Source organism: Chryseobacterium sp. RLHN22 (assembly GCF_051011795.1).
GTDB lineage: Bacteria > Bacteroidota > Bacteroidia > Flavobacteriales > Weeksellaceae > Chryseobacterium > Chryseobacterium zhengzhouense.
In genome coordinates this window covers 1-114,127 of sequence record NZ_JBPCHW010000008.1, presented here as the reverse complement: position 1 = coordinate 114,127, position 114,127 = coordinate 1, and the positions used below count along the sequence as shown (strand labels likewise).

The following is a 114,127-nucleotide window of genomic DNA, read 5'->3' as shown; positions in this document are numbered from 1 at the left end:
CTGAAAATTTTAGAACTATTTTTAAGAATATATCTGACAAATAACTTATTTCATAAACTATTGTAAACTATGAAGAAACTTTTTTTACTCTTATTGACTATTTTCTCACTTATTGGTTGCTCATCAAATGATGAAACTCTTTATGATTATATCGGAACCTGGTCAGGAACTTATGAAGGAAGCGACAAAGGTGTTTGGAACTTCGTAGTGGCAAGCGATGGTAAAGTTACGGGAACAATGCATTCTGAAACCAATAACGAAAACTATAATATTTCAGGTTTCCTGAATAGTTCAGGTCAATTAACGGCTGATTTGGTTTTGCCTGCTGACGGAAATTTCACTGGAACTTTGGATGTAGATGGAAAAGGTAGCGGAAACTGGACAAACGAATCTCCGAACCCGGTAAGAAGCGGAACCTGGAAAGGGGAAATAAATAAAATAAAATAGATTCAAGTATTATAAATCAGAATCGGCTGCAAACTTTGTTTGCAGCCGATTTTTTATTTAAACAAATCCCATTTTAATTATCTGTGAATCTTTTTTTGCTGCTACAAAATGAATCACATAATCTTCTTCACTAAAACGATTTTCAAAAACAATTTCGCTTTGGTTTTCTGCCAGTTTGATTTTTTCTTCGAAATACTCTGAAAGATTATTTTCAAAATCAATTTTTATACTTACAATTGCCACTTCATCAGCAATTATACTCTTGTCTAAATGCAGACTTTTATCCCATAAGCCTAAAAGAATCTGAGTTTCCTGATGAAAACAGGGAAAATTTCCAAACTGAAAATTCTGTAGCAAAACTTTACCATCTTGTGTTTTCAGGCCCGATTTTACAGTTCTTTTACCTTTCTCATGCTCCGAATCCAGGTCTTTGATCTCAGTCATTATTTTAGCGAACCTTTGATAGAGTAGGGCATCTTCAGCCAGTTCAATATATTTTGAGATGCAAGAACGGATTAGCTTTCCAACTTTTGAACAGTGTCCGAACTCTGAACTGTTTTGTCTTACTTTTTCATACGTCGGGCTTTTCTTATAAGCTGTTTTATTAAACCCGCTTTTTTTCCGCACAATATTTTTACCATTCAGATTGTAAAAAACCAGATCACCAATTGCTCCGTTGAGCTTTATAAAACTTTCGTAAGTCGCCATTATTATTAAAAGAATTCCAAATATAGAAATAAAAAATGAGATTCAACATTATTTTATATATAATTAAAGCATAGTTGTAGTATAGTTATTGTATAATTAAAAATTTTAATTTATATTTGTATTGAATAAATATCTAATTGGGTTTCAAATGAATAAGAAACTATGTTTTTCGGAAAGTAAATTATATAAGCATTGGGCTGTTTTAGTACTAAGCTCTGCAATAATCATCTCTTGCGGAAGTTCAAAGAATGTCGCCGAATCAAAGAAAACATCTTCAAAAACAATTTCAAAATCTGAAAATTTAAGAAAGCTAGACTCTAATTTTGACGGCAAAATTGCTGGCTCGGTTAAAAGCTTACTGAAAGATGCAGAAAAATATCTCGGAGCTCCATATAAATTTGGAGGCAATACATCTTCGGGGTTCGACTGCTCAGGATTTGCGGCAAAAGTTTTTCAGGAAAACAATTATACACTTCCTAGAAGATCTTCAGATCAGGCAGAATCCGGAAAACCTGTTGATATAAAAACTGTAAAACCTGGTGATTTGTTATTTTTTGCCACTTCAGGTGGAAGCCGTGTTTCTCATGTAGGAATCGTTCACACAATTGAAAATGATGGAGAGGTTAAATTTATTCATGCATCCACATCTAAGGGAGTAATCATCTCTTCTTTAAACGAAAAATACTGGAATAAAGCCTATCTTCACGCACAACGGGTTTTATAAAACTTTGCAATAGGGTTGCATTTCGTAAGATTTTACATTTGTCAGAAATTATTCATTATGACAGATTTTATTCAAATTTTTATTCCTTTATTCTTCATCGTATTTTTTCTGACTGCCTTTTTCGGAACGAGTTTTATTGTTTCAAAAAAGATAGGCAAAAATCCGAATGTCCTTCCAAAAGATGATTCTGCATACGGATTGATCGGAAAATATTTTAAACTAACTTTATTTCTTCTCTTTATCTACACGGTTTTATTTTTCTTTTTTCCTAAAGAAATTTTGGAGAATGGTAACATCAGTTTTTTAGACCGTTGTTTACTTAAATACATTGGAATTACTTTCATGATTTTAAGCTTGATCTGGGTTCTTATCGCTCAGTTTCAGATGAAAAATTCATGGCGAATAGGAATTGATGAAGAACTCAAAACAGAACTAATCACAAATGGACTTTTCGGCTATTCAAGAAATCCGGTCTTCTTCGGAATGCTTATCAGCTTGATAGGACTGTTTCTGACCTTACCTACATTTATTTCATTAAGCTTTTTCATTGTTGCTAGTATTCTAATTCAAATTCAGATCAGGCTCGAGGAAGAATTTCTTTTGAAGCAACACGGAATAAGTTATTCAGAGTACAAAAAAAATGTGAGAAGATTGATTTAATACAGAAAATTTAGCTTTATCCCATAAAACCAGAAAATGTTTTGTCTAAGTTTTTTGTATATTTGGCAACGATTTTTTTAACAAATTTTAAACATAATTATGTCGTTACAACAAACTATTGAAAATATCTGGGACAACAGAGAATTATTGCAGAATGAAGATAGCCAGAAAGCTATAAGAGAGGTTATTTCTTTGGTGGACAAAGGTGAACTTCGTACAGCAGAACCTACAAAAAACGGGTGGCAGGTGAATGAATGGGTGAAAAAAGCTGTCGTAATGTATTTCCCGATCCAGAAAATGGAAACTATCGAGGTAGGTCCGTTTGAATTTCATGACAAAATGCCTTTGAAGAAAAATTATGCTGAAAAAGGGGTTAGAGTTGTACCTCATGCGGTAGCAAGAGAAGGAGCTTATATTGCTCCCGGTGTAATTATGATGCCTTCTTATGTAAACATTGGTGCTTACGTAGATTCAGGAACGATGGTTGATACGTGGGCAACAGTTGGAAGCTGTGCACAGATCGGTAAAAACGTTCACTTGAGTGGTGGTGTAGGAATCGGAGGTGTTTTAGAGCCGCTTCAGGCTGCTCCGGTCATTATTGAAGATGATTGTTTTATTGGTTCAAGATGCATTGTAGTAGAAGGTGTTCATGTTGAAAAAGAAGCGGTTTTGGGAGCAAATGTTGTTTTAACGGCATCAACAAAAATTATTGATGTTACAGGAGAAACTCCGATCGAAATTAAGGGTAGAGTTCCTGCCCGTTCAGTAGTAATTCCCGGAAGTTACACAAAACAGTATCCTGCAGGAGAATATCAGGTTCCTTGTGCTTTGATTATCGGTCAGAGAAAAGAGTCTACTGATAAAAAAACGTCTCTTAACGATGCTTTGAGAGATAATAACGTAGCTGTTTAAATCTTTTTCATAAACTAATAACCACAACCTTGAAAGAAAGATTTCTTAAAATACTTTTAAACCCCAAATATATTTTTGGGGTTTATCTTATTATATCTGTTGTAACAGCATTATCAAAGTTTTCCAAAGGCGATCATGCCATCAACAATTATCTGATTTTTAAAAATGTATTTTACAATACATTAAGCGAGAAAAATCTGTATTTACAATACCCGGAACTCTTTCAGGATTCCAATCATTACGGCATATTTTTCAGCCTTCTGATTGCTCCTTTTGCTTTAATGCCAGACTGGTTGGGTATTTGTTTGTGGAACCTTGCCAATACTTTGATATTTCTTTACGCGATCAAAAAGTTACCTTTTTCAGAACCTAAAAAAGCTCTTTTTGCATTATTCTGTTTGCAGGAATACATCACTTCTGCGCTTTATTTTCAGTTTAATATTGCGCTTGTTTCTCTTCTGATACTTGCTGCGATTTATATTTATGAAAACAAAGAAGCGAAATCTGTGGGAGCAGCGCTGATTGGTTTATTTGTTAAAATTTATGGTATTTTGGGACTGTCGCAGTTTTTCTTTATTAAAAATAAATTTAAATATATCCTTTCAGGAATTGTAATCGCAATACTCTTTTTTGTAATTCCGATGCTTTATTCTAGTCCGTCATTTGTTTTGCAGAGCTATGCAGATTGGTTTCAGTCATTATCAGAGAAAAACGGACAAAACCAAGGCCTTACATCGTATCAGGATATTTCTTTAATGGGAGTATTCAGAAGAATTTTAGGTGATCCATCCATTTCAAATCTTGTTTTTCTGGCATTTGGTTTACCGCTTTTTGCAGCACCTTACATCAGAATTAAACAGTATAAAAATTACACGTTCCAATTGATGATACTGGCTTCTACATTACTATTCTTAGTGTTGTTCAGCTCAGGTTCCGAATCACCGACGTATATTATTGCAGTCGCCGGGGTTATGATCTGGTTTTTCCTTCAGAAAGAAAGAACACCTTTTATTATTGGATTATTAATTTTTGTAATCATTTTCACCTGTTTTTCGACTTCAGATTTATTTCCAAAATTTGTAAAAGAAAACTATATCAAAAAATATTCTTTAAAAGCTGTACCTTGCATCGTCATTTGGTTGAGGATAACATATGAACTTTTAACTAAAAATTTCGAAAAAGATTACAGCCTGAACTCATAATATGAAGAAAATTTCAATCGTCATCCCTGCTCATAACGAAGAAGGAAACGTGGCTTTGGTACATCAGAAAATTAAAGAAGTTTTTGATGGTTTAAGCAATTATGATTTTGAAATTATCTTCATAAACGATGGCAGCCGTGACAATACACAGCAGAAATTAGAAGAACTTTCGGCAAAATATGATGAAGTGAAATTCATAGAATTTTCAAGGAATTTCGGACATCAGCCGGCCGTAAAGGCGGGAATGGATAATGCAGACGGAAATGCTGTTATCTCAATGGATGGAGACCTTCAGCATCCGCCGGAGCTTATTCCTGAAATGATTCAAAAGTGGGAAGAAGGATTTGACATTGTGTATACGATTCGAACGTACCCGAAACAAATTTCCTATTTTAAACGGAAAACCTCAGATTTTTTCTATAAAATTTTGTCGAGTTTATCGGATGTAAATTTAACGAAAGGAGGTGGTTCAGATTTTAGACTGATGGATGCAAATGCCGTTGAAGTCATGAGGAAATTCAATGAAGATGATTTATTTTTAAGGGGTTTGACAAGTTGGATGGGTTTCAAACAAACAGGAATTGAATTTACGGCTAATGAAAGAATTGCTGGAGAAAGCAGTTATAACCTTAAAAAAATGGTGACTTTCGCTTTTACGGGAATTACAGCTTTTAGCGTGAAACCATTGTATATTGCGGCTTATCTGGGGTTTTTATTCTCTGCATTTTCCGTTGTAGGATACGGTTTTTACGTGATTTATTCATTCATTGCAAAAACAGAAATCTCTGGTTGGGCATCATTAATTATGACCATCGTTTTCTTTGGCGGATTGCAATTGATTATGTTAGGAATTATGGGAATTTATTTAGGTAAAATATTTAAACAGGTTAAAGAAAGACCTAATTACATCATAAAAAATAAAAATTTTTAAATGGTTTTATTAAGTTTTGACATCGAGGAATTTGATATGCCATTGGAATATAAAGGTGAAATTTCCTTTGAAAAGCAAATCTCGATCTCACAGAACGGACTTCAAAGAATTTTAAATATTCTTAAAAAACATAAGGCAAAAGCAACCTTTTTTTCAACCGTAGTTTTTGCTGAAAACAGTAAGCATTTAATTGAAAGATTGCTGAATGAAGGTCATGAATTGGCTTCTCACACGTGGTTTCACTCAGATTTTGAAGAAAAACATTTAAAAGAATCGAAGGATAGGCTTGAAGAATTATTTTCTACAAGAGTGACAGGATTACGAATGCCCAGAATGATGCCTGTAAGCAAAAATGCGGTGGAAGATGCAGGGTATTCATACAATTCATCGGTCAATCCGACGTTTCTTCCGGGAAGATATAATAATTTGAAAGTTTCCAGAACGTATTTTAAAGAAGGTAAGGTAACACAGATTCCGGCTTCGGTTTCTCCGAATTTCAGAATTCCTTTATTTTGGCTGAGTTTTCACAATTTCCCTTTATCTTTCTATAAAAAACTGGCTTCAGATACCTTGAAAAAAGATAGTTATCTGAATGTTTATTTCCATCCTTGGGAATTTGCAGAAATTAAGGATGAAGCTTTTAAATTACCCGGATTTACAGTAAAAAATTCAGGAAAAGATATGGTTGAACGTTTTGATGAATTTGTTTCTTGGTTAAAAGATAAAAATTATTCATTCGGAACATTTCAGGAATTTCAAAAACAAATTGAATCATGAAAATAGCTTTTGATGCCAAACGTTTCTTCCATAATACTTCGGGTCTAGGAAATTACTCAAGAGATCTTGTGCGAATTTTAGCGAAATATTTTACCGAAAACGAATATATTTTATTAAATAAAAACAAATCCGAAAGAGGTTCTGATATTTTAGGAAATTCTAACGTTCATTTTGTTGAAACATCCAAAGGAAGCCTGTCCCGACAGCTTAAAATGGGGAAGGATGCACAGAAACAAAATGTAGACATTTTCCATGGATTATCTGGTGAATTACCTTTAAAATGGGGCAAAGAACCCATCAAAAAAATTGTTACGATTCATGATTTGATTTTTGTTCGTTACCCTCAATATTACTCATTTTTTGACCGGAAAATTCATCTTTGGAAATTTAAAAAAGCAGCTAATTCAGCGGATAAAATAATTGCTATTTCGGAGCAGACGAAAAAGGATATTATTGAATTTTTAAAAGTTCCTGAAAGCAAAATTGAAGTGATTTATCAAGGTTGTCATAAGGCTTTTAAAGAACAGCAATCTGATGATTTTATTCAACAAACAAAATTAAAATTCAATCTTCCTGAAAGGTTTATTCTAAACGTTGGAACGATTGAAGATCGTAAAAATCTTTTTAATGTTGTCAAGGCAATACAAGATACTGAAATCCCATTAGTTGTAGTCGGAAAAAAAACAAAGTATTTTCAAAGAATAGCGAATTTTATTCAGAAAAATAAAATGGAAAAACAGATTCATTTCTTGGAAGGAGTTTCAATGGATGAGTTGGCTGTTATTTACAAATTGGCTGATATTTTTGTTTACCCAAGTTTTTTCGAAGGATTTGGAATTCCCGTGATAGAAGCACTTTTCTCAAAAACAGTCACAATTACGAGCAATACAAGCTGTCTTCCTGAAGCTGGAGGTCCCGATTCTGTTTATATTGATCCTGAAAATTATTTAGATATTCAATCAAAAATAAAATTTTTATGGGACAACGAATCGGAAAGAAAACGCCGCGCTGATAAGGGTTTCGAGTTTGTCCAGAAGTTTAACGATGAGCCCATTGCCAATGAGCTTATGAATCTTTACAGAAAAATCATCTCGTAAAATTCTTGCAGGATTAAAAATAAGTCCTACATTTGTACCACAAAATTTCAACAATGAAACCGATTTTTTTAACAGTACATCATTATCACCATCATATCTGCTAGACGGAATTGATTGAGATATAGTATGTTAAAAATCAAAATAATTAAAAACCGTCTGAGTAAATAGACGGTTTTTTTGTTTCTAAATTTATCCCGGGAAATTTTTCAATTCAACCATTTTATTTGCTCAGACACAACAAAAAGTGAAATGAGTAAATTAAAAATTGCGATCCAAAAAAGCGGACGGCTTTATGAGGATTCTCTCCAACTTCTGAAAGACTGCGGTATTTTCGTAAACAACGGGAAAGATCAGCTTAAAGTTTCTGTGGAAAATTTCCCTATGGAAATTATGTATTTGCGAAATTCCGACATTCCTCAATATCTAGAAGATGGAGTGGTAGATGTTGCCATTGTCGGCGAAAATCTTTTGGTCGAAAAGCAGAAAAATATTGAAATTATTCAGAAGCTAGGCTTCTCGAAATGCCGCGTTTCTTTGGCTATTCCAAAAGATGTTGTATCAGATGATATTAATTACTTTCAGGGTAAAAAAATTGCTACCTCTTACCCAAATACTCTTAAAAATTTTCTTCAAAAAAATAATGTTTCTGCAGATATTCACATTATCTCAGGTTCAGTCGAAATTGCTCCAAATATCGGTCTTGCCGACGGAATCTGTGACATTGTAAGCTCTGGAAGCACATTATTTAAAAATGGTTTGAGAGAAACCGTGACTCTGTTAAAATCGGAAGCTGTTTTAGCAAAGACTTCCCAATTAACTGAAGAAAAGGGAATTATTTTAGAAAAATTTCTGTTCAGAATTCAGGCTGTTTTACGGGCAAAAAACTCCAAATACATTTTGATGAATGTGCCGAACGAAAAAATTTCAGAGATCTCCAATGTTCTTCCTGTCCTAAAAAGCCCGACTGTAATTCCTTTAGCGGAAAAGAATTGGAGCAGTATTCATTCGGTCATTGATGAAGAGCGATTCTGGGAAGTCATTGATGAACTTAAAGAAAAAGGTGCTCAGGATATTTTAATTATTCCAATCGATAAAATGGTGATTTAATATGCAGATTAGTAAACATCCGGAAAAAAATACGTGGTCAGAATTAATAAAACGGCCTATTATAAAAAGAGAAAAGATTACTGAAATAGTTGCAGAAATCTTTAATAACGTTAAAGAAAACGGAGATCAGGCATTAATTGATTTTAATAAAAAGTTTGATAGAGCTGAAGTTAAAAATATTAATGTTTCTCTGGAAGAAATAGAAAATGCGGAAAGTCTAATCAGTGACGAATTAAAAAGTGCTATTCAAAGGGCAAAAGAGAATATTACAAAATTTCATGCATCTCAAAATATTGAAATTGAGAAGATTGAAACTACAAAAGGAGTTATTTGCTGGAGAGAAAATCGAGCGATCGAAAAAATAGGAATCTACATTCCGGGAGGAACAGCGCCTTTATTTTCAACGGTTTTAATGCTTGCCATTCCTGCAAAATTAGCCGGTTGCAAAGAAATCATCTTATGTACGCCGCCTGATAAAAATGGAAATATAAACCCAGCAATTCTTTATACGGCAAAACTTTGCGGAGTGACAAAAATATTTAAAACAGGTGGTTCTCAAGCTATTGCAGCGATGACTTTTGGGACTGAAAGCGTTCCCTGTGTTTACAAAATTTTCGGACCGGGAAATCAGTTTGTGGTGGCAGCAAAAGAATATGCTCAAAATTTTGGAGTATCAATTGATATGCCTGCAGGACCAAGTGAAGTGTTGGTGATTGCCGATGAAAAAGCAGTTCCTGCATTCTGTTCGGCAGATTTGCTTTCTCAGGCAGAACACGGAAGTGACAGTCAGGTTATTTTTATTTCTACCGATGTGAAAATTTTTAATGAAACGATTAAAGAAATAGAAAAACAAGTTATAGAACTTCCAAGAAATGAATATGTTCAGGAATCATTGAAAAACAGTTATTTTATTTTATTAGAAACTATCGACGAAGCCATTGAATTCAGCAATTTGTATGCTCCGGAACACTTGATTTTGGCCGTTGAAGATTTTGAAAATTCTATTTCGAAAATTCAAAATGCGGGCTCCGTTTTTTTAGGAAATTATTCTTGTGAAAGTGCTGGAGATTATGCGAGCGGAACCAATCATACACTTCCTACAAACGGTTTTGCGAAGAATTACAGCGGAGTTTCTTTAGACAGTTTTGTGAAGAAAATTACATTTCAGCATCTGTCGAAGGAAGGACTTCAGAATTTAGGAAAAACAATAGAAATCATGGCAGAAGCGGAAGGTTTATTCGCTCATAAAAATGCCGTATCCATCCGATTAAATCAAGACAATGAAAGAATTTAACATCAATAAATTAGTGCGAAAAAACATACTGGAATTACAGCCTTACGTAAGTTTCAGAGATCAGAATGAATTTGAAAATCCGGTTTTGTTGGATGCCAATGAAAGCCCGTTTGGAGAATTCAACCGTTACCCCGATTCCACACAGAAAAAATTTAAGCAAAAACTGTCTGAAATAAAAAATATTTCAGCGGATCAGATTGCTGTTGGAAACGGAAGCGATGAATTAATCGATCTGATCATTAAAGTTTTTTGCGAACCTAAGAAAGATTCTATTCTAATGATGAATCCGTCGTTTGCGATGTACAGTTTTTATGCATCTGTCAATGAGAATAAAGTGCTAAAGCTTGATTTAAATGAAAATTTTGAAATTGTAAAAGACAATTTTTTAAGCCTTACACGGGAAAATCAAATAAAAATATTCTTTCTGTGTTCTCCGAATAATCCGACTGGAAACTGTATTGAAGACATTGAATTCTATGTGAAAAATTTTAACGGAATTGTCGTAGTTGATGAAGCTTATATAGAATTTTCAGAAAAAAAATCGAGCGTAGAATTGCTGGAACGTTATCCGAATCTTATCGTGGTCCAGACTTTTTCAAAAGCATGGGGAATGGCTGGGGCAAGAGTCGGGATTGCTTATTCGTCTAAGGAAATCATTAAATGGATTAATACGGTGAAAGCTCCGTATAATGTAAACTCTTTAAGTTTAGACTTAATATTGAAATCAATTGAAAGTCAAAGAAAAGTGAATGATAATGTAAAAAATACTTTAATTGAAAAATCATGGCTAAAAGATGAATTTCAAAGGATTAATTGTATTAAAAAAATACATCCAAGCGATGCTAATTTTTTTCTGATTGAATTTGAAAATGTGGAAGCTGTTTATAAAAAATTGCTTGAAAACGAAATTCTGACTAGCAAAAGAAGCCCGCAAATCCAAAATTGTATCCGGATTAATATTGGAAATAGGGAGGAAAATATTCAATTAATTAAGGTTTTAAAACAGTGTGAAACCTTATAGGTTTTGAAAACCTATAAGGTTTAGTAAAGTAAAATTAAAAGTAATTTAAAATGAAAAAAGCATTATTCATAGACCGCGACGGAACTTTGATTATTGAACCTCCGATTGATTTTCAGGTTGATTCATTAGAAAAATTAGAATTTTATCCCGGCGTTTTTCAGAATCTTTCAAAAATTGCCAAAGAACTTGATTTTGAACTGGTCATGGTGACCAATCAGGATGGTTTGGGAACTGAAAGTTTTCCATTTGAAGATTTTATAAAACCTCACGAAAAGATGTTGAAAGCATTTGAGAATGAAGATGTTGTTTTCAACGATATTTTAATTGATAAAAGCTTTGAACACGAAAATTTACCGACAAGAAAACCGGGAACCGGAATGTTTGGAAAATATATTTATGGAGATTATGATCTTGGGAATTCTTTTGTCATCGGTGACAGACTGACGGATATTCAGTTAGCAAAAAATTTAGGTTCTAAAGCCATTTTTATCAATGTTATTCAGAATGATGAAGCTGAGCTGACCACGGAAAGCTGGAGTGAAATTTATTCTTATTTGAAACAAATTCCGCGAAAAGCCAAAGTTTCAAGAAAGACGAATGAAACAGATATTGAAATTGAAGTTAATCTCGACGGAAGCGGTAAGTCTGAAATTTCGACTGGACTTCATTTTTTTGACCATATGCTTGAACAGATCTCAAAGCACGGAAATTTAGATCTAAAAATTGCGGTAAAAGGCGATTTAAAGGTTGATGAGCATCACACGATCGAAGATACGGGAATTGTTTTGGGCGAAGCTGTTGTAAAAGCTTTAGGAAAGAAAAAAGGAATCGAAAGATATGGTTTTTTGCTTCCTATGGATGATTGTCTTGCGTGGGCTGCCATAGATTTTGGCGGCAGACCGTGGCTGGTTTGGGAAGCTGATTTTCAAAGAGAAAAAATAGGTGATGTTCCGACGGAGATGTTTTATCACTTTTTTAAATCGTTTACAGATTCTTCAAAAAGTAATCTCAACATCAAAGCTAAAGGAGAAAATGAGCACCACAAGATTGAATCCATATTCAAAGCTTTCGCAAAAGCGATAAAAATGGCTGTAAATCAATCAGATTCAAATTTTAATTTACCCTCAACCAAAGGAAGTTTATAGGATGATTGCAATTATAAAATACAACGGAGGAAATGTAAATTCCGTACAAAATGCACTTAACAGATTGAATGTAAGTTCTGTTTTTACGGATAATTTTGATCTGATCCGGAAAGCTGATAAAGTAATTTTTCCGGGTGTTGGCGAAGCTTCTTCAACGATGAAAATTTTAAAAGAAAAAAGTCTGGATCGTTTAATTCCGACTTTGAAACAGCCGGTTTTAGGAATTTGTTTGGGAATGCAGCTGATGTGTAAAAATAACGAAGAGGGAAATACAGTCGGGATGGGAATCTTCGATATCAGTGTAAAGAAATTTCCTTCGGAAAACATTGTTCCGCACATGGGCTGGAATACGATTTCAGAGCTTCAATCGCCAATTTTTTCCGGAATTGAAGAGGAGAATGATGTCTATTTTGTACATAGTTTTTATTGTGAACTGTCAAAAAATACAACTTCGGTTTGTGATTATATTTTGCCTTTCAGTGCGTCTTTGCAGAAGGATAATTTTTATGCAATGCAGTTTCACCCAGAAAAATCGGGGAGAGTTGGAAGCCGGTTATTAGAAAATTTTTTAAAACTTTAATTATGCGAATTATTCCTGCCATAGATATTATTGACGGAAAATGTGTACGTCTCTCAAAAGGAGATTACAACACGAAAAAAATTTACAACGAAAACCCGGTAGAAGTTGCCAAAGAATTCGAAAGTTTTGGAATACAGCATCTTCATTTGGTTGATCTTGATGGTGCAAAATCAAAGCATATTGTTAATCAGAAAGTGTTGGAGAAAATTGCAAAAGAAACTTCTTTACAGATTGATTTCGGCGGTGGTCTGAAAACTCTGGAAGATATTCAGATTGCTTTTGATTCCGGTGCTAAACAGATTACTGTTGGGAGTATTGCTGTTCAGGATCCTGAGTTTTGTTTTGAATTGATTAAAAAATTCGGAACAGAAAACATCATTTTAGGAGCCGATTGTGATAACAGAAAAATAAAAACCTCAGGCTGGCTGGAAGAAAGTGATCAGGATGTGATTGATTTTATTCTCCGATATCAGGAAAATGGCGTACAACATGTTATCTGCACAGACATTTCTAAAGACGGAATGTTGGAAGGGCCCTCCACAGATTTATATCAGGATATTTTAAGCCGAGCTTCTGTTCAGTTGGTTGCAAGCGGCGGAATTTCCGGGATTGAAGATGTGTATAAAATGAAGGAAATCGGATGTGCCGGAACAATTATCGGAAAAGCGATTTATGAAGGGAAAATTGAACTGAAAGAATTACAGAATTTTGTTTAACCGCAAAAGTTTTAACACATAAGTTACAGAAGAGTTTTAATAATTCTCTTTATAAAAGAGCACATCAGTTTAGAAAATCAAAGATTTTCTGTTGAGTCCCGAAGGGACGATTTATCAAAGGATAGGATAAAATCCTATCAAAACATATTAATTAAAGTAAAAATGTTAAAAAAAAGGATCATCCCATGTCTGGATATTAAGAATGGAACAACAGTAAAAGGAATCAATTTTGAAGGTTTGATAAACGCCGGAGATCCAGTTGAATTGGCAAAAAGATACGAAGAGGAAGGAGCCGACGAACTGGTTTTTCTCGATATTACCGCAACCATTGAAGAGCGAAAAACTTTCGCCGATCTGGTGAAAAAGATTGCTAAAGAACTGAGTATTCCATTTACTGTAGGAGGCGGAATTTCTACGGTTGAAGATGTCAGAAAATTATTGGAGGTGGGAGCGGATAAAATAAGCATTAATTCTTCTGCGGTACAAAATCCTCAGTTGATTTCTGAGTTGGCAAAAGAATTTGGAAGTCAGTGTATTGTTGTGGCAATTGATACGAAATATACCAATAATGATGATTGGGTTCACATTAAAGGAGGTCGGGAAATTACTGGTCTGAAAACTCTGGAATGGGCAAAAAAAGCTGCAGAATCAGGAGCCGGAGAAATACTTTTAACCTCAATGGACGGGGACGGAACAAAAAATGGATTTGATGTAAGAATAACAAAATTAATTGCCGAAAATGTAAATATTCCGGTTATTGCTTCTGGAGGAGCTGGAAAAATTAAAGATTTTGAAAGTGTTTTTAATGAAACCAAGGCTACCGGAGCTTTAGCGGCAAGTGTTTTTCATTTCGGAGAAATAAAAATCCAGGATTTGAAAAGTGAATTAAAATCTAAAAATATAGCCATACGATGAATATTAATTTTAATAAAAATAATGATGGTTTAGTTCCTGTAATTATTCAGGATGACAGGACGTTACAGGTTCTCATGCTAGGATACATGAATGAAGAAGCCTTTGAAAAAACAAAAAAGGAAGGAATTGTAACCTTTTTCAGTCGTTCCAAAAACAGACTTTGGACAAAAGGTGAAGAATCCGGTAACTTTTTAACGGTAAAAAGTATTGATATTGATTGTGATCGGGATACGGTTTTAATAAAAGCTGTTCCCAAAAATGTAGTTTGCCACACCGGAACTTTCAGCTGTTTTGGTGATAAACTTCCCAAAGGTTTTTTATATGAATTGGAAAGTAAGATCAGCCAAAGAATCAACGAAAAAGCAGAAGGTTCTTACACGTATTCTTTATACCGGAAAGGAATTAATAAAATGGCTCAGAAAGTAGGAGAGGAAGCCGTAGAACTGGTAATCGAAGCAAAAGATAATAATGATGATTTATTTAAAAATGAGGCTGCAGATCTTTTATATCATTATTTAATCTTATTGAAAGCTAAAAATATCAGTTTAGAAAATATTGAAGAAATACTTTTATCCAGAAACAAATAAACCTGCTTTCGCAGGTTTTGTTATTTATTGATAATCACTTTTTTCGTAATTGATTCGCCTTTAGATTTTACTGTGCACATATACACTCCGTTTGACAGCTTAGAGACATTAATTTTTGTTTCATTTTCATGTGCTGAAACCAATTTTCCACCCATATCATTGATTTCAAAACTGAAATTTTTAATATGAGAGGGAAGCTCTACATTTAGAACATCTTTAGCAGGATTAGGATAGATTTTAACAGATTCCAGCGCATTGGCATCAGACTCTTTTGTTCCTAAAACTGAGGTAGCCACCGCAAAATGCTGCAAAGCTCCTACTGCTGCTTTTCCGACATTAAAAACATAGGTTGGATCAACGTTGGCAAAAATATCATTTACAGTATGTTGGTTTCCGCTAACCGGAGTTTCGTAAAATCCTGTAATGATATCTCCTTTAGCTTCGAAAGGAACATAATCTGATGCATAAGCATTTGACATTGTCGTCTGCAAAGGAGAATATAAAGTTGTACAATTGGCCAATTGCTGAGTCATTGCTAAAGAGGGTGCATTATTGGCTGTTCCGCCTGCAGAACTCTGATCGCTTTCACAAACTATTGTATTGCTTGGATTTGACAGTTTCCCACCAACCTGATCGATATTAAAGACAACTTTTAAATTCAATTGTCTAACATTATTATTGAAAATAACATTATTCACATAATGATTACTTCCAATCAAACCTTGTTCTTCACCTGAAAAATGAATGAATTTGACAGAATATTCCGTAGGAACATCCTTCAGAATTCTTGCAGCTTCCAGTAGAATAGAAGTCCCGCTTCCGTTGTCACTTACTCCCGGACCGGTAATCGTATCATAATGTCCGCAAATAATCACATAGATATTAGGATAAACGGTTCCTGTTTTGGTTATAATTAAATTTTTTGAAGTATTTCCATTGTAAGTAAAACTATCTTCTGTAATCTGACTTGCATCATAGCCGAAAGACTGATATTTAGCTTTAAGCCAATTCAGGGTATTCGTATTAGCTGTAGAACCTGTAGTCTTTATTCCAAGATTTTCAAACTCCTGCAAAAGATTAGTAATATTTGTCTGAGAAACCTGATTAGCTCTAGTCTGATAAGCCTGAATAAAGCTTTGTGCCTGAAAACTGTATGATGCTAAAGAAAGAAGAAGAAGACCTGTTAATTTTTTCACTTTAAAATGTACTACTTTTAATATTAGACAAATGTAAATAATAAAAAAATCCCGAGCAAAAAACTCGGGATTTATATTGATAACAAAATAGTTTACATTATTTTACTTGATCTACAACTGCTTTGAAAGCTTCAGGGTGATTCATTGCTAAATCAGCCAAAACTTTTCTGTTAAGCTCAATGTTGTTCTTTTTAAGAGCTCCCATAAACTGAGAGTAAGACATTCCGTGCTCTCTTGCACCAGCGTTAATACGCATGATCCAAAGTGATCTGAAGTTTCTCTTTTTCTCTTTTCTACCACGGTAAGCATATTGCATTGCTTTTTCTACCGCGTTTTTAGCAACAGTCCAAACGTTCTTTCTTCTACCGAAAAAACCTTTAGCTTGTTTCATGATTTTTTTTCTGCGAGCTCTAGAAGCTACGGCATTTACTGATCTTGGCATAATTTAAATTGTTTTTTTGAAAAGGGCGGCAACATTTGTTGCTCTTTGGTGCACCGTTTCAGGGTTAAAATGTTGAATTGTTATTCTTATAAACCGAATAAAGGATTTATAAAAACTACTTAATTGCTAATTGACGTTGTACACTTTTCTCATCCACTTTAGCTACATAAGAAGTCGTAGTAAGATTTCTCTTCTGCTTCGTTTCTTTTTTAGTTAAGATGTGGCTTTTGTAAGCGTTCTTTCTCTTGATCTTACCTGTTCCGGTAAGAGCAAAACGTTTCTTAGCACCTGATTTCGTTTTTAATTTTGGCATTGTTCTGCTTTTTTATGTTTTTGTTATCAATATATTTTATGTATCAATGAATCAGTTTACCAGTTTACCAATATTGTTATATTAATACATTGTTAAATTGTTACATTGATTTTGGGCGTGTCCCTCACTCGTTCATTCCGCTTCGCTCCATTCACTCATTCGGGTCGGGCTATTCATTACAAGTCCTCGCTCAGCAACATTTCCATCACTTGCTGTGGGCTTTTCATTACTATCCCTCACGCAGATAATTGGTGTGCAAAATTACGAAAAATAATAATACGAAAAGAGACTTTCATAGAAAATCTCTTTATGTTTATCGTAAATCATCCGGTTTCTATCACCAAATGAATGTAGTTTGATTATTTAGCCGGCTTTTTAGGACTCATCATCATAATCATTCTCTTACCTTCAAGTTTAGGCAATTGGTCTACTTTACCGACATGCTCCAATTCCTGAGCAAGTTTTAAAAGCAAGATTTCACCTTGATCTTTAAAGATAATCGAACGACCTTTGAAAAATACATAAGTCTTCAGTTTAGATCCTTCTTCTAAGAATTTTTCAGCATGCTTCTTCTTAAATTCATAATCATGTTCGTCTGTCTGAGGTCCGAAACGAATCTCTTTTACGACTACTTTCACCTGCTTCGCTTTAAGCTCTTTCTGTTTTTTCTTTTGCTCATACAAGAATTTTTTGTAATCAAGTACTCTTGCAATAAAAGGTTCCGCCTTATCTGAAATGACAACCAGATCCAGCTCCTGATCTTTAGCAATTTGTCTTGCTTTATCGATAGGATAGACCCCCGGTTCTACATTATCGCCCACCAAACGAAGTTCTCTTACACGAATCTTATCGTTAATCATGTGTGCGTCCTCCTGTTGTGGACGTCTTTGTGGGCCTCTGTTGTTAAATCTTTGTGCTATTGTATTAAATTTTATTGGTTAACTTTCTATTTTTTATCATTATTCTGAGCAAAATCACTTCACTCAAATAATCTGATTTAAGCATTAAACTCAAATCCTGTTTTTGACGCTTCTTTAAAATAAGTAACGAAGTCTTCAATTTTCATTACTCCAAGATCTCCTTCGCCTCGTCTTCTTACAGAAATTGTGCCATCCTTCTCTTCATTTTCTCCCACTACAATCATAAATGGAATCTTCTTCAATTCGGCATCACGGATCTTTTTACCCGTTTTTTCGTTTCTGTCGTCAATTAATCCGCTAATATCGTGATTTTCTAAAAGTTGTGAAACTTTTTTAGAATAATCTACATATTTTTCACTAATCGGCAAGATGATAAACTGATCCGGAGCCAGCCACAATGGGAAATCTCCTGCTGTATTCTCAATAAGAATTGCAATAAATCTTTCCATAGAACCAAACGGCGCTCTGTGAATCATTACCGGTCTGTGCTTTTCGCCGTCGCTTCCTGTGTACCAAAGATCGAATCTTTCAGGCAAATTATAATCTACCTGAATGGTTCCAAGCTGCCATTTTCTTCCTAAAGCATCTTTTACCATGAAATCCAGTTTAGGACCGTAGAATGCTGCTTCACCATATTCAGTTACTGTATTTAACCCTTTTTCGGTTGCTGCAGTTACAATTGCATTTTCTGCTTTCTCCCAGTTTTCATCAGTTCCGATGTATTTTTCTTTATTATCCGGATCTCTTAATGAAATTTGTGCCGTGAAATCAGCGAAACCTAATGAACCGAAAACGTAAAGAACCAAATCAATTGTTTTCTTAAATTCATCCATCAACTGATCCGGAGTACAGAACAAGTGCGCATCATCCTGGGTAAATCCACGAACTCTTGTTAATCCGTGAAGCTCACCACTTTGCTCGTATCTGTATACTGTACCAAATTCTGCATATCTTTTCGGCAAGTCTCTGTAACTCCATTGTGAAGTTTTGTAGATCTCACAGTGATGCGGACAGTTCATTGGCTTCAGCATAAATTCTTCTCCTTCATTTGGAGTTTTAATCGGCTGGAAACTGTCTGCTCCGTATTTATCCCAGTGACCGGAAGTTACGTATAATTCCTTCGCACCGATATGCGGAGAAATTACGAATTCATAACCTGCTTTCTTCTGAGCTTCTGAAAGGAAATTCTCTAATTTTTTTCTCAACGCAGCTCCTTTTGGCAACCATAACGGCAGACCTTGACCCACTTTTTCTGAGAAAGCAAAAATTCCAAGTTCTTTACCCAGTTTTCTGTGGTCTCTTTTTTTAGCTTCTTCTAAAAGTTCAAGATATTCTGTTAAATCTTTCTGTTTTGGGAAAGAAATACCATAAACTCTTGTTAACTGAGGATTTTTCTCATTCCCTCTCCAGTATGCTCCGGCAGCATTTAAAATCTTCATTGCCTTTACAATGCTGGTGTTCGGAATGTGTCCTCCACGACAAAGATCTGTGAAATTGTCGTGTGTAACGAAAGTGATTTCTCCATCATTAAGATTAGAAATTAATTCTACTTTATATGGATTGTCTGCATACACTTTTAAAGCTTCTTCTTTAGAAACCGGATATAAAGAGAATGTAGAACCTTTTTTAGCATTTTCTAAAACTTTCTTTTCTATCTTTTCAAAATCTTTATCAGATAAACTTTCGTCACCAAAATCTACATCATAATAGAATCCTTTTTCGATGGCAGGGCCAATCGTCAACTTAGCATTAGGATAAAACTCAAGGATTGCCTGCGCCAAAAGGTGGGCAGAAGAATGCCAGAAAGCTTTCTTTCCAAGATCGTCATTCCAGGTCAACAATTGTACCGTAGCATCCGTGGTTATAGGTGTGGTAGTCTCTACTTGTTTGTCGTTTACAACTGCGGAAATGGTATTTCTAGCCAATCCCTCGCTTATAGATTTTGCCACATCTAGCGGAGTAACTCCCGCCTCGAATTCTCTGACACTATTGTCTGGAAGTGTAATTTTTATCATTGTTTACTAAGAAATTTTAAGATGCAAAAATACGCATTTTTTATATCTTTAAAAAATACTGACGTTATATTTCATTAAAAATACAATTTATTTCAAATTTTAGCGTTGGCAGAAATTGAAATTTTAAAATTTAAAGACTCATTTAAACAAAAAATACTAAGCTCTCACTTAGTATTATCTGTTTTTCCTGATTTATTTTTTGAAGACTTTTGAACATCTTCTTTATCTACATCAGAAGGATTTTGTTTTTCTGAAGATGCCGGAATATCTCTGAAATCTTCGTTCTGTTTTTTTGTTTCTGCAGAATTCGCAGATTCTTTCTTTTTTTTATCGTCTTTTGAATCCATAATTTTGAATTTTTAAAGTCCAAGAACACCGAGTTTCCCGGTCTGATCTTCGATTTTATAATTCAAAGCCTTTGCCAAAACGAAAATATTGTTGAGATTTTCCATCAATTGTTGGTGACCTTCACTTCTCAGTTTATTCTGATCAACAGATTTGATAGCGGTTTGCTTAGCTTTATTCTGAACATTTTTAATATCCTTCTCAGAAATCCTGTTGATGAAAGAATCATCGACAGACTGAATTTCCACACTTGGCGTAATTCTGATATCTGCATTGGGTAGCTCTCTGATAATCAATCTCTTGTTGATCGAGTCAACTTCCATTTTCATCTTGTTTAAATCATAGGAAACCTGAGCATTGGTTTTGGTGTACGTAATAATACTGTTGCTCGTCATTTCTTTTCCTAAGAATTCATAGCCGAATTTTGTTTTCTGCATGGCGGAAAAATCCTGTTCCAGAACAACCATTTTATTCATTTTAGAAATCTGATTGGTCAGAATATAATAATCTGACTTTTCTGTTTTTTCGGTTGGCTTAAAACAAGACCTGAAACTGAAGAAGAGAATCAGCATCAGCAAAACTCCCGCAATAAATGGAATAAGTAATCTTAAATTTTTCAATTTTCTTTTTTAAATATTTCCTTAATAACCGATGAATCATCTTTTTTCAGAATCTCAACAAGATCCCTTTCAATGTAGCCTGTTGTCGGCATCTCGATGATTCTTCCAATTTCCTTGCCATATTTTTGAACAATAATGGTAGGAACTTTAGAAACATTATATTTAGATTCTTCTCCGTTTGGAGATTCTTTCTTACGGTTCACCGCAATAATCGTCAGTCTTGAATCCGGATATTTTACTTCTTCCAAAATCTTCATCAATCTTGGAAAATCACGGTGACTGTCTTCACACCAGGTTCCCATAAAAACGACAAGATCATAAGCTGTAATTTTATTTTTTTTTAGTTCAGCTACAGCTTTCTGGTCCATTTGGTATTCATTGAACTCTTTCGTATACCATTCGGAATAAGGTTCTTTAACGAACTGATCTTTCAATTGCGCTCCTAGAAGCATTTTTCCATCGTTGGTTTCTACTTCACGGTTTACCACTGCTTTCTGAGCATAAGACTGTTGTGCAGCCAATGCCAAAACCGAAACGGTAAAAATATTCGTAATTAATTTTTTACAAATCATTTTTATATTATTTTTCATTGTATTTGTGAATCTTTGATTTCATCTATTTTTCAATTATTGTTTTTAAATCTGCAGGAGAATAGTATTTGTTTTTCAGAACTTTATGATCTGCTTTTCTGTACACATTAAATTTTTCTCCTGATTTTTCATAGAAAGATTCTACTTCTTTCGCCGCATAAAACTCAACAGTTTCCTGAGCCTGGTCTTCATTATCACAAGCTTTAGACATATTCGAACGCTGAACCTCATCAAATAACTCAACAAATTTATTGCCTAATCCGAACTCTAAAACTGCACCACTCAAAACGTACTGCAAATCACACAACGCATCTGCAATTTCTACGATATTATTATCTGCAATGGCTTGTTTTAATTCGTTTAATTCTTCCTGCAAAAGTTCAACTCTAAGATTGCATCTTTCCAGTGAAGGAATTTGCGGAGTATCTAAAATAGGAGCTTTAAAGGTTGTGTGGAATTCTGCTACTTGGTTCAGGCTGTCAATTTTATCCATGTTTTTTTTAATTTAAGGCAAATATAAAAATTAGGAATGACAAAACATCATTGATGATTAATGAAAGATGATTGATTTTAATAAAACAAAATCAAGCTATCATTTATTAATAATCATTCATCAATCATAAAAAAAGCTGCCCGTTTCCAGACAGCCTTCTTTCTCAAGGTTAATTAAGAAGATAATTAGTTTTTAATAAATCTTTTGGTGATTTCTCCGACCTGGATCATATAGGCACCTTTCACAAGACCACTTACATTCACAGATCCTCTCTGAAGTTTTCCTGAATTGATTAGTTTTCCACCCATATCGAAGATTTTGTAATCTTCACTTGCCGTATTTGAAACATTTAAAACATCTTTTGCAGGATTAGGATATAATTTAAGATCAGTAATCAGATCTTTAGTTACAAAATCATCACCTCTTCCTGATGAAACAATATTTAAGGTATAATCTTCAACCTGTCCGTACGTATAAGAACCGCAAGAAGATGAAGGAACTGAATTGTACTGCATCATTACTCTCATTCTTGTTGTTCCAATGGTTGGTGTCGAAGGAATGGTAATTGTTCCTGTTACCGGACTTGTCTGCGAACCTGTTTTTGTCCACGCTAATTCTCCGCTGTCAGTAAAATCGCCATCTCCGTTATAATCAATATAAACAGCATAAGCTTCGTTGTATTTGGTTGAAGTCCAAACCGGAGTTATAGAAACTGTATAAGCCGAACCTCTTGTAACATTTGTAGAAATTGCAGTAAAGTTTTCATAACCAGCAGTTCCATTTGAAGTATTGTTAATTGTTCCGAATTTTACATTTCCGATTCTTTCATCTGAAGTATTGGTTGCTGTTGCCGAACAATAAGTAACTGTACTTCCCGCAAGTGTGGTAACAGAAACGGTATTGCTTGAAACGGAATTGTTTCCTGCCGCATCTTTAGCTTTAACAGTGAAACTATACGTTGTAGAAGGCGTTAAACTCGTTACCGTGTAAGAAGTTGAAGCCGTAGATCCAATCAAAGATGAACCTTGATAAACATCATATCCTGTTACCACAACATTATCTGTTGCACCTGACCAAGAAAGATTCGTGGTGGTGGAAGTTGTTCCGGAAGCTGTCAAACTCGGAGCAGTCGGTGGAGTAGTATCTGTACTTCCCGAACCTGCATTTACAGTAATATTGGCATTATTTACATCAAAGAAAATATGATTCGAACCTTTTACCATAATTCTTCCTGTTGTTGTAGAAACATTTGGAATCATTACTGCTTGAGAGCCATCATTCGAAGTTCCTGCAAGTAGAGTAGTCCATGTATTCCCGTTGTCTGTAGACCAAAGAATGTCTACATTAGCTGCGTTTACACCATTTGCTGTAGTTCCTGCAACATTCCAGGTAACGGTTTGAGAAGTTCCACCGGAATAAGTGGTTGCTGTATTTTGAGAACTTACTGAGAAAGGTCCTGCAGTTCCGTTTACCGTAATCACTGCATCGTCAGAATTATTCCCTGAACCTCCTGCTCTATTATCACGAACGGTAAATCTGAAATTATATGATCTTGCAACATTTGATAAAGCTTCTACTGTGATTTCCGAACCAGCTGTAGTAGTTGCACCTGTTAAAACTGAAGCCATTCTTGGAAAATATCTTGTCGGCGAAGTTGTAGGAGTCCAGGATCTGAAAGTAGGGCCTGATGCTTTTGTTGCACTTGCCGCTGAACTCGCTCCCGTTTGTGAAGAAGATGCATTGTTCATTTGTTCCCAGATGTATGTTAAAGAATCTCCGTTTGCATCGGTTCCTGAACCTGTTAACATAAAAGGCGTTCCTTTCGGTATCGTGTAATCTAAGCCCGCATTTGCCGTAGGAATTGAATTTCCTGTACTTGAACTTGTTGGGCAGGTTTTAGCTTTAATATTATCTGTAATTTGCTGAATACTGATTGCATGGAAGAAAGCATCTGAATGCGGTTGAATATCCTGACTTGTAATTCCCGCATATCCCATAATAGTAGAGCCTGAACCTGGTTCCATATTCACTCCCGTTCCTTCATTACTCATTGAAAAAGTGTGATTTCCACCAAATTGATGACCTAATTCGTGCGCTACATAATCGATGTCAAAATTGTCTCCCGAAGGAATCGCATCTGCAGGAGAAGTATAACCACTTCCTTTTGAACCATTCACACAAACACAACCGATACAACCTGCATTTCCGCCACCTCCCGAAGCTCCGAACAAATGTCCGACATCATAATTAGCTTCTCCAATTACAGACGTTAAAGTTGATTGTAGCTGAGAATTCCAATTGCTCATTCCTGAAGCCGCAGAGTATGGATCTGAAGAAGCACTGGTGTAAATTACTGCATCATTATTGGCAATCAAAACCATTCTTGCTGAAAAATCTTTCTCAAAAACACCGTTTACACGGGTCATCGTATTATTCATCGCTGCTAAAGCGTTGGCTTTTGTTCCTCCAAAATAAGCAGTGTACTCCCCTGTACAGGATAAAGCAAGTCTGAATGTTCTCAGTTTAGCATCATCTGCGTTTGGTCTTGCCTGAAGATGATCCATTCCTGAAACTCCTTTTTGGGCAACATCGATTACGGTACATTCAAATTTGTTTAGATTATCTTTCTTGTCAGATTTTCTGTAAACAACATAAGTAGAAAGATCTTTTGTATAAGGTTCAATAAAAACAGCAGATTTATCATCATAAATCTCCATAGAAGATAAACCGAGTGGAGAAATACTGAAATAAACCGTAGAGTTTGAATCTCCAAAACCTTCTCCGACATAAGATTTAATATCGGGATATTTCGCAGCAAGCTGGGGATCAAAATTTGAATTTTCTCTCACTTTGAAATTTTCCATTTTTCCTTCAGAATTAGGGAAAGAAATGATAATTTCTGATTTTTCTCCAACAGCTAATCTTTTGGGCGCTTTTGTTAAAGCGTTTTTCAATCCATTAATATCTAAAGTATAGATTTTAGGACTGTTAATCGTTGATTTGTTTTCGAAAATTTCTGAATTTGCTTTTGTAGACGTTTCAGACCAGAGACGACCAGTCTGTGCGAATGAAATGCCTGAAACAAGCACTCCAATCACCAATAGTTGTTTTTTCATATAAATCTATTTATGATTATGGTATACCAAAACTAAATAAAAAATATTTACGAAAAACAAAATTATTTAAGAAAATTTTAGAATTTTCATACAAACTAATATGCAATACATTAAATATATATCAATTGTATTTCACATTAAAATGAAAATAGCACACGCAAAACACGTGTGCTATTCAATTTGTAATATTCTAACCCTTAAAATCTATCATCAGCAGTTGGCCCGTACAATCCGGGAACTTTATTTCCTGTAGATCTTAAGTAAACAACCAATTCACCTCTGTGATGATACAAATGATTATACAAAAACGAACGAATTACCTGAACTTTTGGCATTGGAGGAAAAAGTACATTTCCTTTCATTTCCATTTTCCATTCATTAAAATATGCGCTTTCATCGGAGTTTTCTATCACCTTTTGGGCTTTAGACACATTTTCTTCAAACTTAGCGACAATATTTTCTGCTTTAGAAATATCTCCTTTATCGTATGCGTAAGTTCCCATATCGAAAACATCCTGATTAAAAGTACTTTCAAACCAATTATAAACTTCTGCGATGTGGGAGGCTAATTGAGCCGTCGTCCAGTTTACATCCGAAGGTTTCCAATCTAAAGCACTGTCCGGAATTGCTTTTAAAAGTTTTCTTGTATTTTCTGCTTCATGCAGAAATTCGCCTAATAACGCTTGTTTAATCATTTGTGAAAATTTTAGAAAAAATTATTTCGTAATATCTCTTCCGATAACCAATCTCTGGATTTCAGAAGTTCCTTCTCCGATTGTACACAATTTAGAGTCTCTGTAATATTTTTCAGCTGGAAAATCTTTTGTATATCCGTAACCACCAAAAATCTGAACTGCATTATTAGAAATTCTCACACAAGCTTCAGATGCATACAATTTTGCCATTGCCCCTTCTCTTGTCATTTTCTGTTTTGCGTTCTTTAAAGTAGAAGCTCTTTGAATCAATAATTCTGCAGCATCAATTTCTGTTGCCATATCTGCCAACATAAAATTAATTGCCTGGAAATCTGCAATCGACTTCCCGAACTGCTTTCTTTCTTTTGCATATTTTAAAGCTGCCTTGTAAGCTCCTCTTGCTGTCCCTAAACTTAATGCAGCAATAGAAATTCTGCCACCGTCAAGAATTTTCATTGCCTGTTTAAAACCTTCACCAACTTCTCCTAATCGGTGAGAATCAGGAACACGAACATTATCAAAAATAAGTTCAGCAGTTTCAGAAGCTCTCATTCCAAGCTTGTTTTCTTTTTTACCGGAAGTAAAACCTGCCATTCCTTTTTCCAAAACGAAAGCTGTCGAATTATTTTTAGCACCCACTTCACCAGTTCTGGTCATGACAACGGCAATATCACCTGAAATTGCATGAGTAATAAAGTTTTTTGCCCCATTGATAACCCATTCGTCACCATCCTTAACAGCAGTAGTAGACATTCCTCCCGAATCCGAACCTGTATTGTGCTCTGTTAATCCCCAAGCTCCGATTACTTTTCCGGTAGCTAATTGTGGAAGCCATTTGTTTCTTTGCTCTTCGTTTCCGAATTCATAAATGTGATTCGTACAAAGTGAGTTGTGTGCAGCAACTGAAAGACCAATTGATGGGTCAACCTGAGAAATTTCATCCAGAATAGCAACATATTCGTGATAACCAAGACCAGAACCACCATATTCTTCAGGAATTACAATCCCCATGAACCCCATATCACCCAACTGGTGAAAAAGTTCCTTAGGAAAAGTCTGACTTTCGTCCCACTCCATAATATTAGGTCTGATATTTTTCTCAGCAAATTCTTTTGCTGTTTCCGCTATCATCTTAATGTTGTTCATCGTTTCTGTATTCATATTATAATCGTTATTTCCCAAAGATACTTAAATTGCGGAAATACGAAAATAATTTGTAAATAAGATTGGATATTAAAATTAATTATTTAATTTTCAACTAATTACAATCAACCAATTAACATAATATTAATAGCAATTATTAGTTTTAGAAATATTTATTTCCTAATTTAGTCCCCCAATTTTAACTGAATGAAAAAACTTTTACTTCCTGTACTTTTTTTAACCACATTTATGTCTGCACAAGTTCCTGCCGGATATTATGACGGAACATCGGGATTGACAGGATATGCATTAAAAACAAAACTGCATGATATTATTTCTTCTAAAAATATCAACTGGCATTATGGTGATCTTACCAATTATTATAATCAGACGGATTTGGATAAATATTATGATCACGGCCCAACCAATACAACCATTTTATTAGATATTTATTCTGAAATTCCGAACGGACCTGATGCCTATGAATATACAACGGCAAATATTATCGGTTCAGCAAATGCGGAAGGGTTAGGCTGGAACAGAGAACATATGATGCCGCAAAGTACATTTTACAGTAATTATCCGATGTATTCTGATCTGTTTTATGTTGTTCCGACGGATGCGAGAATTAATCAGCTGAGGAGCAATTATCCATATGGAATCGGAGGTACAACAAATTATTACACCTTTACAAACTCTTCTAAGATTTCAAACAGTGCAATTCCAAACTATGTCTACACAGGCCGGGTCTATGAACCGATCGATGAATTCAAAGGTGACGTAGCGAGAAGCTTACTGTATTTTGCAGTAAGATATGAAGGAAAACTAGGAACTTTTAACTATAACAATAATGCGAATCCTGTCTCTGACACCAATCCTTTAGACGGAACAGAAGAAAGAGCATTTGAGCCCGGTTATATCGCAATGCTTATTCAATGGCATAATCAGGATCCTGTTTCTCAAAGAGAAATTGACAGAAACAATGCAGTTTACAATTTACAGAAAAACAGAAATCCATTTATTGATAATCCGGCTTGGGTAAGTGCAATTTGGGGACAAACTACGGATTCTGTAGCGCCTTCAAACCCAAGCAATTTAACAGTAACTCAAAACAGTGCTTATTTTACAACACTAAGCTGGACACCAAGTACAAGCACAGATGTGATTGGGTACAAAATTTATCAAAACGGAACTTTAATCGGCATCTCGAAAACCAATTCTTTCACAGCAGATCATTTAACACCTTCTACAGCTTATACTTTTACTGTTAAAGCTTATGACAATGGATATTTGCTTTCAGGCGACAGCAATACCATTTCAACAACAACATTAGCAACAGATGTTTATGCAAAAGATTTAATGGTTACAAAATATCTTGAAGGAACAGCCAATAATAAAGCAATTGAAATCACCAATAAAACAGGTCATCCTGTTAATTTAAACGATTACAGATTGTCAATTCAGTTTCCGAGCGGAACAAATTATTATTTTCCGGCACCTTTTGAATTAGAAGGAACGGTTCAGAATAACGAAACTTTTGTGATTTTGAATCCTGAAGCTAACTTTTCCTGTTTCACCATCAATCAGGCAAAATTTGTCACAGCAGCTCCACAAATGACCTTTTCCGGAAGCCAGTATCTGGAGCTGAGATACAAATCGACAACCGTGGATGCAATTGGTACTTCAAGCATTAATAATTCTTCTGTTTTAGGAAATGTGTCTTTATATAGAAAAGCAACAATTAATCAACCTGCAACAACTTTCGATATCAATGAGTGGGATTCGTATGCAAGCAATTATTGCCAGAATTTAGGAACGCTATCAACCTCAGATATTGAATTATTGGCAGAGAAGCAATTTAAAATTTATCCAAACCCTATTAATGAAAACATTTTTGTAAGCGGAAAAACTGAAAATATTCAGAATGCTCAGATTTTAGATTTCTCAGGACAATTGATTTATACAGAAAAAGTTCCGTTTAAGAATAAGAAAAATATCTCTGTACAGAATCTAAAAACAGGTCTTTATTTACTAAAGCTTGATGATAAAGCTTATCAGTTCATTAAAAAATAAAAATAGCAGAATATTAAATACAAAAACTTCGTTCAAAAAATGGCGGAGTTTTCTATTTAACTTAATGATATTTATAAGCAGAAAAGCTAATATTCAATATATATAATCAATTTTACTTATATTTTTTATTTATAAGTAATTATCATTATATTTGCAAAATGATAGCGGTCATTACCGGTGATATAATAAATTCGCAACACGCAGAAACAGAAGTTTGGATCAACAAGCTTAAAAATCTTCTCGAAAAATGGGGAAGCGCTCCTCAAACATGGGAAATCTACAGAGGAGATGAGTTTCAGTTCAAGTGTGGTATTGATGATGTTTTCTGGCGTTTCTTAGCCATAAAATCTCTTATAAAAAGTCAGGAAAATTTAGATGTAAGAATTGCGATCGGCATCGGTCTGGAAAATTTTTCCTCTGAAAAAATCACAGAATCCAATGGTTCGGCTTACGTCAATTCTGGAAGATTATTGAATGATCTGAAAAGCGACGGACACACTGTATCTATTAAGACATCCAACGATTCTGTTGACAGAGATTTAAATATGCTATTAAAATGGGCTTCAAAAGATTTTGATAACTGGACAATGGCAACTTCCGAAATCATTCACGAAATGATCATGAATCAGGATATTACACAGGAAGATCTCGCAAAGAAATTCGCCATTTCACAGTCCTCAATCAGCCAGAGACTGAAACGTGCAAACTACGAGCTGATCGTAGAAACCAATCAATATTTTAGAAAGAAAATTTCAGAATTGTAAGATGATTTTTATTCAACTCATATTGGCACATTTACTCGGAGATTTTATTCTTCAGCCAAATTCTTGGGTTGCAGATAAGGAAAACCGCAAACTAAAAAGTCCTTATTTATACTTTCATGTTCTGATTCACACCGTTTTAAGTTTAATCTTCATGTGGGATTTAAAACTTTGGTGGGTTGCCATATTGGTGGGAGTTTCTCATTTTATTATTGATGCATGTAAATTGAGTTTCCAGAATAATCAGACAAAAAAAAGATGGTTTTTCATTGATCAGGCGCTTCATGTAGCAGTAATTGCCGTTGTTTCTCTTTGTTTTAATGAATTTAATTTTGAATTTTTAAAAAACCAGGAATTTCTGAAAATTGTAATGGGAGCTTTGTTTTTAACGTCACCTGCTTCAATTTTCATAAAAATATTATTGTCTTCATGGACTCCCGTTACGGAAGAAGAAGGAAACCTGCAAACCGAATCTTTATCGAGTGCAGGAAAATATATCGGAATTTTAGAACGATTATTGGTCTTCACTTTTATCGTGGTCGATCTTTGGGAAGGCGTAGGTTTTATGGTGGCAGCAAAATCTGTTTTCAGGTTCAGTGATTTGGCGCAGGCAAAACAGAGAAAACTGACTGAATACGTATTAATCGGGACATTATTAAGTTTCGGAATCGCTGTTTTAACAGGAATTTTAATAAAATAAAATAATAAATCTAACTATAACCGAAAACTTTGAATCTCGAAGTTTTCTAAAGTAAAAAGTAAAAATTATGAGTCAAAAGCTAGAAATGTTGTACGAAGGTAAAGCAAAACAAGTATTTGCTACCGAAAATCCCAATGAAGTAGTAGTACGTTTTAAAGACGATGCTACAGCATTTAATGCTCAGAAAAGAGGTTCTGTAGATTTGAAAGGAGAGATGAACAACGCCATCACTACTTTAATCTTTGAATATTTAAATGAAAAAGGGATTAAAACTCATTTCATCAAACAATTAGACGAAAGAGAGCAATTGGTAAAAAAAGTATCAATTATTCCTTTGGAAATGGTCGTGAGAAACTATTCTGCAGGAAGCATGGCTCAGAGATTAGGAGTTGAGGAAGGAATTAAATCTCCTGTTACTATCTTCGATATCTGCTACAAAAAAGACGAATTGGGAGATCCACTGATCAACGATCACCACGCTGTTTTCTTAGGTGCTGCAACGTACGAAGAGCTTGATGAAATGTATGAATTAACTTCAGACATCAATGAAATCTTAATCGATCTTTTCGACAAAATGAACATCATCTTGGTTGATTTCAAAATCGAATTAGGAAAAACGGCAGATGGTGAAATTATCCTTGCTGACGAAATTTCTCCGGATACTTGCAGACTTTGGGACAAAGATACAATGAAGAAGCTGGATAAAGACAGATTCAGAAGAGATCTTGGTGAAGTTACTGAAGCTTACGTTGAGATCTACAACAGACTGAAAGTTGCTCTTGGCAAGTAGACTTGAGAAGTTAGAGGTTAGATATTCGAAGTTAGTATGAAATCGCACCGGATAGAAGATCTTAAAGTTTGGAGTAAATCCATGGCTCTGGTAAAAGAAGTTTATTTGGTTACGGCAGAATTACCAAGTGAAGAAAAATTTGGTTTACTGTCTCAAATTAGAAGATGTGCTGTTTCAATACCTTCAAATATTGCAGAAGGAGCGGGAAGAAATAATAAGAATGAATTTTATCAATTTCTTGGGATTGCATTTGGTTCAACCTATGAATTACAAACACAGTTACAATTATTGATAGAGTTAGATTTTATTTCTGAAACTAAAATTGTTCCTTTAAAACAACTTTTAGCTGAAATACAGAAAATGATTTATTCATTAAAGACAAGTTTAAAATTATAATTGAAGTTAACTTAGACTAATTTCTAGCATCTAATATCTAACTTCTAATATAGAAAAAATAGAAATGAAAAGTTTAGACATTCATAAAAGTGAATATTTAAAACAGTTTGAAACCCAAACGTATGGAAGAAATCTTTTCAGAACGCAGGAAGAAGAAAGATTAGACGCTCCCAATGAGGAGTGCGGTATCTTCGGAATGTATTCTGATGGTGATTTGGATACGTTTTCGCTTTCACAGTTCGGGCTTTTTGCGCTTCAGCACAGAGGTCAGGAAGCTTGTGGTATTTCTGTTCTTAAAGACGGGAAAATCACGAATATGAAGGATGAAGGATTGGTTTTGGACGTTTATAAAGAGATCGCCGATCCTGAAACTTTTATGGGAAATTCTGCAATCGGGCACACCCGCTACACGACTGCAGGAGACAAAAAGAAATATAATTTCCAGCCGTTTTTCGCAAAAAACGAATATGACCAGATTATCCTTTCGATTGCGCACAACGGTAATTTGACCAATGCGAAGGAACTGAAAGCTCAGTTGGAAGCGGAAGGTGTTGTTTTCAGAGCAACTTCGGATTCTGAGGTTATTTTAAGATTAATTCAGAAAAATCTTGATCTTGGTCTTCGTGGAGCGATTAAAGCAACGATGGAAAAGATTGAAGGAGCGTATTCAGTTGTCGGAATGACGAGAAATAAATTTTTCGCATTCAGAGATTTCAACGGAATCAGACCTTTGGTTTTGGGAGCAATCAACGAAAATTCTTACGTGGTAGCTTCGGAATCTGTTGCTTTAGATGCTGTTGGAGCTCAGTATGTTCGTGATATTTTACCGGGAGAAATTATTTATACCAATGAAAACGAACCTGGAAAACTTCACTCGATCATGGTGGATGAATCAAAGGCAAAACAAAGAATCTGCTCTTTCGAGTACATTTATTTCGCAAGACCTGACTCATCTTTAGAAAATATCAACGTTTACGAAATCAGGGAAAAATCTGGGGAGAAAATCTGGGAACAGGCTCCGGTAGAAGCTGATGTTGTCATTGGAGTTCCGGATTCCGGAGTTCCTGCTGCGATTGGTTTTTCTAAGGCTTCAGGAATTCCTTTCCGTCCGGTTCTGATTAAAAACAGATACATCGGAAGATCTTTCATTGTACCGACTCAGGAAATGAGAGAAAGGGTAGTGAACCTGAAACTGAACCCGATTATTTCTGAAATTAAAGATAAAAGAGTAGTAATCATCGACGATTCTATCGTTCGTGGAACAACTTCGAAAAGATTGGTTAAGATCCTGAAAGATGCAGGGGTGAAGGAAATTCACTTCAGAAGTGTTTCTCCGCCGATTATTGCGCCTTGTTATTTAGGAATTGATACGCCTTCGAAAGACGATTTGATTTCTGCCAATATGACCACAGAAGAGCTTAGAGATTATTTGGGAGTAGATTCTCTTGAATTCTTAAGCACAGAAAACTTAAAAGTAATTTTAGGTTCTGCCAACCACTGTTTCGGGTGTTTTACAGAGGAATATCCTGTAGGAAAAGGAGAAGAGGTAGAGTTATTTAATTAATTCTTAATTATATAAAATAGAAAAGGTCAGAACTCGTTTTGAGATCTGACCTTTTTTAGTTTTAAATTATCTTAGAATTTATAAGCAACCCCAACCTGGAATAGATTATTTCTGATCGCATCACCAGGATTGTTTTCTGCAATATCCGTAACTCCGGCAACGAATCTAGCGGTAAGTCCGAATTTCTGATCAAAATAATAACCAGCACCAAGACCTATACCAAGATCAAAACCTTTGAATAGATCATCTACATCTGCAGAACCTGCATCACCTTTAACTTTTTTGTTGATTGCAAAACTAAACTGTGGGCCAGCTTCTACATACAATTTTGGTAAAAGGTTATATTGAAGCATCACAGGAACAGAAATGTAATCAAGATTCAACCTTACATCAGACATTCCTTCAAACTTGGCACCCATCCCGTTGTATAAAACCTCAGGCTGAACACTGAATGAACTTGCAACAGGAATGTTTGCAAAAACACCACCGTAAATTCCGGCTTTTGCTTTGAAAGCATCATCATTGATTGAAGCCACGTTTAATCCGGCTTTAACTCCGAATGTTACAGATGAAGAAGATTCTTTAGCTTTTTCCTGAGCAAAAGATAATGAACTTACAGCGATAGCAAGTCCTAAAAATAGTTTTTTCATAGCTTTCGTTTTTAATTTGTTTATTATTGAAAAACTATCGCAATTTGCATCAAAAATCTTGCCAATTTATAATTAAAATCAAATAAAAATGTCAGATTCATTACAGAATCTGACATTTTTTTATTGAAATTAAGATTGTTTTTTCTTAGAATTTAAATGCTAAACCTACCTGGAATACATTATTTCTGATGGCATCAGAATTACCTTGTCTGTTTTTAGCAATATCAGTAACACCAGCTACATATCTTGCAGTCAGACCAATGTTATCTGTAAAATAATAACCAGCTCCTAAACCGATACCAACATTAAATGTGTTGAAATTATCCTTATAGTTTCCTGATTCTGCCAATACATCATTATTGGTTTCATTTTTAGCTTTATTCTTTGCGCTTACCATAAAACCAAACTCAGGACCTGCTTCAACGTATAAATTTGGAATAAAGTTATACTGGAACATTACCGGAACTGTAATATAGTCTAAATGATTTGCATAAGAATATCTGTTACCTGCCACTACATAATCATACTTATCACCATATTGAGAATATAAAACCTCCGGCTGGATGCTGAAAGATTCTGCTACAGGAATATTGGCAAATACACCTGCGTTAAAACCTATTTTAGATCCCTGATCTTCCAATGTTTCATCATTAGATAATGAAGAAACGTTCATCCCTGCTTTAATCCCGAATTTTACTGGTGAAGCAGAAGACGAAGTCGTTTGTGTAGTCTGAGCAAAAGCCAAAGATGTTGACAATACTGCTATTCCTAAAATTAACTTTTTCATAACTTAAATTTTTAATATTTACTAATTCTAATTTTTCTAATTTTAAATTTTACTACCAAACTTTTTGAGTTTGACGATTCGAATCTTTCAAATTGCTTGCCAAAACTATTTCTGCATATTTTAAACAAACAAAAAATACCCTTCTAAAAGTGAAGAGTATTTCGTAATGTTTTAAAAGTCAATATATTAATTTAGAATCAGATATTATGTTATGAATATAAAATTTATTATAAACTGGTTTAAAATTTTAGTTTAAAATCTAAAATCCGCTAATATTTTTATAGAAATTAATCGATTTTTGAATATTTTCTGTCGAACATTGATGGTCGAAAACACAAGAACCAATTCCCGAAAGCAATGAAAAGTTAATTTTTGCATCTGTATTTTTCTTATCATTCAGCAATAAATCGAAAATTTTATCTTCTTTAAATCCTGTAATATCAATATAAGAGAAGTATCTCGCTATGTTTTCTGTAATAATTTCACAATCTTCTTTATTTATTAAACCTTCAAGATAGGAAAGATGAGCTTCACAAATCATTCCTAAAGCAACTGCTTCACCGTGAAGAATCAGATTCTCACTTTCAAGACATAAACTTTCAATAGCATGACCAATCGTATGCCCGAAATTCAGAGTTTTTCTCACATTTTTCTCATGGAAATCTGCATTGACAACTTCCTGTTTAATTTCCAGCGACTTACGAATAAAAGGTTCAACTCCAACCGGATCTAAATGTTGAAGCTGAATTAGATCTTCCCAATGTTTTTTATCGGCAATCAAACCATGCTTCAGCATTTCGGCAAAACCGCTTTTCAGTTCTTTTGCAGGAAGTGTATTTAAAAATCCCGGATAAACATAAATCTGTTCAGGAAAAGAAAAAGTTCCCACCATATTTTTATAATGCATCAAATCAATTCCGGTTTTTCCACCGATTGAGGCATCACACATCGAAAGTAAAGTGGTCGGAATATTAATAAATTGAATTCCTCTTTTGTAAGTTGATGCTACAAAGCCGCCCATATCGGTAATTACACCACCACCAAGATTAATAACCAAAGCCTTTCTGTCTGCACGCATTTCGGTCAGAATCTCCCAAAGCTGATTTGCCGTCTGAATATTTTTCATCTCTTCACCTGCTTCAATTTCAAGAATTTCAAAAGCAATATCTGTTTCTAAATTTCCTAAAAGTACGGGAAGACAATATTCATGTGTATTTTCATCCACCAAAATAAAAACTTTGCTGAATGATTTTTCGGTCATGAATTGATTAAGCTGCGAAAAATTTTCATCTAATAAGGTAATCATTGTATGATTTTTTAATAATTAAAGATATACTGTGCTACAAAGTTATGATTCTTAATTTTTAACTCGTTACTAAATTGACTATCTTTGCACAAATATTTAGCATGAGCAGAGACCATAATTCAGGAAGACCCAAGAAACCAAGAAGTTCAACAAGAAATAATTCTGATGATTCTCGCGCTTCAAGATCAGGAAACTCCGGATCAAAACCTTTCAAAAAATCTTTCCCTAAAGCAGGAGAAAGAAATTCGGATTCCAGAAAAAGCGGTGGCACGAGTTACCAGGATCGAATGGACAAGAAATTCGGAAAAACTGAACAGAAAGACTTTATTACCAATTCGAGTGAAGAAAGAAAAACTTTTGGAAAATCTGCTCCGAAAAGAGGCGGAAGCAGACCCAATTCTTTTGACACCAGAGATAAATACGAAAGAGGTAGTCTGAAATACGGCAGAAGACCGGGAACTGAAAGCAGAGAAGACAAAAATAAATCTTTCGTTCAGAAAAGAAGACTGAGCAAAATTGATAAAGATATTCATAAAGATACCATCCGTCTTAATAAATACATTGCCAACTCAGGAATTTGCAGCAGGAGAGAAGCTGATGAGCTGATTACTCAAGGTTTGGTAGAAGTAAACGGAAAAGTGGTAACTGAAATGGGTTATCAGGTTCAGAAAACCGATAAAGTTGTTTTTGACGGACAAAATATTACTCCTGAAAAACCTGTTTATGTTCTTCTAAATAAACCAAAAGGATATATTTCTACCACAAAAGACGACAAAGCAAGAAAAACTGTAATGGATTTGGTTGCAAATGCCTCTCCATACAGAGTTTTCCCTGTTGGAAGACTTGACCGTTCTACAACCGGAGTCATCCTGTTGACAAACGACGGGCACATGACGAAGAAATTAACGCACCCATCTTTTGATGCTAAAAAAATCTATCATGTTACTTTAGATAAAAAATTAACGCACGAAGATATGAAGCTTATTGCTGAAGGAATCCGTTTGGATGAAGGGGTTGCAACAGTTGATCAGATTTCTTTTATTGAAGGAAAACCTAAAAATGAAGTAGGAATTGAAATTCATATCGGCTGGAATCGTGTCATCAGAAGAATTTTCCAAAGATTAGGGTATGAAGTTGAAGCGCTTGACAGAGTAATGTTTGCTGGATTAACCAAGAAAAACATCAAAAGAGGTCATTGGAGAATTTTATCGGAACAGGAAGTGAATAACTTGAAAATGCTTTAAAGAGTTATATGTTTCGAATTATGAGTTATGAATTTTGATTCTGCTCATAATTTTAAATTAAAAAGAAGAAAGACGTTGAATTTGTTCAACGTCTTTTTTATGTAAGAAAATGAGTAAAATTTTCAGCTTGAAAAATTATAACTCATAATTAATAATTCATAACTTAAAAAACTATCCCAAAACCGTCACTCCTTTCTGCAGCATTTCAAAAATGGCATCTTTTCCGTTATCCGGTTTTACATTCACAGCACGGGTTCCATTGAAATGAAGACAAGTAATATAACCATTCGCAACTGCGTCCAGACAAGTAAATTTCACACAATAATCTAAAGCTAAACCAACGATTTCCACCAATTGAATATCATGGTATTTCAGGAAATCATCCAATCCTGTTTTCATAAAATGATTGTTGTCCTGAAAGCCACTATATGCATCAATCTCGGTATTTTTTCCTTTTTGAACAATGTGGGTTACTTTATCACGATTTAAGTCTTTATGAAATTCTGCTCCGAAAGTTCCTTCAATACAATGATCCGGCCACATAAACTGCGGAACACCATTCAAAATAATGCTTTCACCAACTTTTCTTCCGTTGTTGCTGGCAAAACTTTTATGATTTGAAGGATGCCAATCCTGAGTAAGAACAACCTGCTCGTAATTATTTTCTTCCATAAGAAGATTGATGTAAGGGATTATCTCGTTAGCTCCAGGAACCGCAAGCGCTCCTCCTTCACAGAAATCATTCTGTACATCGACTATTATTAATGCTTTTTTCATATCTAAGATGATCGAATTTTTGATAAATGTATAAAAATTATTACTCAAAAAATTATCCAAAAACGAATTATCGGACAAAACGGCATTCTGAAAAGTATTTAAATCTTTAAAACCATTCTCCAATAGTTTATCTTTGTAATAAATAAAGTTTATATGTCATTTGAATCATTAGGATTATCAAGCAATATTATTCGTTCTGTTAAAAAAATAGGCTACTTAAAACCTTTTCCGATTCAGGAGCAAGCCGTTCCTGTTATTTTAAAAGGAAAAGATCTGATGGGAATTGCACAGACCGGTTCAGGGAAAACAGCTTGTTTTGTAATGCCTATTTTAGAGAAACTACAAAATGCAGAAGCTAAAAAAGACCGTAATATTCAGATTTTGATATTGGTTCCTACACGAGAACTGGCAATTCAGATTGATGAGGTTTTCAAAGCTTTTACTGAAAATCTGAAACGTGAAATCCGTACAATGGCAGTTTATGGCGGAGTTTCTATTAATCCACAGATGAAAGGCATGTTTGGCGTTGAAGTTCTTATTGCTACTCCAGGCCGTTTATTGGATTTGATCGATCATAATGCTTTGAGTATTTCCCAAATTCAGCATTTGGTTGTTGACGAAGCAGATAAAATGTTTCAACTGGGTTTCGGTGAAGAAATGAATAAACTTTTTGCCATGATGCCTGTTACAAAACAAGTCACATTATTTTCAGCGACCCTAAATGACAAAGTTTCTGAAATAAAAGAAAGGTTATCAGTTAATCCTGTTATTATTGAAATAAAGAAAGACGAAGTAGAAATTGACAATATCGAGCAATTGGCATATCATGTTGCTCCAGAAAACAAAGGTCCCTTTTTAAGATATTTAATTAAGGAAAAGAAGGTTGAGAAAGCTTTAATTTTTGTTTCATCAACAAGATCTGCAGATAATTTAGTAGAAAAATTAAAGAAAAATAAGATAAAAGCTGTTGCCATCCACAGCCAAAAATCGCAGGGCGCGCGCAGAAATAACCTGGAAGAATTTAAAGTAAATGGGGCACAAATTCTGGTTGCAACAGATTTAATTGGCCGGGGAATCCACATCGAATCTTTGCCATGTGTTATTAACTATGAATTGCCTCGTTCACCCTTAGATTATGTTCACAGAATCGGAAGAACAGGTCGTGCCGGAGAAACAGGAACAGCCATTTCAATTCTCACCGATGATGAGTTGCAGCATTTCAGAGTGATTCAAAAGAAAATGGGAAAAAAAGTTGCACTGCAAAGAACGGAAGGAATCGATTTGCATGGTTATTAATTTTTTCTTGCTTTATTGAGATGATTTTATTTACTAAATATTAAACTCTATAATTAAAGATGAACAACTTAGAGCAAAAGAAATATCCGATGGGGCGGTTTGAAGTTCCTGAAGATATTTGTGACATCAAATTAAACGATTATATAAAAGTCATTAAAAATTTTCCGGACAGATTAAAAAATCTGATTGAGAATTTCAATGATGAACAGCTTGACACTCAGTACAGGAAAGGCGGCTGGACGGTGAGACAACTTATCAATCATATCGCAGACAGCCATATCAACAGTTTGATGCGTTTAAAATTAGCTCTTACCGAAGAGAATCCTACCATAAAACCTTACGACGAAGCAAAATGGGCAGAACTTCAGGACAGTGTAAATATGCCTATAAAACCTGCTATGCGAATGATTAAAGGCACTCATCAAAGATGGACACATCTGCTAAAATCGATGACGAATAAACAATTTGAAAGAACTTTTCACCACCCTGAGCAAAATAAAAATTATGATCTGAGAACCTATCTTGCTCACTATGTGTGGCACTGCAATCATCATTTTGCTCATATAGAAAACCTAAAGAAGGAAAAAAACTGGCAGTGAAAAGTCTTCATAAAGAAAATGATTTCAACGAAATGAAAATAAGAATTGCCAGGCTTTCAGAAGATTCAAAACGAAAGTGGGGAAGAATGAACGCAGCACAAATGCTGTGTCATTGTAATCTTATTCTTCAGATTTCTCTAAAAAAGATCGAATTACCAGAGATTAACATCCTTTTCAGAACCATTGGTATATTCACAAAAAAAGAAATGCAGATATTCGATAACGGAATTCCGCACAATATGCCATGTTTTCGAAAAGTAATCGTTAATTTTGAATGTGATTTTGAACAGGAAAAAACAAAACTTCTAAAAACTCTTGATGAGTATCAGGAAGCATTCAGGAGGAATCAACTTCCGGGCAGACATGTACTTTTCGGAAAAATGACAGAAAAAGACTGGGGATTTCTGGAGTATAAACATCTTGATCATCACTTAAAACAGTTTAGTATATGAGTTTTATAGATAAAATATTTGGCGGAAAACAGGAACAGGGAGACACAAAATCTTTCTGGAAGACTATAAAATCTGAAGACGATTTAGAGAAGGCAATTAAAGAATCTTATGAACATAAGGTTGCGATTTTTAAACATTCTACAAGCTGCTTTATCAGTAAAACGGTTCTGAAAAACTTTGAAAAAGAAATAGAAACTTCCGAAGATCAGAATGCAAGCTTCTATTTTCTGGATCTTCTTGCTTTCAGAGCTATTTCGAATAAAATTGCTGAAGATTTCGGAATCCGTCATGAAAGCCCTCAACTTATTGTAATCGAAAACGGAAAACCCATCAGCAACGCATCTCATCAGGATATATCTTTAAGCCAGATCGCTATATGACAAACATTCAGAATTATTTAGCCAAAGTTTTTGAAGTTCCTGCCGATAAACTGAACATGTGTACTTTGCAATATGAATCTAAAAAAATCGCAAAACACGAATTTCTTCTGCAACACGGTGAAGTTTGCCGAAACACATTCTTTGTCGAAAAAGGTCTTCTGAGAATGTATTCTATCGACAAAAACGGTAAAGAGCATATCATACAGTTTGCTCCGGAAAACTGGCTGATTGGTGACCGAAGCAGCCTTTATTTTAACGAAAAATCTAATTATTTTATTGAAGCGGTGGAAGATTCTGAAGTTTTGTTTCTGCAGCCTGATTTTTTCAATAAGCTTTTAGAAGAATTTCCGAACAGTATTGAAAGAAATGATCTGATTATTCAGAAACATGTAAAAAGTTTACAGGATAGGATTAATTCTTTATTAGGAGAAACTGCGGAAGAAAGATATTTAAAATTCATTAAAATGTATCCTGATCTCTTACTGAGAGTTCCGCAATGGATGATTGCTTCGTATTTGGGAATCACTCCCGAAAGTTTAAGTCGTGTACGAAAAGAACTGGCCAAAAAGAATTTTGTTACCGATAAATAAAAATCATATTTAAAACAATAAAATCACCACACCAAACAACTAATCGTTGTTCAGTGTGGTGATTATTCTATTAAGATATTCTTGTTCCCTTAACACTTTTTCGTAAGACTGTTTTGCATAAGAAGGCGAGAGCTGAAAACCGTCAGAATGAATCTGATAACTGTCATTTTCAACATATCCTGTAAAATTCACCGTATATTCGTGAATAAACTTTTCTATTACCTTCCTTTTAATTTCGCACAATGTACTGTTCTTAATTTTCTGCAGAGAATTTAGGATAAAAGATTTATCTCCATTGAAATTAATTACCTGTGTAATCATTGCAAAATTGCTTATCGGCTTATTATTCGTTTCATGAACAACAGCGTGCGGATCATCTTCGAATATCATGATTTTTAGTTTTAAGGGGTTAAACTTTAAAGAATAATTTTAAACAGTAGCTTTACCTTCAACTCCGTCGGAGTTATCGGTTTTATTTCCGGTAAGAGCTGCAGTCACAAAGGTTATCATACTTACCAATTTACCTGCTTTTGTATCCCAATAATAGGTATCTTTCGGCTCTACACGAATGATGGTAACTGTAGGATCGTCTTTACCGTCGAACCAGGCGTTTGCCATTGCAGACCATTTTTCTTCGATGGTGGAGCGGTCTTTATAAATAGATGCTTCACCAAATACAGATAGATATTCCGAATCCGAATTATTCATAAATATGAGCTGCACTCTTTTATCATCTTTAATCTCAAAATTTTTGTTGCTGGTATCACTGCTGATAAACCAGAGATTTCCGGTTTCATCGGTTTCCTGCAGACTCATAGGACGTGTATTGATTGGGAAATTTTCAAGATTGGTACAGAACATACATATTTTTGCTTTTTCTGAAATCTCTTTAATTTTTTTTACCGCTTCTTTGTGAATTAAGTTTTCTGTTGACATAATATTTATATTTTGTTATTGTGGTGTATTGAGAATTTTTTTCTCGGTATTTTTTTTGGATTCAAAAACCTAACCAAAATATAAAATTGCTAAAAAAAATATTATATTAATACAAAAAAACAATAATTTAACATTTATAACATACAATAATACTGATTTAGAAGATTATTATGATCTGAATCATAATACGATTCAACATAATATAGTATATTTGTAGACTAGTTTTTATTTTTAATTTAAACTAAAAATACCACCAAAAAAATATTATGAAAAAATCAGTATTAATCTTATTAATGGGGTTAATCGTTTTGAGCTGTAGTAAAAAAGGATCTGAAACGCAGACCGATACAGCAGATACGATTGCTCCCGGAACAGTTCCGGTGCAACCTGACACCATGTCAAATCCAGCAATTCCGGAAGATAGCCCAGTCACAACCATCCCGGAGGATTCTGCTCAGACAACCAGATAAGCTGGGAAGTAATGATCATATTTATGAGGTTTCATAGATATTCATCATACTAATTTTTGTACAAGTTTATATTAAATTTTTAATGGTTAAACTGAAATAATTATATTCAATGAGTATAAAAGATTTTGATATTTATTAATACTAAATACCGGAATTCAGTAAAATATTAAATACTGACACTATTTATTCCGACGCTATCACGTTACTTTAAACACTGTTTCACCCAAATATTTACTCATATCTTTTGTGAAGATTACCATCACAACCACTTCAAAACATTAGAAATTATGGTTATCAGTCAAAAAATTCTCGAATCTGCGGGAGCTGTCACCAAAAACTTCGGTCCCTCGGAAAACATTTTTACTGAAGGCGAATCTGCCAATTATTATTTTCAGATCGTTTCAGGAACTGTTAAAATGAACAATTATGACGAATCAGGAAAAGAAAGCATCCAAACCCTTCTGAAAGACGGAGACTGTATCGGAGAATCGCTTCTCTTTACGGACAGAAAATATCCCATGAATGCTGTTACCCTGAATCCATGTGAAGTCTTAAGCCTGAAGAAAGAGAAATTTCTTTCATTATTGGTTGAAAATCCGAAACTTTGTTTTGATATGAACAAATGGCTATCAGAAAATCTGTATTTTAAACAGATTATGGCACAGAATATGTCTTCACAAAGTCCGAAAGTAAAGCTTAAAACTTTAATGGATTATCTGAAGAGCAAGGAACCTGAAGATAAGAAATTCAGGTTTCAAATCCCGTTAACGAGGCAGCAAATGGCCAGCCTTACAGGTCTTTGTGTGGAAACTGTTATCAGAACACTCAAAAAAATGGAAAAAGAAGGCAGATTGCTGATCGAAAACGGTAAAGTCTTATACTAAACATTTTAAAATTGATACATCATGAAAACAATAAGTTGTATGAAGATCGATGAACAGCTGTTAACATCTTACAGCGCAGAGATCAGAACGTATAATGAGAAAGAAGCAATTTTTCTTGAAGGTGATTCACCTGCTTATTATTTTCAAATTGTTGAGGGTTATGTGAAAGTAAATAATTACAATGAAGAAGGTAGAGAATTTATTCATAACATTCTTGGGAAAGGGCAGAGCTTCGGAGATCCGCTTCTTTTTATCGATAAGCATTACCCTGCCAATGCCTATGCATTAAAACCCAGCACGATTATTCGTTTACCACGAAAAAATTTCATCAATTTAATTAAAGAACATCCCCACGTCTCGATGGAGATGAATGCGTGTCTGTCTCACCGCCTGTATTATAAAATGATCATGGTACAAAATATGGCTTCACAGCAGCCTTCAGCAAGAATCACAGGTCTTTTTGATTACCTGAAAAGTTATACAGATTGTGAAGACATCCATTCATTCAACATAAGGCTTACCCGACAGCAGATTGCCGATCTCACGGGTCTTCGTGTGGAAACAATCATTCGAACACTAAAGAAAATGGAACAGGAGAATCTTGTAAAGATAGAAGACAGAAAGATTTATTATTGATTCATGACTTAGATCATAAATTTGTAGGACATTTCAGTTATACATTTGGGTATGCTTCTAAAGAATTAATTCACTCTTTATAATGTGAAATAAGAAGCTGAAATAACCACCAAAATATAAAATATGATAACCGGATCTACAAGAAAAGTCTGCACAGATTATCATCTGTGCGTTACTGAATTTCATCAGAAATTTAACCTCAAGCTTTATTCATAATTTTTACTTTACGGATTACCTCTTTGTGGAGAAGAGGTAATCTTTATATCGTCGGTTTATTTTAGCCGAGCCAATCTATCGTAAACCAACACCAGATCAAATATGAATTCAATTAAAATTTTAAAAATTCTTCAGGAGGAAGATGATTTTACCGAAATACCTAACCACGGAATGTGGATAGAAGATTCTTCCAGAATCTTTGCAAAAGAAATCAGAGACAATATTTTTCTTCTTTTTGTCATAAATAATGATCTTCAGCAAGAATCTGTTAAAGCCATGATTGCAAAATTCGACAGTATGGAAAAGATCACGCTTAAAGAGCCCAAACAAATCATGTTTTATCTTACACTTCAAAAGCTTGAAGACCTGCATTACTTCGAAAAGTATATGAACATCTCACAATTTCACTAAACAAAAAACATATGGAATTTCAGGAAAACCTACTCAATTATATCAGTGAAGCACTAATCACTACAAATGAAACCATTTCTATTGCTGAAAGTGTGACATCCGGATTGTTTCAGCTTGCCTTCTCGCAGATGCCTAATGCCGGAATGTTTTATAAAGGCGGTATTACTGCGTATAATCTGGCTCAGAAAGTTAAACTTTTGAATGTAGATTATGATGAGGCAAGTTTTTGCGACTGTGTTTCAGAGAAGATAGCAGAAACCATGGCCATCAACGTAGCCAAAATGTTCGAAACCGATTGGTCGATTGCCGTTACAGGATATGCAAATCCGATCAGAAACTCTACTTTTAAATTATATTCTTATTATTCTTTTTCTTATAAAGGTGAAATTATTTTAACTAAAAAACTTGAACTTCATCCTAAAACCCAGGCTTTAGAAGCTCAGCAATACTATACAGAATTTATTTTAGGCTGCTTTAAAAGCGAAATCACTAAAGTTCTAATACTAAATAATCATTAAAAATAATATGAAATCTACGTTTGCAATTCTTACACTTTTTCTCTTAGGCTTTGCTGCATGTTCGTGCCGATGTGACTTTGAAGAAGATGAAGCAAAGAACAGAAAGCCCGATCAGATACAAAAAAAGTAAAATTTCAGAACAGAAAGGTCTTTGTTAAGCTAAGAATAACTTATCATTTTCATCTCAGGTTTATTGATTTAATAAAAAATCTTTCTGTTCTGTATTTTCAAAACACCGGTTTTCTCCATGTTTTTAATAACTCTTATTACCGTTTCTACACTTAGCCCGGTAAGTGAAGCAAGCTGTTGTCTCGTTAAAGGAATCTGCAAAGCGTACTGTGACTGATCTTCATGATGAAACTTTAGATAATTCATTAAAGTCAACAGTTTGTCGGTGGGATTATGAAAAGCCATACTCTGCATCATCACAAATTTATAATGCATATGCTCCGCCAGACAAGGGATAATGTCTGAATAAACTTCAGGATGATTTTTTAAAATCTCAAAAAAATGTACTTTCGGAAGTCTTATCACTTCACACTCAGTCTCTGCAACAGCATTTACAGGATAGTTTTTAGAAATAAAAAGAGAAGAAAGACCAATGCTGTGACCTTTTATAAGAATACCCTGAATAAATTCTTTTCCCGCTTCATTATAATTATTGAGTTTTACCTTTCCTTCAATTATCAGAAAAAAAAATGCAGGTACATCACCTTCAGAAAAAATAATATCTTCAGCATCGTAAGTTCTTAACTCTGCTCCAAAAGAAAATAAAATATCTTCATTTATCATATCATAGGGATTAATTAATCTAAAATTTTAATCAATACTCTTACAAACGCAGTGAGAGAAGAATTTTTAGAATTGTAAAGAAAAAGCAATTTTATACAAAAGTGAATTATTTACCTACCACACAGATACCACACTATTTATTAAAGCGAAAAATAATTGCTGAAAATAAAATTTTAAACGGAAATGAAAGTTTTTATTAATTTAAAAAAGTAAAATGCCAGAAAAAGTAAAAGGATTGATTAGAATCATAAAAACAAATATAAAAAATCCGATACATTTGAATCAGCAATATCAAAGGATAAACTCTTGTTTTAAAATTCATAAGAATTAGAATTAAAATCTAAAATATCCGGATATTTCACAAAACAATACCGGAATTCCCGGAACAAAATTTGAAAATAGAAAAATAAGAACGTTAATCAAGTTAAGATTGAGCAGACCTTAATTAATGATAGAGAAAAATTCTTCCATACGATGAATAAAAATAACGAAAAACAGCAAGACCTTAAAGCAGAAAATTACAACACAAAAATTTTGGCTGACGAAGAGATCATAAGACTTGCCAAAGAAAACTCGCCGCGCCTTTTAAGTAAATTTAAATCTGCATATCCCGATTTTTTTGAAAAATTGGCTACAATTAATGCCAACCTACAGAATTCGGAAATTATTTTTTGTATTTATCTCAAGTTGAGATTGAGTACAAAAGAAATTGCAATTTATACTTTTGTAACTCCTAAAGCAATTCAGAACAGAAAAAACAGACTGAGAAAAAAACTCGGCATCTCTTCAGATACCGATATTTATAAATGGTTTGACAATTTATGAAATTTTAAATCTCATAAATCTCAGCATCCGTAAACACATAGAATCTTCCTTTTTTAGGGAGATTTTTTGTATCTAATCCTGTAAACTCGCTGAAAGCGGGAAGCAATAATTGACTTTCTGAAACAACAAAACAAGGTAGTTTGATATTTTTCACCGAGGAATTGATAACAAATCCCGGATGAATATGTCCGGTAATCTGAAATTTCTCATTCTTTTTCTGAAAATCGTGAACAAAAATAAATTCTTCAATTTCGAGAAATTCATCTCTGAAATTCAGGCAAAGTTTGGCTTCCAGTTTTTTTGAAATTCTGTCGTGATTGCCTTCTATCAGATGAAATTCAAGGTTTGGAAATTGGTTTTTCCATTCGCAGAATTTGTCGACACCTGAATTATCTCCGGCGTGCAATAAATCACCAACCACAAGGAATTTTTCGGGTCTAAAATATTCGATGAGCACGGATAATCTTTGCAAATCGTTTTCGAAAACCTGATCGGAGAGGGCAATTCCATTTTTGCGGAAATGAGCGGTTTTTCCGATGTGCAAGTCGGATAGAATCAACGCTTTTTCTTTTTTCCAAAACAAGGCACGCTGATTGGTTAAGGTAAAAACTTCGTTTTTTATGTTGATATTTTTAGTTACTATTTTCATAATTAAATAAACATAATCTTTGTCATTCCGTAGGAAACCTAGCGTAGCGGTTCGACGAAGTCAATCTAAACAGCTGAGATTCCCACGGAATGACAAAAACACTGCAAAATTCACAAAAACAAATATTATTTTTTCTTCGCCTGTTGAATCAGTTTTTGAATTCTGGAATCCAAATCTTCACTCGTCAAAGTCTGTCGCAAACTGTCTACTTTTATCGGGAAACTCAGTGGCGTAAAAGCGTTTGCAAATTTCAGGATAATTTTTGATTTTTCGATTCTTTTGAATGCTTCCACAAGTCGCTGTTCCTGCAACTGCATATTGAAAACTTCCATATAAGCCTGTCGTACAAGGAAATGATTCGGGTCGTGGTCTTCCAGAACTTTGAAAATAAGACCTGCCGAACTTTGCAGAGATTTGTTGGAGCGCTGTTGTCCGGGAAAATTCTGAACAACCATCCCGGAAATCACCGCGATATCCCGGAATTTCCTTCTTGCCATTTCTGCCGCATTGATGCTGGAAATCACATCGGTCATCAGGTTTTCCCTCGTTAAAATTTTGTCTAAATTTTCTTCATTAAGCGGAATCTCTTTATCACTGAACAATTCAAAACCATAATCATTCATCGCCATCGAAAAAGAAATCGGAGCCAGCTTTGAAATCCGGTAAGCAATCAATGCAGCCATTACTTCGTGCACCAAACGACCCTCGAAAGGATACATAAACAGATGATAACCTTCACGGTTCTTAATCAATTCCACCAAAAATTCATTATCCTTCGGAATGTGCGACCGTTCTTCCTGATTAACCAGAAGCGGATGCAGGAATTTCAGTTCTTTTTCAGAAGCTTTCGGATTAAGCGCTCCGGATAATTTTTCACGTAAAAACTGACCGAGATTAGAACTCAATGGTAATCTTCCGCCTAAATAACTAGGAGCCTGCGCTTTTCCTTTCGAAGCCCGAACGAAAACCGTCATATCTTTGATCATCGCCACTTCCAAAACTCTTCCGGCCAAAATAAATTTCTCTTCTTTCTTTAATCTCGAGATAAAATATTCCTCAACCATTCCGATGTACCCGCCGGAAATAAATTTTACTTTCAGCATCGCATCGCTCACAATTGCGCCCATATTCATCCGGTGCAGCATCGCTATTCTTCGGGAAGTTACTTTGTGCAGACCGTCTTCCATTACCACGACTTTATGGTATTCTTCGTAGCTTTTCAGCGCGCTTCCGCCAATTGTGAGAAAATCAATCATCGATTTCCATTCTTCGTCCGTCATTTCCTGAAAAGTGTAAACCTGCTTGATTCTTTCATAGGTTTCTTCGGGATAAAATCCGTCGCCAATAGCCAAAGTCATCAGAAACTGAACTAAAACATCGAAGCATAAAACCTGTGGTTCACGAGGCTCAATCACATTTTGTTTGACGGCTTCTTTCAGGGCTGAAACTTCAATCAATTCCAAAGAATGGGTCGGGACACAATAGATTTTTGAAGTTTCAAAAGGGGAGTGACCGCTTCGTCCGGCACGCTGCAGAAACCTCGCAACACCTTTTGCAGAGCCAATCTGAATAACCGTATCAACAGGTTTAAAATCAATTCCTAAATCCAGAGACGACGTTGAAACAACTGCTTTCAGTTTTCCTGAACTTAAATTTTCTTCAATCCAAATTCTCAGATGTGCATCAATCGAACTGTGATGGATAGCAATTTGTCCGGCAAAATCTGGATAAGCATTGAGTAATAATTGATACCACATTTCACTCTGGCTTCTCGTATTGGTAAAAACAATCGTTGATTTTGATTCGAGAATAATCGGAACGACTTTATCTGCTAATTTTTGTCCGAGATGTCCTGCCCAAGGCAAAATTTCAACTTCATTCGGAAAGACGGAAAGAATCTCAATTTTCTTATGTTCTTTAGCGGTAACTTTTGTCTTTTTGATGTTGTAAGGAATCAGAACTTCCATCGCTTCATCCAGATTTCCGATGGTTGCCGTAATTCCCCAAATCTTCGTTTTGGGAACATAATTTCTTAATTGTGAAATCCCCAGTTCCACCAAACGCCACGTTTTGAACCCAATAATTCGTGCCATTCATCTACAACAATCGTCTGTAAATTTGTAAAAAAACGCTGATGATTTTTCTGCCCGAGAAGAAGCTGTAAACTTTCGGGAGTTGCCACGAGAATTTCGGGCATATTTTTGACCTGTTGTTGCCGGACTTTCGGGTCGGTGTCGCCGTTTCGAACTCCAACTGTCCAGTCTAATCCGATTTCATCAATCGCTTCCTGCATTGCTTTGGCGATATCTTTTGAGAGGGAACGGAGCGGAGTAATCCAAATCATTTTCAGTCCCTTTTTATAGTTGTCGGGATGATTCAGGAAGTCTGTAATTAAAGCTAAGAAAACGGAATAGGTTTTCCCAAATCCGGTCGGCGCAACCACCATTCCGCTGTAACCATTTCCGAATTTCTGCCAAGTCTGAATCTGAAATTTAAAAGGCGAAATACCTTTATCGCTCATCCAGTTTTGAATGATTTTGTAGCCGTCGGTATTTTCGAATGTTGTCAAATTATTTTTTATTTTGAACCACAAAAGTCACAAAAGATGTTAGCGGTTGTTTAAGTTATTCAAAAGTTCAAAAAAGCTGTATGGATAGTCTTTTATGAACTTTAATTTTCATTTATTAAAACTTAAAAAACTTTTGTGCCTTTTGTGGTTAAATTTTACTGTATCAATTTTTTTATTTCTTCCAAATCATCAATTTCATCAACCGTTTTATCTTTTCGCCATCTCAGGATTCTTGGGAAACGCAAGGCAACACCACTTTTGTGGCGATTACTGAAACCGATTCCTTCAAAAGCAATTTCGAAAACCAGTTCAGGTTTTACGGTTCGAACCGGACCAAATTTCTCGATCGCATTTTTATTCACGAACTTGCTGACTTCCATAATTTCCTTATCTGTTAATCCGGAATACGCTTTGGCAATTGTGACTAATTTATCCTCGTTTTTAACGGCAAAAGTATAATCGGTGTAATATGCGCTTCTTCGTCCGCTGCCTTTTTGGGCGTAAATCAAAACCGCATCAATGGTTAACGGATTAATTTTCCATTTCCACCAGTCGCCTTTTTTTCGTCCGGAATGGTATGGAGAATTTTTCTGTTTCAGCATCAGACCTTCACTGTTGATTTCTCTGGAACTTTCCCTGATTTGGTCTAATTCGTTCCAATCTTCAAACTCAATTTGTTGTGAAATTCTGATGTTTTCAGGGCCTTCGTTCAGTAATAATTCTTCCAGCATTGCACGTCTTCCGGAAATCGGTTTTTCCCGCAAATCGTTGCTTTCCAATTCTAACAAATCATAAGCAAAAACCTGAATCGGAATGTCGGAAAGCATTTTCTTGGTTAGAGTTTTTCGGTTGAGACGCTTTTGTAATTCATTGAAATTTAAAACTTTATTATCTTTTACAGCCAGAATTTCTCCGTCAATAACAAAATTACCTTTCATCTGTTGAACCACTTCTTTGATTTCAGGAAACTGTTCGGTAATCAGCTCTTCGCCTCTTGACCAGATAAAAACTTCGTCATTTCGTCTGATGATTTGACCACGAATTCCGTCCCATTTGTATTCAATCAACCATTCATCGGGCGTTCCGAGTTCTTCCAAATCTTTTTCCAAAGGATAAGCCAGACAAAAAGGATAAGGTTTTGAATTGTCGGGATTGACGTTTTCTGCTGAAATCAATTCCTGAAAAGAAACTTCATTCGGCAACCATTTCCCCATCAAACTGTGCATCAAGGCACTGGATTCCTGTTCGGAAAATTTAGTCAGGGCATTAATCAAAGTCTTATCTGAAACGCCAATTCTGAAACTTCCGCCCAGCAATTTGTTAAAAATCAAACGTTCTGTATAATCCAAACCGTTCCAGGAATTCAGAACAAATTCCTTTTTCTCGAGGTCAGTTTTTGTTTTAAGGTTGATAATATCATTCATCCATTCCGATAAAGTATGTTCGATTTTTTCGGTTGGAGGCGGAAGAATTAAGGACAATGTTTCTCCCAAGTCGCCGACCGAAGAATAACTTTCCTGAAACAGCCAAAACGGCAATTGCGTGATTTCCAATGCCCATTCTTTCATATAATTGGTGTTCACGTTTCGTTTCGGTCTTTTCCCCGTAAACAAAGCGATGAACCAGACTTTATCTTCATCAGGCGCGCGTTCCAGGTAATCGATGATGGCATCGATTTTAGCGTTGGTTTTGTTGGTGCTTTCGAGAGCGTTGATGAGTTCAGCGAAATGTCTCATTTCTAAATTTTTATTATTTTGGGCAGCTTAATCTGCCTTCCGTTCCCAAACCTAACGGAGTGTTTCGACGTAGTCCATCTTTTTTACAAGACATTTTCAAAACTTTAGTCCAGCAAAAAAAGAATTTCCACTCAAGTCGGGCTGTGAGAGATTCTCTGCTTTATATGCTGTTATTAATAGGTCGCTCCTACGGAGCTCCGCTTTACCGTTAATTCTTTTTGCTATTAACAGTAAGTTCCTACGGAACTTTTCAAGCATTGCTTTAATCTTTGATAATTTCTTTTTCAGTTTCTTCTTCGTCATCGTCGCCGTACAATGTTTCAACAACATCAGATTTGATTCCGATTTCATTTAAATATTTAGAAAAAACTTCGGTTTGCCCGTGTGTCACGTGGACGATTTCGGCTTCGGTTGCCTTGATCGCTTGTAACAAACCTTTCCAATCGGCGTGATCGCTCATTGCAAAACCAGCATCCGCACTTCGCCATCTTCTGGCACCACGAACCTGCATCCAACCAGAGCAAATTGCTGTTGCCGCATCGGGAATTTTCTTAATAACATTGGAATCCAATAATGCGGGTGGAACAATAACGATATCTCCCGCAACGTGCTTAATATTTTCCCTAAAATCAGGAACTTCATAATCGGGAAGTTGAATTCCGACTTCCTCAAAAGCCTGATTGAGCTTACCAATAGAGTAGTGGACGTGAATTTTCCCTATTCCTTCCACCGCTTTCATCACTCTTTGCGCTTTTCCCAAAGAATAGCCTATGAATACTGATGTTTTCCGATTTTCCTGATTACGTAAAACCCAGCTTTGCATTCTTTTGTTCAGATCATCCACTTCCAGCCAGTTATAAATCGGAAGTCCGAAAGTACTTTCCGTCACAAATTCATTGCATTTTACAAGTTCAAAAGGAGTACTCAATCCGTCATCCTGAACTTTGTAATCGCCTGAAATTACACTCACATAACCTTTATATTCTAAACGGATTTGCGCAGAACCAATGATGTGACCCGCCGGATGAAGCGAAAGTTTTACGCCGTTGATGTTGAGAACTTCGCCATATTGCAAAGTCTGACATTCAATATCTTCAGCAATTCTTTTCTTTAAAATAGGTTTGGTAAAATGATGACAGAGATATTTTTTCATTCCCCAACGGGCGTGGTCGGCGTGACCGTGCGTGATAACCGCCAAATCAACCGGTCGCCACGGATCGATGTAGAATTTCCCTTGCGGACAGTAGATGCCTTTGTTTGTGAATGTGATGAGTTTCAAAAGAATTCAGGTTTCTTCTGAATATTCAAAAAGCTGACCAAAATATTTAAGCAGTCACTTCTAAACTCTGCTCTTTATTTTCATTAAGCAAATTCTTGTAATATTCCGAAGGCGTTTTACCGATTATTTCCTTGAAATAGCGATTGAATGAGGATTTTGATTTAAAACCTGCCTCATAAGCGAACGATAAAAAATTAATGTTTTCATTCTTTTCGATCGCTTTTTCTACCATATTTTTGAAATATTCGATGCGGTATTCATTGATATAGCGGTAGAATGGTTTGTGTTTGTAGCCGTTCAGCATTTCGCTGATCTGGTATTTGTTGATTTCCGTTTTTAAAGCCAATTGGTCAAGATTAAGGTCACAATCGCGGAACAGCTGTTTCTGTTTCACCGACTGGTCCATCTTTTGCCAGAGTGCACTAAATTTTATTTCATAATCAACGGTATTTAATGCCAATTCTTTCTCGTTAAAATTTTGATTTACCAATATTTTAAAGTTGCCATCTGTTTCATTTTCAGTTATTTTAATATTCTCTGTATTTAAACTTTTTCGGACAATTAAAAGGCAGATCACCAACAGTAAAAAGTAAGCGACTGTTCTTATGGAAACATTAATCAGATAATTTTCTTCGGGATACAGATAAAGTAAAGCTTTAGAAGCAATAACTCCTAATTCCATTAATAGTATACAGTAAGAAATTCTTATAATGATATCGTATTCAACTTTTTCAAAAATTTTGAATTGAGCTTTACTAATAATGAAAAGACTTCGCAAAGGATAATAGAGATTAACGGTAAATAAAACAACCAGACTGAAATCATTATACAGATCAAGCAGTTTCTGGTCAACACGGTTTAATACGAAAAATACGGAGGACACCGTAAGATAGCCAATCATCAAAATAAAAAGCGGAATAAAAGTATACCATTTTCCTGCAATGGAAAACTCTTTTTTGGCCTTGCTTAAAGTATATAAATAGATCAAAGGTCCGTAAGAAGCACCAATAAAGGTATTCATCTGATGCCTGATACTTTCGTCCGGTATAAAATTAAAAATAACAAACTTAATCGTCAGGTGAACCGCGATTGCCGAAAGAAGACAGATAAAAAGATAGCTGGAGGGTGATTTCTGCTCTTTAAACTGTAAAAGCCAGAGCGCTACCAATGCCTGAAAAGCGCCGAGTATAACAATATATTGCATTCTTCCTTTAGGTTTTCACAAAATAAATGCAAAATTCGCATTTTATCATTCTTAGGGCTGTTATATATCTATTAAAAATTATATCAGCGATTTAATATTGAGTTCATAAATAAATAACAAATAGTTTAATTGATTTAAAGTCATGAAAAACAATTATTTAAAAGTATCAAAACAACGAGTGACACGTTTCGTATGATGGTTTTTTGTTTCGGACGAATAGAAATAGTCTGCATCCCAAATTTGCAGAAAAAATAAATCTATGAACAATTCCATTGGTTTTCCAAAAAACAAGTCAAGAATAATTCAGATATCTGCGTTTTTTTTAATGGCTTCTTTGGGAACCATTCATGCACAGACGATTAAAGGAACGGTAGTGGGTAAAACAAACGGTGCGCTTCCCGGCGCCAATATTTCGATTGTGGACGCTGATGCGAAAGCCGTTTCGTCATTGGACGGAGATTTTAACCTTCTTGCACCAAGGTTAGGAGAAATCAATATTAAAGTTGAATACTTAGGGTACGAGACAAAAATTTTTCCGATCATTATTAAAGAAGGAACCAACGATATCGGTTATATTACAATTGCCCCTGAAGAAAAGCAAAGTAAGGATAAAACAAAAGATATTGAACAGGTTGTGATTTCAAGACCAAATGCTTTAACGCAGGCAAAAGCCTATGAAATCAAGAAAAACAACAACGCCATCATGGAAGTTATCGCAGCCGACGCAATTGGAAAGCTTCCGGACAGAAACGCTGCTGAAGCCGTGCAAAGAGTTCAGGGAGTTGCTGTTGCAAGATACCACGGTGAAGCAGACCAGGCAACCGTTCGAGGAACTCCTTTTGCGTGGACTTCCGCTTTGTTTAACGGAAACCGTCTTCCCAGTGCGAATGTTTTAGGGAACAGGTCTTTCGTTTTGGACGTTGTACCTTCAGAATTGATTCAGTTTGTGCAGGTTTCAAAAGCGGTAACTCCTGATATGGACGGTGATGCCATCGGAGGAAGCATCAATTTTATTACAAGGACCGCTCCTGCCAAAAAAACTTTGAGTGTAAGCGGAGCAGGAGGGTATAATACTTTTTCTCAGAATGCCACCTATAATGGATCAATTGTTTACGGAGACCGCTTTTTCAAAAATAAATTAGGGGTAATTCTTTCCGCAGCAATCTGGGACAGGCAGTGGGGAGCAGATTCTTTTGATGTTACGTACAATACAGCTGCAGCCAGTGATATTGAAAAAAAATCCATCAGTACCATCATGATGAAAAGGTATATGGGAACGAGAAGAACAATCGGGCTAAATGGGGGATTGGAATATAAATTTAATGCCAACAACAAAATTTATTTCCGTGGAATGTTCAATAAGTTTGATGATATTCGTCCGGTTTACGAATCGTATGTGGATTATAACAACAGCCGTTATCAGTATAATTTCAGGTATTCTCATTATCAGACAGAATTATATGGAATGGAGCTGGGTGGTGAACATTCTCTTTCTAAAAAACTGAGTTTGGATTGGATGCTAAGCGATTATCAGGCAAAATATTACCTGGATACTCCGCCAACAAGTGAAATTAAAGGACTTCCGATTGCCACTTTCAGACAAAAAATCACGGGCGGATTTACCAATCTTTCAAGCGACGGAAAACGGTATTGGGGATTTGATTCACCAAACGGAGTTGGAGGTGAGTATTTAGATTACAGCTCTGATACAGCCAATCCGAACGAAACCATGAGTGCGGATAAATTATTGCTTTCCCAATTAGTTATCGCAAAATTAGACAATAATGAAAGAGATAAAATTGCAAGATTGAATCTAAAATATGATATCAATTCTAATATTAGTTTAAAAATCGGAGCAAAATACCGTGAAAAAGACCGAAACAGTACCTACGGTTACAATGCGGTTTATATTCCCAATGCTGCTTTAGGTGTCCCGAATTCTCCGGCTTTGCTGGCTTTGTCTCAATTATCGACCACTGAGGCGCCACAAGGAACAACTTTCCTGAATGGCATGAACGGCAATTACAGTGCGTACATTATGAATCCGCCGACGAAGGATCAGCTTTTCCAGATGTATTCTCCAGCCTTTTTACAGCAAAACGGTTTCAGGGATGTTTCAAGTGCAGAAACCAATGCGACAAGCGTTTACACGGGGGAAGAAAATGTTTTTGCGGCCTATGCAATGGCAGAAATCAAGGCAAATGATAAATTTAAAATCGTAGGAGGTTTTAGAAATGAAACAACAAGATTAAGTTTATACGGAGCAAAAGCAACAAAAGAAGGAACGCCTGCAACAACTGTCATCAGCCCATCAGTGGTGGAAAGTAATTATAATGCTTTTCTGCCGATGCTTCATTTAAAGTATAATTTTTCACCAAAAGCAAGTTTAAGATTTGCTTATACAAAGTCATTTATCAGACCCAATTTCGGAGATATGTCGCCGGGATCAAGCATTGACAATACCACAACTCCAAACAGAATTACGAGAGGAAATCCTGATCTGAAGCCGACTTTCAGCCGCAATCTGGATTTGATGGGTGAATATTACTTCAGTAATATCGGTATTCTTTCCGGAGGTGTTTTTTACAAAAAGATTTCGGATATCGTTTTCCAGGATACTTCCATTACGAATCTTAACGGAACGGATTATATGATTACTCAGGCGAAAAACCTTAAAGATTCCAATCTTCTCGGTTTTGAAATGGGAATCAACAAACGTCTTGACTTTTTACCAGGCTTCTGGAACGGTTTCGGAGTGGAATTTAATTATACCTATATCGACTCTAATGTTGATGTGGCAAGAACAGATACAAGTGGAAATTTAATTGCAACAGACAGAACTTCGCTTCCGAATCAGTCGAAAAACCTTTTCAATGCAATTCTTTACTACGAAAGCAATAAAGTAATGATTCGTATTGCCGGAAATTACAGAGGAAAATCCATTGAAACCATTAATGAAAAGCTTGGACCTCAGTATTATATCTGGTCAGATAAAAACTTCACCCTTGATTTATCTGCAAGCTATGACATCAGCAAAAAAGTTAAATTATTTATTGAATTAAACAATCTAAGCAACGAGAGTCTAAGACTTTACATGGGCGACAATAAAAAAAGAGTTACATCCAACGAATGGTACGGAAGCAGAGGGCAAATGGGAGTTCGCTGGCAAATATTTTAAAATTTATATATGAAAAAATTAGTATTAACAATGGCAATTATTGCTTTCGGATCAACAGCAAATGCGCAAATTACAGACAGCCTTCGTCGTGTAGTAAAAATGGAAGGCGCTTATAATTTCAGGGACACGGGAGGTTACAAAACTATTGACGGAAGAGAAGTGGCACTTGGAAAAGTGTTCAGAAGTGATGCGATTGATAAGTTATCGGATAAGGATTTAAAAACTTTTAAGGATAAAAAAATCGTAACGGTAGTAGATTTCAGAGGGATTGAAGAAGCGAAAAAAGCTCCGGACAGACTTCCGCAAAACACCAATTATCTTCTTTGTCCGGCGGGAAGCAACAATCTTCCGACGGCACAGGATATGGCAAAATTTCTAAAAGACAAAAACTTCCTGTTTGATATGTATGGCGAGGGTGGGCTTCCGTATTTCGGGGAAAGATACAGATCGTTATTCGTTCAGTTATTGACTTTGAAACCGGATGAAGCTTTGCTTTTCCACTGTACAGGCGGTCGCGACAGAACAGGAATGGCTTCGGCATTATTCCTGAAAATTTTAGGAGTTCCGCAGGATGTGATTGAAAACGATTATGTAGCTTCCAATTATTATTTAGCTAAAAATCCGACCATGAGAGGAATGTATTCAGGTTTGTCTAAAATGTCGGGAATGACGGAAGCGGAAATCAAACAGCAAATGGAACTAAGACCGGAACTCATCAGGAATTTCTTCAATGCGATCAACAAAAAATACGGAAGTGTAGAAAATTTCTTCCAGATTGAAATGGGAATCGGACCGAGAGAAATTGCGGTTCTGAAACAGAAATATTTAAAATAAAATCAATTTGCTTCGCTTGCTAATTCTTTCAAACAGCATCCTCATAAATTCATCATGAGCGAAGCAAAAATGATTTTCACAATACTCAGTTAGATTTAAATAGAATAGGCTGTCTCAGATTGAGATGGCTTATTTTTTCTCATCAGAGATTTTTAAATTCAAGCTTTTCTGTAAATCACTCCAAGCTCCTCCGTTATGAACTTTTTTGAAACCTTTTTCCTTTAAAATATTCTCCACTTTTACGCTTCTTAAACCGTGAGAACAGACGGTGATGTAGGTTTTATTCGGATCAAGTTCTATGTATCTTTCACGGATTGTTCCTAAAGAAATGTTCTGAGAACCGGCGATGTGACCCGTTTCAAATTCTTTTTCCGTTCTTACATCGAGAATAATGGCGCCATTTTTTATCAATTTATGTAAACCATCATCTAAAGTTTGATATTTATAAACCCTGTACACGACATAAATGGTAAGAATGATTCCGCATAAAATTATTAGACTCTTCATAGTTTGCTTAAAATTTTTCTGTCAATGTAAAATGTTCCAAACGGAATAATGCAGGCTAAAAGGACTTTCCAGGTTGTGTCTTTAAACTTCCAGTTCTGTTCGACACCGACGCTCAAAGTGTTGAATAAAAAAAGTAGAAATAACGAACCGTGAATCGGTCCCATCATTTTTACAAAAGCCGGATTATCAAAGCCATATTTTAATGGAACTGCAATGAATACTAAGGTTAATAAAGAAATTCCTTCGAGGATGGCAATAATTCTCAACCGTCCTATTTTAGTTTTAAATAAATCAATCATAATTATCTGAAATAAGGTCTGTTAGCAAAAGGAGAGAATGGCCACGGAATGGCTATAAAAATGATAATCAAAGCAATGGCATAATAGATCAGCATTGTTTTAAACTTCTCTTTGTTAGTTGTTTTTCTTTTAGAAATGGATGAACCGATTGTAATTAAAATAATAGAAAACAACATCAGGAAAATGTGGATTAATCCGAAAAATAAAAGATCAAACGACTTTTTAGCCTCATCAAAATTGTTCCAAAAGTATTTAATGATCGGACTTTGAGAATATAAAGTAATTCCCAGAACCAATTGAATATGAGCAATCGTCGCCGTCCAATGTCTCACGGAATTGTCCGTTTTTGAAAATTCTTTATCTGAAAAATATCCTTTGTAAGCCCTGAAAACCGAGAAAATTAGACTCAATAGAACCAACCACCGAAAAGTAGAATGCAGAAAAGTCAATGTCTGATACATCATTAATCTTTTTAATAATGTGACAAAGTTAAAACAAAAACATACTAATTAGTATGTTTTTAATCAAAAAAATTATTTCAGGGTTTCAAAATACGACTTAAGTCCTTTTAAATAAACAAGATAAACGGATTTGGAATTCTCTAATTTTCCTAAATTTCTTACACCCCAATATCCTGAAAGTACAAAAACGGCAACTTCTTTTGCATTAACTTCAGCTTTCACCAAACCGTTTTCTTTTCCTTTTTCAACCGCTTCAATCATTGTGTTTTCCCATTGTAAGGAAAGTGTATTCAAAGCCTTGGTAAAATCAATGTTCCAGGGCGCCATTTCCTGGGTAAAGTTGGAAGCCGGACAGCCATATTCAACCTTCAACATCTCATTTTCCATTAGTAAATTATACATTAAATTATAAATTGCATCTAACGGATTTATAGTATTTTGAAAAGGTTCAATGAAAGTATTTTTGAAGTTGGGAATCATGAGTTCATTAATGATTGCCAAACCCATTTCGTCCTTCGTTTTGAAGTGATAATAGAACGCACCTTTCGTCACCTGAGTAGTCGCAATAATCTCATCTACACTGGTGGTCTGATAACCATTAGTGTAAATTAATTCAAATGCTTTTTGTAGGATGTTTAAACGGGTTGCTTCTGATTTTTTCATAAATAAAATGCAAATAAACAAATAATTAAACTATTTTTTCACTTCTAAACTGGCTCGGAGATACATGAACCTGTTTTTTGAAAAATGAGCTAAAGTGTGCAGGCCCCTCAAAGCCTAAGCTGTATGCAATCTCTGAAATCGCCCACGAACTGTGCTGCAGCATGATTTTAGCCTCTTTCAAAATCCTTTCGCTGATGAGCTCCGAAGTGGTTTTCATCATGGTTTCTTTCACCGATTTGTTGAGATGGTTTACATGCACCGACATCTGATCAGCAAAGTCTGAAGCACTTCTCAACCCAATCCCATTAATCGTATTGCTGATCGGAAACTGACTTTCAAGTAAATTCAAGAACAGGGAAGTGATTCTCCCGGCTGCATTCATTTTTTCTGTTGTAATCTGTGTTGAAGGGCGGATTTTGAGAGCAGTAAAAATAAGCTGGAAAATAAGGTTTTTCAGCGCATCATCTTTGAAATCAAATTCAGAAGACTGTTCTTTCTGCATCTGTACGAAAATATTTTCCAAATTGAATTTTTCTTCTTCTGTGAGTTCAAAAACAGGATAACCATCCGGCTGGAAAAATGGATATTTTTTAATATGGCCGAAACCTTCGGTAAACGATTCTGTAAAAATACAGCTGTAGCCCTTCTGTGCACCGGAAATGGCTTCCCAATCATAGGGAATCAGCGGGTTGGCAAACAGGAGACCATGCTTCAGGATTTCAAAGCTTTTATCGGCGTAATGGATTTTGCTGTTCCCGGAAACCATGCAAATCTTAAAATAATTTTTCCTCCCGAAAGAAACGGCTGCATTGCCTTCCATCTGCTTCTGTTTTTCAATGTCCAAAACATTGAAATGTTCTTGATTATCAGACAAATCAAAAGTTTTCAGAAAAGGACGGTTCGCATAAAATTCTTCCAGTGTTTCAGGTTTTTTCATGACCAGATTTTTGAAATATCTTTTTATTTTTTCAAGCATAACAAATGTAGTATAAATGGATAATAAATCGTCTACACTAGACGAAAATTAAAGAAACAGCCACAATCTGCTGAGATCATGGCTGTTGTGTATGTTACTGCTTCACAAAATTGCTGAGCGGCGCATTGATGGCCTCCATTGCGACCAATGGATTCCAGAAATCAACATATTTCAGGATTTTACCATCATCATTGGTTGTTACCACAGAAATATACTGCTGGTTGTAAGGTTTATCGGTACTGATGGCTTTTCCGTTGCTCGTAAATTCGGCAATAACCAAATTTGGGCTTTCGGTCGCATGAAAATGCAGGTTTTCAAAACTGACTGAAAAATGTTTTGGAAAATTCTGCATATACTCATACAGCTCTGTTTTTCCTATTACTGTTTCGGGAAATCCGCAGGTCCATAGGGAAATTCAAGAATCCCGTTTTCTTCAAAAAGATCTACCCATTTTTCGATCTCACCCGAAGAAAGAAATTCTAAATGATTTTTGAATGTTGCCTGTGCTGCATTTCTGATTTGTTCTTGTGTACTCATAATGTTAAATTTTGTATTGATTTTTGTTTTAAATTTCTGATACAAAATTAGTTTTGAGACAGGCCTTGAGATTATAAAAAATCAAACGGGAACTTTCAAAAATCAATCAATTTGAAGTTTGATGCTCTGTTTTAAATTTTTCATAGAACCAGAACAATCCAAAAAGATAAAATGAGTGCAACAGCTGGGCTTCGATGGCAGACCAGTTTTCAATGGAACAGCTTCCGAAAATCAGAATACTCATTAAAGCTAAGCTTGCATATAAAGTATACTTTGTTTTAAAATTAATCAACAATAAAATCCCCAAAATGGCTTCTGCAATAGGCAAAATATAGCTGAACGGAACAATCAGTGCTGAGGGAATTGCTGATTTTACCATGGTTGTCAACATCCATTCGCTGAAGGTCTGAAGCTTGGGAAGGCGAACCAAGCCGTGCCCCAACAGCGACACCGCAACCGGAAGCCGTAAAAAGAAAAATGCAGTTTTAAAATCTTTCATAGTTTAATATTTTTGGATGGGAGAGGGATGTTAGAAGTTTGATGATATTTTCACATCTTAATTTATCCTATCTTAAACTTTTAATTTGGTTCTTTATTACTTTTTACTTAAATACTGAATAATCCCAATTACATCATCTTTTCCAAAACCGTCGTCATGAGCCGACTGATAGGTTTCAATTAAAGTTTTTGACAATGGGAAATTGGCACCCGCATCTTTTGCCAGCAAAATATCTTTCAGCATTAAGTCTAAAGCGAAAGCAGGATCGTAATTTTCATCGGTCAGCAAAGGCGTTTTTACTTTGGTTGCACCGCTTCCGCTCGCGCTCTCATTGATGATTTCAAGCATATCTTTTCTGCTGATTCCCAATTTATCTGATAACAGAATAGTTTCCGCTAATCCCTGATAAATCGTTGAAAGAAAATAATTTACCGAAAGTTTTGCAGCAATTCCTTTTCCGTTTTCACCTAAATGTTTAATCTGCTTTCCAAGCTTTTGCAGATAAGGTTCAGCACGCTGAAGATCTTTTTCATCGCCGCCAGCCATGATGATCAAAGTCCCTTCCGCAGCAGGTTTTGTACTTCCGGCAACCGGCGCATCGAGAAATCCGGCTTCTTTAATTTTAACAGCACTGGAAATGTCATTCGTTGCTTCAGGTGAAATTGTGCTCATATCGATGAATAATTTTCCTGAAATATTTTGGGTCAGCACTTCTTCATAAACCGCTTTTACAGCTGCATCATTCGTCAGCATGGTGAAGATAACATCACTGTTTTTCACGACATCAGAAACGGTATTTCGAACAATGGATCTTTCTTTAAAATCTTCCGCTTTTTCCGCTGTCCGGTTAAAAACAGAAAGCTGGAATCCTGCTTTTTCAAGATTTTTCGCCATCGGATGTCCCATGTTTCCCAATCCGATAAATCCTATTTTTTCTTCGTTCACTTTATTTTTATTTAAATTAAACAGTTTATTTAAAATCTGTCATAAATTTATTAATAACTTTTCAGTTTCTTCATAAATTCCATGATGGCAGGTCTTAATTCTTCAAATAAAGGATGCTTTTTATTTTTAAGCATGACTTCGGTGAAAAGTTTTAAACCTAAAGCAAATTCGTGCGCAGTTTGTTCATTGTCAAAAACTTTCTTTGATGTAATGACTTCAAAAATCTGGAATAAGTTGTCATGATTATCAAAATCAAAATTCAATTCTTTTGTGCCTTCAGAACCGTCTTTTAACGATAATTCTCTGAGCTCTAAATGATAGGTATTGTTTCTTTTTTCCATTGTTATAAGAGTGAAAGGTCAATTGTGAATTTTGCTTCGCAAGGGAATTTTAAAATTGACCATTGACAAGCGAAGCGAATTCACAATTGACCGTTATTATTTAAAATTGATTAACCCAATCGTTTATTGTGATTAATTCTTCTTTGCTTACATTAATATCAATCGCTTTTGCATTCTGAACCGCCTGTTCTGCATTTCTTGCCCCAGCCAGAGCAATCGTAATTCCCGGTCTTTCGATCGTCCAGCGAAGAACCAACTGTCCCAAACTTGCGTTATGTTTCTCTGCAATAGGTTTAATTTTATCCAGAAGCTGATTCGTTTTTTCAATAAAGTCAGGCTGAAAATGTTTATGACCAGCACGGTGATCGCCTTCCTGGAATTTATAATCAGATGTAATTTTCCCTGTCAGCAAACCTCTTTCCAAAGGACTGTAAGCTAAAATTGATTTATTATTTTCGATACAGTAAGGAACTGTTTCCTGCTCAATTCCGCGGTTTACCATGCTGAACGGAATTTGATTGGATACTAAGTTTAATGTTTTTTCTGCTTCCGCCATTTGCTGCGCACTGTAATTGCAAACTCCGGCAAAACGGACTTTTCCTTGTTCGATCAGCCTTGACACGGCTTCAAAAGTTTCATCAATCGGAGTTGTAGAATCCGGCCAGTGAATTTGATAAAGGTCGATATAATCTGTTCCCAGGCGTTTCAAACTTTGTTCGCATTCGTAGATAATGCTTTCTTTTCCGGCAAATTTGTATACATCAATTGCATTTCCGCTGTTATCTTTGCTGTGCATGGCAAAATCGCCTTTTGCCAGATCCCAGCGCATTCCAAATTTCGTCAGGATCTGAACTTTATCCCGTGAAATTCCTTTAATTGCTTCACCCACAATCTCTTCGCTCGTTCCTTGTCCGTAAATCGGTGCCGTATCAATCGACGTTACACCAACGTCGTAAGATGCTTTTATTGCTTCAATCGCATCGTTTCGGTCTGTGCTTCCCCACATCCAACCTCCTGCAGCCCAAGCTCCGAAGGTAATTGCTGAAACTTCTAAATCGCTGTTTCCTAATTTTCTGTATTGCATAAATTTTATTTTTATTGTGAATTGTGAATTGTCAATAGTGAATAGTCTCTTTTTTTGTCTTTATTTTTCTGATTGCAGGAAAAAAGCAAAAGACTGCCCAACAAAACTCCGGATATTTTTTTAAGATTTTCATATTTAAATTTTTTAAGATTTAATTTAAAAGAGAGAATTGTAGATTTAAATAAATATCTCAAGACTTATACAAATTTTGTTAAAAAAAATCATTTTAAGGTTGTAAAAATCGCTTAACAAATTGTAATTTTAAAAGATGAAACGAAAACAGTTTGAGCCTTTAGAAATTGATACTATTGAAGCTTTGGAGTATCCTTTTCCCAAACACAGTCATACGTATTATGAATTGGTTTACATTTTCAAAGGTTCTGGAAATCATCATATCAATAAAATTATCGTTCCTTACAAAACGGGAGATTTATTCCTGATTTCTCCTGATGATGAGCATTTTTTTGACATCAGAAAGTCAACCAGATTTTGTTTCATTAAATTTAATGACGGTTATTTTGAAAGCAATAAACATCTTGTTCCCGACAATCTGATCACTGCTTCGCCAAACGATATTATGAGGAATACTCATCTGAAAGAAGAGAAATTAATATTTGATGAACCTTGTAAGACAATCCTTCAAAAAACTGTTGAAAATATTTTTGATTACAACCAATTTCATAAAATTTCAGATTCTCCGATTATATTTTTTCAGATTCTTTCGATTTTCGGGTTGATCCGGGAAGCTTCCGTAAAAATGAATCTCAAAATAAACAGCGGAATTCCTAAAAAAGAGGATTTGATAACATTTATCCATCAGAATATTTACAGTCCTGAGAAGATCAGAATTCAGAATATTTCTGAACATTTCAGTATTTCTAAAACGTATTTCGGCTCTTATTTTAAAAGAAATTTTGAAGTTTCATACCGAAAATACATTACCGATTATAAGTTAAAACTCATTGAAAAAAGAATTCAGGCGGGACAGATGACGATGAAACAGATTGCTTTTGAGTTCGGTTTTACAGATGAAAGTCATCTAACCAATTATTTTAAAAAACAAATGAATATGAATCCTTCCGATTATAAATTTCAACAGATTTTATGATTAATCTCCTTATCTGTAATTTTTTAAATCAATAAATCTTACGGAAATTTGCAAAAAATAAAGTAATGAAGGTAATTGATATTGAAAGCTGGAACAGAAAAGAGCATTTTGAATTTTTCTCTAAGATGAAAAGCCCGTATTTCGGGTTTACAACGGAGGTGGATTGTACAAAAGCTTATAACGATGCAAAGGAAAACGGGTATTCTTTTTTTGCTTATTATCTTTATAAATCGATGGTTGCGATTAACACGGTGGACGAACTGAAGTTGAGAATGGTAGACGACCAGATTATTTTATTTGATGAAGTTCATGTCGGAAGCACGATTGGAAGGGAAGATGGAACATTCGGTTTTTCTTTTTTTCATTATTCTGAGGATTTTAAAACGTTTAACAAAAGATTGCAGGATCAGGTTCGTACTGTTCAAAATTCGACAGGCTTGGGAATCAGCAATGATGTTTTGCCAATCAATCACATCAGGCATACGACAATTCCGTGGAATTCATTTACCACAATTTTACATCCTACTAATTTTGATCCGAAAGAATGTATTCCGAAAATTGCTTTCGGGAAATTCAGCATTAAAGATGGAAAAAAAATGATGCCGGTTTCAATTGAAGCGCACCATGGTTTGGCGGATGGACTTCATTTGGCGAAATATGTTGAAGAGTTTCAGAGACAATTAGATTTACCATAAAAGAAAATCCTGAGCAAATCAGGATTTTTTATTACCAGCTATTAAGTCCGTTTTCTAAAGCTTTAGCATAATTTTCTTCGTCGAAAGTATAGAGGTCGGGAGATTTGTGCGCTCCACCACGTCTTTGCTCATCAAGTTTTTTAAGAATTCCGAGATTTTTAATTTTTCTGTAAAAATTTCCTCTGTTCAGCTCTTTTCCTAAAATTACTTCGTACAGCTTCTGTAACTCAGAAAGAGTAAACTTCTCAGGAAGAAGATTGTAACCGATGGGTTTTATAGATATTTTTTCTCTTAATGTCAGTAATGCTTTATCAATAATTTCGCGATGATCCATGGCCAGCTCAATATCCGGAAGCTGGCTCAAAAAAACCCATTCGCAGGTTTCGCTCAACTCATCGGGTACAGGATGTAGTTTTGAAGCGTTATAAAGCGCATAAAAGCCAATGGTTATAAATCTTTGCTTATGAAAAAGCGTTTCATCAAAATCTTCAAAATAAAATTCGCTCCTGTTTTTTTTCCCAAATACAGCAAATTCTTCAACATAAACTCCGGTAATACCGGCTCTGTCTTTTAAGATTCTCATCATTGCTTCATCAAGATCTTCATGTTTGCCGATATATCCTCCAGGAAGCATCCATTGTTTCCGGTAGTTCATTTTTACAAGCAGTACCTTCAGTTCGTTCTGATCAAACCCGAAAATCACAGGATCAGCCGATAAATGCGGCAGAAAAGTTTCTTTAGCATCTTCGGACAGATTTAAAAATTGCTGTTTAGAATCCATAGTATTTGTTAAGAAAATCTTGATTTACAAATTTAACATTAATATTTAACTGACATAATCTATTTACCCACTTGTGAAAGTTTTTTCCAGATAACAAGGCAATTTTATTACACTTTTGCAGATTTTTATCTTTGAAATGGAATCAGACATAAATTTATTATCTCAAATTGAGTTTTTATCACGAAAAGAGATTATATTTATCCTCTTTTTTAATATAAATGAATGTTATGATCAATGAAGTAAAGACAAAAAGCAGGAATTATACAGTTCCGCTGATTACCATTACGCTTTTATTTTTTATGTGGGGATTCATCACCTGTATGAATGACATCCTTATTCCATACCTGAAACAGCTTTTTAATCTTACCTTTTTCGAATCGATGCTCGTGCAGTTCTGCTTCTTCGGAGCGTATTTTATCGGTTCGCTGATTTACTTCCTGATCTCAATGATCAGTGAAGACCCGATCAACAAAGTAGGGTATAAGAAGGGAATTCTTTTTGGGATTTTCCTTGCGGCTTTAGGATGTGTATTATTTTATCCGGCGGCAACCTTTTCTTCTTACGGATTGTTCCTTGGTGCACTCTTCGTACTTGGATTAGGATTTACCGTTCTTCAGATTACAGCCAATGCTTACGTATCTCTTTTGGGTTCGGCAGAATCTGCATCAAGCCGACTGAATATGACTCAGGCTTTCAACGCATTCGGGACAACGATTGCGCCGGTTTTGGGTGGCCATTTAATCTTTGAATTTTTCTCTGCCGATGACGGATCGTTCTCTGCAGTAGCAACGAGAATTCCTTATCTTATTTTTGCGGGAATCTTATTATTGGTTGCCTTATTGATTTCTCAAGTAAAACTTCCGTCTTTCCAGAGCGAAGAAGAGGAAACCGTAAAAGGTTTGGGAGCACTTCAGTATCCGCATCTTTTATTCGGAGTTTTTGCGATGTTTTGTTATGTAGGTGGGGAAGTAGCGGTAGGAAGCTTTATCATCAGTTTCCTTGAGCAGCCACAGGTAATGAATCTGAATGAAGTGGTAAGTAAAAACTATCTTTCTCTGTATTGGGGTGGTGCAATGATCGGAAGGTTTTTGGGAGCTATCTCTCTTAATCAGGCAATCAGTCAGCAGAAAAAAGCTTTATATATGATTGGTGCCGCAGCTGCAGTATTCTTAGTGATTTTCAGTGTTGTTGATTTAACGTTTTCACAGATTAGCTTCTTCCTTGTGTTTATTGTATTAAACTTTATTGCTTTCTTTATCGGAAAATCTGCTCCGGCAAGAACATTATCAATCTTTGCATCCATCAACGTGTTGTTATTGATTTCTGCAATGGTAAATCAGGGCGAACTGGCGATGTACAGCATTTTAGGAATCGGAATTTTCAACTCGATTATGTTCTCTAATATTTATACGCTTGCCATTTCAGGATTAGGAAAATACACAAGCCAAGGTTCGTCATTGGTCGTAATGGCAATTTTGGGTGGTGCGATTGTTCCTATTTTCCAGGGTTATCTGGCTGATATTTTTGGCGTACAGAAATCTTTTATCATTCCTGTGTTCTGTTATGTAGTCATCTTAATTTTTGGAGCATACTGCACCAAATATTTAGGGCATGTGAAACAGGATGCGGATGCAAAATCGGGACATTAAGATTTTTGATTTTCATATAGAGAACCTGCTCAACAGCAGGTTTTTTGTTTTTGTGAGTATTTTTTAAAATACTTTAATTATGTGTATTCTTTGATGTCTGCTTTAAGATAATAATTTAATGTATATTTTGCCTAATTCTGATAATTCATAACTAAAATCATCAAAGAGGTTGGTTACTTTTGATATTAATTTTTTACCCAATAACTCTTTAGCAGCATTGAAATCACCCGATTCAGGCTCAATTACCACAAATCTTTTCGTTTTATTATATTTATCAAACTTGAGCAATAATTGTTTTGCACTCATACTTAGATTTCTATTTGAATCCTCGATCATGGAATAATCAATATTTAGAGATTTGTTAAATAATTCTTTTTGATTTTCTAACTCTCTTAATAGGTTGTTATAATCAGCATTGCTTTTATTATTTATAGATATTAATTCTTCTTTCTCTTTAAACAAACTATCTGATTGCCCTTTCAATGATTCAATTTGGTTTTTAAGGGTTTCTAATTCTTTTGTACCTGCTTTTTCCTCTGCAATTTGCCGTTCATATCTTGCTTCCGTAAGTTTTATTTTCATCATCCTATCGACTGAAATTAACTTACTTTTATTTTCTTTCATTTTAGCATTTTCTAATATATCATTGAAAAGATTATTAATATATGGAAAACATACAATGTAAAATATTGAAACAATTAATGGTGCTAAAAAATTAAATATCCCAGTATGAGTTTTTATATACAAAATTTTATTTTCAATTGATAAGTCAGAAAATATTAAAACTAAATAGTAATTCCAATTGTATATAATATGAGTAAGGATAAACGAACTTATTAATGGATGCTTTATACGATTTGAAGAAGTTTTTAACAAGTCAATTACAATTTCTTTCATGTTATTTTTTTTAATGGCATTAGTTATTTTCAAATATAAAAAATTCTATTAAATATTAGTTTTTATTACATAATTAATAAAGTTTCAAATATTCACGTTTGTTTTTATGGAGATACGTTTCAACCCACACAACTCCTCCTTCAGTCTCAAACAAACCGTGGGTAACCAAACAACTTTTACTTTTGTTTCCCGCAAACTGTGGCTAACAAAAAAGAAAGTAAACGTTGCCAATGCAGACGCAGAAAGGGACAATGCTTTCAGAGTCCTGAAAAACTTTCTGAACGGTTACCGGAAAATGACCACTTTATCAAACTATCAGTTTGCCGAAGATCTCTACCAGATTTTCAGACTCTACGGAATAGATATGGATCGGGAGAGCTATTCTAAACAAACCGCACAGATGAAAAAGCTCATCGAAGACCTTGAAAAACCAGAAAACATTCAAAAGCTTAATGCTCTTTCACTGATAACCGCTTTTAATGACATGAAGTCTAAGCATGAAGCTTTCGAATTGATATTCGCCGAACAGGCAGGAGCCAATGCCAATCTCCGAATGATGAAAAGCGCAACGGCAATCCGCAGAGATTTGGAGAAAACACTAAAATCTTTCCTCAACCTCATCACTGCCATGAAAGACGTCCCAGACTGGAAATTGTTGTACGCTGATTTAAATGAGCACGTAAAAGCCGCAAAAAACTCCACCCAAAACAAACCTACAAACAACAGCTAATTGAATTGCAAAAATTTGCCCGCTTTGAAGGGGTGACGAAAATTGGAAGATTTTTTAACGGGGGCGGTTAATAAGTAAACGAGAATCTCTAAAAGGTTCTCGTTTTTTATTGAACATTTGTTCACATTAAATAATTTTTACAATTTTGCCGTCGTACAAAAACGCATCATCACTTATCTTATGACCATAAAAACTCTATTTTTTAAAACTCAGATTATTGTTGGGATTTCTGCTGCAGTACTCAGCTTTGCACAGAATACTGATATTAACAATGATAAAGACTTTAAACTCAACATCAGCTATTTTCCGGTAGATAATAATTTTGCAAAAGCCGGTGTCGAAACAAATGATGGATACTTAGTTGCAGGGCAGAATTTTGTAGAAGAAGATAATACCCAACGTAATTCCGCCATTATTAAAATCGATAAGAGCGGAAAACTGATTAAGAAAACTACGCTCGGCGAAAATAAAGATTATACAAAAGAATCTTTTATGAAAACGGTTTACAGCATCAACAATAACCGATTCATACAGTTGGGTTCAAAAAAAATTGATGACCGTGCGTATTTATGGTTAAGAGAAATCAATGAAAACCTTGATGTATTGCAGGACAAACTTTTTGAATCTATTTCAGTGAGCGTCATGCATGACCCAATGGTTTTCAATACAAAAGAAGGATTTTATGTGATTTCAGAATCTGGTTTTTACCGTGATTTGGAGCTTAATGTGACTTTTATTTCTAATGATTTACAGAAAATAGAGAATCACAGGATCAGCTATATCGAGCCGCCGTTTGATTTCTACAATAAGTTTAGTTTTTCGGTGTCGATGATCAACAATAAACTGTATATCACAACGAATGGCGTCGATGAAAGAGATAAAGAAAATATCTATGCGACGAAATACAAAACGTATATTCTGGAATACGATCTTTCAACACACAAAATCACAAAACATAAAAAAATCTCTGAATCTGATTTTCTCAGCGGAAAAGTAATTGTACACAAAGATCTGATTTATGTTTTGGGTGTAAAATATACAGAGGAACAACTTACAGATAAAAAGATTAACATCAGAAATACCATGGTGAAAGTTTTTAACATGAATTTCGAAAAGGTAAAAGAATTCACGTATGTTCCCTCTGCCGACAAAGGCAAATTTACACAGAGTTTTTATGATGGCGTAATTGTAAATGATGAATTACATTTGGTGGGTGAAATGTACCAAAATGGAACTTTTTCTGTCTACCTAAAGTTTGATTTAACCGGAAAACTGTTAGAAGACAGGATTTTGAAATATGGTTCCAGATATGCAGAAAACAGACTTATTAAAATTTTACCGCTAAAAAATAATGAACTGATGCTCCTCGGAAAAGGCGAAGGTTGGAGAGTAATTGTAAAATAAAATAATAATGAAATATATAACTGCATTCGTATTGTTGTTTTTAAGTTTTTGCTTAAATGCACAATCTGCAAAAAAGAATATAATCGCTGACCAGAATTTATTGAAATATCTTCTTTCCGCCAATGAAGAAAACAGTATTGCGGTAGATTCTACCTATCAGTCTTTAAAACTTGACGCCAACAGAGACGGAATTATTTCGGCAAACGAAGCTGCGATAGTTGCCCGTCTTAATATTGAAAAGACAGCCGTAGTAACATTAAAAGGAATCGAAATTTTTAAGAATCTTAATACGTTGATGATTAAAGCAGAAACGCTGAAGGATTTGAACGGAGTGGAGAACCTTAAAAATCTGGTTTATCTCGATTGTTCGTTTAATAAATCTTTAGGTCAGCTTTCATTTAAAAACATGCCTAAATTGGAGTTTATTGATTGCGGCTGGTCTTCATTGAAAAAGCTTGAACTTGCAGGACTTCCCAATCTGAAAAGATTATATTGCGGAACAAATGATCTCATATCGCTTGATTTGTCTCAAATATCTTCACTTACCGATTTAAACTGTGAAAGTAACAGATTGACGGAGATTTCTATCAATCATTTAAAAAACCTGAAAATTTTACGATGCGAAAATAATTATATCAGAAATCTTGAAATGACTAATCTGAAAGACTTAGAAGGAATAAATTGTTCTTACAACGAAATATCAAGTTTAAATTTTGAAAATTTCAAGCAACTTAACAGCATCAATTGTTCATACAACAGAATTAAATATCTCAACATCAAAACCAACGGAAAACCTTTTACCAATTTTAATATAGAAGGCAACAGATATATCAACACGTTTTGTTATAATGATTTTGACACAAAAATTATAAACGAAAATAATAGGGAGAAAATTAGTCTAAATACCTGTAAATAGTAGCAAAAAAAAGAGAGTCTTTAAAGATTCTCTTTTTTATTTATAATTCAAACTCAATCATCCAGATAAATATCATGATGTGATTTCTTCGATTTCAGCAGCATAAAAGCCAAGCCCAATCCAAGTCCTGCAACCAAAGCAATTTTCGTTTTCTTTCCGGGAACAGGAAGAATAGTATCACCATATATTTTGTGCGGTTCTGAAGACGGCTCAAGAACATTTCCTGATGTGGGTTCGCCATTTTTTAATTTCATCATCACACGCATTCCTGCTGAAGCGGTATTGATGATAACTTTTGGAAACATTTCGTAAAGATTTACTAAAACTCTTGAACGCACATCGGGAAAGAGATCTTTCTGAGGCTCTTTCGCCAACTGTACAATTTTATCGGCTGTATCTCTAGGATCGGAAGCAAATGGCGGAATTTTAAAATCTAAGCCCGAAAACTTTGCCGAATGGGAATTCCCTGTTGATCTCTGAATCTGGGGATAAAGGTTGGCAATATGAATATCAGGATAATCTGAGATTTCGCCGTGAAGACATTCCATCATTCCACGGATTCCGAATTTGGTGGAAGAGTAGACCGCACTGTACGGAGCCGGCATAAATCCGCCAATGGAAACATTATTGATTAAAATTCCTTCATTCTGTTCTTTAAAAAGCGGTAAAACCGAATACGCTCCGTGCATATACCCGAAAAGATTGGTCTTGATCACCTGCTCATGAACTTCCATAGGAATTTCTTCAAACTTTCCGCTTGCCATTACTCCGGCATTATTTACCCAGATATCAACTCTTCCGAATTCTTTTACTGCAGCTTTCAAAAGATGATCAACTTCCTCAGCTTTTGAAACATCGGTAGGTACTGCGATAGCACTTACGCCGAGATCAAGACATATTTTTAATGTTTCATCCAAAGCTTCGTGACCTCTTGCTGCGATTACGATGTTGCAGCCTTCAAAAGCGAATGCTTCAACAGTAGCTCTTCCGACACCGCTGCTTCCGCCCGTTACAACGACGGTTTTACCACGGAGACTTCTTTTTTCTAAACTGTTTTGTGATTTCATATGGTGATGTTTATAGATTTTGATATAAGTGTTGTTTAAAACCTATCTATTTTTACACCAAATACGAATTTTTTGAATATTAATTTTAATTCAATCCATTAAAAAATAAAAACACGAACCATTACGTTCGTGTCTGATTTGAAATAATATTTAATGCGTGTTTAATTGATATAAGTCTAGTTCAAGAAAATTGTTGTTTTTTATAAGCTCTTCTTTTCTTTCTTTTTCAATTTCCCGCATCATATCTTCCTGTGAATAAGTTTTCCCATCAAAAGTTATCGAAGCTTTTACAGAATCGGAGCCTAAGGTTTGACGCATATCTTTTACAGGATCTTTTTTGTAATCAGCCCAAAGTTTTCTGAATTTTTGTTCGTCTACTCCAATTTCCCTGTTTTTTTTGCTCAGCAGATTATCAGAATCAGCAATTACTTTTTTTGTTCCAATAAGTGTAAACTGATGATCTCCTTTAGTATCTTCAGCTTTTACAATTAAACCGGGCAAACCATACAATTCATGCGGACCGTCTTGCAATGGAATTTCAGGAGCAAACCACACTTTCCATTTTCTTCCGTGTAAAGTTGTAGTTGCTTTTTGAACTTCATATCCTAAAACTTTAGATTTTTCTTTGCTGATTTTCCAGTCAAGTTTTTTATCAATGTTAATTAATAATTGATTTGAACCAATATCTTTTTTCAAAGTACGCTTGTAATCAGGATATGTTTTTACGACTTCTGTATTTACTTTTGCCTGTTTTAAACCTGTGAAATCAAAATGAGCCTGCTGTGTTGCTTTTGCATTCTTAAAAGTTGCAGTCATTGTAGAATCATATACTTGTTTTGCCTGACTATAAAATTTAGAACCCTTTGGTGTGGTCTGCAAAACCATGTTTTCAGAATCGAACTTATCCCGGTTTAACGAGTCTATTTTAAATTTATATTCGTAAATAAATTGGTTAGACTGCGCAAAACAAAATCCTGTAAGAAGAACTAAAAAAATAGAGAATTTGATTTTCATAAGATTATTGATCTTAAAAGGTAACGCTTTCTTCCTTCATACTGTAAATAATCACATGCGAATCTTCTCGCTTACCGGTTTTATGAACAGATTTCGCAGCAAGAATCTTAAAGTTTTTTGGCCGATAAATCGTGTATGTTTCATCTTCTCCGTTGTAAATCACTTTTTCTGCATTCTCAAAAGAAATGTTATCGTTTTTCATTGTTACGTTTCCCTCGTAAGTTGTGGTTTTGTCCTCTGAATTTTTTTTCAATTTATCAGATTTAAACGAAAATGATTTCATCACCTTTTTTTCCTGACCAAATGAGATTTGTGAAAAAAGCAGAAACATAAAAATGCCAGAGATTGTAAAGTATCTTTTCATATATTCGATTTTAATAAAACGAAAATACAGATAAATCTCCACAATGTGTAAAATTTATTATTATTTATGAATTCTAATATCTTTTTAACTAAAAATTAAACAATCATCAGATTATGATTTCTCCTAATGGATTTACCTTATTTTTAGATTGGTCATTTTCATGTTCTTTTTGAGACTTTTGGAAGAAATGTTATTTTCAAATGTAAAAGGTACCGATTTCAGAGTCATATTTTTATCGGGAACCAAAACATTAAAATGCAGATGTTCACCAGAAACAAAGCCTGTTGCTCCGCTTAATCCGATGGGCTGATTTCTTTTCACAGCATCACCTACCTTCACCAAACTCCCGCCTTTTTTTAAATGAACGTATTGTGTAAAAATACCGCTGTGAGGGTGATATAAGGTAATATAATTGGCATACGGAATCCATTGTCTGTCTTCCTTTCCAAATTCATAATCTTTTATAACACCTACTACGAAACCATCATCTGCACTGGTCACCGTATCGCCGGTTTTCATATTAAAATCAATTGCATATCTGCTGTAATCACTGTCGTGACTGAAGCTTCCGTTATCAGATTGCATGATTCTATACATTTTACCCTGAGGAAAGGGTAGTGCAAGGTTAGTTGGGGTGATTTTTTTATTTTCGTCACCTAATGATATTATTACTGAGGAAAAATTTACTTTTTCTTTTACTAAGTTTCTTTTATAAGCTTTAAATATTTTTTCTGAATTTTCATGAATTACAAATTTCAGAGTGTCATCGATTACTTGATTTTCTTTTAAATAATCAGAGAAAAGATTGATCCTCAACGGACAGGATAACGGATTGTAAAGAACAATAGCAACAGTATCATTTTCATAGGTTGTTTTGAAATCTAACGAAAACTGATAGTACTTTTCTCCGGGTAATTCCTGTGCATTACAAAAAGAAAAAAACAGATATATAAAAATAAATATTGCTTTGCTAACCCTCATGACGTTTGTATCTCAATCAAAAATAAGTAAATTTTTCACAAGTACTTGAAAATAAAATCAACACAAGCCTTAGTTTTGGCTACAACAATCTTTGATTCGGTCACATTGTTCTTTTCTTGATTTCTCAACTTTGTACTGTAAAAATTAATCAATTAAAATAATTAAAAAATGAACACACAAAAAGTATGGTTTGTAACCGGAGCATCAAAAGGTTTAGGTTTAACCCTGGTAAAAAGATTATTAAATGAAGGACATTCTGTAGCTGCAACTTCCAGAAATGTTTCAGAATTGAAATCAGCAGTCGATTCTGAAAGTGCATCCTTCCTTCCTCTGGAAATGGACTTGATCAACGAAGCTAGTGTATCAGAATCAATCAAAAAAACAGCAGATCATTTTGGAAAGATCGACATTATTGTCAACAACGCCGGTTACGGACAGTTGGGAACTCTGGAAGAATTAACAGATGAAGAAAGCCGTAAAAATTTCGACACCAATGTATTTGGTTCGTTAAATGTTATCAGAAAAGCAATGCCTTATTTAAGAGAACAAAAAAACGGCCACATCATTAACATTGCTTCTATTGGCGGGCTTTCGGGCGACTTTCCTGGATGGGGAATTTATTGTGCAACTAAATTTGCTGTTGTAGGATTTACAGAATCATTAGCTGCTGAAGCAAAAGAATTCGGCATCAATGCAACCGTAATTTATCCTGGATATTTCAGAACTGATTTCTTAACGGGAGGTTCACTTCGCACTCCTGAAAGTGAAATTGAAGCTTACCAAACAGCAAGAGAAGTTCAGGCTGCGCACGAAAAAGAGATCAACGGAAATCAGCCTGGAGATCCTGAAAAAGCAGCTGCGGCAATGATAGAATTGGCGGCAATGGAAAATCCACCGGTTCATTTGGTTTTAGGTTCAGATGCATTTCAGATGGCGAATAGTAAATTAAGCTCACTTCAAGCTGAAATTTCAGACTTTAAAACTCTAAGTATTTCAACAGATTATTAAATTTGTAAGGCAACAGTTTCTTACTGTTGCCTAATTTTTAAAAAATATGGCAAACAGAAAATTATACAGCATCGATACGGTATCTGAACTTCACAAAATTTCAGGCTTATCACAACCGCAACATCCGTTGATCAGCCTTGTTGATTACAGTCAGGTAGAATATCAGATTGAAGAATCAGAAATCAGCTGGATTCAGGATTTGTATTTTATTGGTTTTAAAAGAGATTTGCAAGGGAAGCTTCATTATGGTCAAAGTCAATATGATTTTGATGGAGGTTTGCTTTGTTTTATCGCACCAAGACAGCTTGTGAAAATGATTATTGAGAAATATGATAAAAAACCTTCGGGATATCTTCTTGCATTTCACCCTGATTTTATCTGGAATACACCTTTGGCAAAAACCATTCATAAGTATGAATTTTTCGGTTATGATGTAAACGAAGCATTATTTCTTTCCGAAAAAGAAGAAGAAACCCTAATCGGGCTTTTCAAAGGAATTGAAAAAGAATATCAGTCGGGAATTGACCAGTTCACGCAAAGTATCATCATTTCACAGATTGAAGTAATTCTTAATTATTGCGAACGTTTTTATCAGCGACAGTTTATTACGAGAAAGAAAAGCAATCACCAGGTTTTAGATAAACTGGAATTTTTCCTGGAAGAATATTTTACCAATGAAAATATCATCAACAACGGGCTTCCAACAGCACAGTTAATCGCTGAACAGCTTAATGTTTCGACCAATTATTTAAGCTCTTTATTAAAATCACTTACCGGGCAAACCACACAGCAACACATCCACGGAAAATTGATTGAAAAAGCTAAAGAAAAGCTGTCTACAACTGATCTTACAGTAAGTGAGATTGCGTATGAACTAGGGTTTGAGCACTCACAGTCATTCAGTAAATTATTTAAAGCTAAAACAGATATTTCGCCTTTGGAATTCAGGAAATCATTCAATTAAAACCAAATTGCCCTCATTTTAAAATACTTTTTTAATGATTATTTAAATCCAAAATATTCATTTTATTTATACCTCGGTTCTGAAAAATGGCGTGTTAATCATTATCTTTACCTAAGTTTTCTCATCAGAAGAGATTTCAAACTTACATTTTCATGCTCAATTCTACTCAATCAGGAATTTCCAGAACGGTAATCTGGTCAATGTCAATTATTTCAGGACTTGTTGTTGCCAATAATTATTATAACCAGCCTTTATTAGGTTTAATTTCAAAAGATTTAAATGTTACCGAAAGTGCAGCCGGAAAAATCTCTGTTTTAACACAAATAGGTTATGCAATAGGATTGTTGCTAATTGTTCCGCTAGGTGACAAATTCTTAAGAAAAAGACTCATATTAATTGATTTACTTTTGGTTTTTGGAGCACTTTTGTGGATGACATTCGCTACAGAGCTATGGATGCTGTACGCGGCAAGTCTATTGATTGGAACTACTTCCGTAATTCCTCAGTTATTTGTACCGATTGCTGCAGAACTATCCTCAGAAAAAGAAAAAGCCGCCAACATCGGACTGGTTGTTTCTGGATTATTATTAGGAATTTTATTATCCCGTTTTATAGGTGGAATCGTTGGCGAAATGTGGGGCTGGAGAAGTATGTTCGGAATTGCAGCGGGATTAATGCTTTTAGTCTGGATTTTTGTCTATAAAATGCTTCCCGAAATGAAGCCTAATTTCAAAGGAACTTATTTTGAACTGATGAATTCTGTGTGGAATCTTGCAAAAACACAACCTGTTTTACAATTAGCATCTTTCCGTGGAGCAATGGCATTTGGGTCGATGTGCGCTCTGTTTACGACGTTAGTTTTTCATATGGAAAGACCGCCGTTTGAAGTCGGAGCTTCTGTTGTGGGAAGTTTTGGTTTAGCAGGTGCAGTCGGAGCTTTGGCCGCAGCAAAAGTTGGAAGTTTACAAAAGAGAATGAGCATTAACCGTATTATTTTTTATGCTCTTTTAATTCTCATCGGAAGCTGGGGATTCACTTATTTTGCAGGAAATACTTACTGGGGACTGATTGTCGGGGTAATTCTCGTTGATTTAGGAGTACAGTCAAGTCATATTATGAACCAAACCAATTACTTTCTGTTGAAAACTACTGCGGTAAACCGATTAAACACGGTTTATATGGTTTCTTATTTTATCGGAGGTTCATTGGGAACATATATTGCTTCTGTTGCATGGCAATATGCACAATGGGACGGTGTTTGCTTTGTGGGTGTTACGATGGGATTATTGGCTTTGGTAGCGCATGTTTTATTTGCAAGGAAAATCAATACTGAAAAATAATCAATACTTTAAAATAAAAATAAAATGAAAATAGAAATCTGGTCGGATGTAATGTGTCCGTTTTGTTATATCGGAAAGAAAAATTTTGAACAGGCTTTGGAAAGCTTACCTTTCAAAGATGAAGTAAAAGTAGAGTGGAAGAGTTTTCAGCTGGATCCAACTTTAGAACGGTCGGAAACAAAAACAACAGCAGAATATTTCAGAGAGAAAAAAGGTTTTTCTGAAGAACAGGCAAAGCAAATGACGAATCAGGTGATACAAATGGGAAAAGCTTCAGGAATTGATTTTAACTTTGAAAAAGCATTGATTACCAATACTTTTACAGCTCACAAACTTCTTCATTTAGCTAAAAAATACAATAAATCTTCAGAAATGGAGGAGGAGTTATTCAAAGCGCATTTTCTGGATGGTAAAAATGTTGGAGACATCGAAACTTTGGTTTCTTTAGCAATTTCTTTAGGAATCGATGCTGAAGAAGCAAAAAATTCTTTACAATCAGAAGAATTTGATTACGAAATCAATCAGGATATTTTAGAAGCCAGAAATAACAGAATTACAGGTGTTCCATTTTTCATTCTAAATGGAAAATATGGAGTTTCAGGAGCTCAACCGGCAGAAGTTTTAAAGAATGCATTAACCCAAACTTATGAGGAAACGGTAGTTCCTTTTAAAGATAATTCTTCTCAAAATAATCTTTCCTGTGACGCAAATGGTTGCTCAATTTAACATAATATAATTCATGATTACCTTAAATAAAGAATTAGCATATCCGATTTCAGAGACACTTTTTGTTTTTGCACTGGATTATGAAGCCGGAAAAGTTTTTGATCATACCAGAAAATTAATTACCGGAATCGGAAAAGTAAATGCCGCAATTGAACTTACAAAAGCCATCCAGAAGAAAAAACCAAAACTGATTGTCAATCTCGGTTCAGCGGGTGGAAACGGTTTTCAGAAAGGTGAAGTCATTTGCTGTACTCAGTTTATTCAGCGTGATATGGATGTGAGAGGTTTAGGCTTTAAAAAATTTGAAACTCCGCTGTGTAATATTCCTATAATTTTGGAAAACGGATTAAAAATGGATAATCTGAAAGAAGGAATTTGTGGAACTGGTGACAGTTTTGAGATGAATCACATCAACACAGAATATAATGTTATTGACATGGAAGCTTATCCTTTAGCATTGATTGCAAGACAGGAAAATATTCCGTTTTTATGTCTAAAATATATTTCCGATGATGCCGGAAGTGAAGCGGCAGATGATTGGTCGGTTCAGGTACACTTAGCTTCTGAAGCTTTTAAACAAATATTATTTACAAAGATTTTACCTTAGGAAAATTAAAAAATAAATCTTTGATGAATTATGGAGAATATTTCCGGAAAAATGATACAATTGAAGAGTAATCTAAATATAGAAATTCAATTTTAACCATGAAAAATTATATATTTTTAGCATTTGCAATACTTTTCGAATCTGTTGCAACATCTTTTTTAAAAAGCATCTGAAGGATTTACAAAACCTTTACAAACTATAATTTTTGTTATAGCAATGTCAGCTTCGTTTTATTTACTGACTCATGCGATCAAAGTTATCCCAATTGGAATTGCTTATGCAATTTGGTCAGCCGTTGGAATTGTTTTAATTTCTTTGGTAGGTTATTTTGTTTACAAACAAACTCTTGATCTTCCTGCAATTTTAGGAATTGCCTTAATCATTATTGGAGTTGTTATTATCAATATATTTTCAAAATCGGCATCTCATTAATTATAGAAAGAGATATTGAGGTTTTTTAATGTATAGAAAAATATCCAATTTAACATAATATAAATTATAGGACTTTTTTATACTATGAAGTGTGAAGTAATAATAATGCTAATTAGTGGAATCTTTTAGAGAATAAACCCAATTTATAATTGATAAAAATCTTTTAATTCGATCAGTTATTCAATTTATATTTTTTAAGCGATTCTCAGCGATTAGCATTTTGTATTTATTTCAATAATTATATTTAAAAAATTAATAAACTACTGTTAGGAATCAAACAAATTCTTGGAAGAAAAATCTTAACCGATTTTCAACGATTAGCTTCCCGTTAAATTAGAATTACTTTAAAAATCTTCATCATTCAAATCACAATGATTAAATTAGCAGATATAAAATTTAACATAATATTGAAATTATGAAAAAGTATATTGTAATCAGTGCATTTTCTGTTTTGTTGATGAATTGTACTAAAAAAAATGAAACTGTAAAACCTGTAACGACTACAGATTCTATCGAAACTCCCGCTGAACCGGTTGTAGACACTTTAGGCGCTAAAACATTCTGTTATGTTGGCGTTACCGGAAAAGACAGTGTTTTTGTGAGTCTGGATGACAACTTAGGTACATTTTCAGGAAAAATGGCTTACAAAAACAGTGAAAAAGACAGTTCAAAAGGTGAATTATCAGGCTTTAAATCTGGCGACACTTTGAAACTGACTTACGAATTTGCCTCAGAAGGAACTACCAGCAAAAGAGATATTTTCTTCATCCAAAAAGGAAATACTTTGACAGAAGGAATTGGAAATCAAAAAGATGAAAACGGAACAATGCGTTATGCCGATGAAAAGAAAATTTCATACAAAGACGGTCAGAAACTGGAGTCCGCAGACTGCAAAACTGTTTCAAAAGCTTTGCAATAATTTAAATCATATTAAAAATGCAGCTCTTAGAAGCTGCATTTTTTTATTTATAATTCACTGTTAAAAGTCTGAATAAAATCTTCAACAGCTTCATTATGAGTATTCCATGAAGTTATCAAACGAATTGCCGATAAATTTTCATCAATTTTTTTCCAGACATAAAATTCAAATTTTTCAGATAAAACTTCAATCATTTTATTACTTAAAATTGGGAAAATCTGATTGGTATACGTATCAGAAAGGAATTGCACTCCCCTTTCAGAAAATGCTTTTTTAATCTTCATTGCTTGTTGATTAGCATTTTTAGCCAAATCAAAATACAAATCATTCTGCATCAATTCCAAAAACTGAATTCCCAAAAGTCTTCCTTTGGCCAGCAACGCACCTTTTTGTTTGATATTAAAGGCAAAATCCAGCTGCAAATCTTTATTATTGATGACAATTGCTTCTCCTAATAAAGCTCCGTTTTTAGTTCCGCCTAAATAAAAAACATCAGTCAATTTAGCAATATCTTTTAAGGTTAAATCACTGATTTCGGATGTTAAAGCATGACCCAATCTTGCTCCGTCCATAAAAAGATAAAGATTATTTTCTCTGCAGAATATTGAAAGATTTTCCAGTTCTTCTTTAGAATAAATCGTTCCTAATTCTGTCGAGTTTGAAATATAAACCAACTTCGGCATTACCTGATGTGGAATATTTTTATGGTTTTCTAAAACAGGAATTACATCTAAAGGAGTCAGTTTTCCGTCTTCTTTTTCTATGCTCAAAACTTTATGTCCGGTTGCTTCAATCGCTCCGGTTTCATTGTTCAAAATATGTCCGGTTGCTGCCGAAATTACACATTGATAAGGTCTTAAAATCGAAGAAATGACGATCAGGTTCGCCTGTGTTCCGCCTGAAACAAAATAAATTTCAGAATCAGGATTTTCAATTTTATTTTTAATTAAACTTTTAGCTTTCTGAGAATATTCATCATCGCCATAACCAGCCTGCTGATCGAGATTATTCCGAAGAAGAGATTCTAAAATCTGTGGATGACAACCTTCAGAATAATCGTTTTTAAAGGAAAATTTCATAGAGTAAAATTAAAAAAACTTAAACGAACAAGACCCATGTTTAAAAAATATTTTGTTAGATTTGTAATGAAAATCATCTAACATTTTGAAAACAACATTAACAGAAGAAAATTATCTGAAAGCTTTGTTTCATGTAGTTGACCATGAAGGGAAAGTGACGATTAACGAGTTGAGCAAATTTCTCAATGTAAAAATGCCGAGCGTTAACAACATGATGAAGAAATTCGCAGAGAAAAACTGGGTAATTTACGAAACGTATAAGCCCCTCAAAGTTACCGAAAAAGGTCGGCGTGAAGCTGCTTTAGTTGTAAGAAAACACCGTCTTACCGAAATGTTTCTGGTTAAAAAAATGAACTTCGGCTGGGAAAATGTGCACGAGATTGCAGAACAATTAGAACACGTTCATTCCAACGTTTTCTTTGATAAAATGGATGAAATATTGGATTATCCTAAATTTGATCCACATGGCGAACCAATTCCTGATAAAGACGGAAATATTATCGCCCAGGATTTACAGAAATTAAGCAACTGTAAAGTAGGTGAAACGGTAGTTTTTGCTTCTGTCACTTTATCCGACGACGCTTTTCTGAATTATCTTACTGAAAGAAATCTTCTTTTAAATACGAAAATTAAGATTCTTAAAATTGAAGATTTTGACAAATCAATTACAATAGAAATTTCAGGAAAAACAGAGATTCTCAGCAAAAAAGCAACAGAAAAGATTTTGGTGAAACATTAATTTATCTCTTTTATTTCACCTAATTTCTTGGGCTTTTTACTTAATAAAAATACGGTTGAAATAATCAGTAAACTTCCAATCCAGTCAATGATTGAGAATGATACATTCAGCCAAAGTACCGCCAAAACAGTTGCCGACAGAGGTTCCATTGAAGCGAGAAGACTTGTTTTTTGTCCGCCAATAATTTGTACTGCGGTAAGATAAGCGTAAAAAGCAATCAAAGTTCCGAAAATAACGATAAAAGCGGTGTACCAATACGTCTGAAAATCCCAAATTCCTTCAATACTAAAAGGAGATTTTACAAAGCTGAAAACAAAACCGCCACATAACATTTCCCATCCGATTACAACCGATGATTTATATTTTGAAAGCAATTTTACGGGCTGTAAAGTATAGATTGCCAATGCAACTGCGGAAGCTAAACCAAAAAATAAAGCTGTTCCTGAAATGCTTAAACTGTCGATATTTCCGTGAGTGACCAATAAAAAGGTTCCGGCAATCGCTAAAATAATCGCCAGAAACTCTATCATCAAGGGAATTTTTTTGTTTTTAAATGCCAAATAAATCGCAATCACAACCGGACCAGCGTATTGTAAAACCGTTGCTGTTGCAGCATTTGAATGTTTTATGGCTGCAAAATACGTGTACTGAACAGCCAACATTCCTGTGATGCTGAAAACTGTAAGCTGAATGGCATCTTTTTTATTTTTCCAAATAGAAAATAAATCAGATTTTTCGATGAATTTTGCGAATACGAGTAAACAGATTCCTGAAATCAGCATTCTGATGGTAATCAGCCATTCGATATTAATTCCTCGTTGCTGAAATAAAAACTGTCCGAAAGTTCCTGAAACTCCCCAAAGCAAAGCTGCGATTACAGCCAACAAAAATCCTTTAAAAACATTCATCCCAATTGATTTATTTTGCAAATTTGCATCAAAAACCAATTGCTTTTTAACGAAATTTAGATAGTTTTTTGCAATTTTGTTTCATATTAATACCAATACTGTGAAATCACTTGACCAATTTGATACTGCCATTTTAAAAATTCTTCAGAAAGATAATTTAACTCCACAAAGAGATATTGGCGAAAGCATCGGTCTTTCAGCAGCTGCAGTTCAGCGAAGAATTAAACGGATGCGAGATTCAGGAATCATTAAAGCCGACGTTTCTGTAATCGACATCAATAAGATCAATCATTGTGTAACTTTGGTTGTGGAAGTTTTTATGGAAAGCGAAAAGATTGAATTGCTTGATTATGCAAAGTCTGTTTTCACATCAACTCCGGAAGTTCAGCAATGTTATTTTGTAACTGGAGATTCAGATTTTATCCTGATTATCGTAGTTCCTTCTATGAAGGATTATGAAATTTTAACGAGAAAAATTTTTTATAGCAATAAAAATATCAAACATTTCCGAACGATGGTGAATATGGATACTCTGAAATCTACTCTTGAATTGCCGGGTGAGATTTTGCAGCAATTAGAATAACTGAGCTTTCATAATTTTTAAAATAAAAAACCTCTTGATGAGAGGTTTTAAAAAATTTATTGAAAATTAGATTTTAATTTATCAGAAAGTTCTTTATCAATTTTACTGCTGTTTTTAATCTTTTCATAGATTTTTCTGGCTTTTTTCTCCAACGAAGCATCTTTATTTTCTTTAGCATTTATAATCATTGAAAGCGCATAAAGTGCTAAATATCCGTCATCTTTTTTATATGCTGAATAAACCTCTTCCAAATAAGGCAGACTATATCTGTAATCTTCCTTGAGTGCATACAAAATACCAAACATATATTTCACATCTGATTTTACCTCACCTTCTCTCTCATACAAACCTTCTGCAATTTTTAGATTTTTCAATCCCAAATCATAATCTCCTAAAATAATAGCTGTATTGCCAATTCCGTAGAAACCTTCCGGATTAGTCGGGAAATACTTGGTCATTTCCTCATATTTATTACGAGCTTTATCAACAGCTCCAAACAGCATAAACTCAATCGCTAAATTCTGTTTAAATTCTAATGATTTATTTTGAGCTAAACTATCGGCAACGTAATAATATGTAAGAGCTTCTTTATGCTTTTCTTGTAATCTGAAAAGGTATCCTGCCATAAAAAATGCATCACAATATGTTGAATCTTTTGCGGCTACATCTACCATAGCACGTGTAGCTTTATCATATAGATTCGGAAATTGGAGGGCTTTTATTACCGCATCAAATCTTTTCTTAGAATTTTCATTTTGAGGTGTGCAGTAGTTCTTTTTACCCGAAAAATAGTTTTCCTGACAAATTCCTTTTATTGAAATAATCAGAGTTAAAATAATTAATAGTTTTTTCATGCTCAAAAATAAAAAAAGCGGATCAAAAATCCACTTTAAAATTATTTTGATAATTTATTTCAAATACTTTGTAATCGCTTCATCAGTTGGTTTCACCTTACTTACGAAACTGTCGATTAACTTACCGTTTTCATCCAATAAAAACTTAGTAAAATTCCACTGAATTTCTGTGTCTTTTACACCATTCAGACTTTTTTCTGAAACATATTTAAAAATTGGCGCAGTGTCATCGCCTTTTACCGAAACTTTAGATGCTAAAGGAAAAGTTACTCCATAATTTTTCTGGCAAAAAGCTCCAATTTCAACATTGCTTCCTGGTTCTTGTCCGCCAAAATTGTTTGCTGGAAAACCTACCACAACAAGTTTGTCTTTATATTCATTTGAAAGCTTTTCCAAATCTGCATATTGAGGTGTAAATCCGCACTCTGAAGCCGTGTTTACAATAAGAATTTTCTTGCCTTTAAAATCTGCGAAATTAATGGTTTTACCTTCTTCAAGCGCATCTACCTTGTAATCGTATATTGATTTTGACATAACTTTGTTTGTTTTTACTTTAGAAACTTCATTTTTTTTCTGTGCACAGCTGTTAAAGAATGCACCCAATGAAATCATCACTATGAAAATCTGTTTCATATCTGGAATTTTTTAATTAAAATTTAAAACTGTTTGCCGGAAATACTTTATTGATTTCCACTTTATTCAGAAGCATTACATAATCGCCATCTTTTTTGGCACTCGATGATTCTATTCTGAAGGGCATCATCAAATTTCCTACCTTTTTGTAATCTGAATATGTTAAAGTTTCGTCTTTTTTCATTTCCTTTAAAAGCATAAAAGATTTTGTATCGAAATAATAGTAGTTTTTGTTCACGTTTTTAGTCAGTTCCACTTTGTGACAGTAAATCTCTCCTACTTTTTCTTTGCCTAAATATTTTGCTTCAAAACCTTTATTTTCCCAATCGATAAAATCATTATCGAAACTTTCAGGAACATATTCCTTGTATTCCTGTAACTTATTGGTCGCATAATTCATTGCATACCCTTTTGTTCCGTCATAGCCTTCAATCGCAGTATCTTTTCCGCCAATTGTAATTACAGTTTTCGTTAAATTTGGTCTTTGCTGATATATTTTGATAGGATATTCATCTTTAATTCCTAAAATTACTTTTCCCTGAAGTAATACTGAATTTAAAAGCTTCCAATTGGTTAATCCACCCGATAATTCTATGTTTTTGTCGATAATTTCTTTAGCAGTCTGAGCGAAAGATAATTGCGAAATAATCAGAACGAAAACGATAAGTAATTTCTTCATTAAATCAATTTATAAATTCAAATATAAGGCTTTTTTAATTTGAAAATTTGAAAATGAGATAATTTGAAAATGCCTAACTATACGTTGAATTTTCAAATTATCGAATTAACACATTTTCAAATTAACTTCCTTGCCTTTTCCAAATCTTCCGGCGTATCGATTCCTACTCCGATGAAATTGGTTTCAATTAATTTAATTTTCATTCCGTATTCCAGATAACGGATGCATTCTATTTTTTCTGAAATTTCCAAAGGTTTCATTTCCAATTTTGAGAACTGAAGCAAAGCATGTTTTCTGAAAGCATAAACTCCGATGTGTTTGAAATAATCAACATTGTAAGAAATTTCTCTATGAAAAGGAATCACAGAACGGCTAAAATACAAAGCAAAACCATTGTTATCGGTTATTACTTTTACATTATTCGGGTTTTCAATTTCTTCTTTTTCGTGAAGCTTTAATTTTAAAGAAGCTAAAGAAATCTCCTGATTATCGTCTGCTTTAAAAACATCAATCAGTTGTTGCAAAGGCTCTAATTTTAAAAACGGTTCGTCTCCCTGAACGTTGATCACAATATCACAGTCGATATTCTGTACTGCTTCGGCAATTCGATCGCTTCCTGTTTCATGTTGCCCCGTCATTACTGCTTTTCCGCCATGATTTTGAATTTCATTAAAAATGATTTCGGAATCTGTTGCTACAAAAACTTCATCGAAAAGTCCGGTTTCCACAACATTTTGATAGGTTGTTGTAATGACTGTTTTGTTTCCCAAAATCTGCATCAGTTTTGCGGGAAAACGGCTGGCTTCGTAACGTGCGGGAATAACAGCAATAATTTTCATTTTATAATAGGTCTAATTTTTAAAATTTATTTTTTGACCGCAAAAGAGTCAAAAGATTTTAGTTCTTAAATAAGTATTTCAAAAGTTTTCAAAAAAAATAATTCACATTTGAATTTACATTTTGCTAACTTTTTTTGGTCTTTTTCCAATCATTCTTTTGTTTCTTTTGCTGTAAAAACATTTTAATTTTTAGTTTAAATAATTAACTAAAAAGATGATTCCGTAAATCCAGGAAATATACAGAAATGAATAAAAAAATCCGAATGCTACACTTTTCAGAAGATTGTCTTTACAGCTTTTCGAATTTTTAAATACCAATCGTAAAGCTCGGAAAAAAATCCAATATAACATGGCGACAAAAAATAAAATCGTAGCCCAAAAGAAGATTCCTAAAAAATATAACAGAAAAACAAGAACAACCGTAAATAAAATCCATAAAATAACCGAAAGTATCACACCTCCACATCCTTCTGCCTCGCCTAAATCAGGAACATCGAAATCTAAGCCGTCAATTTTCGGAGTTTTGTCTACGTATTTTTTAATTCTTTCTTTATGTAAAATATGACCTACATTATCTTTAAGTTTCCATCCAAAATAAAGTCCAGAACTTATAAAAATAAAAAATGCTGCGGCTAAAATTGAGGTCGAAACAATAGAATTTTGAAACAGCGTTCGGTGAGAATTTGTTCCGGAAAGCCAAACACTCAAAATAACCAAAATAATAACCGCTAAAGTGGTAAAGCTTAACCATTTTGTTTCAACAAATGTTTTTTTCGAAAATTTCATCGATGAATTCTGAATGTTTTTTTAATTACATATTTCGGTCAAAAAAAAATTGCCGAAGTACAAACCTTTGGCAATTTATGCGATTTTTCTTAAAACTCAAATTCTCCAATCAGAATTTTGCTGTCATTTTCTCGTTTGTTTTCTTTCTGGCTCTGGAAAACAGCAATTTTTCTCTCCTGTCTTCCGTCTGAATAATACAAGTAAACTTCAGCCATAATCGTTGTTGGCCCTGAAAGAATATTCTGTCTTTCGCCAAAGAAATTGGTTTTAATTTTATATTTTCCTTTAACCGCTTTTTTCAATAAAAACTGTTCCGGACCAAAACCTTGCGTAAAATCATTACTGATTCTACCACCGATTGCCGTCGATTTATGCTGATAAGAGCAATCCTCTCCTTTCGGATCTGTTACCCAAAGATCGATATCAGTATTATCTTTGTTCCAATTAATCACTACACGAATATCTACAGGCAAATCTGCTTTTAAACGGTCATCGATTTTGCTTCCATCAACGTTTTTATTTTGCTTTAAAATATTGTTGATTTCCATAATCAGGATTTCTTCGATTCCGTTGTCACGGATAGAAATTTCGTCTGTGAATTCCTGATACAGGAGAGATTTATAAATATTTAAAGCTTCCTGTTGTCTTTTGTTATCCACCAAAGCCAATGCGTAATCTCTGTGACTTTGCGCATCAAAAGGTCGCCATTCTAGAATTTTCTGTGTAATCCAAAGTTCTTTATCGTAATGACCTCTTTGTTTCAAAAGATAATAAATCGTTTTATACAGTTCCTCATTTTCAAGATCAAGTTCAGCCAATGTACTCAGAACTTTTAATGAAAGCGCTTTGTCTCCTTTTTTGAAAAGTAATTTAGAAATATCAAAATAATAAGAAACCTGCTTTTCATGTTTTGAACGGTTTTCTAAATATTTCTGATAAATGACATCTGCAGACTGTAAATTCTGAAAATCTCTCATGTATTCTGCCGTGCTTTCTACGTCGACTAAAGTGATTTTTCCTTTTGGTTGAGATTCTTTTTCAACTATCTTGGCTGAACTCGATACTTCTCTTACAACATTTGCTGAAGCATTGTATCCCACAACAACTACTTCTTCAAGTCTTTGATTGTTTACAGTATCTCTTATAGATTGATTTGATACTTTCGGATATTCCTTTTTCTCTACAGGTTTAAATTCTGTATTCCACCAGGTTTTTAATTCTCTCGTTTTATCAAAAGCTTTAGATAAAAGATTTTTTCTCTGTTCTAAAACTCTGCCTTTACTATTGGCGATAATTTTCTGATAATCCGCTAATAATTCCTGTGGCGGCATAATTTTGTAGCGTACATAATCATTAATATCATCCAGAACAATTAAACTTGTATTTTTACTTACCACCCCAAATTGTTCGCTGATAATTTTAATTTCCTGGCGGTTTTGTGTGGAATTTAATTCCAGCTCATTGATTTTTCTCTGAGCCCAAAACTGTGCGATTTGCCAATTTTCCAATTGTTGTGCTTTTGAAAAATCTACCGATGTTTCGAATTTATCATTTCCAACTGAAAAAACAGCGGTTAATTTGCCAGCATTTCCGTTTGTAATTCCAAAAATATTGACTGGTTCATTGATGACCGAACCTATATTTGGAAACAATTCCTGCATATTCGGATTTTCTTTAAATCCTAAGAAACGAACGGGTAATTTTTTGTAAGCTTTTAAAGCTGACTGCGTATCCAATTCATTTAAATTAATAAAATTTCCACCAGACTGATTCGCTAATAATTTAAGCAAGTTAAAATCTGAAGTCGGGGTACTTGAAATGCTGTTTAAAGGTTTTTTAAACTTCATCGTTAAATCTCCAAAATTGGAAATTCCGTCAGAAAATAAAAGATATTCTTCTACCCCATTTATTTCTTTCAAAGCTCCGAAATCAGTTCCGCCATCGTATTTTACATTTAAAATTCTATTTTTCAGTTCGCTCCAGTTTCCGTGAGAAATACTGAATTCTTCTGCTTTTTCAAAAGTATTATTCAACAGAGAAAAAGAAACGGAAACATTTTTATTATCTGAAAAATAAGCATCTAAAAATTGTAATTCTTTATCACGGTTTCTCTTTGAACCACTGTAAGAATTATCCCAAATAATGGCAATTTTCTGAGATTTAGGTTTTTCTTTGACAGGAAAATCTAATCCTACATTGGCTGCAAAATAAAATTTATCTCCCGAAGCTTTTTGCAAGACAACATTGGATGAATTCTGATTTTTTGGAATGGTTACTTTTAAACTTTCGTTGGGTGTAAAATCTGTTTTGCTAATTTCAGCAATCCACTGATTTCCCTGTTTCTGAAACGCAAAATTTCCGTCAGGATTTTCTAAAATCTTTGGTACAGTCGCCGTTTCGCTAATCCATACTTTCAGATTGAATTTAGGAATTGTCGTTGCATTAGCAAAGCTTAAAAAGTATTGATAATCGGAAGCGAAATTCTTCAATTCCTGATGATAAGTAATCTGAATGGTTCTTGTTCCTTTTTCAGGCAACGGATAAATTCTGGTTCTGAAATTGTTGCCTTCTACTTTCTCAATAATTCCGGGATCAACATTTCTTCTTTCAATGCTTTCGAAAACTTCTTTAGCTCTTTCCTTTGGAACAGGAACTGCATTTCTGAGTTTTCCGTTGATGTCTAAAGCATAGCCACTCACCGAAACACCTTCCGGAAGCGGAAAAGTAAGGTTTCCTTCCAAAATTCTGTTGCTTGGATTATAAAAAGTATATGTTGCCGTTGTTGTCGCAAGATTGCCTAAAATTTTGGTATCAATTTTAGCTTCCTGAAGAATGACAGGATTTTTTTTCTGGTTCTCCACTTCCAGTGTGGGAATTTGTGCAAACGCAACACTGAAAGCCAGTGTTGCCATAAGGCTGATTATTTTTTTCATAATGAATTGTGTTTTAATTAATATGATCAACTTTTGCTTCTGCCGCTAAAAACGGGTACACAGAATTAATCTCCTTAGCGATAATTCCGAAATTATAACCCTGCACTTTTTCAACGCCGCTGAAATTAACGGCGATTAATTGTCCGCAATTATTAAAAATCGGTGAACCGCTTGCTCCGTGCGTTGAAGTTACGCTGTACTGAATTTTTGTTCCGTCTGATTCTTTGCTGATTTGCCCGTCATACAACTGTACTTTAATTCCGGAAATGGTTTGCGCCAAATCTTCACCTAAAGGATAGCCGATCATTACTGCTTTTTCTCCTGGACGCAAAGACTGATCATCCGTTACAGCATTATCAAGGCTAATGATATTTACAACCGTATTTGGCGTTTCTTTGGTAGTCAGTTGTAAAACCCCTAAGTCTACGGATTGATCTTCCGAAACTTTCTCAATCGTACATGGCAGAAATTCTTCTGCAGAATTATGCAAAGCCACCGAAATATCGATCGTTTTCATATAAACTTCAATATCTTCTTCGGAAACATAATCTTTCTGCGGAATTGATGCTGCAATATCTACTGCTTCTGCTGTTGAATCTACAGCCGGTTCATCCGATGTTACAAATTCTTCTCCCTGATCTGCTTCTCCTTCACCGCCGTGATAATCGCCTTCACCTTCATCACTATATTCTGAAGAAGCATTTCCCCAATTGGATGCAATAAAAGTTTCATAGCCGTCTTCCGAAATATCCGTGGTAAGAATTGATGCGATTTTTCTTCGGATGTTTGAAGCATCTGTATTAATTTGATCAATATTTTCAGGCGAATTCCAAGGTTGAAGAACATGACTGTTGGAAATCATATTTCCTTTTTTGTCAACAAAGAAAGCTGTTCCGAAAAGGGTTTGCTCAGAAGCTTCGGGAATATTGAGCTGAACTTCCTTTCCTTTAATCTTTGCGAAAAAAGCATATCTGTGTTTTACCATAACAACAGCATCTTTGTACGCATCATAAATTTTTGTGTCGGTATCTAAACAGACATTTTCAGTGATAGGTTCTACCTGATGATTTTTATAATATTGATATCCAAAATAAGAAATTCCACCTAAAAGAATGATTCCTCCTAAGCTGAAAAATGCGATTTTATAGGGGTTTCTTTTCTTTTTTTCAGTTACAGGTAAAGTTTCCTGTGATTTTTGGTCTACAGATTCTGTTTTGATTTCATCTGTAGGATTTTGAGGAATTAAATTTTCCGATCCCAGATTTTTTTGTTCCAAAATATCATCAGAAGGCGAATTATTGTTCTGTTGTGGCTTATTCTGATCCAACTCATTATGGTTGGATTCATTTTTTTCATGATCCATTCGTGCTCAGTATTAAGTGTTTATAATAAAAAAGTTGATCCTTAATAAAAGAATCAACTTGTGGTATAAATTTAAAAAAATATTTTAAACTATTTTAAATTATTTAGGGCATTCTCTAATTTAGGCATCATAACAGAAATTTCATCAGTTGCCAAACCTCCCACTGAAGCTCTGAACCAAGGCTCAGATTTTTCTTCTCCAAAAGCTGAGAACGGAACTAAAGCAACTCCAGCTTCATTAATCAGATAGAAAACCAAGTCTGAAGAATTTTCAATCACCGTTCCGTCAGGCTTTGTTTTTCCGATATAATCTAATTTAATCGTAAGATATAAAGCTCCCATCGGTTCGATGCTTTCTACGGCTAGACCTTTGTTTTTTAAATCCTGAATTCCGTTGTGAAGAACTTTTAAGCTTTCTTCCAGTTTTGCTTTAAAATCATTGATAAATCCATTTACATTATCCGCATTCTGAAAATATTTTGCAGTAGCTTCCTGCTCCGGTTTTGGCGCCCAAGCTCCAACGTGAGTCAACAAAGCTTTCATTTTGTCGATTACCTGAGTAGGACCAAATCCCCATCCTACACGAACTCCGGTTGCAGCAAGACATTTAGAGATACCTTCTATATAAATCGTAAATTCTCTCATTTCAGGATAAAGAGAAACCGGATCGACATGTTTTGCACCGAAAGTAAGATTAGAATAAATCTGGTCGTACATTAGGTACAACGGTTTTTCGTCTGCACCTCTTTTTGCATTTTCTTCCAAAATCATTTCACAGATTTCTCTCAACTGAGCTTCTGTAAACATGGTTCCAGTTGGGTTCAGCGGTGAACAAAGTGCCAAAAGAACAGCACCGTCTAAGTGTGGTTTCAATTCTGCAGCCGTTGGTAAGAAATTGTTTTCCGGGGTTGTTTTTACTTCAATAGCATTTGCAGAAGTAAGATAGGCGTAATGATTGTTGTTCCAAGACGGAATAGGGTAAATTACTTTATCGCCTTCATCCACGATTGTTTTGTAAACCGCATAAATCAAAGGTCTTGAACCTGCTGTAATCAGAATATCATTCGCAGAATAATCTAAATTCCATCTCGATTTTAAATCTTTAGAAACTTCATTTCTCAACGATAACAATCCGTTTGCAGGTGGATAATTCGTTAAATTATTCTGATATGCTTTCTGAATTTCTTCTTTTAATTCTGCAGGAATCGGATAAATATTGGAATTCAAATCACCAATGGTCAGATTGGCAATTTCTGCTCCTTTCGCCTTTAAATCATTTACTTCATTACCAATTTTTACAATTTCAGAACCAATGAGGTTCGCTGCTAATTTTGAAACTTTCACTTTTTATATATTAGATGTTAAATGTTATAAGTTATTAATTATGAGTTATGAGTTTTTGCCTTTTGTAGTGATAATAATACTTCTAATTATTTTCAAAATTTCCACTGCTGGATTTTTTAATTTTTCAAATTCTTCTTTTGAAATATATTGAGTTTCAAATAAAAGTTCCAACCAATAAATTGTTTCATCACATTCTTTCTGAGAGATGGATAATTTATGAATAAAATCCAATCTACTCTGAGCATTTAAAGCTTCACGTACATTTGCACCTATAGAAGTTCCTGAGCGCAAAAGCTGCTTAGATAAAACGTATTCTTTTTTATCGACAATGAACTTTCTATAAAAATTAACAATAATTATAGCGAAATCAAAACTTTTCTTACCAACAATGCTTTCACTCATAATTTATAATTCAAAACTTATAACTAATTATATTAATTCAACTGAAGATCTTTTCTTACTTCTTCTATTTTTTGTTCTAAAGATTTCAGCGTTGACTTAAAATCTTCTTTTGAGTTTAAATTTTGTTTTACAGAAACATAAAATTTAATTTTTGGTTCTGTTCCGGAAGGTCTTACACAAACTTTTGTTCCGTCCTGAGTGTAATAAATTAAAACATTCGATTTTGGAATGTCATTCATCACATGTTTTTCATTTTCAGAAACTACGAAATTAGTCTGCTCTTTAAAATCTTTAACCTCTTCCACTAAAGAACCTGCCAATGATTTTGGCGGATTTTCACGAAAATTCTTCATCATATTCTGAATCTCTTCTGCTCCGTCTCTACCTTTTTTAACGATATTAATTAAACCTTCGTAATACATTCCGGTTTCCTGATAGATTTCAATCAGATATTCGTACATTGTTTTTCCGTTGGCTTTGCACCAAGCTGCAATTTCACAAGCTAAAATGATACTTCCGCAAGAATCTTTATCGCGAACGAAATCCCCGGTCATAAATCCGAAACTTTCTTCTCCGCCGCAGACAAATTTTTCCTGGCCTTCAAAATCACGGATCATTTTACCGATCCATTTGAAACCTGTCAATCCAACTTTGCAGTCAACATCGAATTTTTCAGCAATATCAAAGAAAATATCAGAAGTTACAATCGTTGAGCCAATGAATTCTTTTCCTGTGATTTTGCCTTGCTTTTTCCACTGATCCAAAATATAATACGTTAAAATCGTATTACACTGGTTTCCGTTTAATAATTGAATTTCTCCTTCAAGGTTTTTTACGGCAATCCCAAGTCTGTCTCCATCCGGGTCTGTTCCGATCACGATATCTGCATTGGTGATTTTTGCTAAATCCATTGCCATTTCCAAAGCTGCAGGTTCTTCAGGATTCGGAGAATCTACGGTCGGGAAATTTCCGCTTGGAATCATCTGTTCTTTTACCAAATCGATTTTTTTGAAACCTGCTTTTTCTAAAGCTTTTGGCACCGTTGTATAAGTAGTTCCGTGAATGGAGGTAAAAACAATATTCAGATTACCTTTTCCAACATCCTGATAAGTTGAGTTTTCAATACACGCATCGATATAAACATCATCCTGCTCCTCTCCGATCCACTCAATTAAATCGTCATTCCCGTTAAATTTAATTTCTTCAAATTTTACAGAATATACTTCATTGATAATCGCTTCGTCATGTGGCGGAACGATTTGCGCTCCGTCATTCCAATATACTTTATAACCGTTGTATTCCGGTGGGTTGTGAGAAGCCGTCAATACAATTCCTCCATTGCATTTTTTGTCACGAACCGTGAAAGACAATTCCGGAGTTGGTCTGTGGTTTTTGAAAAGCAGAACTTTAATTCCGTTTGCCGTTAGAACATCAGCTACCAATTTTCCGAATTCTTTTGAATTATTTCTCACGTCATAAGCAATCGCAACACTGATTTGTTCACCTTGAAATTGCTGTAACATATAATTCGCAAGTCCTTGTGTTGCTTGACCTAACGTGTATTTATTTAAACGATTGGTTCCAACACCCATAATTCCCCTCATTCCTCCTGTTCCGAATTCTAATTCTCTGTAAAAAGAGTCTTCTAAATCGGGAGAATTGCTGTCGATTAATAATTGAACAGCATCTTTTGTTTCCTGATCAAATGAGTCACCTAACCAAAGCTTCGCTTTTTCTAATGTTGTCATATTTGTATTTTGTAAATTTTCTGGCTGGAAGTTAGGAGATGGGTGCTGGAAGTTTTCCAACCCAACTCTTAATTTCTTGCCTTATTGTTTATTATTCTTTTACTTGATTTCTGAAAGCTATAATTTGATTCATTAAGCTATGACTTTCATTATATAATTTATAAAATTCTTCTTCTGAAATATATTTTCTATTTTTTGCTTTGTAAAGACAAGTTACTACTTCCGCTAATGATCTAATAGAGTATCCTAAAAATTTTCTGAACTCTAGTTTTGATTTTAAAATACTTCCTTCAGAAATATTTAATGCAATGGAATCGGAAGCTCTTCTAATTTGGGAAGTTAAATTAAAAGCTTCATCTTTTGGAAATTTTAGAGTAAGTTTATAAATACTTTCTCCAAAATCCATAGACTTTTGCCAAATAACTAACTTTTCAAATTTAAAACTCATTTTATTTGTGTTGAATACTAATCTTGAACTTCCAAACCGATATGTCTTCCATCATCCAGCTTCAAACTTACTACCTAATTCAATTTTTTATTTTCCACTCTTGTGGTTTTCTCAACTTTAAAAGCACGAATCGGGTCATTGTAATACACAAACTTCGCTGTGTTTTTTACGTTTCCCTTCAGTGAATCTTTTACATTCACTTCTGCATAGTTTCCGTTTTGAGAATCTAAATTCAGATTCACAATCTTCCAATATGGAGCAATCAAACTCGCTGTATCTGAAATTTTAATGACTGCATCTTTAGTTTCACCCAAAAAATTAGCTCGACTTCTGTTTTTCATATCGATTTCCGCCCTTCTTGTGTTGATTGACCCCATAAAAGTAGCGTAATTTTTTAAATTTAATCTAAAATTATCGGTTTTAATTTCACTCGAAATATTCATTTCCACAGAGTCTGAAAGCGACACTTTTTCTAAATTGTATTTTGAATAAATGGTCACATTATAGAAATCAATGCCTTTTACGCCTCTACTTTCTTTGATAGAAAGGGTTTTGTCATCCACATCAATATTAAGATTATCTGCAATGTTTGGATAGGTTTCTACTTCCACAAAATTCTTTGGTCCTTTTGCATAAAACACACGAAACTTTCCATCCAGATCAAGGTTGACAAATTCTTCGACATCGATTTCCTTTTTATCTAAATTTCCTTTTGGAGAAATTTTTCCGCAGGAAAATATAGCCAGTAAACTTACTCCTAAAATTATTTTTTTCATTACTTACTTTTTTTATAAAGCCAGGTCAGTTTTTTACCATCAATATTTTTCAGAAGCAAATATTTATTTTCAATCACAGAATAATTAAATTTTATGGGTTCGGGAAGATTAGAATACTGCATGATTAAAACATTATTTTTTAAAGTGTAAGTACCTTCACTGTTATTTTTACTTCCAATGGATGAAAAAGATAAATCTTTTTTAAATTCTATGATTCCGGTACCATATTCCTTATTAATATTATTCAGCATTTTTTCATCAACTTTATTTCTATCGCCTTCATTTATACTGATAAATTCCCATTGTGCAGCTATTGGTTCAGAGACCTTCACTTCGGAACACGACATTAACAAAACACATAAAATGATGAGATAAAATTTCATACAATTTAAATCACTTCGTCAATATTATAATTCTTGTGCTCTCTGTTGGTTCGGATAATCATTTCGCCCAAAAATCCTGCAATAAAAAGCAAAGTTCCCATCAGCATCATCGTTAAAGCGATATAAAACCAAGGATTATTGGTAATTAAATGCCCATAAATTCCTCTTGCAACATCGATCAGTTTTGAAACGCCCAACCAAAGTGCAGAAAGAAATCCGATAATGAACATCAACGTTCCCACCGCTCCGAAGAAATGCATGGGCCTTCCTCCGAATCTACTTACAAACCAAAGCGTTACCAAATCTAAAAAGCCGCGAACAAATCTTTCAGTACCGAATTTTGAAGTTCCGTAAGGTCTTGCCTGATGTGGTACTTCTTTTTCAGTAATTCTTCTGAAACCAGCATTGGCAGCCAAAACAGGAATGTATCGGTGCATATCTCCATAAACGTCAATCGATTTTACTACCTGTTTTTTATAGGCTTTCAAACCACAGTTGAAGTCATGCAGATAAACTCCCGAAACCTTTCTCGCTGCCGCATTGAAAAGTTTTGAAGGAATATTTTTAGTCATTACATTATCAAAACGCTTCTTTTTCCAACCGGACACAATGTCGTAATTGTCTTCCGTCACCATTCTGTACAGTTCAGGAATCTCCTCCGGAAAATCCTGAAGATCAGCATCCATGGTAATCACAACATCACCGTTGGTTTTTTCAAAAGCGGCATGTAAAGCCTGAGATTTCCCGTAATTTCTGGAAAATTTTATTCCGTGAATTTGCGGGTACTGAACTTTCATGTTCTCGATAATACTCCACGAAAGATCGGTACTTCCGTCATCTACAAACCAGACCTCATACGATAAGTTATTGATTTTGCACGTGTTATCAATTCTCGAAAAAAGCTCTTCAAGAGAAGCTTCCTCGTTCAGTAACGGAATAACTATAGATAAATTCATTTAATTTTAATAAAAATTTAGGCTTGATTAGGCTCTTCCGGCTGAGTTGTTTTTGTTCTGAAAAACGCTCCGAAAAAGACAGACAAAATTACGTAAAATATAAGAATTGCCGCAAAGTATCCTGAAAAATGACTCGCCGTCAACATATCTTTTCCTTTTACAACCTTAGGATCAAACCTTTGAAGCCCTTCTTTATATTTTTGCTCAAGCTCATCGATGTCTTTCTGGTGTTTGAGAATCTTCTTTGCAGACTGATATTCTTTATCCAATTCAGATTTTTGTCTTGTTACATATTGGTAATTTAACAGCTTTTTTGCATCGGTATCCACAAAATTTAAGAAAGAAAAAATGCTAATTATCGATAATATACCACCAATAAACATCGGAGTAAAAGCTCTTTTAAAAGCTTCTCTGAATCCCATTCTATGAGTGTTCCATATTGATTTTACCGACCAGAAAGCAGTTAATGCATAAATCACAGGCAAAACGAACGCATTGACTTTCAATGTAGTATCGAAATATTCAACGCCGGAGAAAAAAGAATATACTACAAAAAAGATGATCATTGTAGCAATAAAAAGGATAATTCCTAAGGTAGTCGGACTTTTAGTCATGTTTAAAAAATTTTACAAAAAGATGAAAAATTATTAACTTAAATTTCAGCAAATTAGCTTAAATTCTCGGTTTTTCCATCTGTTTTTCTGCTTTACAGTTTTGAAGTTTAATATTAATTCCTATCTTTGCAACGGCAAGTCCTAAACAACCAGCTCCTGAGAATCCTCCAGGGTGGGAACGCAGCAAAGGTAATCGGTTGTAGCGGTGTGATTTAGGTAGCTTGCCATTTTTTATTTATTTAAGTTAAGAGATTAAGCAGATTTTATAAATTACTTAATCTCTTAATTTTTTTATATCTCGAAGCTTTCTCCCAATTTTGGTAAAACCAGTTCAACACTCTTCTCAGCAAAATGTTTCGCAGCACTTTCGTGATTGATCTCAATTGCCGGGAAAGTATCAAAATGACATCCAATTACTTTCGGAGTTTTTAATAATTCTGATGCTGCAAAAGCTGCCTTTCTTGCACACATTGTATAATGACCACCAATAGGAAGGATTGACAAGTTTAAATTTCCATATAATGCTGGAAACAGCTGCATATCTGCCATAACTCCTGTATCTCCCGCCAAATATACATTCTTACCTTCCGGAAGTCTGAAAATATATCCTACAGGAACACCACCGTAAGTTCCGTCCGGAAACGAACTTGTATGATGAGCCGGAACCATAGAAATTTTTAAATCATCGATTTTTGCTGAACCTCCAAGGTTTACATCATCTGTATTTTTTGCATTTTTAAAATACGCGCAGATTTCCGGCTGACCGATAATGGTTGCTTCAGGGTAATGTTGCAAAACCTCTCCTACATCTGCAATATGGTCTCCGTGAGCGTGCGTTAATAAAATATAATCGATTTTCTGAGCAGTGATATCAAAACCTGATTCTGCTTTTTTGTAATTGTAAAAAGGATCGCAAAGAATGTTTTTTTCTTTGTAAGTGAACAGGAAACAGTTTTGTCCTAAGTATTGTATTTTCATTTTTAATTTATTTTTGAATATTTATTTTTTACCACGAATTATACAAATTTTTTTCACAAATTTCACTAATTTAAATTGTGTCATTAGTGAAGAATTTGTGCTATTTGTGTTTATTTAGATGGGAATTTATCCTCAATCAGTCTAAGGTTAATTCCATGTTCAAGATACGCTTTGCAGCCATCTAAAACCGTTGTAAAACCTCCTGTATTATCATTGATTACTGCTAAAAGTTCGTCTCCGGTTTGAGAATACCCATAGCTTTTGATAATGACTAAAGTTCCTTTTTCCATTTCTTTGAACTCATAATCAACATTTGTTGCAGGACTTCCCCATTCTGTTTTTATCATTTGATTTGGAATAATCTGATGAACTTTCACTTCAGATTTTGCTCCGTACATTTCCCATTCCCAAAGGATTGTTTCACCTTCTACGAGTTTTCCGCTTGATTTGGTAAACCAAAAATGGGTCGTGATTTCCGGATTGATAAACGCTTCGAAAACTTCGTTGATTGGTTTTCTGATGAGCATCTGAGACTGAACAAATATTTTAGATTCCATAAAAGAAATTTTTAGCCAAAATAATTAAGACCTATAGCCGTTAAAACAGCCATCATTAAAGTCATTATCCCCACTTGCTTCAAAAATGGATCAAATTGCTTCGGTTCTTTTACAGCCATGATGCTTCTTCTCAGTTTCGCCACAGGAAATAAAAGAATCATCACGATAAACACGTAATATTTTTGGAGCTGAATGAAATTATTTATTCCTAAAAAGATAAGAATCAAGATCAACGGAAGTTGTAATAAAACCATTTCATAAATCATGGCGTTCTTAAAGCCAATTCTCAATGCAAGACTATTTTTACCTGATAATCTGTCGCTTTCGATATCCCTCATGTTGTTCAAGTTCAGAACTGCCATACTCATCATTCCGATGGCTGTTCCCGGTAAAAGAATATCCCAAGAAAAAGTTTTTGTAAAAAGAAAATAACTTCCACAAACCGAAACCAGACCGAAGAATATAAAAACAAAAACATCTCCCAATCCCATATATCCGTACGGTTTTTTACCGACCGTGTAACCAATTGCTGCTAAAATACTCGCTACTCCCAATCCGATGAAAATATAAAATTCATTCATGAATTCAGGGATAAAAGCGATGTACAGAAGTGCGACAGTTGCTACAAAAGACAAAATAGAAAAAAGAATTACCGCATTTTTCATTTGTTTTGCTGTAATTTTTCCTGATGCAACAGCTCTTGCTTCTGCTTCTCCGATTCTTTTGGCATCAGTTCCTTTTACTCCGTCTCCATAATCATTCGCATAGTTCGATAAAACCTGATACAGTAAAGTTACCAAAAGTGCCAGAGCAAAAATTTTCCAGTCCCAAGTTCCTCCATCTTCTCTGAGTCTCCATTTTGCAATGAAAGATCCCATAATAATTCCGCTTAACGATAACGGTAACGTTCTAAGCCTTGCGGCTTTTATCCATTCAGACATAATTTATAATTGATGATTGATAATTGATCAATAATATTATCAATCGATTATCATTTATTTTTTGACGTTTCTATTTTATAAATGCAGTAATTAAGCAGTTTTTTCAACTTTACAAAATTTAAAGCAACTATTTTAAATCGCCCTGCAGAGGTATAAAAAGTGATACTTCCCAAGTTTGTTTTCCTTTGCCAAAAATACTGAGAAATTTTCACAGTCTGAAGTTTTTCGACCTCAAAAGTTCGGTGATCGATATCCCAGATTCCAGATTTCAGTCTGATAAATCTTTCATTGTAAAATAATCTTAAATTCCTGAAAGAAATCAGAATAAAAAATTCAATCAAAACGATATAGATAACTGCTAAAAACCAATAGTTTATAAATAATTCTTTCTCGATAAAGAAGACCAAAATCAATGGCAGAATAATCCACTGAAAAGTATTGACGATAATTAATCTGAAATTCGGTTTTAAGAAATTTTCAAAAACAGGATTTTCTTTCCAAATTGTAGAAATCAGTTTTTCTTTTTCGAAATTATTAATTCCGGGAACAGCAGCAACATTTTTCTCATCTTCCTCTTCATTTTTACCGATTTGAAGGAATTTCACATAAGAAATTTTCATTTTCTTCTGAATCCAGTTCTGAGTTTCGGTAATAACCTGAACTTTTGATTTGTTGACGATTGAGTTTCTGGTATTAAACAAACCATATTCAAAAGAAAAACTCTGATTGTTTTCTGTAATTTTAAAATTGAAAAATTTAATGATGGTACGGATTGCATTAATAATGATTCCGACCAGAATAACAATCAAAACAATCCCTAAAATGACGGGAATAGAAAATGCGAGAAACTTAGCTTCAACAGTGTCGTAATCCAGTTCTGTTTCAAACTCAATCTTTTTCAGCACATTACTGAGTTCGGAAAACCCATAAATCAGTAAGCTGACCATCGCCAGAAAACTCCTGACATAATTTGCCGTTATTCCGTATTTTAAAATACTTGCGGTTGAAATTTTAAGGGAACGAGGTTCTTTAATTCCTTCATTATCTAAAATATTATCTGTTTTTTCTACAGATTGTTCAAAAGCAGTTTCCGTTAAAAGATATTTTTTAAGGTCAATTGCATTCTGTTTCGTTAATGCTGAAATTTTCACCTCTTTTTCAGAACTTCCGGGAGTGTCGATTTCAAGTTTATAAATATTAAAAAACCGATGAATAAAAGGTTGAGAAATATTAACCTCCTGAATGTTTTTCTTTTTGATTTTGGTTACCGATGTGTTGATAATTCCTTCATGAATAACGAATTCCTCATTCTCTTCATCGATGTAATATTTAAAATGAAAATATTGTAAAACTGCCGAAACAATCAGAATTAAAAGTGCTGCAATAATTGCAACAATAATCATCCACAACTCTACTTTTTCCTTTTTAACGAAGAAAAGAACAATTAAAACCCATAGATTTTTAACCATCATCCCTGTATTGTAGAGGAATAGTAAAATAATACCTGTTTTCGATTGTCTTTGAGGCTGAAAAAAAGAATTATGCGTCTCTTCCATCTTCTGTTTTTTCTGCTGAAATAGTTCCGCGAATGTGATGATTAATTCCTTCCGCAATCTCTTCAGGCAAGCCGTTTATCGTAATATCTCCGCCACTTACCCCGGCTGTAAAAACGGCAATTGATTTTAAGTTTAATATTCTTGAAAACCAGCCTTGTTCAACTTTTACATGCTGAATTCTGTTGAAAGGAACGATGATAATGCTTCTTTTCAACCAACCGTATTGGTATACCAAGTCTTTTTCACGAACTGCATATTTCCTGAATTTGAAACCAATCAATGCATTTAGAAAAAGAAAGGCGATCATCAAAAAGATTCCGATAATAATTCCCCAAACCTGAAGCAGACTCAAATTGAAATAAAAGAAATAAAAGGCTACAGCAATGGCTCCGATTATAAAAATCGAAAATAAGCCTAAATTAAATAATATAATTTTGAGATATTTTGGTGAGACCGCAGTTAACTTCAGATCGCTGAAATCGGGAACTTTAAGGTCGAAAATCTGAGGGTTTTGAAAGTTTTGATTCATAATAAAGAGCTCTCGCAGATTTTGCAGATGACGCAGATTATTTTTTTTATTTACTAAATTTGAAATAATTTTTTTTTGAATAACCATTATTTATCATCCTTGGATTTTAACCACGAAGCACACTGAAGATTTCACAAGGAACACAAAGTTGTGAACTTAGTGGATAACCTTAGTGTACTTTGTGGTAAAACAATCATGATCACAGCAAACAGCATTTAATTATCATATTGCGAAAAATCAGATAATTATTCAAACAAAATAATAGGTAATGAAATTGCTCATTACCTATCACCTATTATTTATCTTAAGAAATCCACTTATCTTTTCCGAAGTCAGGCTTTCTTTTTTCTAGGAAGGCATTTCTTCCTTCTTTTGCTTCTTCGGTCATGTATGCCAAACGCGTTGCTTCACCTGCGAAAACCTGCTGACCCACCATTCCGTCGTCGGTAAGGTTCATCGCGAATTTCAGCATTCTGATGGAAGTCGGAGATTTTGCTAAAATTTCCTGAGCCCATTCGTAGGCTGTGTCTTCAAGTTCATCGTGAGGAATTACAGCATTTACCATTCCCATATCGAAAGCTTCCTGCGCTGAATAATTTCTTCCCAAAAAGAAAATCTCACGTGCTTTTTTCTGACCAACCATTTTTGCTAAATAAGCAGAACCGTAACCTCCGTCGAAACTCGTTACATCTGCGTCTGTCTGCTTGAAAATAGCGTGTTCTTTACTTGCCAAAGTCAAATCACAAACCACATGAAGCGAGTGTCCTCCACCTACAGCCCAACCCGGAACAACAGCAATTACCGCTTTCGGCATAAAACGAATTAAACGCTGAACTTCCAGAATATTCAAACGATGTCTTCCGTCTTCTCCTACATAACCTTGATGACCTCTTGCTTTTTGGTCACCTCCGCTACAGAAAGCCCAACCGCCGTCTTTCTGGCTTGGTCCTTCTCCTGAAAGCAAAACCACGCCAATCGTAGGATCTTCTGATGCATCATAAAAAGCATCATATAATTCTGAAGTTGTTTTTGGTCTGAATGCATTACGCACTTCCGGTCTGTTGAAAGCGATTCTTGCTACGCCGTTGCATTTTTTATAAGTAATATCTTCGTATTCCTTTACGGTTTTCCACTCGATCATTTTGTAAAAATTTTTCCCAAATATACGGAATTGGGGACAGAGTTTGACATGGGTAATGAGTAATATTGATTCAGTTAAAATATTTCAACAGGTTTTTATTGTTTGTATATTTGATATTCACATATTCATACTGAATGAAAACATCCTTTACTTTTTTATTTCTCTTACTAACAGCTCATATTTTTGCCTGTAAATGCAACACATCAGACCTTGAGAATTCTTTTAAAAATGCTGACATTGTATTCATTGGTAATGTATATGATATTAATACTTCTTACAAGACAGGTTATTGGAATGTCGAAAATTCTCTTTCAAAAGTAAAAATTGATAAGGTTTACAAATCTTTAGGTGATGATTTTAAAAGTACAGAAATTACTTTTTTTGGACAGCAGTTTAATTCTTGTGATTTTATATTCAAAGAAAAAGGAAAATATTTGATTTTTGGATATTTTGATCCTGATACAACTTTTTTTTATACAAGTCTTTGCTCTGCAACAAAGTTAACCGAGTCTTTAGATAAAAACGATTATCTTTTCCTTGAACGACTTAGTAAAGAGGATAAATTAAAAGAAATCAATGATGCTGGATCAGAAGCTGACATTATTGATTTTATAGACAGGTATCCTCATAGAGATGTTACTAATTTAAAGCTGAGTAATGAAAATCTTTCTAAAAAAATTGAGAAGCAAAGGATTTTCTTTATTGCAGTTATTTCGGTTTTATTGTTTGTTATTTTATTTTCGATCTGGATGTACCAAAAAAAAGAAATAGTAAATTATTAAATCTAATCAATGAAAATTTTCAACTTTTTTATCTACTTGCTAATTATAGCTCTCACTTTATTTTCCTGCAAGAAAAATACTTCTTTTGATATGTGCAAAATATGTGGTGAATGGAATATTAAAAGTGATGCGATGGAAACAGGAGAAATTTTGATTTTTAATACTGATAACAATTTTACTTATAAAAGTGTTGGTCATATTACAGAATCTTTTTCTCAAGGAAACTGGAAAATAAAAGAAAACACTTTAATTCTAAATTCCATTATGCCAAAAGAATGCTTTTATACACTTTCATTTGGTGGAAAATGTAAATCTTCACATCTTCTTAAAGATGAGTTAATCGACAAAACAATTTCAGAATGTGAACCTTCAGCTTTAAATAAATTTTATGTCGAATTTAAAAACTCAAAATTTTTGATCAAGGAAGATTCGTTAATTTATCAAACAACTAATAAAAGCTGTGAAGGAGTTCCAGAAAAAAATTATTTTACATCGTTAAAAAATTAAAGTCGACTCTCACGAATCAGCCTTTCAATTACAATTTATCCAAAATCTTTTTTGGAAGAACTTTCTCCAATTGTTTTTTATATTCTGCATCGGCAAAAACCACTTTCCATTTTTTCTTGTCTTTTGAAACAGCAACCATTTTCATCGGAACGTTGATTACATAAGCGCCATCTTTAGAAAGATATTCTACGCTGCCTTTCCCGTATTTTTTAGTTAGTATTTCTGAGATTGTTTTTTCATTTCCTCATTCATCGAACTTACGTCAGCTTTTAACTTTAAGTAATAGCTTGAAATGGAAAAATTTTCTCCATCCACCAAATTCGAGTTTACCTATGGAAATAAATTTCATATCTAAAACATCAATTTTTACAAACGGATTGTTGTAGTGATATTAAGTATCTTTTTTAGCTATCCTTTTTTACGATTGTAAAAGGTGAAACTTTCTATCACTTTTTAATAAAAGATTTTACAAGAATTGAATGTGATTTATTTATAATTCTTATTATATATTTTCCAGAAATTAAATTACGTATATCAATCATTTCTTTTTCCAGATTCGTTGATAATATTATTTTTCCAGTCATATCAAATATTTCAATTTTTTCAATTTTTTCTTTGGATTTTATTTTCAGAAAATCACTACATGGGTTAGGGTAGAGAATTAATTCACTATTCAGTTCAGTTTCTGATGTATTTAAGATGATATTACTTGTATTATAGAGTATATCTATTCCTCTATTATAGTTTGCTATAACTACATCTTTTTTGCCATCATTATTAATATCACCAATAGCCAACCCATCTTCATCGTAACTACTTGCATACGGTAAATCAAACATTTGATAATTGCTATAGTTACCTAAATTATTTTGAGTATAAGTGCTTAGTTTTACCCAGCCTCCATGAACGGTTACAATTTCATTTTTACCATCATTATTCAAGTCGCCTATTTTAATAGCTTCTGGCAACTCATATGCGGGTATTTCGCCTTGATCAACGTATAGATTTGGACTACTCGTTTGATGTAAAATTCTTATTTTAGATGTATTATTAGGTCCTCTGCTCAAAACAACATCTTTTTTTCCATCATTATTAACATCTCCAACAGCGAGCCCATTAAACAACAATTGTCCGATATCAAAAACAATTGGTATAGGATTAATACCTGTGTTTGTGTTGAGATAAGTATATAATTTGAAAAATGCAGGAGCTTGTAAAACTAAATCATTTTTTCCATCATTATTCATATCTCCAATTTCCATATTTGCCATTGCAACATATTGGTTAAATAAATAGGGCTTAGTAATTATTACATTTTGAAATACTCCTGAAGCACTTTGATAAAAAACTTCAATAGATAAATAATGAGATATGATCATATCATTTTTACCATCATTATTCATATCTGCAATCCTTACTCTTTCTAATCTGCCTGAGACTGGAGTTGAAACTAAGGGATTAAAAGTATTATTTGAGTTCTGATAAAATATTCCAAATTTTGAAGTTGATACAGGAGATTGCAAACCAATAAGAATATCATTTAATCCATCCTGATTAAGATCGCCAATATCAATGGAGCTTATTTCCAAATAATTAACCGCATAAGAATATTGCACTGGATCAGCAAGTGTTCCGTTTGTGTTTTGTAAATAAACTAGAATTGAATAATTATTTGGATGTTGCCAATGTGAGGTCAGCCCTAAAACCACATCATTTAAGCCATCATTATTCAAGTCTCCAATTTTTACAACATGAGGCCATGAACCCGTCCATTTGTTTTCAACAGGTGCAAAGCTAATTTGTGAATGTAGTTTGATGAAGAGAAATAAAAATATAATAAATTTTGATTTCATAATTTGTTCTTTAATTAAATTATTATTCGTTATCTGTATAAATAAATTACAATTTATCTAAAATCTTTTTTGGAAGAACTTTCTCCAATTGTTTTTTATATTCTGCATCGGCAAAAACCACTTTCCAGTTTTTCTTGTCTTTTGAAATGGCGACCATTTTCATCGGAGCATTGATAACATAAGCGCCTTCTTTAGCAAGATATTCCACGCTGCCTTTTCCGTATTTTTTAGTCAGCATTTCGGAGATCGATTTTTTCATTTCATCATTCATCGAACTTACGTCAGCTTTTAACTTTAAGTAATAGCTTGAAATGGAGAAATTTTCTTCATCCACCAATTCGGGTTTTCCTACTGAAATAAATTTCATGTCTAAAACATCAATCTTTACAAATGGATTGTTGTAGGTCATGTTCAGCATTTGGGTGAACTGTTCTTTATTCACAACCGTGAAAAATTTAGGGTAAAAACAATCTACTGTCTGATCTATTTTCTTGTATTTAATGGTATTTGCAAAATAGACCAGTGATTTTCTGATGGCCTGATCCTCCGCATTTGCTTTTGTCTGCGCAAAAGAAATCAGAGAAAAGAGTATAAAGAATGCGGTAATGAATCTTGTTTTCATTTTAGATTTAATTATTTATATGAAACCTCGCATATTTTGAAAACCTGTGAGGTTTAAAGATTTAAAAGTAATAAAAAAACCGCCTTTCACAAGACGGTTTAAGATATTTTTATGAATGTTGATTAAGGTACTTTTACCAATTCAACATCAAAAATTAACCAAGCGTTTGGCGGAATTACTCCTCCTGCACCTCTTTCTCCATAAGCCATTGCCGGTGGAATCAATAAAGTAGCCGTTTCTCCTTCTTTCAACAACAAAATTCCTTCATCCCAACCTTTGATTACTCTACCTGTTCCTACAGGGAACTCTAGAGGTTCGTTTCTTTTGAATGAAGAATCAAATTCAGTCCCGTTTGTCAATTTACCTGCATAGTGCACCTGAACATTATCTCCAGCTTTTGCAGCTTTCCCTTCAGTTTTCTTAGTGATTTTGTAATAAAGACCGGATTCTGTAACCTGCATTCCAGCTTTTAATTCTTCCAAAGCTTTCTTTGCTTCAGCCTCAGCTTTTTCAGCCATTGCTTTGTTGTTAGCAGCGATTTTATCTTTTCCTTCGTTGAACGTTTTTGCAGCATCGTAGTTTTTGTACTCATCACCTTTGCTGAAAATGTTCACTTTTTCAAGAACGATATCAGTTTTTGGCTTATCCTGAGCACCTTTCTCAACTGCAACGATAGAATCAATCACTTCAGTTCCTTTCACCACAGATCCGAAAATCGTGTGTCTTCCGTCTAACCAAGGTGTAGCAACTTCAGTAATGAAAAACTGAGAACCATTGGTGTTTGGTCCTGAATTCGCCATTGAAAGAATACCTTTTCCTGTATGTTTAAGATCATTTTTCTCGTCTTCAAATTTATATCCAGGATCTCCCATTCCTGTTCCCTGAGGATCACCTCCCTGAATCATGAAATCTTTAATCACTCTGTGGAAAATAGTTCCGTCATAAAAAGGAACTCCTTTCGCTTTCGATTTGTTATCGATTTTACCTTCTGCAAGACCAACAAAATTAGCCACAGTTACCGGTGATTTTTTGTCTTCAAACTTTACAATCATATTACCTTTTGTAGTCTGAAGATTAGCATAAAGTCCGTCTTTAAGCCCTTCGTAAGTTTCTTTGTCTACGTTCATCTTTTTATAAATTGGAGTACAGCTTAAAAGCGAAACGCTTGCCGCTGCTAAGATTATATTTTTGTTTAAAATTTTCATTTACAGTGCTTTTAATTTTATAATTAAAGGAATATCGTTATCAATTTTATTTTGGTCACCATACGTTCCGTAGGCTAATGAAGATGGAACAAGAAGTGTTACTTCTTCCCCATTTTTCATATATCGAAGTGCATTTTCAACGGCTTTAAGCTCATCAAAATGTCCGAATCTTGCGTTTTCTCTGCTGATGGATTTATCGTAGATTTTAGTCTGATCAAAATCGTAAAGATCATACGAATAAGAAATTGGCGAATCATCGGGTCTCCTTTCTCTATGATCGAAACCTTCCACATTCGTCCAGTAATTAAGCTGTGTCGGAAAGAATTCCTCGTTCTGACCTTTAATCCAGTCCTGAATCTGCTGTCTTTCAATCATATTGAGATTTTTCATACGATTTCTGGAAACATCAAGGTCACTCTGGCTCAAAACACCACCTACCGGAGGATGCACCGGATTATTTCTTTTGCAGCTTGCTAAGCTTAAAACAGATATGAAGACTAATTTTTTCATAAAAACTTTTGCGAAAATAAGCATTTCGGGAATGACTAACAAAAGTTGTTGAATATATTGAATGCGAATCTTAAAACATATATAATAATTAGAGCGTAAATCTTGAAAAATACATTTTTATGCTCTCGCCGATTTAGCTGATGACGCAGATTTTTCTACAAAGTTAAATCTGTACAATCTACGAGAGAAAAAATTATTTATTAGAAGTGGATAACAAAAAAGCCGGGAAATGTTCCCGACTTTATATTGATATTTTAATTCTAAAATTAAACTGTTTCCATAACGTGATCAACCAAAACTCTCCATCCGAACGGATCTTCAGAAAGGTTTGTCTGCAAATTAACCAAATCATTTTTAAGAATTACTGCATAGCTCTCTTCATCAGAAAGTCTTGGCAATTCCAACTTTTCTCCGTTATACCCTAAAGCCTGGAAAACAGTAGTTACAACTGCAGTTCCCACTCCCCAAACTTCTTTTAAAGTTCCGTTTTTCTGAGCTTCTACAACATCTTTCACTTTTACCGGCTCTACTTTCACTTCAATTCCTCTCTTTTTAGCTAATTGAATGAAGCTGTCTCTCGTAACCCCGTCAAGAATTTTTTCAGAAGTCGGTGGCGTATAAATGGTATCATTGATTCTTACAAAAACATTCATTGTTCCACTCTCTTCAAAATATTCGTGAGTAGCATCATCTGTCCAGATAATCTGCTCATAACCTTCTTCGATAGCCAATTGTGTTGGGTAAAAAGAAGCAGCATAATTACCCGCCGCTTTAGCAGAACCTACTCCTCCGCTTGCCGCTCTTGAATAGTGATCTGAAATTTTTACAGAAACAGGTTCTGTATAGTACATTTTAGCAGGTGTTGCAACAATTGCAAACATATATTTATTAGCTACTCTTGCTTTTAAAGCTTCTTCTGTAGCAAAAATTAAAGGTCTGATGTATAAAGACATTCCTTCACCTTCCGGGATCCAGTCTCTGTCGATATCAACCAATACTTTCAAGCCATCCAAAAACATTTCTTCAGTAACTTCCGGCATAGCCAGACGTTTTGCAGATTTATTGATACGTTCAAAATTCTTTTCGGGCCTGAAAAGGAAAACCTGTCCGTCTTTATCTTTGTAGGCTTTCATTCCTTCAAAGCAAGCCTGTCCGTAATTCACACCCATCATGGCTGGGGAAAATTGTAGCGGACCATAAGGAACCAATTTTACATCACCCCACCTCCCATTTTCATACTCGCAAATGATCATATGATCAATAAAAGTATTTCCAAAAGAAAAGTTATTCGGATCGAATGTAGAAATTCTGGAGTTTTCTGTTTTTTGAATTATCATTTCTTAAAATTTTTATGATGTTCGACAAATTTAACATAATTTTTTAAATATAAAAATTTTAGTTTAAATTTGAAAAAAATTACTTTGAAAAGAGAGATTAAAACGACAAACGACGGAAGCAAAACATTGTTTATCAACGAATTAAATGAAAACTATCACTCCCATCACGGAGCACTTCAGGAAGCTGAACACGTGTTTATTAAAAATGGACTAAATTTAATAAATGATTGCGAAATTAATATTTTAGAACTCGGTTTCGGCACAGGTTTGAATGTTTTGGTGACAATTAATGAATATTTAAAAACTGACAAAAATCATGACATCCATTATTTTACGCTCGAGAAATACCCAATAAATACATCGGAAATAGAAAATCTGGCATATTTTGAGCTTTTTGATAACCCAGAGTTAAAAAATATTTATCAAAAAATTCATCAGATTGAATGGGAAAAATCAGTTGAAATTATTAAAGGATTTAATTTGCATAAGATTCAATGTGATTTTTTTGAACTCAAAAACATTGATCTGCCAAAGATTAATCTTGTTTATTACGATTGTTTCGGAGCAAGAGTTCAGCCCGATCTTTGGGAAAAACCTTTGTTTGAAATGGTCTCCGACAAAATGTCTGTCAACGGACTGTTAACAACCTATTCATCTAAAGGAAGTGTGAGAAGAATTTTGGAGGAGCTTCATTTTAAAGTTGAAAAAAAACAAGGGCCTCCGGGAAAGAGAGAGATGATTAATGCAACGAAGTTATAAGTTTATAGTTATTGAATATAAAAAGTCTTTAATTTTTGTTGAAACTCGTAATCCATAACTCTAAACTTTTAACTATTTTTCTCTATTTTAGCTAAGCAAATTATTATTTATGATCGATAATATTAATGTAAGGGTTTATGCATGTGTTGTGAAAGACAAAAAAGTTCTTACACTATTTGAAGAATATGCGGGTGAACCTTTAATGAAGTTTCCCGGTGGCGGCTTGGAATATGGGGAAGGCTTAACCGACTGCCTGAAACGTGAATTTGAAGAAGAACTTAATGTACACATAGAAATTGTAGAGCATCTTTATACACAGGAAGATTTTTTGGTATCAAGGTTTAAAGATAATGAGCAACTTCTTACCATATATTATATAGTAAAAATAATAAACGAGGAAGATTTTATTATCCTTGATCCGTGTATAGAAAAGATTGACTGGATAGAAATCAATGCAAAAGAAAACCCATTTTCTTTACCGGTAGACAAAATTGTCTTTGAAAAGCTAAAAGAAAAATTCCTGTAAACATTGGACTGCCCCCAAAAAGTTAGACACTTTTTAGGGGCATTTTATTTATGGGAATATCAAAATATAGTTTATCATTTAAGTTGAGTTGCATTGAAAGAATTGCAAAACATAATCTTTCGGTGCACTCT

125 protein-coding genes, 1 other RNA gene and 1 pseudogene are annotated in these 114,127 nt (G+C 34.4%); 56 read left to right on the top strand and 71 right to left on the bottom strand.

The genetic code is table 11. The annotated features are described in order from the left end of the window. Positions 1-69: 69 nt before the first annotated feature. On the top strand, positions 70-447 hold the full coding sequence (locus ACR1PN_RS10315; protein ID WP_378171799.1) for a hypothetical protein: 378 nt from the start codon (positions 70-72) through the stop codon (positions 445-447). A 57-nt stretch (positions 448-504) separates the two neighbouring features. Here ACR1PN_RS10315 and ACR1PN_RS10310 read toward each other — a convergent pair whose 3' ends face one another. After that, on the bottom strand, positions 505-1,155 hold the full coding sequence (locus ACR1PN_RS10310) for a hypothetical protein (protein ID WP_433979976.1): 651 nt from the start codon (positions 1,153-1,155) through the stop codon (positions 505-507). 148 nt (positions 1,156-1,303) lie between these two features. Here ACR1PN_RS10310 and ACR1PN_RS10305 point away from each other — a divergent pair, with 148 nt between their 5' ends. From ACR1PN_RS10305 to hisIE, 15 genes are all read left to right on the top strand, one after another. Beyond that, positions 1,304-1,879: a C40 family peptidase gene (locus ACR1PN_RS10305; RefSeq protein ID WP_433979975.1), complete on the top strand. Its 576-nt coding sequence runs from the start codon at positions 1,304-1,306 to the stop codon at positions 1,877-1,879. A gap of 57 nt (positions 1,880-1,936) precedes the next feature. Further along, complete coding sequence (locus ACR1PN_RS10300) at positions 1,937-2,539, top strand: methyltransferase family protein (RefSeq protein WP_433979974.1); 603 nt, start codon at positions 1,937-1,939, stop codon at positions 2,537-2,539. 99 nt (positions 2,540-2,638) lie between these two features. Then, entirely contained in the window at positions 2,639-3,451 is an 813-nt protein-coding gene (locus ACR1PN_RS10295; protein WP_433979973.1) for a 2,3,4,5-tetrahydropyridine-2,6-dicarboxylate N-succinyltransferase, read from the top strand. A gap of 29 nt (positions 3,452-3,480) precedes the next feature. After that, complete coding sequence (locus tag ACR1PN_RS10290; protein WP_433979972.1) at positions 3,481-4,653, top strand: glycosyltransferase family 87 protein; 1,173 nt, start codon at positions 3,481-3,483, stop codon at positions 4,651-4,653. A 1-nt stretch (position 4,654) separates the two neighbouring features. Further along, positions 4,655-5,584, top strand: a complete 930-nt coding sequence (locus ACR1PN_RS10285) for a glycosyltransferase family 2 protein (protein ID WP_433979971.1) — start codon at positions 4,655-4,657, stop codon at positions 5,582-5,584. Further along, on the top strand, positions 5,585-6,361 hold the full coding sequence (locus ACR1PN_RS10280) for a polysaccharide deacetylase family protein (RefSeq protein WP_433979970.1): 777 nt from the start codon (positions 5,585-5,587) through the stop codon (positions 6,359-6,361). Further along, positions 6,358-7,458, top strand: coding sequence for a glycosyltransferase family 4 protein (locus ACR1PN_RS10275; RefSeq protein WP_433979969.1), 1,101 nt, complete (start codon positions 6,358-6,360; stop codon positions 7,456-7,458). The genes ACR1PN_RS10280 and ACR1PN_RS10275 overlap by 4 nt, the downstream gene beginning before the upstream one ends. A 249-nt stretch (positions 7,459-7,707) precedes the next feature. Then, positions 7,708-8,565, top strand: coding sequence for an ATP phosphoribosyltransferase (gene hisG / locus ACR1PN_RS10270; protein ID WP_433979968.1), 858 nt, complete (start codon positions 7,708-7,710; stop codon positions 8,563-8,565). 1 nt (position 8,566) lies between these two features. Continuing rightward, the gene (gene hisD, locus ACR1PN_RS10265) at positions 8,567-9,859 is read left to right on the top strand and encodes a histidinol dehydrogenase (RefSeq protein ID WP_433979967.1); all 1,293 of its coding nucleotides are present in this window, start codon (positions 8,567-8,569) and stop codon (positions 9,857-9,859) included. Continuing rightward, a complete protein-coding gene (gene hisC / locus ACR1PN_RS10260; protein WP_433979966.1) occupies positions 9,846-10,880 on the top strand; it encodes a histidinol-phosphate transaminase in 1,035 nt (344 codons plus the stop codon). Before hisD ends, hisC begins: the two co-directional genes overlap by 14 nt. A 50-nt stretch (positions 10,881-10,930) precedes the next feature. After that, positions 10,931-12,025 carry a bifunctional histidinol-phosphatase/imidazoleglycerol-phosphate dehydratase HisB gene (gene hisB / locus ACR1PN_RS10255; protein ID WP_433979965.1) on the top strand — a complete coding sequence of 365 codons (1,095 nt, stop codon included), beginning with the start codon at positions 10,931-10,933 and terminating at the stop codon, positions 12,023-12,025. Between the two features lies 1 nt (position 12,026). Beyond that, positions 12,027-12,605, top strand: coding sequence for an imidazole glycerol phosphate synthase subunit HisH (gene hisH, locus ACR1PN_RS10250; protein WP_433979964.1), 579 nt, complete (start codon positions 12,027-12,029; stop codon positions 12,603-12,605). A gap of 2 nt (positions 12,606-12,607) precedes the next feature. Further along, positions 12,608-13,321: a 1-(5-phosphoribosyl)-5-[(5-phosphoribosylamino)methylideneamino]imidazole-4-carboxamide isomerase gene (hisA, locus tag ACR1PN_RS10245; protein WP_433979963.1), complete on the top strand. Its 714-nt coding sequence runs from the start codon at positions 12,608-12,610 to the stop codon at positions 13,319-13,321. 162 nt (positions 13,322-13,483) lie between these two features. Continuing rightward, on the top strand, positions 13,484-14,236 hold the full coding sequence (gene hisF, locus ACR1PN_RS10240; RefSeq protein WP_433979962.1) for an imidazole glycerol phosphate synthase subunit HisF: 753 nt from the start codon (positions 13,484-13,486) through the stop codon (positions 14,234-14,236). Beyond that, a complete protein-coding gene (gene hisIE / locus ACR1PN_RS10235) occupies positions 14,233-14,823 on the top strand; it encodes a bifunctional phosphoribosyl-AMP cyclohydrolase/phosphoribosyl-ATP diphosphatase HisIE (RefSeq protein WP_433979961.1) in 591 nt (196 codons plus the stop codon). Before hisF ends, hisIE begins: the two co-directional genes overlap by 4 nt. Before the next feature lie 20 nt (positions 14,824-14,843). On the opposite strand, the gene ACR1PN_RS10230 is transcribed toward hisIE, so the two are convergent. The 12 genes from ACR1PN_RS10230 to ACR1PN_RS10175 all read right to left on the bottom strand — a co-directional run bounded on the left by ACR1PN_RS10230 (position 14,844) and on the right by ACR1PN_RS10175 (position 26,729). Further along, complete coding sequence (locus ACR1PN_RS10230; RefSeq protein WP_433979960.1) at positions 14,844-16,019, bottom strand: M28 family peptidase; 1,176 nt, start codon at positions 16,017-16,019, stop codon at positions 14,844-14,846. A 97-nt stretch (positions 16,020-16,116) separates the two neighbouring features. Further along, a complete protein-coding gene (rplT, locus tag ACR1PN_RS10225; RefSeq protein ID WP_378171760.1) occupies positions 16,117-16,461 on the bottom strand; it encodes a 50S ribosomal protein L20 in 345 nt (114 codons plus the stop codon). A 115-nt stretch (positions 16,462-16,576) separates the two neighbouring features. Then, a complete protein-coding gene (gene rpmI / locus ACR1PN_RS10220) occupies positions 16,577-16,774 on the bottom strand; it encodes a 50S ribosomal protein L35 (protein ID WP_034676300.1) in 198 nt (65 codons plus the stop codon). Positions 16,775-17,133: 359 nt separating this feature from the next. Beyond that, positions 17,134-17,634 carry a translation initiation factor IF-3 gene (gene infC / locus ACR1PN_RS10215; RefSeq protein WP_378171757.1) on the bottom strand — a complete coding sequence of 167 codons (501 nt, stop codon included), beginning with the start codon at positions 17,632-17,634 and terminating at the stop codon, positions 17,134-17,136. A 137-nt stretch (positions 17,635-17,771) separates the two neighbouring features. After that, the gene (gene thrS / locus ACR1PN_RS10210; protein ID WP_433979959.1) at positions 17,772-19,709 is read right to left on the bottom strand and encodes a threonine--tRNA ligase; all 1,938 of its coding nucleotides are present in this window, start codon (positions 19,707-19,709) and stop codon (positions 17,772-17,774) included. A 164-nt stretch (positions 19,710-19,873) separates the two neighbouring features. Next, on the bottom strand, positions 19,874-20,056 hold the full coding sequence (locus ACR1PN_RS10205; protein ID WP_378171753.1) for a hypothetical protein: 183 nt from the start codon (positions 20,054-20,056) through the stop codon (positions 19,874-19,876). Positions 20,057-20,068: 12 nt separating this feature from the next. Next, positions 20,069-20,674 (bottom strand): DUF4230 domain-containing protein, encoded by a 606-nt coding sequence (locus tag ACR1PN_RS10200; protein WP_433979958.1) that lies wholly within the window; start codon positions 20,672-20,674, stop codon positions 20,069-20,071. Then, positions 20,671-21,246, bottom strand: a complete 576-nt coding sequence (locus tag ACR1PN_RS10195; protein ID WP_433979957.1) for a TlpA family protein disulfide reductase — start codon at positions 21,244-21,246, stop codon at positions 20,671-20,673. The genes ACR1PN_RS10200 and ACR1PN_RS10195 overlap by 4 nt, the downstream gene beginning before the upstream one ends. A 43-nt stretch (positions 21,247-21,289) precedes the next feature. Next, on the bottom strand, positions 21,290-21,757 hold the full coding sequence (locus ACR1PN_RS10190) for a hypothetical protein (protein WP_378171749.1): 468 nt from the start codon (positions 21,755-21,757) through the stop codon (positions 21,290-21,292). 185 nt (positions 21,758-21,942) lie between these two features. After that, positions 21,943-24,873: a reprolysin-like metallopeptidase gene (locus tag ACR1PN_RS10185; protein ID WP_433979956.1), complete on the bottom strand. Its 2,931-nt coding sequence runs from the start codon at positions 24,871-24,873 to the stop codon at positions 21,943-21,945. A gap of 197 nt (positions 24,874-25,070) precedes the next feature. Then, positions 25,071-25,568, bottom strand: coding sequence for a DinB family protein (locus tag ACR1PN_RS10180; RefSeq protein ID WP_433979955.1), 498 nt, complete (start codon positions 25,566-25,568; stop codon positions 25,071-25,073). Between the two features lie 21 nt (positions 25,569-25,589). Continuing rightward, complete coding sequence (locus ACR1PN_RS10175; RefSeq protein ID WP_433979954.1) at positions 25,590-26,729, bottom strand: acyl-CoA dehydrogenase family protein; 1,140 nt, start codon at positions 26,727-26,729, stop codon at positions 25,590-25,592. Between the two features lie 189 nt (positions 26,730-26,918). Here ACR1PN_RS10175 and ACR1PN_RS10170 point away from each other — a divergent pair, with 189 nt between their 5' ends. The 6 genes from ACR1PN_RS10170 to purF all read left to right on the top strand — a co-directional run bounded on the left by ACR1PN_RS10170 (position 26,919) and on the right by purF (position 32,995). Continuing rightward, positions 26,919-28,784 carry an endonuclease gene (locus ACR1PN_RS10170; protein WP_433979953.1) on the top strand — a complete coding sequence of 622 codons (1,866 nt, stop codon included), beginning with the start codon at positions 26,919-26,921 and terminating at the stop codon, positions 28,782-28,784. Positions 28,785-28,942: 158 nt separating this feature from the next. Beyond that, on the top strand, positions 28,943-29,548 hold the full coding sequence (locus tag ACR1PN_RS10165; protein WP_378171738.1) for a SatD family protein: 606 nt from the start codon (positions 28,943-28,945) through the stop codon (positions 29,546-29,548). A gap of 1 nt (position 29,549) precedes the next feature. Beyond that, positions 29,550-30,245: a DUF3307 domain-containing protein gene (locus ACR1PN_RS10160; RefSeq protein ID WP_433979952.1), complete on the top strand. Its 696-nt coding sequence runs from the start codon at positions 29,550-29,552 to the stop codon at positions 30,243-30,245. Positions 30,246-30,312: 67 nt separating this feature from the next. After that, positions 30,313-31,035 carry a phosphoribosylaminoimidazolesuccinocarboxamide synthase gene (purC, locus tag ACR1PN_RS10155; RefSeq protein WP_034676282.1) on the top strand — a complete coding sequence of 241 codons (723 nt, stop codon included), beginning with the start codon at positions 30,313-30,315 and terminating at the stop codon, positions 31,033-31,035. A gap of 36 nt (positions 31,036-31,071) precedes the next feature. Next, positions 31,072-31,431 carry a four helix bundle protein gene (locus tag ACR1PN_RS10150; protein WP_378171732.1) on the top strand — a complete coding sequence of 120 codons (360 nt, stop codon included), beginning with the start codon at positions 31,072-31,074 and terminating at the stop codon, positions 31,429-31,431. A gap of 64 nt (positions 31,432-31,495) precedes the next feature. Then, complete coding sequence (gene purF, locus ACR1PN_RS10145; RefSeq protein ID WP_433979951.1) at positions 31,496-32,995, top strand: amidophosphoribosyltransferase; 1,500 nt, start codon at positions 31,496-31,498, stop codon at positions 32,993-32,995. A gap of 71 nt (positions 32,996-33,066) precedes the next feature. Here the strand turns inward: purF and ACR1PN_RS10140 are convergent, their stop codons facing one another. The 3 genes from ACR1PN_RS10140 to aroB all read right to left on the bottom strand — a co-directional run bounded on the left by ACR1PN_RS10140 (position 33,067) and on the right by aroB (position 35,738). Next, positions 33,067-33,645, bottom strand: coding sequence for a porin family protein (locus ACR1PN_RS10140; protein WP_433979950.1), 579 nt, complete (start codon positions 33,643-33,645; stop codon positions 33,067-33,069). A gap of 145 nt (positions 33,646-33,790) precedes the next feature. Continuing rightward, positions 33,791-34,432 (bottom strand): porin family protein, encoded by a 642-nt coding sequence (locus tag ACR1PN_RS10135; RefSeq protein ID WP_378171727.1) that lies wholly within the window; start codon positions 34,430-34,432, stop codon positions 33,791-33,793. 259 nt (positions 34,433-34,691) lie between these two features. Then, on the bottom strand, positions 34,692-35,738 hold the full coding sequence (aroB, locus tag ACR1PN_RS10130; protein WP_433979949.1) for a 3-dehydroquinate synthase: 1,047 nt from the start codon (positions 35,736-35,738) through the stop codon (positions 34,692-34,694). A gap of 101 nt (positions 35,739-35,839) precedes the next feature. Between aroB and ACR1PN_RS10125 the strand changes: the two genes are divergently transcribed. Further along, positions 35,840-36,982, top strand: a complete 1,143-nt coding sequence (locus ACR1PN_RS10125; protein ID WP_433979948.1) for a pseudouridine synthase — start codon at positions 35,840-35,842, stop codon at positions 36,980-36,982. Between the two features lie 171 nt (positions 36,983-37,153). Here the strand turns inward: ACR1PN_RS10125 and pncA are convergent, their stop codons facing one another. Further along, positions 37,154-37,759, bottom strand: a complete 606-nt coding sequence (pncA, locus tag ACR1PN_RS10120) for a bifunctional nicotinamidase/pyrazinamidase (RefSeq protein ID WP_433979947.1) — start codon at positions 37,757-37,759, stop codon at positions 37,154-37,156. 153 nt (positions 37,760-37,912) lie between these two features. On the opposite strand from pncA, the gene ACR1PN_RS10115 reads away from it, so the two are divergent. Genes ACR1PN_RS10115 through ACR1PN_RS10095 form a run of 5 tightly spaced genes read left to right on the top strand, consistent with a single transcriptional unit; the run spans position 37,913 to position 41,076 of the window. Further along, the gene (locus ACR1PN_RS10115; RefSeq protein WP_433979946.1) at positions 37,913-39,055 is read left to right on the top strand and encodes a DEAD/DEAH box helicase; all 1,143 of its coding nucleotides are present in this window, start codon (positions 37,913-37,915) and stop codon (positions 39,053-39,055) included. 59 nt (positions 39,056-39,114) lie between these two features. Further along, on the top strand, positions 39,115-39,654 hold the full coding sequence (locus ACR1PN_RS10110) for a YfiT family bacillithiol transferase (protein ID WP_433979945.1): 540 nt from the start codon (positions 39,115-39,117) through the stop codon (positions 39,652-39,654). Further along, positions 39,651-40,106 (top strand): DUF1569 domain-containing protein, encoded by a 456-nt coding sequence (locus ACR1PN_RS10105; RefSeq protein WP_433979944.1) that lies wholly within the window; start codon positions 39,651-39,653, stop codon positions 40,104-40,106. Before ACR1PN_RS10110 ends, ACR1PN_RS10105 begins: the two co-directional genes overlap by 4 nt. Beyond that, the gene (gene ytxJ, locus ACR1PN_RS10100; RefSeq protein ID WP_378171719.1) at positions 40,103-40,486 is read left to right on the top strand and encodes a bacillithiol system redox-active protein YtxJ; all 384 of its coding nucleotides are present in this window, start codon (positions 40,103-40,105) and stop codon (positions 40,484-40,486) included. The genes ACR1PN_RS10105 and ytxJ overlap by 4 nt, the downstream gene beginning before the upstream one ends. Then, complete coding sequence (locus tag ACR1PN_RS10095; RefSeq protein WP_034676264.1) at positions 40,483-41,076, top strand: Crp/Fnr family transcriptional regulator; 594 nt, start codon at positions 40,483-40,485, stop codon at positions 41,074-41,076. Before ytxJ ends, ACR1PN_RS10095 begins: the two co-directional genes overlap by 4 nt. A 39-nt stretch (positions 41,077-41,115) precedes the next feature. Here ACR1PN_RS10095 and ACR1PN_RS10090 read toward each other — a convergent pair whose 3' ends face one another. Further along, the gene (locus tag ACR1PN_RS10090; RefSeq protein WP_433979943.1) at positions 41,116-41,466 is read right to left on the bottom strand and encodes a hypothetical protein; all 351 of its coding nucleotides are present in this window, start codon (positions 41,464-41,466) and stop codon (positions 41,116-41,118) included. Positions 41,467-41,505: 39 nt separating this feature from the next. Next, entirely contained in the window at positions 41,506-42,012 is a 507-nt protein-coding gene (locus ACR1PN_RS10085; protein WP_378171717.1) for a pyridoxamine 5'-phosphate oxidase family protein, read from the bottom strand. A gap of 266 nt (positions 42,013-42,278) precedes the next feature. Between ACR1PN_RS10085 and ACR1PN_RS10080 the strand changes: the two genes are divergently transcribed. From ACR1PN_RS10080 to ACR1PN_RS10060, 5 genes are all read left to right on the top strand, one after another. Beyond that, positions 42,279-42,482: a hypothetical protein gene (locus ACR1PN_RS10080; RefSeq protein WP_433979942.1), complete on the top strand. Its 204-nt coding sequence runs from the start codon at positions 42,279-42,281 to the stop codon at positions 42,480-42,482. A 287-nt stretch (positions 42,483-42,769) separates the two neighbouring features. After that, complete coding sequence (locus ACR1PN_RS10075) at positions 42,770-43,366, top strand: Crp/Fnr family transcriptional regulator (protein ID WP_433979941.1); 597 nt, start codon at positions 42,770-42,772, stop codon at positions 43,364-43,366. Positions 43,367-43,387: 21 nt separating this feature from the next. After that, entirely contained in the window at positions 43,388-44,002 is a 615-nt protein-coding gene (locus ACR1PN_RS10070) for a Crp/Fnr family transcriptional regulator (RefSeq protein ID WP_378171714.1), read from the top strand. Positions 44,003-44,320: 318 nt separating this feature from the next. Beyond that, on the top strand, positions 44,321-44,629 hold the full coding sequence (locus tag ACR1PN_RS10065; protein WP_433979940.1) for a hypothetical protein: 309 nt from the start codon (positions 44,321-44,323) through the stop codon (positions 44,627-44,629). Positions 44,630-44,640: 11 nt separating this feature from the next. Next, on the top strand, positions 44,641-45,147 hold the full coding sequence (locus ACR1PN_RS10060) for a CinA family protein (protein WP_433979939.1): 507 nt from the start codon (positions 44,641-44,643) through the stop codon (positions 45,145-45,147). A 198-nt stretch (positions 45,148-45,345) separates the two neighbouring features. Here the strand turns inward: ACR1PN_RS10060 and ACR1PN_RS10055 are convergent, their stop codons facing one another. Next, the gene (locus ACR1PN_RS10055) at positions 45,346-45,939 is read right to left on the bottom strand and encodes a Crp/Fnr family transcriptional regulator (RefSeq protein WP_433979938.1); all 594 of its coding nucleotides are present in this window, start codon (positions 45,937-45,939) and stop codon (positions 45,346-45,348) included. Between the two features lie 474 nt (positions 45,940-46,413). On the opposite strand from ACR1PN_RS10055, the gene ACR1PN_RS10050 reads away from it, so the two are divergent. Beyond that, positions 46,414-46,764 (top strand): helix-turn-helix transcriptional regulator, encoded by a 351-nt coding sequence (locus tag ACR1PN_RS10050; RefSeq protein ID WP_433979937.1) that lies wholly within the window; start codon positions 46,414-46,416, stop codon positions 46,762-46,764. Between the two features lie 4 nt (positions 46,765-46,768). On the opposite strand, the gene pdeM is transcribed toward ACR1PN_RS10050, so the two are convergent. The 6 genes from pdeM to ACR1PN_RS10020 form a co-directional block, all read right to left on the bottom strand. After that, complete coding sequence (gene pdeM, locus ACR1PN_RS10045; protein WP_433979936.1) at positions 46,769-47,413, bottom strand: ligase-associated DNA damage response endonuclease PdeM; 645 nt, start codon at positions 47,411-47,413, stop codon at positions 46,769-46,771. Between the two features lie 125 nt (positions 47,414-47,538). Continuing rightward, positions 47,539-49,506, bottom strand: a complete 1,968-nt coding sequence (locus tag ACR1PN_RS10040) for a helicase-related protein (protein ID WP_433979935.1) — start codon at positions 49,504-49,506, stop codon at positions 47,539-47,541. Beyond that, the gene (locus ACR1PN_RS10035; protein ID WP_433979934.1) at positions 49,446-49,982 is read right to left on the bottom strand and encodes a DEAD/DEAH box helicase; all 537 of its coding nucleotides are present in this window, start codon (positions 49,980-49,982) and stop codon (positions 49,446-49,448) included. The genes ACR1PN_RS10040 and ACR1PN_RS10035 overlap by 61 nt, the downstream gene beginning before the upstream one ends. A 155-nt stretch (positions 49,983-50,137) precedes the next feature. Continuing rightward, positions 50,138-51,718 (bottom strand): ATP-dependent DNA ligase, encoded by a 1,581-nt coding sequence (locus ACR1PN_RS10030; protein WP_433979933.1) that lies wholly within the window; start codon positions 51,716-51,718, stop codon positions 50,138-50,140. Between the two features lie 262 nt (positions 51,719-51,980). Then, the gene (locus tag ACR1PN_RS10025; RefSeq protein ID WP_433979932.1) at positions 51,981-52,997 is read right to left on the bottom strand and encodes a ligase-associated DNA damage response exonuclease; all 1,017 of its coding nucleotides are present in this window, start codon (positions 52,995-52,997) and stop codon (positions 51,981-51,983) included. A 46-nt stretch (positions 52,998-53,043) separates the two neighbouring features. Next, positions 53,044-54,201, bottom strand: a complete 1,158-nt coding sequence (locus ACR1PN_RS10020) for a helix-turn-helix domain-containing protein (RefSeq protein WP_433979931.1) — start codon at positions 54,199-54,201, stop codon at positions 53,044-53,046. A 259-nt stretch (positions 54,202-54,460) separates the two neighbouring features. Between ACR1PN_RS10020 and ACR1PN_RS10015 the strand changes: the two genes are divergently transcribed. Next, a complete protein-coding gene (locus ACR1PN_RS10015) occupies positions 54,461-57,379 on the top strand; it encodes a TonB-dependent receptor (protein WP_433979930.1) in 2,919 nt (972 codons plus the stop codon). A gap of 9 nt (positions 57,380-57,388) precedes the next feature. After that, entirely contained in the window at positions 57,389-58,213 is an 825-nt protein-coding gene (locus tag ACR1PN_RS10010; RefSeq protein ID WP_433979929.1) for a tyrosine-protein phosphatase, read from the top strand. Between the two features lie 129 nt (positions 58,214-58,342). Here ACR1PN_RS10010 and ACR1PN_RS10005 read toward each other — a convergent pair whose 3' ends face one another. From ACR1PN_RS10005 to ACR1PN_RS09955, 11 genes are all read right to left on the bottom strand, one after another. Next, the gene (locus ACR1PN_RS10005; protein ID WP_433979928.1) at positions 58,343-58,720 is read right to left on the bottom strand and encodes a rhodanese-like domain-containing protein; all 378 of its coding nucleotides are present in this window, start codon (positions 58,718-58,720) and stop codon (positions 58,343-58,345) included. Next, the gene (locus tag ACR1PN_RS10000; protein ID WP_433979927.1) at positions 58,717-59,019 is read right to left on the bottom strand and encodes a DUF3817 domain-containing protein; all 303 of its coding nucleotides are present in this window, start codon (positions 59,017-59,019) and stop codon (positions 58,717-58,719) included. The genes ACR1PN_RS10005 and ACR1PN_RS10000 overlap by 4 nt, the downstream gene beginning before the upstream one ends. 2 nt (positions 59,020-59,021) lie before the next feature. After that, positions 59,022-59,483: a hypothetical protein gene (locus ACR1PN_RS09995; protein WP_433979926.1), complete on the bottom strand. Its 462-nt coding sequence runs from the start codon at positions 59,481-59,483 to the stop codon at positions 59,022-59,024. Between the two features lie 69 nt (positions 59,484-59,552). Then, positions 59,553-60,143, bottom strand: a complete 591-nt coding sequence (locus tag ACR1PN_RS09990; protein ID WP_433979925.1) for a TetR family transcriptional regulator — start codon at positions 60,141-60,143, stop codon at positions 59,553-59,555. Positions 60,144-60,168: 25 nt separating this feature from the next. Beyond that, the gene (locus ACR1PN_RS09985; RefSeq protein WP_433979924.1) at positions 60,169-61,080 is read right to left on the bottom strand and encodes a helix-turn-helix domain-containing protein; all 912 of its coding nucleotides are present in this window, start codon (positions 61,078-61,080) and stop codon (positions 60,169-60,171) included. Between the two features lie 133 nt (positions 61,081-61,213). Beyond that, on the bottom strand, positions 61,214-61,471 hold the full coding sequence (locus tag ACR1PN_RS09980) for a nuclear transport factor 2 family protein (RefSeq protein WP_433979923.1): 258 nt from the start codon (positions 61,469-61,471) through the stop codon (positions 61,214-61,216). A gap of 26 nt (positions 61,472-61,497) precedes the next feature. Beyond that, positions 61,498-61,656, bottom strand: coding sequence for a hypothetical protein (locus ACR1PN_RS09975; RefSeq protein ID WP_433979922.1), 159 nt, complete (start codon positions 61,654-61,656; stop codon positions 61,498-61,500). Positions 61,657-61,762: 106 nt separating this feature from the next. Next, on the bottom strand, positions 61,763-62,155 hold the full coding sequence (locus ACR1PN_RS09970; protein ID WP_433979921.1) for a MauE/DoxX family redox-associated membrane protein: 393 nt from the start codon (positions 62,153-62,155) through the stop codon (positions 61,763-61,765). A gap of 96 nt (positions 62,156-62,251) precedes the next feature. Next, positions 62,252-63,100, bottom strand: coding sequence for an NAD(P)-dependent oxidoreductase (locus tag ACR1PN_RS09965; protein ID WP_072959832.1), 849 nt, complete (start codon positions 63,098-63,100; stop codon positions 62,252-62,254). A gap of 50 nt (positions 63,101-63,150) precedes the next feature. Beyond that, entirely contained in the window at positions 63,151-63,441 is a 291-nt protein-coding gene (locus ACR1PN_RS09960; protein ID WP_072959829.1) for a DUF3861 domain-containing protein, read from the bottom strand. 100 nt (positions 63,442-63,541) lie between these two features. Then, positions 63,542-64,525, bottom strand: coding sequence for an aldo/keto reductase (locus ACR1PN_RS09955; protein ID WP_433979920.1), 984 nt, complete (start codon positions 64,523-64,525; stop codon positions 63,542-63,544). A 268-nt stretch (positions 64,526-64,793) separates the two neighbouring features. On the opposite strand from ACR1PN_RS09955, the gene ACR1PN_RS09950 reads away from it, so the two are divergent. Both ACR1PN_RS09950 and ACR1PN_RS09945 read left to right on the top strand, forming a co-directional pair. Then, positions 64,794-65,633 carry a helix-turn-helix domain-containing protein gene (locus ACR1PN_RS09950; RefSeq protein WP_433979919.1) on the top strand — a complete coding sequence of 280 codons (840 nt, stop codon included), beginning with the start codon at positions 64,794-64,796 and terminating at the stop codon, positions 65,631-65,633. 65 nt (positions 65,634-65,698) lie between these two features. Continuing rightward, positions 65,699-66,328: a CatA-like O-acetyltransferase gene (locus ACR1PN_RS09945; RefSeq protein ID WP_433979918.1), complete on the top strand. Its 630-nt coding sequence runs from the start codon at positions 65,699-65,701 to the stop codon at positions 66,326-66,328. A gap of 31 nt (positions 66,329-66,359) precedes the next feature. Here the strand turns inward: ACR1PN_RS09945 and ACR1PN_RS09940 are convergent, their stop codons facing one another. Beyond that, entirely contained in the window at positions 66,360-67,109 is a 750-nt protein-coding gene (locus tag ACR1PN_RS09940; RefSeq protein ID WP_378171691.1) for an NUDIX hydrolase, read from the bottom strand. A 227-nt stretch (positions 67,110-67,336) separates the two neighbouring features. Here ACR1PN_RS09940 and ACR1PN_RS09935 point away from each other — a divergent pair, with 227 nt between their 5' ends. Continuing rightward, complete coding sequence (locus ACR1PN_RS09935; protein WP_433979917.1) at positions 67,337-68,758, top strand: sugar MFS transporter; 1,422 nt, start codon at positions 67,337-67,339, stop codon at positions 68,756-68,758. 102 nt (positions 68,759-68,860) lie between these two features. Here the strand turns inward: ACR1PN_RS09935 and ACR1PN_RS09930 are convergent, their stop codons facing one another. Further along, complete coding sequence (locus ACR1PN_RS09930; RefSeq protein ID WP_433979916.1) at positions 68,861-69,655, bottom strand: hypothetical protein; 795 nt, start codon at positions 69,653-69,655, stop codon at positions 68,861-68,863. 157 nt (positions 69,656-69,812) lie between these two features. Between ACR1PN_RS09930 and ACR1PN_RS09925 the strand changes: the two genes are divergently transcribed. The 3 genes from ACR1PN_RS09925 (at position 69,813) to ACR1PN_RS09915 (ending at position 72,705) form a co-directional block, all read left to right on the top strand. Further along, complete coding sequence (locus ACR1PN_RS09925; RefSeq protein ID WP_433979915.1) at positions 69,813-70,385, top strand: DUF6261 family protein; 573 nt, start codon at positions 69,813-69,815, stop codon at positions 70,383-70,385. Positions 70,386-70,565: 180 nt separating this feature from the next. Further along, positions 70,566-71,789 (top strand): hypothetical protein, encoded by a 1,224-nt coding sequence (locus ACR1PN_RS09920; RefSeq protein WP_433979914.1) that lies wholly within the window; start codon positions 70,566-70,568, stop codon positions 71,787-71,789. Between the two features lie 7 nt (positions 71,790-71,796). Further along, positions 71,797-72,705, top strand: coding sequence for a leucine-rich repeat domain-containing protein (locus tag ACR1PN_RS09915; RefSeq protein WP_433979913.1), 909 nt, complete (start codon positions 71,797-71,799; stop codon positions 72,703-72,705). Positions 72,706-72,758: 53 nt separating this feature from the next. On the opposite strand, the gene ACR1PN_RS09910 is transcribed toward ACR1PN_RS09915, so the two are convergent. The 4 genes from ACR1PN_RS09910 to ACR1PN_RS09895 all read right to left on the bottom strand — a co-directional run bounded on the left by ACR1PN_RS09910 (position 72,759) and on the right by ACR1PN_RS09895 (position 76,131). Then, entirely contained in the window at positions 72,759-73,772 is a 1,014-nt protein-coding gene (locus ACR1PN_RS09910) for an SDR family NAD(P)-dependent oxidoreductase (RefSeq protein WP_433979912.1), read from the bottom strand. Between the two features lie 150 nt (positions 73,773-73,922). Then, positions 73,923-74,786 carry a GLPGLI family protein gene (locus ACR1PN_RS09905; RefSeq protein WP_433979911.1) on the bottom strand — a complete coding sequence of 288 codons (864 nt, stop codon included), beginning with the start codon at positions 74,784-74,786 and terminating at the stop codon, positions 73,923-73,925. Positions 74,787-74,799: 13 nt separating this feature from the next. After that, positions 74,800-75,039: a hypothetical protein gene (locus tag ACR1PN_RS09900; protein ID WP_378171683.1), complete on the bottom strand. Its 240-nt coding sequence runs from the start codon at positions 75,037-75,039 to the stop codon at positions 74,800-74,802. Positions 75,040-75,282: 243 nt separating this feature from the next. Beyond that, a complete protein-coding gene (locus tag ACR1PN_RS09895; RefSeq protein ID WP_433979910.1) occupies positions 75,283-76,131 on the bottom strand; it encodes a M23 family metallopeptidase in 849 nt (282 codons plus the stop codon). A 168-nt stretch (positions 76,132-76,299) separates the two neighbouring features. Here ACR1PN_RS09895 and ACR1PN_RS09890 point away from each other — a divergent pair, with 168 nt between their 5' ends. From ACR1PN_RS09890 to ACR1PN_RS09860, 7 genes and pseudogenes are all read left to right on the top strand, one after another. Then, complete coding sequence (locus ACR1PN_RS09890) at positions 76,300-77,139, top strand: oxidoreductase (RefSeq protein WP_378171681.1); 840 nt, start codon at positions 76,300-76,302, stop codon at positions 77,137-77,139. A gap of 46 nt (positions 77,140-77,185) precedes the next feature. Then, positions 77,186-78,103: a helix-turn-helix domain-containing protein gene (locus ACR1PN_RS09885; protein ID WP_433979909.1), complete on the top strand. Its 918-nt coding sequence runs from the start codon at positions 77,186-77,188 to the stop codon at positions 78,101-78,103. Between the two features lie 152 nt (positions 78,104-78,255). Beyond that, entirely contained in the window at positions 78,256-79,443 is a 1,188-nt protein-coding gene (locus ACR1PN_RS09880; RefSeq protein WP_433979908.1) for an MFS transporter, read from the top strand. Positions 79,444-79,467: 24 nt separating this feature from the next. Beyond that, positions 79,468-80,169, top strand: a complete 702-nt coding sequence (locus ACR1PN_RS09875) for a DsbA family oxidoreductase (protein WP_433979907.1) — start codon at positions 79,468-79,470, stop codon at positions 80,167-80,169. A gap of 13 nt (positions 80,170-80,182) precedes the next feature. Next, a complete protein-coding gene (locus tag ACR1PN_RS09870; protein ID WP_433979906.1) occupies positions 80,183-80,776 on the top strand; it encodes a nucleosidase in 594 nt (197 codons plus the stop codon). Between the two features lie 98 nt (positions 80,777-80,874). Further along, positions 80,875-81,208, top strand: a pseudogene (locus tag ACR1PN_RS09865) (DMT family transporter). A gap of 415 nt (positions 81,209-81,623) precedes the next feature. Further along, positions 81,624-82,127, top strand: coding sequence for a hypothetical protein (locus ACR1PN_RS09860; RefSeq protein WP_433979905.1), 504 nt, complete (start codon positions 81,624-81,626; stop codon positions 82,125-82,127). A gap of 47 nt (positions 82,128-82,174) precedes the next feature. Here ACR1PN_RS09860 and ACR1PN_RS09855 read toward each other — a convergent pair whose 3' ends face one another. Then, positions 82,175-83,206, bottom strand: coding sequence for a threonine aldolase family protein (locus ACR1PN_RS09855; protein WP_433979904.1), 1,032 nt, complete (start codon positions 83,204-83,206; stop codon positions 82,175-82,177). A gap of 85 nt (positions 83,207-83,291) precedes the next feature. On the opposite strand from ACR1PN_RS09855, the gene ACR1PN_RS09850 reads away from it, so the two are divergent. After that, a complete protein-coding gene (locus ACR1PN_RS09850; protein ID WP_433979903.1) occupies positions 83,292-83,945 on the top strand; it encodes a metal-dependent transcriptional regulator in 654 nt (217 codons plus the stop codon). Here ACR1PN_RS09850 and ACR1PN_RS09845 read toward each other — a convergent pair. Continuing rightward, positions 83,942-84,853 (bottom strand): DMT family transporter, encoded by a 912-nt coding sequence (locus ACR1PN_RS09845; RefSeq protein ID WP_433979902.1) that lies wholly within the window; start codon positions 84,851-84,853, stop codon positions 83,942-83,944. The genes ACR1PN_RS09850 and ACR1PN_RS09845 overlap by 4 nt on opposite strands. A gap of 100 nt (positions 84,854-84,953) precedes the next feature. Between ACR1PN_RS09845 and ACR1PN_RS09840 the strand changes: the two genes are divergently transcribed. After that, positions 84,954-85,436, top strand: coding sequence for an Lrp/AsnC family transcriptional regulator (locus ACR1PN_RS09840; RefSeq protein ID WP_378171671.1), 483 nt, complete (start codon positions 84,954-84,956; stop codon positions 85,434-85,436). A gap of 56 nt (positions 85,437-85,492) precedes the next feature. On the opposite strand, the gene ACR1PN_RS09835 is transcribed toward ACR1PN_RS09840, so the two are convergent. The 15 genes from ACR1PN_RS09835 to ACR1PN_RS09765 form a co-directional block, all read right to left on the bottom strand. Then, complete coding sequence (locus ACR1PN_RS09835; protein WP_433979901.1) at positions 85,493-86,290, bottom strand: tetratricopeptide repeat protein; 798 nt, start codon at positions 86,288-86,290, stop codon at positions 85,493-85,495. Positions 86,291-86,344: 54 nt separating this feature from the next. Next, positions 86,345-86,923 (bottom strand): glutathione peroxidase, encoded by a 579-nt coding sequence (locus tag ACR1PN_RS09830; RefSeq protein ID WP_433979900.1) that lies wholly within the window; start codon positions 86,921-86,923, stop codon positions 86,345-86,347. Between the two features lie 16 nt (positions 86,924-86,939). Continuing rightward, positions 86,940-87,602, bottom strand: a complete 663-nt coding sequence (locus ACR1PN_RS09825) for a histidine kinase (protein WP_433979899.1) — start codon at positions 87,600-87,602, stop codon at positions 86,940-86,942. Positions 87,603-87,718: 116 nt separating this feature from the next. Next, entirely contained in the window at positions 87,719-88,441 is a 723-nt protein-coding gene (kdsB, locus tag ACR1PN_RS09820) for a 3-deoxy-manno-octulosonate cytidylyltransferase (protein WP_433979898.1), read from the bottom strand. Between the two features lie 189 nt (positions 88,442-88,630). Continuing rightward, on the bottom strand, positions 88,631-89,227 hold the full coding sequence (locus ACR1PN_RS09815; protein ID WP_433979897.1) for a hypothetical protein: 597 nt from the start codon (positions 89,225-89,227) through the stop codon (positions 88,631-88,633). A gap of 89 nt (positions 89,228-89,316) precedes the next feature. After that, positions 89,317-92,160, bottom strand: a complete 2,844-nt coding sequence (locus ACR1PN_RS09810) for a VIT domain-containing protein (RefSeq protein WP_433979896.1) — start codon at positions 92,158-92,160, stop codon at positions 89,317-89,319. 13 nt (positions 92,161-92,173) lie between these two features. After that, positions 92,174-93,523, bottom strand: a complete 1,350-nt coding sequence (locus tag ACR1PN_RS09805) for a S1 family peptidase (protein WP_433979895.1) — start codon at positions 93,521-93,523, stop codon at positions 92,174-92,176. 89 nt (positions 93,524-93,612) lie between these two features. After that, entirely contained in the window at positions 93,613-94,866 is a 1,254-nt protein-coding gene (locus ACR1PN_RS09800) for a pyridoxal phosphate-dependent aminotransferase (RefSeq protein WP_433979894.1), read from the bottom strand. 45 nt (positions 94,867-94,911) lie between these two features. Next, the gene (locus tag ACR1PN_RS09795; protein ID WP_433979893.1) at positions 94,912-95,268 is read right to left on the bottom strand and encodes a four helix bundle protein; all 357 of its coding nucleotides are present in this window, start codon (positions 95,266-95,268) and stop codon (positions 94,912-94,914) included. Between the two features lie 32 nt (positions 95,269-95,300). Then, positions 95,301-97,016, bottom strand: a complete 1,716-nt coding sequence (locus tag ACR1PN_RS09790; protein WP_433979892.1) for a phospho-sugar mutase — start codon at positions 97,014-97,016, stop codon at positions 95,301-95,303. A 91-nt stretch (positions 97,017-97,107) separates the two neighbouring features. After that, a complete protein-coding gene (locus tag ACR1PN_RS09785) occupies positions 97,108-97,464 on the bottom strand; it encodes a four helix bundle protein (protein WP_433979891.1) in 357 nt (118 codons plus the stop codon). Positions 97,465-97,538: 74 nt separating this feature from the next. Beyond that, the gene (locus ACR1PN_RS09780) at positions 97,539-98,240 is read right to left on the bottom strand and encodes a GIN domain-containing protein (protein ID WP_433979890.1); all 702 of its coding nucleotides are present in this window, start codon (positions 98,238-98,240) and stop codon (positions 97,539-97,541) included. Next, entirely contained in the window at positions 98,240-98,623 is a 384-nt protein-coding gene (locus ACR1PN_RS09775) for a hypothetical protein (protein WP_433979889.1), read from the bottom strand. Before ACR1PN_RS09775 ends, ACR1PN_RS09780 begins: the two co-directional genes overlap by 1 nt. Before the next feature lie 5 nt (positions 98,624-98,628). After that, the gene (locus tag ACR1PN_RS09770) at positions 98,629-99,579 is read right to left on the bottom strand and encodes a glycosyltransferase family 2 protein (RefSeq protein ID WP_433979888.1); all 951 of its coding nucleotides are present in this window, start codon (positions 99,577-99,579) and stop codon (positions 98,629-98,631) included. A gap of 17 nt (positions 99,580-99,596) precedes the next feature. Continuing rightward, positions 99,597-100,193, bottom strand: coding sequence for a DUF4199 family protein (locus tag ACR1PN_RS09765; protein ID WP_433979887.1), 597 nt, complete (start codon positions 100,191-100,193; stop codon positions 99,597-99,599). Between the two features lie 132 nt (positions 100,194-100,325). On the opposite strand from ACR1PN_RS09765, the gene ffs reads away from it, so the two are divergent. After that, positions 100,326-100,423, top strand: an RNA gene (ffs, locus tag ACR1PN_RS09760) — signal recognition particle sRNA small type. Between the two features lie 61 nt (positions 100,424-100,484). On the opposite strand, the gene ACR1PN_RS09755 is transcribed toward ffs, so the two are convergent. The 6 genes from ACR1PN_RS09755 to ACR1PN_RS09730 all read right to left on the bottom strand — a co-directional run bounded on the left by ACR1PN_RS09755 (position 100,485) and on the right by ACR1PN_RS09730 (position 105,895). Then, on the bottom strand, positions 100,485-101,171 hold the full coding sequence (locus tag ACR1PN_RS09755; RefSeq protein ID WP_433979886.1) for a metal-dependent hydrolase: 687 nt from the start codon (positions 101,169-101,171) through the stop codon (positions 100,485-100,487). A 110-nt stretch (positions 101,172-101,281) separates the two neighbouring features. Then, positions 101,282-101,728, bottom strand: coding sequence for an SRPBCC family protein (locus ACR1PN_RS09750; RefSeq protein ID WP_433979885.1), 447 nt, complete (start codon positions 101,726-101,728; stop codon positions 101,282-101,284). A gap of 11 nt (positions 101,729-101,739) precedes the next feature. Beyond that, complete coding sequence (gene menA, locus ACR1PN_RS09745; RefSeq protein ID WP_433979884.1) at positions 101,740-102,669, bottom strand: 1,4-dihydroxy-2-naphthoate octaprenyltransferase; 930 nt, start codon at positions 102,667-102,669, stop codon at positions 101,740-101,742. Between the two features lie 50 nt (positions 102,670-102,719). Continuing rightward, a complete protein-coding gene (locus tag ACR1PN_RS09740) occupies positions 102,720-104,225 on the bottom strand; it encodes a PH domain-containing protein (RefSeq protein WP_433979883.1) in 1,506 nt (501 codons plus the stop codon). After that, positions 104,209-104,754, bottom strand: coding sequence for a PH domain-containing protein (locus ACR1PN_RS09735; RefSeq protein ID WP_433979882.1), 546 nt, complete (start codon positions 104,752-104,754; stop codon positions 104,209-104,211). Before ACR1PN_RS09735 ends, ACR1PN_RS09740 begins: the two co-directional genes overlap by 17 nt. A gap of 304 nt (positions 104,755-105,058) precedes the next feature. Further along, complete coding sequence (locus ACR1PN_RS09730; RefSeq protein ID WP_378177695.1) at positions 105,059-105,895, bottom strand: 1,4-dihydroxy-2-naphthoyl-CoA synthase; 837 nt, start codon at positions 105,893-105,895, stop codon at positions 105,059-105,061. Positions 105,896-106,029: 134 nt separating this feature from the next. Between ACR1PN_RS09730 and ACR1PN_RS09725 the strand changes: the two genes are divergently transcribed. Together ACR1PN_RS09725 and ACR1PN_RS09720 are read left to right on the top strand one after the other, a co-directional pair. Next, positions 106,030-106,677: a hypothetical protein gene (locus ACR1PN_RS09725; protein WP_433979881.1), complete on the top strand. Its 648-nt coding sequence runs from the start codon at positions 106,030-106,032 to the stop codon at positions 106,675-106,677. A gap of 132 nt (positions 106,678-106,809) precedes the next feature. Further along, entirely contained in the window at positions 106,810-107,184 is a 375-nt protein-coding gene (locus tag ACR1PN_RS09720) for a hypothetical protein (RefSeq protein WP_433979880.1), read from the top strand. A 446-nt stretch (positions 107,185-107,630) separates the two neighbouring features. Here the strand turns inward: ACR1PN_RS09720 and ACR1PN_RS09715 are convergent, their stop codons facing one another. The 5 genes from ACR1PN_RS09715 to ACR1PN_RS09695 form a co-directional block, all read right to left on the bottom strand. After that, complete coding sequence (locus tag ACR1PN_RS09715) at positions 107,631-109,037, bottom strand: T9SS type A sorting domain-containing protein (protein WP_433979879.1); 1,407 nt, start codon at positions 109,035-109,037, stop codon at positions 107,631-107,633. A gap of 46 nt (positions 109,038-109,083) precedes the next feature. Next, positions 109,084-109,659: a hypothetical protein gene (locus ACR1PN_RS09710; protein WP_433979878.1), complete on the bottom strand. Its 576-nt coding sequence runs from the start codon at positions 109,657-109,659 to the stop codon at positions 109,084-109,086. Between the two features lie 122 nt (positions 109,660-109,781). Continuing rightward, a complete protein-coding gene (locus tag ACR1PN_RS09705; protein ID WP_433980038.1) occupies positions 109,782-110,786 on the bottom strand; it encodes a peptidylprolyl isomerase in 1,005 nt (334 codons plus the stop codon). A 78-nt stretch (positions 110,787-110,864) separates the two neighbouring features. Then, positions 110,865-111,374 (bottom strand): FKBP-type peptidyl-prolyl cis-trans isomerase, encoded by a 510-nt coding sequence (locus tag ACR1PN_RS09700; RefSeq protein WP_433979877.1) that lies wholly within the window; start codon positions 111,372-111,374, stop codon positions 110,865-110,867. Between the two features lie 266 nt (positions 111,375-111,640). After that, positions 111,641-112,711, bottom strand: a complete 1,071-nt coding sequence (locus ACR1PN_RS09695) for a branched-chain amino acid aminotransferase (protein ID WP_433979876.1) — start codon at positions 112,709-112,711, stop codon at positions 111,641-111,643. Between the two features lie 84 nt (positions 112,712-112,795). Here ACR1PN_RS09695 and mnmD point away from each other — a divergent pair, with 84 nt between their 5' ends. Then, complete coding sequence (gene mnmD, locus ACR1PN_RS09690) at positions 112,796-113,470, top strand: tRNA (5-methylaminomethyl-2-thiouridine)(34)-methyltransferase MnmD (RefSeq protein ID WP_433980037.1); 675 nt, start codon at positions 112,796-112,798, stop codon at positions 113,468-113,470. Between the two features lie 109 nt (positions 113,471-113,579). Then, positions 113,580-113,996, top strand: coding sequence for an NUDIX hydrolase (locus ACR1PN_RS09685; RefSeq protein ID WP_433979875.1), 417 nt, complete (start codon positions 113,580-113,582; stop codon positions 113,994-113,996). Positions 113,997-114,127 lie beyond the last annotated feature (131 nt).

Bases quoted from the DNA above. Each gene is read 5' to 3' on its own strand.
- ACR1PN_RS10000 (WP_433979927.1), bottom strand. From the start codon at position 59,019: ATGATTGATTTATTTAAAACTAAAATAGGACGGTTGAGAATTATTGCC.
- kdsB (WP_433979898.1), bottom strand. From the start codon at position 88,441: ATGAAAATTATTGCTGTTATTCCCGCACGTTACGAAGCCAGCCGTTTT.
- ACR1PN_RS09825 (WP_433979899.1), bottom strand. From the start codon at position 87,602: ATGAAGAAATTACTTATCGTTTTCGTTCTGATTATTTCGCAATTATCT.
- ACR1PN_RS09725 (WP_433979881.1), top strand. From the start codon at position 106,030: ATGAAAACATCCTTTACTTTTTTATTTCTCTTACTAACAGCTCATATT.
- ACR1PN_RS09775 (WP_433979889.1), bottom strand. From the start codon at position 98,623: ATGAAATTTTATCTCATCATTTTATGTGTTTTGTTAATGTCGTGTTCC.
- hisD (WP_433979967.1), top strand. From the start codon at position 8,567: ATGCAGATTAGTAAACATCCGGAAAAAAATACGTGGTCAGAATTAATA.
- ACR1PN_RS10090 (WP_433979943.1), bottom strand. From the start codon at position 41,466: ATGATATTCGAAGATGATCCGCACGCTGTTGTTCATGAAACGAATAAT.
- ACR1PN_RS09945 (WP_433979918.1), top strand. From the start codon at position 65,699: ATGAAGGTAATTGATATTGAAAGCTGGAACAGAAAAGAGCATTTTGAA.
- pdeM (WP_433979936.1), bottom strand. From the start codon at position 47,413: ATGAAAATAGTAACTAAAAATATCAACATAAAAAACGAAGTTTTTACC.
- ACR1PN_RS10030 (WP_433979933.1), bottom strand. From the start codon at position 51,718: ATGAGACATTTCGCTGAACTCATCAACGCTCTCGAAAGCACCAACAAA.
- ACR1PN_RS09880 (WP_433979908.1), top strand. From the start codon at position 78,256: ATGCTCAATTCTACTCAATCAGGAATTTCCAGAACGGTAATCTGGTCA.
- hisIE (WP_433979961.1), top strand. From the start codon at position 14,233: ATGAATATTAATTTTAATAAAAATAATGATGGTTTAGTTCCTGTAATT.
- ACR1PN_RS09730 (WP_378177695.1), bottom strand. From the start codon at position 105,895: ATGATCGAGTGGAAAACCGTAAAGGAATACGAAGATATTACTTATAAA.
- ACR1PN_RS10150 (WP_378171732.1), top strand. From the start codon at position 31,072: ATGAAATCGCACCGGATAGAAGATCTTAAAGTTTGGAGTAAATCCATG.
- ACR1PN_RS10095 (WP_034676264.1), top strand. From the start codon at position 40,483: ATGACAAACATTCAGAATTATTTAGCCAAAGTTTTTGAAGTTCCTGCC.
- purF (WP_433979951.1), top strand. From the start codon at position 31,496: ATGAAAAGTTTAGACATTCATAAAAGTGAATATTTAAAACAGTTTGAA.
- ACR1PN_RS10125 (WP_433979948.1), top strand. From the start codon at position 35,840: ATGAGCAGAGACCATAATTCAGGAAGACCCAAGAAACCAAGAAGTTCA.
- ACR1PN_RS09785 (WP_433979891.1), bottom strand. From the start codon at position 97,464: ATGAGTTTTAAATTTGAAAAGTTAGTTATTTGGCAAAAGTCTATGGAT.
- ACR1PN_RS10185 (WP_433979956.1), bottom strand. From the start codon at position 24,873: ATGAAAAAACAACTATTGGTGATTGGAGTGCTTGTTTCAGGCATTTCA.
- ACR1PN_RS10190 (WP_378171749.1), bottom strand. From the start codon at position 21,757: ATGGATAAAATTGACAGCCTGAACCAAGTAGCAGAATTCCACACAACC.
- ACR1PN_RS09955 (WP_433979920.1), bottom strand. From the start codon at position 64,525: ATGCAATACAGAAAATTAGGAAACAGCGATTTAGAAGTTTCAGCAATT.
- ACR1PN_RS09920 (WP_433979914.1), top strand. From the start codon at position 70,566: ATGACCATAAAAACTCTATTTTTTAAAACTCAGATTATTGTTGGGATT.
- ACR1PN_RS09710 (WP_433979878.1), bottom strand. From the start codon at position 109,659: ATGAAAACAAGATTCATTACCGCATTCTTTATACTCTTTTCTCTGATT.
- ACR1PN_RS09935 (WP_433979917.1), top strand. From the start codon at position 67,337: ATGATCAATGAAGTAAAGACAAAAAGCAGGAATTATACAGTTCCGCTG.
- ACR1PN_RS09890 (WP_378171681.1), top strand. From the start codon at position 76,300: ATGAACACACAAAAAGTATGGTTTGTAACCGGAGCATCAAAAGGTTTA.
- ACR1PN_RS09755 (WP_433979886.1), bottom strand. From the start codon at position 101,171: ATGAAAATACAATACTTAGGACAAAACTGTTTCCTGTTCACTTACAAA.
- ACR1PN_RS09765 (WP_433979887.1), bottom strand. From the start codon at position 100,193: ATGACTAAAAGTCCGACTACCTTAGGAATTATCCTTTTTATTGCTACA.
- ACR1PN_RS09695 (WP_433979876.1), bottom strand. From the start codon at position 112,711: ATGATAATTCAAAAAACAGAAAACTCCAGAATTTCTACATTCGATCCG.
- ACR1PN_RS09685 (WP_433979875.1), top strand. From the start codon at position 113,580: ATGATCGATAATATTAATGTAAGGGTTTATGCATGTGTTGTGAAAGAC.
- ACR1PN_RS09780 (WP_433979890.1), bottom strand. From the start codon at position 98,240: ATGAAAAAAATAATTTTAGGAGTAAGTTTACTGGCTATATTTTCCTGC.
- ACR1PN_RS09985 (WP_433979924.1), bottom strand. From the start codon at position 61,080: ATGAAAAAACCTGAAACACTGGAAGAATTTTATGCGAACCGTCCTTTT.
- ACR1PN_RS10040 (WP_433979935.1), bottom strand. From the start codon at position 49,506: ATGGCACGAATTATTGGGTTCAAAACGTGGCGTTTGGTGGAACTGGGG.
- ACR1PN_RS09835 (WP_433979901.1), bottom strand. From the start codon at position 86,290: ATGAAAAAACTATTAATTATTTTAACTCTGATTATTTCAATAAAAGGA.
- ACR1PN_RS10110 (WP_433979945.1), top strand. From the start codon at position 39,115: ATGAACAACTTAGAGCAAAAGAAATATCCGATGGGGCGGTTTGAAGTT.
- ACR1PN_RS10075 (WP_433979941.1), top strand. From the start codon at position 42,770: ATGGTTATCAGTCAAAAAATTCTCGAATCTGCGGGAGCTGTCACCAAA.
- ACR1PN_RS10300 (WP_433979974.1), top strand. From the start codon at position 1,937: ATGACAGATTTTATTCAAATTTTTATTCCTTTATTCTTCATCGTATTT.
- ACR1PN_RS10180 (WP_433979955.1), bottom strand. From the start codon at position 25,568: ATGATTAAACAAGCGTTATTAGGCGAATTTCTGCATGAAGCAGAAAAT.
- ACR1PN_RS09870 (WP_433979906.1), top strand. From the start codon at position 80,183: ATGATTACCTTAAATAAAGAATTAGCATATCCGATTTCAGAGACACTT.
- ACR1PN_RS09860 (WP_433979905.1), top strand. From the start codon at position 81,624: ATGAAAAAGTATATTGTAATCAGTGCATTTTCTGTTTTGTTGATGAAT.
- ACR1PN_RS10315 (WP_378171799.1), top strand. From the start codon at position 70: ATGAAGAAACTTTTTTTACTCTTATTGACTATTTTCTCACTTATTGGT.
- ACR1PN_RS10020 (WP_433979931.1), bottom strand. From the start codon at position 54,201: ATGCAATATATTGTTATACTCGGCGCTTTTCAGGCATTGGTAGCGCTC.
- ACR1PN_RS10170 (WP_433979953.1), top strand. From the start codon at position 26,919: ATGAAAAAACTTTTACTTCCTGTACTTTTTTTAACCACATTTATGTCT.
- ACR1PN_RS10135 (WP_378171727.1), bottom strand. From the start codon at position 34,432: ATGAAAAAGTTAATTTTAGGAATAGCAGTATTGTCAACATCTTTGGCT.
- ACR1PN_RS09720 (WP_433979880.1), top strand. From the start codon at position 106,810: ATGGAAACAGGAGAAATTTTGATTTTTAATACTGATAACAATTTTACT.
- rpmI (WP_034676300.1), bottom strand. From the start codon at position 16,774: ATGCCAAAATTAAAAACGAAATCAGGTGCTAAGAAACGTTTTGCTCTT.
- ACR1PN_RS09715 (WP_433979879.1), bottom strand. From the start codon at position 109,037: ATGAAATCAAAATTTATTATATTTTTATTTCTCTTCATCAAACTACAT.
- ACR1PN_RS10175 (WP_433979954.1), bottom strand. From the start codon at position 26,729: ATGAATACAGAAACGATGAACAACATTAAGATGATAGCGGAAACAGCA.
- ACR1PN_RS09740 (WP_433979883.1), bottom strand. From the start codon at position 104,225: ATGGAAGAGACGCATAATTCTTTTTTTCAGCCTCAAAGACAATCGAAA.
- ACR1PN_RS10060 (WP_433979939.1), top strand. From the start codon at position 44,641: ATGGAATTTCAGGAAAACCTACTCAATTATATCAGTGAAGCACTAATC.
- ACR1PN_RS09735 (WP_433979882.1), bottom strand. From the start codon at position 104,754: ATGAATCAAAACTTTCAAAACCCTCAGATTTTCGACCTTAAAGTTCCC.
- ACR1PN_RS10050 (WP_433979937.1), top strand. From the start codon at position 46,414: ATGAATAAAAATAACGAAAAACAGCAAGACCTTAAAGCAGAAAATTAC.
- ACR1PN_RS09845 (WP_433979902.1), bottom strand. From the start codon at position 84,853: ATGAATGTTTTTAAAGGATTTTTGTTGGCTGTAATCGCAGCTTTGCTT.
- ACR1PN_RS10055 (WP_433979938.1), bottom strand. From the start codon at position 45,939: ATGATAAATGAAGATATTTTATTTTCTTTTGGAGCAGAGTTAAGAACT.
- ACR1PN_RS09700 (WP_433979877.1), bottom strand. From the start codon at position 111,374: ATGAAAAAATTAGTCTTCATATCTGTTTTAAGCTTAGCAAGCTGCAAA.
- ACR1PN_RS10160 (WP_433979952.1), top strand. From the start codon at position 29,550: ATGATTTTTATTCAACTCATATTGGCACATTTACTCGGAGATTTTATT.
- ACR1PN_RS10065 (WP_433979940.1), top strand. From the start codon at position 44,321: ATGAATTCAATTAAAATTTTAAAAATTCTTCAGGAGGAAGATGATTTT.
- hisH (WP_433979964.1), top strand. From the start codon at position 12,027: ATGATTGCAATTATAAAATACAACGGAGGAAATGTAAATTCCGTACAA.
- ACR1PN_RS10080 (WP_433979942.1), top strand. From the start codon at position 42,279: ATGAAAAAATCAGTATTAATCTTATTAATGGGGTTAATCGTTTTGAGC.
- ACR1PN_RS09930 (WP_433979916.1), bottom strand. From the start codon at position 69,655: ATGAAAGAAATTGTAATTGACTTGTTAAAAACTTCTTCAAATCGTATA.
- ACR1PN_RS09830 (WP_433979900.1), bottom strand. From the start codon at position 86,923: ATGAAACAGATTTTCATAGTGATGATTTCATTGGGTGCATTCTTTAAC.
- ACR1PN_RS09960 (WP_072959829.1), bottom strand. From the start codon at position 63,441: ATGGAAAAAAGAAACAATACCTATCATTTAGAGCTCAGAGAATTATCG.
- menA (WP_433979884.1), bottom strand. From the start codon at position 102,669: ATGTCTGAATGGATAAAAGCCGCAAGGCTTAGAACGTTACCGTTATCG.
- ACR1PN_RS09795 (WP_433979893.1), bottom strand. From the start codon at position 95,268: ATGAGTGAAAGCATTGTTGGTAAGAAAAGTTTTGATTTCGCTATAATT.
- ACR1PN_RS10140 (WP_433979950.1), bottom strand. From the start codon at position 33,645: ATGAAAAAACTATTTTTAGGACTTGCTATCGCTGTAAGTTCATTATCT.
- ACR1PN_RS09875 (WP_433979907.1), top strand. From the start codon at position 79,468: ATGAAAATAGAAATCTGGTCGGATGTAATGTGTCCGTTTTGTTATATC.
- ACR1PN_RS09950 (WP_433979919.1), top strand. From the start codon at position 64,794: ATGAAACGAAAACAGTTTGAGCCTTTAGAAATTGATACTATTGAAGCT.
- ACR1PN_RS10015 (WP_433979930.1), top strand. From the start codon at position 54,461: ATGAACAATTCCATTGGTTTTCCAAAAAACAAGTCAAGAATAATTCAG.
- ACR1PN_RS09915 (WP_433979913.1), top strand. From the start codon at position 71,797: ATGAAATATATAACTGCATTCGTATTGTTGTTTTTAAGTTTTTGCTTA.
- ACR1PN_RS10305 (WP_433979975.1), top strand. From the start codon at position 1,304: ATGAATAAGAAACTATGTTTTTCGGAAAGTAAATTATATAAGCATTGG.
- ACR1PN_RS10195 (WP_433979957.1), bottom strand. From the start codon at position 21,246: ATGATTTGTAAAAAATTAATTACGAATATTTTTACCGTTTCGGTTTTG.
- ACR1PN_RS09975 (WP_433979922.1), bottom strand. From the start codon at position 61,656: ATGAGTACACAAGAACAAATCAGAAATGCAGCACAGGCAACATTCAAA.
- ACR1PN_RS09940 (WP_378171691.1), bottom strand. From the start codon at position 67,109: ATGGATTCTAAACAGCAATTTTTAAATCTGTCCGAAGATGCTAAAGAA.
- hisB (WP_433979965.1), top strand. From the start codon at position 10,931: ATGAAAAAAGCATTATTCATAGACCGCGACGGAACTTTGATTATTGAA.
- ACR1PN_RS09895 (WP_433979910.1), bottom strand. From the start codon at position 76,131: ATGAGGGTTAGCAAAGCAATATTTATTTTTATATATCTGTTTTTTTCT.
- rplT (WP_378171760.1), bottom strand. From the start codon at position 16,461: ATGCCAAGATCAGTAAATGCCGTAGCTTCTAGAGCTCGCAGAAAAAAA.
- ACR1PN_RS09815 (WP_433979897.1), bottom strand. From the start codon at position 89,227: ATGAAATTTTCGAAAAAAACATTTGTTGAAACAAAATGGTTAAGCTTT.
- pncA (WP_433979947.1), bottom strand. From the start codon at position 37,759: ATGAAAAAAGCATTAATAATAGTCGATGTACAGAATGATTTCTGTGAA.
- ACR1PN_RS10070 (WP_378171714.1), top strand. From the start codon at position 43,388: ATGAAAACAATAAGTTGTATGAAGATCGATGAACAGCTGTTAACATCT.
- ACR1PN_RS10295 (WP_433979973.1), top strand. From the start codon at position 2,639: ATGTCGTTACAACAAACTATTGAAAATATCTGGGACAACAGAGAATTA.
- ACR1PN_RS10275 (WP_433979969.1), top strand. From the start codon at position 6,358: ATGAAAATAGCTTTTGATGCCAAACGTTTCTTCCATAATACTTCGGGT.
- ACR1PN_RS09970 (WP_433979921.1), bottom strand. From the start codon at position 62,155: ATGAAAGATTTTAAAACTGCATTTTTCTTTTTACGGCTTCCGGTTGCG.
- ACR1PN_RS10005 (WP_433979928.1), bottom strand. From the start codon at position 58,720: ATGAAGAGTCTAATAATTTTATGCGGAATCATTCTTACCATTTATGTC.
- ACR1PN_RS10115 (WP_433979946.1), top strand. From the start codon at position 37,913: ATGTCATTTGAATCATTAGGATTATCAAGCAATATTATTCGTTCTGTT.
- ACR1PN_RS09980 (WP_433979923.1), bottom strand. From the start codon at position 61,471: ATGCAGAATTTTCCAAAACATTTTTCAGTCAGTTTTGAAAACCTGCAT.
- ACR1PN_RS10165 (WP_378171738.1), top strand. From the start codon at position 28,943: ATGATAGCGGTCATTACCGGTGATATAATAAATTCGCAACACGCAGAA.
- hisF (WP_433979962.1), top strand. From the start codon at position 13,484: ATGTTAAAAAAAAGGATCATCCCATGTCTGGATATTAAGAATGGAACA.
- ACR1PN_RS09855 (WP_433979904.1), bottom strand. From the start codon at position 83,206: ATGAAATTTTCCTTTAAAAACGATTATTCTGAAGGTTGTCATCCACAG.
- ACR1PN_RS09995 (WP_433979926.1), bottom strand. From the start codon at position 59,483: ATGATGTATCAGACATTGACTTTTCTGCATTCTACTTTTCGGTGGTTG.
- ACR1PN_RS09905 (WP_433979911.1), bottom strand. From the start codon at position 74,786: ATGAAAATCAAATTCTCTATTTTTTTAGTTCTTCTTACAGGATTTTGT.
- ACR1PN_RS09885 (WP_433979909.1), top strand. From the start codon at position 77,186: ATGGCAAACAGAAAATTATACAGCATCGATACGGTATCTGAACTTCAC.
- thrS (WP_433979959.1), bottom strand. From the start codon at position 19,709: ATGATAAAAATTACACTTCCAGACAATAGTGTCAGAGAATTCGAGGCG.
- ACR1PN_RS10285 (WP_433979971.1), top strand. From the start codon at position 4,655: ATGAAGAAAATTTCAATCGTCATCCCTGCTCATAACGAAGAAGGAAAC.
- hisG (WP_433979968.1), top strand. From the start codon at position 7,708: ATGAGTAAATTAAAAATTGCGATCCAAAAAAGCGGACGGCTTTATGAG.
- purC (WP_034676282.1), top strand. From the start codon at position 30,313: ATGAGTCAAAAGCTAGAAATGTTGTACGAAGGTAAAGCAAAACAAGTA.
- infC (WP_378171757.1), bottom strand. From the start codon at position 17,634: ATGATTAACGATAAGATTCGTGTAAGAGAACTTCGTTTGGTGGGCGAT.
- ACR1PN_RS09910 (WP_433979912.1), bottom strand. From the start codon at position 73,772: ATGAAATCACAAAACAGTTTAGAAAAAAGAAGTCTCCGTGGTAAAACC.
- ACR1PN_RS10310 (WP_433979976.1), bottom strand. From the start codon at position 1,155: ATGGCGACTTACGAAAGTTTTATAAAGCTCAACGGAGCAATTGGTGAT.
- ACR1PN_RS09705 (WP_433980038.1), bottom strand. From the start codon at position 110,786: ATGAACGTAGACAAAGAAACTTACGAAGGGCTTAAAGACGGACTTTAT.
- hisC (WP_433979966.1), top strand. From the start codon at position 9,846: ATGAAAGAATTTAACATCAATAAATTAGTGCGAAAAAACATACTGGAA.
- ytxJ (WP_378171719.1), top strand. From the start codon at position 40,103: ATGAGTTTTATAGATAAAATATTTGGCGGAAAACAGGAACAGGGAGAC.
- ACR1PN_RS09990 (WP_433979925.1), bottom strand. From the start codon at position 60,143: ATGAAAAAATCAGAAGCAACCCGTTTAAACATCCTACAAAAAGCATTT.
- ACR1PN_RS10085 (WP_378171717.1), bottom strand. From the start codon at position 42,012: ATGTCAACAGAAAACTTAATTCACAAAGAAGCGGTAAAAAAAATTAAA.
- ACR1PN_RS09790 (WP_433979892.1), bottom strand. From the start codon at position 97,016: ATGACAACATTAGAAAAAGCGAAGCTTTGGTTAGGTGACTCATTTGAT.
- ACR1PN_RS09770 (WP_433979888.1), bottom strand. From the start codon at position 99,579: ATGAATTTATCTATAGTTATTCCGTTACTGAACGAGGAAGCTTCTCTT.
- ACR1PN_RS10010 (WP_433979929.1), top strand. From the start codon at position 57,389: ATGAAAAAATTAGTATTAACAATGGCAATTATTGCTTTCGGATCAACA.
- ACR1PN_RS09810 (WP_433979896.1), bottom strand. From the start codon at position 92,160: ATGAAAAAAATAATCAGCCTTATGGCAACACTGGCTTTCAGTGTTGCG.
- ACR1PN_RS10280 (WP_433979970.1), top strand. From the start codon at position 5,585: ATGGTTTTATTAAGTTTTGACATCGAGGAATTTGATATGCCATTGGAA.
- hisA (WP_433979963.1), top strand. From the start codon at position 12,608: ATGCGAATTATTCCTGCCATAGATATTATTGACGGAAAATGTGTACGT.
- ACR1PN_RS09750 (WP_433979885.1), bottom strand. From the start codon at position 101,728: ATGGAATCTAAAATATTTGTTCAGTCTCAGATGCTCATCAGAAAACCA.
- ACR1PN_RS10205 (WP_378171753.1), bottom strand. From the start codon at position 20,056: ATGGATTCAAAAGACGATAAAAAAAAGAAAGAATCTGCGAATTCTGCA.
- ACR1PN_RS09805 (WP_433979895.1), bottom strand. From the start codon at position 93,523: ATGGATCATGAAAAAAATGAATCCAACCATAATGAGTTGGATCAGAAT.
- aroB (WP_433979949.1), bottom strand. From the start codon at position 35,738: ATGATTACCTTATTAGATGAAAATTTTTCGCAGCTTAATCAATTCATG.